A 112083-nucleotide genomic window follows, 5' to 3' on the forward strand; every position below is an offset into this window, starting at 1 on the left:
CAGGCCAGCCTGATCGACGCGGAAAAACGCCTGAACAGCGCGAAGATTGCCTTGGCGGTATTGCTCGGCAAAGGCCCGGATCGTGGCAACGAAATCGCTCGACCGAAAGTTCTGCAAGCCAGCGCCGTGGCGGTGCCCTCGGTGTTGCCAGCGGAACTGCTCGGCCGCCGCCCGGATCTGGTCGCGGCGCGCTGGCGGGTCGAGGCGGCGAGCAAAGACATCGATGCGGCGAAAACCCGCTTCTATCCCAACCTCAACCTGTCGGCCTCGGCCGGCGCCGAGTCGTTGCTGGGTGATGCGATGTTCGGTTCGGCCAGCCGTTTCTTCAACATCGCGCCGACCGTATCGCTGCCGATTTTCGATGGCGGCCGCCTGCGCGCCAACCTTGATGCGCGCGACGCCGATTACGATCTGGCGGTGGCGCAGTACAACAAGAGTCTGGTCAAAGCCCTGGGCGATGTCGGCGATACGATCAATCAGTTACGCGATATCGGCCGGCAGATCGGCGCGCAACAGCACGCCACCGACATCGCTCAGGATTCTTACAACACCGTCGTCCAGCGTTACGGTTCCGGCATCGGCAACTACCTGGACGTGCTCAGCATCGAGCAGCAATTGCTCCAGGCCCAGCGTCAGCTGGCGACCCTCAATGCCGAGCAGATCGACCTGTCGATTCAACTGATGCAAGCGCTGGGCGGCGGCTTTCAAAGTGAAAACCTGAACGCAGCCAACGCCAGCCCAGCCTCGTCGCACTACTAATTCAAGGTATTTGTCATGGCCACTGCCGAAAACACCCAAGCTCAAGACAACACCCCGGACACCGGCAACCCGCGCAAACGCAAGGTGATGCTGCTGGCCCTCGCCGTGGTCGTCCTGCTCGCCATTGCCGGCGTCTGGGCCTATCACGAATTCATCGGGCGCTTTAACGAAAGCACCGACGATGCCTACGTCAATGGCAACGTCGTGGAAATCACGCCGCTGGTCACCGGCACCGTGGTCAGCATCGGCGCCGACGACGGGGATCTGGTCCAGGAAGGCCAGGTGCTGGTCAACTTCGACCCCAACGATGCCGAAGTCGGCCTGCAAAGTGCCAAGGCGAAACTGGCGCGCACTGTGCGTCAGGTGCGCGGCCTGTATAGCAACGTCGACGGCATGAAAGCTCAGGTCAATGCGCAGCAGGCCGAAGTGCAGAAGGCCCAGGACAACTACAACCGGCGGAAAAATCTCGCCCAGGGCGGGGCGATTTCCCAAGAAGAGCTGTCCCACGCCCGCGACGACCTGACCTCGGCGCAGAACGCACTGGCCAACGCCAAACAGCAACTGAAAACCACTAGCGCACTGGTCGACGACACCGTGGTCTCGTCGCATCCAGACGTGATGTCGGCGGCTGCCGATCTGCGTCAGGCCTATCTGACCAATGCGCGCAGCACCTTGATCGCGCCGGTCACCGGTTATGTCGCCAAGCGCACCGTGCAACTCGGTCAGCGCGTGCAGCCGGGCACCGCGTTGATGGCGGTGATTCCGCTGGATCAGCTGTGGATCGATGCCAACTTCAAGGAAACCCAACTGCGCGACATGCGCATCGGCCAGCCTGTCGATATCGAGGCCGATATTTATGGCAGCGACGTGAAATACAGCGGCACCGTCGACAGCCTCGGTGCCGGTACGGGTAGCGCGTTTGCTCTGCTGCCGGCACAGAACGCCACCGGTAACTGGATCAAGATTGTTCAGCGTGTGCCGGTGCGTATCCACATCAATGCCGAAGAACTGGCCAAGCACCCGCTGCGTGTCGGTCTGTCGACCAATGTCGAGGTCAATCTGCACGACCAGAGCGGCCCGGTGCTGGCCCAGCAACCGCCGCAAAAGGCCTCGTTCAGCACCAACGTCTACGAGCGCCAACTGGCCGAAGCGGACGCGATGATTGCCCAGTTGATTCACGACAACAGCGCAGCAGCAGGCAAGACCGCGCAGCGCTGAGAGCACACCGGATCAGAAGTAGGCTCTGTGGTGAGCGGTTATCTGTGGTGAGGGGATTTATCTGTGGCGAGGGGATTTATCCCCGCTGGACTGCGCAGCAGGCCCGTTTTTCCTGAGCCAAAAGAGGGGCCGCTTCGCGACCCAGCGGGGATAAATCCCCTCGCCACAAGGGCCTGTTACCACAGGGCCTGCTGTGTTCATCAGACCGCAGCGACCATCAGGTTTCATAGGATTCACAATGAGCAATAACGCTTCTTTCACGCCGCCCAGCCTGTTGCTCAGCACCATCGGCCTGTCGCTGGCGACGTTCATGCAAGTGCTCGACACGACCATCGCCAACGTGGCGTTGCCGACGATTTCCGGCAACCTCGGGGTGAGTTCGGAGCAGGGCACCTGGGTCATCACTTCGTTCGCCGTGAGCAACGCGATTGCGCTGCCGCTGACCGGTTGGCTCAGCCGCCGCTTCGGCGAGGTGAAGCTGTTTCTGTGGGCGACGATGCTGTTTGTGCTGGCGTCGTTTCTCTGCGGTATCTCGACTTCGATGCCCGAGCTGATCGGCTTTCGTGTGCTGCAAGGCCTGGTGGCCGGGCCGTTGTATCCGATGACGCAGACCCTGTTGATCGCGGTCTATCCGCCGGCGAAACGCGGGATGGCCCTGGCATTGCTGGCGATGGTCACGGTGGTCGCGCCGATTGCCGGGCCGATTCTCGGCGGCTGGATCACCGACAGTTACAGCTGGCCGTGGATCTTCTTCATCAACGTACCGATCGGCATCTTTGCGGTGATGGTGGTGCGTTCGCAACTGGCGAAACGGCCGGTGGTGACCAGTCGCCAGCCGATGGATTACGTCGGTCTGATCACGCTGATCATTGGCGTCGGCGCGTTGCAGGTGATCCTCGACAAGGGCAATGACCTGGACTGGTTCGAATCGAACTTCATCATCGTCGGCGCGGCGATTTCCGTAGTCGCCCTGGCGGTGTTCGTGATCTGGGAAATGACCGACCGCCATCCGGTGGTCAACCTGCGCCTGTTCGCCCATCGCAACTTCCGCATCGGCACGCTGGTGCTGGTCTTGGGTTACGCCGGGTTCTTCGGCATCAACCTGATCCTGCCGCAGTGGCTGCAAACGCAAATGGGTTACACCGCGACCTGGGCGGGACTTGCCGTGGCGCCGATCGGGATTCTGCCGGTGTTGCTGTCGCCGTTTGTCGGCAAATACGCGCACAAGTTCGACCTGCGTCTGCTCGCCGGCATTGCGTTTCTGGCGATTGGCCTGAGCTGCTTCATGCGTGCCGAGTTCACCAACGAGGTCGACTTCCAGCACATCGCTCTGGTGCAGTTGTTCATGGGTATCGGTGTGGCGCTGTTCTTCATGCCGACCCTGAGTATTCTGATGTCGGACTTGCCGCCGAGCCAGATCGCTGATGGCGCAGGCCTGGCGACGTTCCTGCGGACATTGGGCGGCAGCTTTGCGGCGTCGCTGACCACCTGGATCTGGATTCGCCGGGCCGATCAGCATCATGCGTATATGAGCGAGAGCATCAGCACGTTTGAGCCTGCCACCCGCGAGACCTTGAATCAGTTGGGTGGGGCGAGCCAGTCGGCGTATGCGCAGATGGACCAGATCCTCACCAGCCAGGCGTACATGCTTTCGACCGTGGATTACTTCACGTTGCTAGGGTGGGGATTCATGGGGCTGATTTTGATTGTATGGCTGGCGAAACCGCCGTTTGCCGCCAAGGCCGGGCCGGCAGCTTCGGGGCACTAGAATCAAGAGCCCCTCACCCTAACCCTCTCCCGGAGGGGAGAGGGGACTGACCGCGGTGCATGTTCGAGGTACATCGACTTGCGATACCGAGTCGAACTCAGGTTTTGAACTGCATGCGATCAGCTCCCTTTCCCCCTCGCCCCCCTGGGGGAGAGGGCTGGGGTGAGGGGGTAAAGCTCTTCAGCCGTGCGGCAATGCCAGCGGCGGGGCGAAATCGAACGGCGCCAAGGCATACCCGCTCTCATCCACCTGCAACGCCCAACCCTGACGATCCCAATCCCCCAGCACAATCCGCTTCGCCGCTTGTTCACCCAGCTGCAACTTGTGAATTGCCGGGCGATGGGTATGGCCGTGGATCAGGGTTTTCACGCCGAATTCGTGCATCACTCGCGGAATCTCTTCCGGGGTGACATCGACGATGTCATTGGCCTTCATCCGCGTCTGTGCGCGGCTTTCGCTGCGTAGCTTGCGCGCCAGTTTATGGCGGCTGCGCAGTGGCAGGTGACGGAGGATGAACAGGGTAATCGGGTTGCGCAGGTAGCGGCGCAGCTTCATGTAGCCAACGTCGCGGGTGCACAGGCTGTCGCCGTGCATCAGCAGCACCGGCTCGCCGAAGAACTGCACGACACTCGGGTCCTTCAGCAAGGTGCAGCCGGCCTGTTTGCAGAAGGCCTTGCCGAGCATGAAGTCGCGATTGCCGTGCATCAGGAATATGGCCGTGCCGCTGTCGCTCAAATCGCGCAGGGCCTGGCAGATGGAACGCTGAAAGGGCGTCATGGCGTCGTCGCCAATCCACGCCTCGAAGAAGTCGCCGAGGATGTACAACGCACTCGCCGAGCGGGCGCGTCCGGCGAGCAAATCCAGAAACGCCCGGGTAATGTCCGGGCGCTCCTCTTCCAGATGCAAGTCTGAAATCAGCAATATCACGCTGCGATGATCTCGGCTTTCTCGATGATCACGTCGTCTGCGGGTACGTCCTGGTGGCCGGACTTGGAAGTGGTCGACACGCCTTTGATCTTGTCGACAACGTCGGTGCCGGCGGTCACTTTACCGAATACCGCGTAACCCCAGCCCTGAGTGGTCTTGCCGCTGTGGTTGAGGAAGGTGTTGTCGGCGACGTTGATGAAGAACTGCGCCGATGCCGAATGCGGCTCCATGGTGCGGGCCATGGCGACGGTGTATTTGTCGTTGGAGAGACCGTTGTCCGCTTCGTTCTGGATGCTTGGACGCTTGTCTTTCTTTTCTTTCATGCCAGGCTCGAAACCGCCGCCCTGGATCATGAAGTTACCGATGACGCGGTGGAATACGGTGTTGGTGTAGTGACCGGCGTTGACGTACTCGATGAAGTTGGCAACGGTGATCGGCGCCTTTTCAGCGTTCAGTTCGATGACGATGTCGCCATGGTTGGTGGTCAGTTTGACTTGAGTCATGGTCATTACTCTTCATAGGGAATTCGTGGTTCTGGGACCTTTAGCCCCACAACCGGTTCAGCCTGCTTCGGCCAAGGTGCGCAGTTTAGCGTGACAGGCGCGAATTTCGAGGCGGTTTTTCATTTCCCGGCGATTAAATGCATGCCTTTATCGGGGCTGCTCTGTCAGGCCCTTGACAGCATCGGCTATGATAGCGGCTTTGTTTTGTCTGGCCCCTCTTTGCGGCCGCGCACCTGTACGTCAAGGATCCTATGAGCAAGCCCACTGTCGACCCTACCTCGAATGCCAAGTCCGGCCCTGCCGTGCCGGTCAACTTCCTGCGGCCGATCATCCAGGCAGACCTGGACTCGGGCAAGCACACCCAGATCGTGACTCGCTTTCCGCCGGAGCCCAACGGCTACCTGCACATCGGCCACGCCAAGTCGATCTGCGTCAACTTCGGCCTGGCCCAGGAGTTCGGTGGCGTCACGCACCTGCGTTTCGACGACACCAACCCGGCCAAGGAAGATCAGGAATACATCGACGCCATCGAAAGCGACGTCAAATGGCTGGGCTTCGAATGGTCCGGTGAAGTGCGCTACGCCTCGCAGTATTTCGACCAGTTGCACGACTGGGCCGTCGAGCTGATCAAGGCCGGCAAGGCCTACGTCGACGACCTGACCCCGGAGCAGGCCAAGGAATACCGTGGCAGCCTGACCGAGCCGGGCAAGAACAGCCCGTTCCGTGACCGTTCGGTTGAGGAAAACCTCGACCTGTTCGCGCGCATGAAGGCCGGTGAATTCCCGGACGGCGCCCGCGTGCTGCGGGCGAAGATCGACATGGCCTCGCCGAACATGAACCTGCGCGACCCGATCATGTATCGCATCCGCCACGCCCATCACCACCAGACCGGTGACAAGTGGTGCATCTACCCGAACTACGACTTCACCCACGGTCAGTCGGACGCCATCGAAGGCATCACCCATTCGATCTGCACCCTCGAGTTCGAAAGCCATCGTCCACTGTACGAGTGGTTCCTGGAGAACCTGCCGGTGCCGGCGAACCCGCGCCAGTACGAGTTCAGCCGCCTGAACCTGAACTACACGATTACCAGCAAGCGCAAGCTCAAGCAACTGGTTGACGAGAAGCACGTCAACGGCTGGGACGATCCGCGCATGTCCACGCTGTCGGGCTTCCGCCGCCGTGGCTACACGCCGAAATCGATCCGCAACTTCTGCGAAATGATCGGCACCAACCGGTCCGACGGCGTGGTCGATTTCGGCATGCTCGAATTCAGCATCCGTGACGACCTCGACCACAGCGCCCCGCGCGCCATGTGCGTGCTGCGTCCGCTGAAAGTGGTCATCACCAACTACCCGGAAGGCCAGGTCGAAAACCTCGAACTGCCACGCCACCCGAAAGAAGACATGGGCGTGCGCGCGCTGCCGTTCGCCCGGGAAATCTACATCGACCGCGAAGACTTCATGGAAGAGCCGCCGAAGGGCTACAAGCGCCTGGAACCGGCCGGTGAAGTGCGTCTGCGTGGCAGCTACGTGATCCGCGCCGACGAAGCGATCAAGGACGCCGACGGCAACATCGTCGAACTGCGTTGCTCGTACGACCCGGACACCCTCGGCAAAAACCCGGAAGGGCGCAAGGTCAAAGGCGTGATCCACTGGGTGCCGGCTGCCGCCAGCGTCGAGTGCGAAGTGCGTCTGTACGATCGCCTGTTCCGTTCGCCGAACCCGGAAAAGGCCGAAGACAGCGCCAGCTTCCTCGACAACATCAACCCTGACTCGCTGCAAGTGCTGACCGGTTGTCGCGCTGAGCCATCGCTCGGCAACGCACAGCCCGAAGACCGTTTCCAGTTCGAGCGCGAAGGCTACTTCGTCGCAGACCTGAAGGACTCGAAACCCGGTCAGCCGGTATTCAACCGTACCGTGACCCTGCGTGATTCGTGGGGCCAGTGAGTGAGTCAAGGAACTAACGTGCTAACGATCTACAACACGCTCAGCAAGAGCAAAGAAGTCTTCAAGCCGCTGGATGGCAACAAGGTGCGCATGTACGTCTGCGGGATGACCGTTTACGACTACTGCCACCTCGGCCACGGCCGCAGCATGGTCGCGTTCGACCTGGTGACGCGCTGGCTGCGCTTCAGCGGTTATGACCTGACCTACGTGCGCAACATCACCGACATCGACGACAAGATCATCAATCGCGCCCGCGAGAACGGTGAATCGTTCGAAGCGCTGACCGAGCGCATGATCGCCGCGATGCACGAAGACGAAGCGCGCCTGAACATCCAGAAACCGGACATGGAACCGCGCGCCACCGATCACATCGCTGGCATGCACGCGATGATCCAGACCCTGATCGACAAGGGCTACGCCTACGCGCCGGGCAATGGCGACGTGTACTACCGCGTCGCCAAGTTCATGGGCTACGGCAAGCTGTCGCGCAAGAAGATCGAAGATTTGCGCATTGGCGCGCGCATCGAAGTCGATGAGTCGAAACAAGACCCGCTCGACTTCGTCCTGTGGAAAGCCGCCAAGCCGGGCGAGCCGAGCTGGGAATCGCCATGGGGCACCGGACGTCCGGGCTGGCACATCGAGTGCTCGGTGATGTCGACCTGCTGCCTCGGCGAGACTTTCGATATTCATGGCGGCGGCAGCGACCTGGAGTTCCCGCACCACGAAAACGAAATCGCCCAGAGCGAAGCGGCCACCGGCAAGACCTACGCCAACGCGTGGATGCATTGCGGGATGATTCGCATCAATGGCGAGAAGATGTCCAAGTCCTTGAACAACTTCTTCACCATCCGCGACGTGCTCGACAAGTACCACCCGGAAGTGGTGCGTTACCTGTTGGTCTCGAGCCACTACCGCAGCGCGATCAACTATTCGGAAGACAACCTCAAGGACGCCAAGGGCGCACTGGAGCGTTTCTACCATGCGCTGAAAGGCCTGCCGAGCGTGGCGCCGGCCGGTGGCGAAGCGTTTGTCGAGCGTTTCACCACGGTGATGAACGACGACTTCGGCACCCCTGAAGCGTGCGCTGTGCTGTTCGAGATGGTGCGCGAGATCAACCGTCTGCGCGAGAGCGATCTTGATGCAGCGGCGGGGCTGGCGGCACGTCTGAAGGAACTGGCGAGTGTGCTGGGCGTGTTGCAACTTGAGGCCGATGACTTCCTGCAGGCGGGCGCTGAGGGGCGGGTCGATGCGGCTGAGGTTGATGCGCTGATTGCGGCGCGTCTGGCGGCTCGGGCGAGTAAGGATTGGGCTGAGTCCGATCGTATCCGTGATCAGTTGACGGCGATGGGTGTCGTGCTGGAAGACGGCAAGGGTGGGACTACCTGGCGTCTGGCTGACTGAGGCCCAGAGCCCCTACCATGATCGTTCCCACGCTCTGCGTGGGAATGCCTCAACGGACGCTCCGCGTTCGGCTCTGTAGGGACGCGGAGCGTCCCGGGCTGCATTCCCACGCGGAGCGTGGGAACGATCGATCCCCTGTGGGAGCGAGCCTGCTCGCGAAGAGGCCCGTCCAGACAACTTGTCATTCAGCCTGCCGCAACCGCTTGTAAAGCGTATTGCGGCTAACCCCCAGCCGCCGCGCCAGATGCGAAATATTCCCTCCGGCCGCCTTCAACTCCCTGTTCAACGCCTCGACATCATTCAAATCCAGCCCCAGCGGCGCCGCTGTTTCCACCGGCTCCATCTCCAGGTCGACAAAAAAATCATCCGGCAAATGCTCAGGCCGCACTGGTTGTTCCTCGGCCATGGCCAACGCCACCTGCATCACGCTGCTGACCTGACGCAAATTCCCCGGCCACGGATGCTTTTCAAACAGCTCCAACACCTCCGGGCTCAGCCCCGCCCATTGCGTTGGCTCGCGATGTTGCTCCCACAGCCGTTTGAACAGCGCCTGCTTGTCACTGCGTTCGCGTAACGGTGGCAGCTCCAGGGTCAGGCCGCCGATGCGGTAGTACAAGTCTTCGCGGAAACGGCCCAGTTGCACCTGCTCGCGCAACGAACGGTTGGTCGCGGAAATGATCCGCAAGTCCACCGGAAACAACTCGCTACTGCCCACCGGCTGCACGCAACGCTCCTGCAACACGCGCAACAAACGCGCCTGAGTTGGCAGCGGCATGTCACCGATCTCATCGAGAAACAGCGTGCCTTTGTCGGCTTTGCGGATCAGGCCGATGCTGCCTTTCTGGTTGGCCCCGGTGAACGCGCCTTTCTCGTAACCGAACAACTCAGACTCGACCAGTTCAGCGGGGATCGCTGCACAGTTCACCGCGATGAATGCCTGTTTTTGCCGGGAGCTGGCTTGGTGCAAGGCTTTGACGAACACTTCCTTGCCGACGCCGGTTTCACCGTGAATCAGTAGCGGAATGTCTTTCTCCAGCAAACGCTCGGCCTGGCGCACGGCTTTTTCCACACGGCTGTCGCCGAAATGCAGCGTGTTGAGGCTGATCACGCTGGCTGGCGCAGGCTTGTCCTCGGCGACAAACACTCGCGCCTGCACCGGTGCCTGTTTCGGCCGTTTCAGCAAACACTGGAAACGGTTGCGTCCAGAGGTCTGCAGGGCAAACGGCAGACCCTCGGGCTGATTGATCAACTCCAGCAGCGACACCTTGAACAGGCTTTCAACGCTGACGCGCGACAAACGCACACCGAGCAAATTGTCGGCGCGGCGATTGGCCGACAGCACTTGACCGCTTTCATCGAAGATCAGCAACCCGGCCCACTGGCTGTCGAGGTTGTTCAACCCGGTGTTGAATGTCAGTTGAAAGTGCTGGCCATGGAACAGGTTGAGGATCAGCCGGTTTTCCACGGTCTGGCTCATCATCTTGACCATGCCGAGGGTGTGCGAGGGTGGCAGATAGCTGTCGCTGGAGACATCGAGCACGGCGATGACCTTGCGCTCGGCGTCGAAAATCGGCGCGGCGGAGCCGGTCATGAAGCGGTTGGCCTTGAGGAAGTGTTCATCGTGTTCGATGTGCACAGCCTGCTCACAGGCCAGTGCGGTGCCGATTGCATTGGTGCCGCTGCTGCGCTCCATCCAGCTCGCCCCGGCCTGAAAGCCCCGGGCCAGATTCGGTTCGATAAAGCGCTGCGTGCCCCACGAGGTCAGCACTTGGCCCTGATTGTCGGCGAGCATGATCAGGCAGTTGGAATTGCTGAGGATGTTTTCGTAGTAGGGCAGGACTTCCTGATGCGTGGTCTGCACCAGCGAATGATGGCTGTCGAGCAATCGTGCAATGCCGGCGGCGGGTAATTGATCGAAGGCCGGCGCGCTCTGGTGGTCGAGGCCGAACGCGCGGCAACGTTGCCAGGAGGTCTGGACGATCGCGTCGTGGGACAGCGGCGAAGCAGGTGCGGCCATGGGGCGAGCCTCTGAGTGCAGCGATTTTATTATTGTTATGAGCCCGATCTTCAAAACTACACAAATTCCCCTGTGGGAGCGAGCCTGCTCGCGAAAGCGTCGGTTCAGTCAATGGATTCATTGAATGACACACCGCTTTCGCGAGCAGGCTCGCTCCCACAGGGGATCCATTTTGCATTCAGGATTGGGCAAAAGCGTGCATAGAGTGTTGTTCACTATTGTTCATTGTCAATCACTCCGACTGTTCAAAAGTGTTCAGCTGTGAACGCCATTTCCTCGCGTAATCAACGATTTTCACGGCAAATCAACCACTTGCCATTTCTGGCACGAATGTCGCTCTGTTGCTCCGGTCGCTTGACTCCAAAAATAAAAAAGGCCGAGCCATGTCACTCACCCTGGAGCACGTCAGCCGTACCGTCGAGGGCCAGATCTGGATCGACGATGCGTGCCTGAAATTCGAACCCGGATCCTTCAACGTTCTGCTCGGGCGCACCCTGTCCGGCAAGACCAGCCTCATGCGCCTGATGGCCGGCCTCGACAAGCCCGACAGCGGCCGCGTGCTGATGAACGGTGTCGACGTCACCCAGCGCCCGGTGCGGCTGCGCAACGTATCGATGGTCTATCAGCAGTTCATCAATTACCCGACCATGACGGTGTTCGAGAACATCGCCTCGCCACTGCGTCAGGCCGGTATTTCGAAAGAGATCATCCACAGCAAGGTGCAGGAAACCGCACGCATGCTGCGCATCGAGAAGTTCTTGCAGCGCTATCCGCTGGAGCTCTCCGGTGGGCAGCAACAGCGCACGGCCATGGCCCGCGCCCTGGTCAAGGATGCTGAACTGATCCTCTTCGACGAGCCGTTGGTCAACCTCGACTACAAGCTGCGCGAAGAGCTGCGTCAGGAAATGCGCGAGCTGTTCAAGGCGCGCCACACCATCGCCATTTACGCCACCACCGAACCCAACGAAGCGCTGGCCCTCGGCGGCACCACGACCATCCTGCACGAAGGCCGGGTGATTCAGAGCGGCCCGTCGACCGAGGTCTATCACCAGCCGCAGTCGGTGCTCGCCGCTGAATTGTTCTCCGAACCGCCGATCAACCTGATGCCGGGACGCATTGCCGGCAACGAAGTCAGCTTCGCCAACTTCGTACACTTTCCGTTGAACGTCGATCTGCGCCCGGTGGGCGAGGGTGAGTTCCGCTTCGGCGTACGCCCGAGTCATATCTCGCTGGTGCCGAGCAACGATGACGATCTCGAACTGGCCGTGACCGTCGAGGTCGCCGAAATCAGCGGCTCGGAAACCTTCCTGCATGTGCGCAACGAGCATTTCCTGCTGGTGCTGCACTTGCCGGGTGTTCATGAATACGACGTCGATGCGCCGATCCGCATCTATATCCCGACCCACAAACTGTTCGTTTTCGATGCGCAGGGCCGTCTGGTGCAAGCACCGGGCCGGCGTGTCGCGAGGGTTGCCTGATGGCCGAAATCCGTTTGCAGCACCTCGCCCACAGCTACAGCAAAACCCCGAGCGGCGCGGAGGATTATGCGATCCGCGAGATGGATCACGTCTGGGAGCAGGGCGGCGCCTATGCTTTGCTCGGCCCGTCCGGTTGCGGCAAGTCGACCTTGCTCAACATCATTTCCGGCCTGCTCAGCCCGTCCCAGGGCCACGTGTTGTTTGACGGCAAAGCGGTCAACGACCTCACGCCGGAGAAGCGCAACATCGCCCAGGTTTTCCAGTTTCCGGTGGTCTACGACACCATGACCGTGTTCGACAACCTCGCTTTCCCGCTGCGCAATCAGGGCATGGCCGAGGCGAAAGTGCACAGCAAGGTGCAGGAAATTGCCGAGGTGCTCGACCTGCAGAATCTGCTGAGCAAGAAGGCGCGCAATCTCACCGCCGACGAAAAGCAGAAAGTCTCCATGGGCCGTGGACTGGTGCGCGATGACGTCTCGGCAATCCTCTTCGATGAGCCGCTGACGGTGATCGACCCGCACCTGAAGTGGAAGCTGCGGCGCAAGCTCAAGCAGATCCACGAGCAGTTCAACATCACCATGGTCTACGTCACCCACGACCAACTTGAAGCCTCGACGTTCGCCGACAAGATCGCAGTGATGTACGGCGGCCAGATCGTCCAGTTCGGTACGCCACGGGAATTGTTCGAGCGGCCGAGCCACACCTTTGTCGGCTATTTCATCGGCAGCCCGGGGATGAATCTGATCGAGGTGCAGCCGCAGCCCGGGGGCGTCGGTTTCGCCTCGACGCACCTGCCGTTGTCCGACGCCTTGCAGCGCCATATCGAGCACGGCCAGTGGAAAAATCTCAAGGTCGGCATCCGCCCCGAGTTCATTCACGTGTGGGACGAGCCGTTTGACGACGCGATGCAGGCAAAAGTCGTACACGTCGAAGACCTCGGCACCTACAAGATCATGACTCTCAACCTCGACGGCGCGCCGTTGAAGGTGCGTCTGGCCGAAGACAAACCGGTGCCGCAGGGCACGGCTTACATCAGTTTCCCGGCGCAATGGCTGATGGTCTATGCCGATGAATTTCTCCTGGAAGTCAGCGACGAGGAGGCGCAGCCATGAACAAAGTGCAGAACAACAAGGCCTGGTGGCTGGTGTTGCCGGTGTTCCTGCTGGTGGCGTTCAGTGCGGTGATCCCGATGATGACCGTGGTCAACTATTCGGTGCAGGACATCTTCGACCAGTCCAGCCGCTACTTCGTTGGCGCTGACTGGTACAAGCAAGTGTTGCTTGATCCGCGCCTGCATGACTCGCTGCTGCGTCAGTTCATCTATTCAGCCTGCGTGCTGCTGATCGAAATCCCGCTGGGCATCGCCGTCGCGCTGACCATGCCGACCAAGGGCCGCTGGTCCTCGGTGGTGCTGATCATTCTGGCGATACCGCTGCTGATTCCGTGGAACGTGGTCGGCACCATCTGGCAGATCTTCGGCCGCGCCGACATCGGCCTGCTCGGTTCCAGCCTCAACGCGATGGGCATCAGCTACAACTACGCGGCCAACACCATGGACGCCTGGGTGACGGTGCTGGTGATGGACGTCTGGCATTGGACTTCGCTCGTCGCGCTGTTGTGTTTCTCCGGTTTGCGAGCAATTCCCGACGTCTATTACCAGGCCGCGCGCATCGACCGCGCTTCGGGATGGGCGGTGTTCAGGCACATTCAGTTGCCCAAGCTGAAGAGCGTGCTGCTGATCGCGGTGATGCTGCGTTTCATGGACAGTTTCATGATCTACACCGAGCCGTTCGTGCTCACCGGCGGCGGGCCGGGCAATGCCACAACCTTCCTCAGTCAGACGTTGACGCAGATGGCTGTAGGGCAATTCGACCTCGGTCCGGCAGCGGCGTTTTCGCTGGTGTACTTCCTGATCATCCTGTTGGTGTCCTGGCTGTTCTATACCGCCATGACGCACTCCGACGCCAACCGCTGAGGCCCGGCCATGAGCAAGAAAAAGCTTATTCCGTTGCTGGTCTACATCCTGTTCCTGCTGGTGCCGATCTACTGGCTGCTGAACATGTCGTTCAAGAGCAACACCGAAATCCTCGGCGGCCTGACGCTTTTCCCACAGGAATTCACGCTGGCGAACTACAAGGTGATCTTCACCGATCCGAGTTGGTACACCGGTTATCTGAACTCGCTGTATTACGTCAGCCTCAACACGGTGATTTCCCTGAGCGTGGCGTTACCGGCGGCTTACGCGTTTTCACGCTATCGTTTCCTCGGCGACAAACACCTGTTCTTCTGGCTGCTGACCAATCGCATGGCGCCGCCGGCGGTGTTTTTGCTGCCGTTCTTTCAGTTGTATTCGTCGATCGGCCTGTTCGACACGCACATCGCCGTGGCCTTGGCGCACTGCTTGTTCAACGTGCCGCTGGCGGTGTGGATTCTCGAAGGTTTCATGTCCGGCGTGCCCAAGGAGATCGACGAAACGGCCTACATCGACGGCTACAGTTTCCCTAAGTTCTTCGTGAAGATTTTCATCCCGTTGATCGGCTCCGGTATCGGCGTCACGGCGTTTTTCTGCTTCATGTTTTCCTGGGTCGAACTGTTGCTGGCGCGCACGCTGACCTCGGTTAACGCCAAGCCGATTGCGGCAGTGATGACGCGCACGGTGTCGGCATCGGGGATCGATTGGGGCGTGCTGGCAGCGGCGGGGGTATTGACCATCCTGCCGGGCATGCTGGTGATCTGGTTTGTGCGCAACCACGTGGCCAAGGGCTTTGCCCTCGGTCGAGTCTGAGGAGCTGATGATGGAATGGATGAGCTGGACGACACCGACCGCCGCGTTCTTCATCGGCATCGGTCTGATTCTGGTGGGCATGACCACCTGGGAATTGCGCTCGCCGAGCATTCTGCGGCGCGGGTTTCTGCCGATTGCCACCACCCGTGGCGATCGCTTGTTTATCGGTCTTCTCGGCAGCGCCTACCTGCATTTGCTGGTAATCGGCGTCACCGACTGGAGCATCTGGGTGGCGTCCGCGTTGTCCCTGGTGTGGCTGTTGGCTGTGATGCGTTGGGGCTAGTCGAATCGTTCGGCAACGCGGCTCCACAACTTAAACAGGAGGTCTCTATGTTCGATAAAAACAATAAGCTGCGACATAGCATTTCATTGGCAGCCATGCTGGCACTCAGCGGTCTGAGCGCATCTGCCTGGGCCGACGCCTACGAAGATGCTGCGAAAAAATGGATCGGCAGCGAGTTCAAGCCCTCGACCCTGACGGCCGAACAGCAGCTTGAAGAACTGAAGTGGTTCATCAAGGCCGCCGAGCCGTTTCGCGGCATGGACATCAAGGTCGTTTCCGAAACCCTGACCACCCACGAATACGAGTCCAAGGTGCTGGCCAAGGCCTTCAGCGAAATCACCGGGATCAAACTCACCCACGACCTGCTGCAGGAAGGCGACGTGGTCGAGAAAATGCAGACGGTGATGCAGTCGGACAAGAACATCTACGACGGCTGGGTCAACGACTCCGACCTGATCGGCACGCACTTTCGCTACGGCAAGACCGAATCGATCACCGACCTGATGGCCAACGAAGGCAAGAACTTCACTTCGCCGACCCTCGACATCAAGGACTTCATCGGCATCTCCTTCACCACCGCACCGGACGGCAAGATCTATCAACTGCCCGACCAGCAATTCGCCAACCTGTACTGGTTCCGCGCCGACTGGTTCGAGCGCGCCGATCTGAAAGCCAAGTTCAAGGAGAAGTACGGTTACGAGCTGGGCGTGCCGGTGAACTGGTCGGCCTATGAAGACATCGCCAAATTCTTCAGCGAAGACGTCAAGGAAATCGACGGCAAACGCGTCTACGGCCACATGGATTACGGCAAGAAAGACCCGTCGCTGGGCTGGCGCTTCACCGATGCCTGGTTCTCCATGGCCGGTGGCGGCGACAAGGGACTGCCCAACGGCTTGCCGGTGGACGAGTGGGGGATCCGCGTCGAGGACTGTCATCCCGTCGGTTCAAGCGTGACCCGTGGCGGCGACACCAACGGCCCGGCGGCCGTGTTTGCCACCACCAAATACGTCGACTGGCTGAAGAAATATGCGCCACCGGAAGCGGCCGGCATGACTTTCTCCGAGTCCGGCCCGGTGCCCTCGCAGGGCAACATCGCCCAGCAGATTTTCTGGTACACCGCGTTCACCGCCGACATGACCAAACCCGGCCTGCCGGTGGTCAACGCCGACGGCACGCCGAAATGGCGCATGGCGCCGTCGCCTAAAGGCCCGTATTGGGAAGAGGGTATGAAGCTCGGCTACCAGGATGTGGGGTCGTGGACGTTCATGAAATCCACGCCTGAGAAACAGAAACTCGCGGCGTGGCTGTACGCGCAGTTCGTGACCTCGAAAACTGTTTCGCTGAAGAAAACCATTGTCGGTCTGACACCTATTCGCGAGTCGGACATCAACTCGCAGGCGATGACCGATCTGGCGCCGAAACTCGGTGGTCTGGTCGAGTTCTATCGCAGCCCGGCCCGCGTGCAATGGTCGCCGACCGGCACCAACGTGCCGGACTACCCGCGTCTGGCGCAACTGTGGTGGAGCCATATCGCCGAAGCCGCCAGCGGCGAGAAGACCCCACAACAAGCGCTCGATGGCCTGGCCAAGGATCAGGACCGCATCATGGAACGCCTCGAACGCTCCAAGGCCCAGGCCACTTGCGCGCCGAAGATGAACCCGGAACGCGATGCGCAATACTGGTTCGATCAACCGGGCGCACCGAAGCCGAAACTGGCCAACGAGAAGCCGAAGGGCGAAACCGTGAGCTATAGCGAACTGCTGAAGTCCTGGGCGGATGCGCGCAAGTGATGTTGGAAATGTAAGAAGCGAACGGCACCGGAAGGTGCCGTTTTTTTTGCTGCCTGATCTGCCGCTTTCGCGAGCAGGCTCGCTCTCACAATGGATAGGTCTGCTCAAAAACATCCGATGACACCTTAGGTCCCTGTGGGAGCGAGCCTGCTCGCGAAAGCGGTGGGTCAGCCGACGCATTTTTAACTGACATGACGTCATTGCGGGCAGGTTCACCTCCAAGCGGGATATCTGTAGAAATGACGGATTAAGGAACCACCGGTAGCTTTAGCTTTCGAAGGAGTCCAGCAAGGCGTCAGGCAGTGGTGCATCAAAGTCATCGGAAGTTTTGTATCTGCCCTTCATTAAACCAATACGTTTTACCGGCGGTTTCTCCTCGGTTATTTCGCTTTGGCGTTGCTCAGTCAATGTGCCTGAATCATCCGACAACTCTGAAATGATATTGCGCTTCATGGTTCGTGGATCTCCATTTGATAGGTGATTCTCAAATTTAACCGCAATTACCTTCTGCGCTATATCAGCCATTGCTCACTCCTTTGAAGGCAAATTCCTGAAAAGGAGAGAGCGTTTAAGGTCAAAAAGATCGCAGCCTTAAATCCCACAAAAAACGGCACCCGAAGGTGCCGTTTCCATTTCCAGCCAGATCAGCCGAGCAATCAGCCCGCCAGACCAGCCTGCTGTACCAGCACCAGCAATGGCTGCGGGTACACGCCCAGGAAGAAAGCGACCAGGGCGATGGCCAGCAGCATTACGCCGCCTGCCTTCTGTTCCCAGTGCAATTGGGCGTCGTGGCGACGCAGGTTTGGCTCGATCAGGTACAGGGTGACCATCACGCGCAGGTAGTAGAACACGCCGATGGCGCTGCCCAGTACCAGTGCGCCGACCAGCCACCACTGACGCGTTTCGACGCCGCTGGCGATGATGTAGAACTTGCCGATGAAGCCAGCGGTCAGCGGAATGCCGGCCAGGGACAGCATCATCACGGTGAGCACGGCGGTCAGATACGGACGGCGCCAGAACAGGCCGCGGTACTCGTACAGGGCGTCGGCGTCGCGGCCGTTGTACGGCGAGGACATCAGGGTGATCACGCCGAACGCGCCGAGGCTGGTGATGACATAAGTCACCAGATAGACGCCGATGGCTTCTACCGCCAGCCCCTTGCTCGCCACCAGTGCGATCAGCAGATAGCCGAAGTGCGCGATGGACGAGTAACCGAGCAGACGCTTGAGGTTGCTCTGGGTCAGGGCCAGCAGGTTACCGAACAGGATCGAGGCGACCGCGATAACGCTGAGCACATCGCTCAGCACACCACTGCTGGCAGCAGGGGAGAGCTGGAACAGACGCACCATCACCGCAAACACCGCGACCTTCGAAGCGGTGGCGAGGAACGCCGCCACTGGTGCCGGAGCACCTTCGTAGACGTCGGGCGTCCACAGGTGGAACGGTACCAGCGACAGCTTGAACGCCAGACCGATCAGCATCATGCCCAGGCCCAGTTGCGCCAGCGGGCTTGGCAGGCCGGTCGCGGCCAGGGCCTGACCGATGCCGACGAAGCTCAGCGAACCGGCGTCGGCGTAGAGCAGCGCCATACCGAACAGCAGGAACGCGGAACCGGCGGCCGACAGCACCATGTACTTGATGCCGGCTTCCAGCGAACGCTTGTTGAAGAAGGCGTAAGCCACCAGACCGTAGACCGGTACCGAGAGCAGTTCCAGACCGATGAACAACCCGGCCAGGTGCTGCGCGCTGACCAAAACCAGACCACCGGCGGCGGCCATCAGGATCAGCAGGTACAGTTCTTCGCGGTTGCCCGGGTAGCCCGAACCGCCATCACCCAGATAAGCGTGGGCGAGGGTGACGCAGGCGAGCGTGGCGACCAGGATCATCGCCATGTACAGGCAGGCAAACGCGTCGATCTGCAGCAACGGGGTGACGGCCAGAGGCGCGACTTTCAACGCAGGCAGGATCGACAGCAGGGCCAGGTTCAGACCCGCCACCGAAATCAGGAAGGTCTGCGAGTGGTTGCGGCGCCAGGCGATTGCCAGCATCACCACGATAATGGTGAGGCTGGTGATCAACAGTGGCGCAAGCGCAATAAAGTGTTGAATCGTGAATTCCATAGCGCTCTTACCGGGCCGAAGCGAGTTGAGAGAAGGCGGTGCCGAGCCACTGCTGCACGCCATGCATGGTGGCGGCAGAGGTGTCGAGGAACGGTTGCGGGTAGACGCCGAGGTAAATCAGCAACACCGCCAGACCGAGCACCATGATCAGTTCGCGCGCGTCCATGCCGTGCAGCACCGCGTCGGATTTCGACGGGCCGAAGTAGGCACGGTGAATCATGATCAGCGAGTAGACCGAACCGAACACCAGACCGGAAGTGGCAATCGCCGTGACCCATGGAGCGCTGGCGAAGGAACCGATCAGGATCAGGAACTCGCCGACAAAGTTACCGGTGCCCGGCAAGCCCAGCGACGCCGCCGCGAAGAACAGGCTGATCGCCGGCAGGTAAGCGATACGCGACCACAGACCGCCCATCTCACGCATGTCACGGGTATGCAGACGCTCGTACAACTGACCGCTGAGGATAAACAGCGCCGCTGCCGACAGACCGTGCGCCAGCATCTGGATCACTGCACCTTGCAGCGCCAGTTGGCTGCCGGAGTAGATGCCGATCAACACGAAGCCCATGTGGGAAACGGAAGAGAAGGCAATCAGACGCTTGATGTCGGTTTGTGCGAACGCCAGGAACGCGCCGTAGAAGATCCCGATCAGACCGAGGGTCATGGCGATCGGCGCGAACTCCGCCGAAGCGTTCGGGAACAGCGGCAGGGCGAAACGCAGCAGACCGTAGGCCGCAGTTTTCAGCAGGATACCGGCGAGGTCGACGGAACCGGCAGTCGGTGCCTGGGCGTGAGCATCAGGCAGCCAGGAGTGGAACGGTACGACGGGCAGCTTGACCGCGAAAGCGATGAAGAAACCGAGCATCAGAATGTACTCGGTGGTCATCGACATCTTGGTTTTCAACAGGTCGGCGTAGTTGAAGGTGATCACGCCGGTGTTGTTGAAGTTGACCAGCACCAGACCGAGGATCGCCACCAGCATGATCAGGCCGGACGCCTGAGTGAAGATGAAGAACTTGGTCGCTGCGTAGATCCGGGTTTTCTTGCCGTCCGAAGAACTGTGACCCCAGAGCGCGATGAGGAAGTACATCGGCACCAGCATCATTTCCCAGAAGAAGAAGAACATGAACAGGTCGAGGGCGAGGAACACGCCGACGACGCCGCCCAGGATCCACATCAGGTTCAGGTGGAAGAAGCCAACGTGACGTTGAATCTCTTTCCACGAGCAGAGTACGGAGAGGATACCCAGCAGACCGGTCAGCAGGATCATCAACAGCGACAGGCCGTCGAGGGCCAGGTGCACGTTGATGCCGAAACGCTGGATCCAGACATGCTTGAACTCAAGCGCCCAGGTCGGATCGGCGCCCGGCGCCGGTGCGAATGAATAGTCACCGTGGGCCCACAGCCAGAGGCCGAGCGCGAGTTCCAGGGTCATGGTCAACAGCGCAATCCAGCGCGGGAGGGTAGCGCCGAAGCGCTCACCCATCCAGCACAGCAGGCCGCCGATGAAGGGGATCAGGATTAGCCAAGGCAGAATCATGACGGGCTCGTTTCCTTTCGCAAATTCGCAAGGTTCATATCAGACCGCTACCAGCACGATGGCGCCGATCACCAGCACGGCACCAGCAGCCATCGAGGCGGCGTACCAACGCAGTTGACCGGTCTCGGTGCGGCTCAGGGCAGTGTGACCACCCTTGGCCATACGCGGGATCAGACCGATGGTCTGGTCGAGCGGGTCTTTGCGCAGTACATGGCTGATCGCAAGGTACGGCTTGACGAACAGTTTGTCGTAGATCCAGTCGAAGCCCCAGGCAGCGAACCACCAGGCCGAAAGGAAACGGCCGATGCCGCTGTTGGCAATTGCCGTGACGAAGCGACGCTTGCCGAGGAACAGCAGCGCTGCCAGCAGGATACCGGCCAGGGCGATGGCGCCCGAGGCGATTTCCAGACTGTGCTTGGCTTCGCCACCGGCATGCCCGACGCTTTGCGGCAGTACGCCGTGCAGCGGTGGCACGATCATCGCGCCGACGAAAGTCGACAGCACGATCAGCACCGACAATGGCAGCCAGTGGGCAATGCCGTGGCCGGCGTGGGCTTCGGTCTTGGCTTCACCGTGGAACGCGATGAAGATCAGGCGGAAGGTATACAGCGACGTCATGAACGCACCGACCAGACCTGCGTAAAGCAGACCCTGGTTACCGCTGGCGAACGCTTCCCAGAGGATTTCGTCCTTGGAGTAGAAGCCTGCGGTAACCAGTGGCAGAGCGGCCAGCGCGGCACCACCGACGATGAAGCTGGCGTAGGCCAGTGGCAGTTTCTTCCACAGACCGCCCATCTTGAAGATGTTCTGCTCGTGGTGGCAGGCAACGATCACCGCACCGGAAGCAAGGAACAGCAGGGCCTTGAAGAAGGCGTGAGTCATCAGGTGGAAGATCGCGCCTTCCCAGGCACCAACGCCCAGCGCCAGGAACATGTAGCCGATCTGGCTCATGGTCGAGTAGGCGAGGATACGTTTGATGTCGGTCTGCACCAGCGCGGCGAAACCGGCCAGTACCAGGGTCACGCCACCGACGATGCCGACGAGGTGCAGGATGTCCGGCGCCAGCGCAAACAGACCGTGGGTACGGGCGATCAGGTAGACACCGGCGGTCACCATGGTTGCGGCGTGGATCAGTGCCGAAACCGGGGTAGGGCCGGCCATCGCATCCGCGAGCCAGGTTTGCAGCGGCAGTTGCGCCGATTTACCGACAGCACCACCGAGCAGCATCAGGGTTGCCAGAACGATCCAGAAGTCACCGACCTTGAAGTGCTCCGGCGCACGTACCAGCAGTTCCTGGACGTTCAGCGTGCCCAGTTGCTGGAACAGGATGAACAGGCCGATGGCCATGAACACGTCGCCGATGCGGGTGACGATGAACGCCTTGAGTGCCGCGTTACCGTTGTTGCGGTTGCTGTAGTAGAAACCGATCAACAGGTACGAGCACAGGCCCACGCCTTCCCAACCGAAGTAGATGAACAGCAGGTTATCGCCGAGGATCAGGAACAGCATGCTGGCGATGAACAGGTTGGTGTACGAGAAGAAGCGCGAGTAACCGTCTTCGCCACGCATGTACCAGGACGCGAACAGGTGGATCAGGAAGCCGACGCCGACGACCACGCCGAGCATGGTCACCGACAGGCCATCCAGGTACAGCGCGAAGTTCGGCTGGAAACCTTCCACCGACATCCAGCGCCACAGCACCTGGGTGTACACGCCACCTTCCGGCGGCGCGACGTTGAATTGCCAGATCACGTAAGCGGTGACGATGGCCGACAGGCCGATCGAACCGACACCGATCAGCGCCGAGAGGTTTTCCGAGAAGCGGCCGCGCGAGAACGACAGCAACAGGAACCCGATCAGAGGGAATACGAAAGTCAGAAAGAGTAGGTTCATCCGCGCATCTCACTGGCAGCGTCGATATCGAGCGTGTGGAAGCGGCGATACAGTTGCAGCAGGATCGCCAGGCCAATACTGGCCTCGGCTGCGGCAAGGCTGATCACCAGGATGAACATGATCTGTCCATCCGGCTGCGCCCAGCGGGCGCCCGCAACGATGAAGGCCAGGGCAGAGGCGTTCATCATCACTTCCAGACTCATCAACACGAACAAAATGTTGCGGCGGACCATCAGGCCGACCAGACCAAGGCAGAACAGGATGCCGGCGACGGCCAGTCCATGTTCGAGAGGGATAGCAGGCATGTCTTACTCCTTCGCCTCGTTACGGCCCAAATGGAACGCCGTGACGGCTGCGGCGAGCAGCAGCATCGAGGCGAGTTCGACCACCAGCAGGTACGGGCCGAACAGGCTGATGCCCACGGCTTTCGCGTCTACGGTGGTGTGGCCGATGGCCTGGCCGCTCTGGTGAGCGAACAGCACATACAGCAGTTCGGCCAGCAGCAGCGCGGCAAGAATTACCGGTCCTGCCCAGATGCCGGGCTTGAGCCAGGTGCGTTCCTGCTGCACCGAGGCGGGACCCAGGTTGAGCATCATCACCACGAACACGAACAGCACCATGATGGCGCCGGCGTAGGCGATCACTTCCAGCACACCGGCGAACGGCGCGCCGAGGGCGAAGAAGGTCATGGCCACGGCGATCAACGAGATGATCAGGTAGAGCAGGGCGTGCACAGGGTTGGTGTTGGTGACCACACGCAGCGTGGACACCACAGCAATACCCGATGCGAAATAGAAAGCGAATTCCATCGTTCTTCCTTAAGGCAGCAAGCTCTTCACGTTGATCGGTTCGGCTTCGTTCTGCGCAGCGCCTTTCGGCTTGCCAGCGATTGCCATACCTGCAACACGATAGAAGTTGTAATCAGGGTTTTTGCCGGGGCCGGAGATCAGCAGATCTTCTTTCTCGTACACCAGGTCCTGACGTTTGAACTCGGCCATCTCGAAATCCGGGGTCAGCTGGATTGCGGTGGTCGGGCAGGCTTCCTCGCAGAGACCGCAGAAAATGCAGCGCGAGAAGTTGATCCGGAAGAAGTCCGGGTACCAGCGACCGTCTTCGGTTTCAGCTTTCTGCAGCGAGATGCAACCCACCGGGCAGGCCACGGCGCACAGGTTGCAGGCTACGCAGCGTTCTTCGCCATCGGGGTCGCGGGTCAGGACGATACGGCCACGGTAGCGTGGCGGCAGGTAGACCTGCTCCTCGGGGTATTGCAGGGTGTCGCGCTTGCGAAAGCCATGGCCGAAAACCATGACCAGGCTGCGCAACTGGGTACCGGTACCCTTAACGATGTCGCCAATATATTTGAACATGGGTCAAATCCTCACTGAACCGCAACCGCAGGCGTGTTCATCAACACAACCGCAGCGGTCACCAGCAAATTGATCAGGGTCAGTGGCAGGCAGAATTTCCAGCTGAAATCCATCACCTGGTCATAACGCGGACGCGGGATGGAAGCGCGCAGCAGGATGAACAGCATGATGAAGAACGCGGTCTTCAGTGCGAACCAGACGAAGGACAGTTGCGGCAGGATGCCGAACGGACCGTGCCAGCCACCGAAGAACAGGGTGACCAGCAGCGCCGAGATCAGGATGATGCCGATGTACTCACCGACGAAGAACATGCCCCATTTCATACCGGCGTATTCAATGTGGTAACCGTCGGCCAGTTCCTGTTCCGCTTCCGGCTGGTCGAACGGGTGACGGTGAGTCACGGCGACGCCAGCGATGAAGAAGGTACAGAAGCCGAAGAACTGCGGAATGATGAACCACAGGTTCTGCGCCTGGTACTCGACGATGTCGCGCATGTTGAACGAGCCGACTTGCACCACGATGCCCATCAGGGCCAGGCCCATGAACACTTCGTAGGACACGGTCTGCGCCGAGGCACGCAAGCTGCCGAGCAGGGCGAACTTGTTGTTGCTCGACCAGCCGGCGAACAGCACCGCATACACCGACAGACCGGCCATGGCGAAGAAGAACAGCAGGCCGATGTTCAGATCCGCCACGCCCCAGGTCGGGGTGATCGGGATGATCGCGAAGGCGATCAGCAGGGCGGACATGGCCACCACCGGTGCCAAAGTGAAGATCACCTTGTCGGCAAACGGCGGGGTCCAGTCTTCCTTGAAGAACATCTTCAGCATGTCGGCGGCGATCTGGAACATGCCGAACGGGCCAACGCGGTTCGGACCGTAACGGTCCTGCCACCAGCCCAGCAGGCGACGTTCGACAAAGCTGAGCAAGGCGCCCGCGACCACCACGGCCAGCAGGATCACGATGGCTTTGATGACCGTCAGGATCACATCGATCACTTCAGGGGTGAACCAGGTCATTGCGCTGCCTCCTGCAGACCGTCGACGGATACGCCGGCGAATGCCGGTGGAATGCCGGCGATGCCCGCAGGCAATGCCACCAGACCGGCGCCCAGTTCTTCATTGATGCGCAGCGGCAGACGCAGGGTCTGGCCGGCAACGTTCAGGCTCAGCAGAGCACCGTCGTTGACGCCGAGGCGATCCGCTTCGGATTTCGCCAGCGCCACGTACGGAGCCGGAATGCGCTCTTGCACCGGCGCGGCTTTCGAAGAATTTTCTTCGCTGCCGAACAGGTGGTAGAACGGCACGGCCTGCCAGGTGCCCGGCGCCGGATTGAATGCGCGCGGAGCAGCAGCGAACCAGTTCAGCGAGTCGCCAGTGCTTTCGATCAGGCGCGTGCCCGGATCGCCAGCGCGCAGGTGACCACCGACTTCGTCCTGGAACTTGTTCCACGCTTGTGGCGAGTTCCAGCCCGGCGACCATGCAAATGGCACCTGCTGACGCGGTTCGGCGGAGCCCGAGTAACCTTCCATGGAGAAGGCGAACGCGGTGTCCTGGTCTTGCGGGGTGCGTGGTTCGTGAACGCTGATGTCGGCGCGCATGGCGGTGCGACCGGAGTAACGCAGCGGCTCACGGGCCAGTTTCAGACCCTTGATGCGGAAAGCAGCGGAAGGTGCAGCATCGACGATACGTGCCAGTTGCGCGGTGCTCGAGGCAACGGCAGCGGTGACGTGGTCGAGTTGCGTCCAGTCGATCGGCTGGTTCAGCAGGGTCGCGCGCAGGGCGTGCAGCCAGCGCCAGCCTTCGTGCACCAGAATGCTCGCGTCCAGGTATTGCGGATCGAAAACCTGGAAGAAGCGCTGGGCGCGGCCTTCCTGGCTGACCAGCGTACCGTCGCCCTCGGCGAAGCTCGCCGCTGGCAGAACCAGGTGCGCGCGATCAGTGGTGGCGGTTTTCTGATGGTCAGCGACGATCACCACTTTCGCGGCGTTCAATGCGGCATCGACCTTGGCGTTGGCAGTGCGGGTGTACAGATCGTTTTCCAGCACGACGATCGCGTCGGCCTTGCCATCGATGACCGCTTGCAGCGCGTCGTCGACCGACTCGCCACCGAGCATGGCCAGACCGAGGCTGTTGGCCTCCGGCACGATCAGGCTGATCGAACCGTCCTTCTCGCGCAGCTTCAGGGCTTTGGCGATGTTCGCGGCAGCTTCGATCAAGGCTTTGGAGCCCAGCGAAGTACCGGCGATGATCAGCGGGCGCTTGGCGGCGAGCAGGGCATCGGCGATGCGCTGCGCCAGTTCCAGGGCTTCGGTGTCCAGACCTTCAACGGCCGGCGCGCTGGCATCCAGCGCGTGAGCCACGGCGAAACCGATGCGCGCCAGATCGTCCGGAGCGGCGTGTACGCACTCTTCGGCAACGTCGTCGAGTTTGGTTTCGGCGAGGCTGGCGATAAACAGCGGGTTCAGCGCGTGCTGGCCGATGTTCTTCACCGCCGCGTCGAGCCAAGGCTGTACGCGCATGGCTTCGGCCATGTCTTCAGCCTTGCCCTTGACCGACTGACGCAGAGCCAGCGCCATACGCGCGGCGGTCTGGGTCAGGTCTTCGCCGAGGACGAAAATCGCGTCGTGGTCTTCGATGTCGCGCATGTTCGGCACTGGCAGCGGGCTGTCGTTCAGCACCTGCAGGACCAGACGAATGCGCTCCAGCTCGGAGGCTTCGATACCCGAATAGAAGTGCTCGGCACCGACCAGTTCGCGCAACGCGTAGTTGCTCTCGAGGCTGGCGCGCGGCGAACCGATACCGACGATGTTGCGTCCGCGCAGCAGGTCGGCGGCTTTGTCCAGCGCAGCGTCGAGGCTGAGCTTGGTGCCATCGGCCAGCAGCGGCTGACGTGGACGGTCAGTGCGGTTCACGTAGCCATAACCGAAACGGCCACGGTCGCAGAGGAAATACTGGTTCACCGAACCGTTGAAACGGTTTTCGATGCGACGCAGTTCACCGTAACGCTCGCCCGGGGAAATGTTGCAACCGCTCGAGCAGCCATGGCAGATGCTCGGGGCGAACTGCATGTCCCACTTGCGGTTGTAGCGCTCGGAGTGAGTCTTGTCGGTGAACACGCCGGTCGGGCAGACCTCAGTGAGGTTGCCGGAGAACTCGCTCTCGAGGGTGCCGTCTTCAACGCGACCGAAGTACACGTTGTCGTGGGCGCCGAATACACCGAGGTCGGTACCGCCGGCGTAGTCCTTGTAGAAACGCACGCAGCGGTAGCAGGCGATGCAGCGGTTCATTTCGTGAGAAATGAACGGGCCGAGTTGCTGGTTCTGGTGGGTGCGTTTGCTGAAGCGATAACGGCGCTCGTTGTGGCCGGTCATCACTGTCATGTCTTGCAGGTGGCAGTGACCGCCTTCCTCGCACACCGGGCAGTCGTGCGGGTGGTTGGTCATCAGCCATTCGACAACGCTGGCGCGGAACGCCTTGGATTCTTCATCGTCGATGGAGATCCAGGTGTTGTCGGTGGCGGGCGTCATGCAGGACATGACGATGCGACCACGGGTGTCGTTCTCGTCGGTGTACTGCTTGACCGCGCACTGGCGGCAGGCCCCGACGCTACCAAGCGCGGGATGCCAGCAGAAATATGGAATGTCGAGGCCCAGCGACAGACATGCCTGTAACAGGTTGTCTGCCCCGTCGACTTCGAGCGCTTTGCCGTCTACGTGGATAGTGGCCATGGTTCAAAGGTCTTCGTTGGCCCGGTGTCAGCGGGCGTGGCTAATGGAATCTTGTTATGCGTCCGAATCCAAACAGCCCCGGAGGGCGTCATCGGACGAAAGGCGAAGGGCACGGACCCTTCGCCTTTTTAAGCGTTTAAGCGCCGACTACGATCGGCCTTGCCAGAGGCGGGACGGCGGCGCTGACAGGCGCGATACCGGCTTCGAACTCTGGACGGAAGTATTTGATCGCGCTGCCCAGCGGCTCCACGGCTCCCGGTGCGTGAGCACAGAAGGTCTTGCCCGGGCCGAGGAAACCGACCAGGCCCAACAGGGTCTCGATGTCGCCCGGCTGGCCCTTGCCCTGTTCGATGGCCATCAGGAGCTTGACGCTCCATGGCAGACCATCGCGGCACGGGGTGCAGAAACCGCAGGATTCGCGAGCGAAGAACTGCTCCATGTTGCGCAGCAGCGAGACCATGTTGACGCTGTCATCCACCGCCATCGCCAGACCGGTACCCATCCGGGTGCCGACCTTGGCGATACCGCCGGCATACATTTGTGCGTCGAGGTGCTCGGGCAGGAGGAAACCGGTACCGGCGCCGCCTGGCTGCCAGGCCTTGAGCTTGAAGCCGTCGCGCATGCCGCCGGCGTAATCTTCGAACAGTTCACGACCGGTGACGCCGAATGGCAGTTCCCACAGGCCCGGGTTCTTGACCTTGCCGGAGAAGCCCATGAGCTTGGTGCCCATGTCTTCGGAACCTTCGCGGGCCAACGATTTGTACCAGTCAACGCCGTCGGCAATGATCGCCGGCACGTTGCACAGGGTTTCGACGTTGTTCACACAGGTCGGCTTGCCCCACACGCCGACGGCGGCAGGGAAGGGCGGCTTGGAGCGCGGGTTGGCGCGGCGGCCTTCGAGGGAGTTGATCAGCGCGGTTTCTTCACCGCAGATGTAACGCCCGGCACCGGTGTGGACGAACAGCTCGAAATCGAAACCCGAACCGAGAATGTTCTTGCCCAGCAGGCCGGCCGCCTTGGCTTCTTCCACGGCACGGTTGAGGTGCTTGGCGGCGGTAGTGTATTCGCCGCGCAGGAAGATGTAGCCACGGTAGGTTTTCAGCGCGCGGGCACTGATCAGCATGCCTTCGATCAGCAGATGGGGCAGTTGCTCCATCAGCATGCGGTCTTTCCAGGTGTTCGGCTCCATTTCATCCGCGTTGCACAGCAGGTAGCGGATGTTTATGGATTCGTCCTTGGGCATCAGGCCCCACTTCACACCAGTGGGGAAGCCGGCACCGCCGCGACCCTTGAGGCCAGCGTCTTTGACGGTCTGGACGATCGCGTCCTGATCCATCTCGGCGAAGGCTTTGCGCGCAGCGGCGTAACCGTTCTTGGCCTGGTACTCGTCGAGCCACACGGCTTCGCCGTCATCGCGCAGACGCCAGGTCAGCGGGTGCGTCTCGGCCGAGCGCTGGATGCGGTTGGCTGGACCAAAAGATGTCAGGGTCATACGTAGCCCTCGAGCAGTTTGGCCACGCCAGCAGGCTGCACGTCGCCAAAGGTGTCGTCGTCGATCATCAGCGCCGGTGCCTTGTCGCAGTTGCCGAGGCAGCAGACAGGCAGCAGGGTGAAACGACCGTCGGCGGTGGTCTGACCCAAGCCGATGCCCAGATTGTTCTGGATTTCGCTGACCACCGACTCGTGGCCGCCGATGTAGCAGACCATGCTGTCGCAGACGCGAATGATGTGGCGGCCGACCGGCTGACGGAAGATCTGGCTGTAGAACGTCGCCACGCCTTCAACGTCGCTGGCCGGGATGCCGAGGATCTCGCCGATCGCGTACAAGGCGCCATCCGGCACCCAGCCGCGTTCCTTCTGAACGATCTTCAGGGCTTCGATCGACGCCGCGCGCGGGTCTTCGTAGTGATGCAGCTCGTGCTCGATGGCCGAGCGCTCGGTTTCACTCAAGGTGAAACGGTCTGTCTGGATAAGCGTGCTGTTCATGCTTAGCGGTCCACGTCGGCCATAACGAAGTCGATACTACCCAGGTACGCAATCAAGTCCGCGACCATGCTGCCTTTGATCACCGAAGGGATCTGTTGCAGGTGCGGGAAGCTCGGAGTACGGATCCGGGTACGGTAGCTCATGGTGCCGCCGTCGCTCGTCAGGTAATAACTGTTGATGCCCTTGGTCGCTTCGATCATCTGGAAGGATTCGTTGGCCGGCATGACCGGGCCCCACGAAACCTGCAGGAAGTGCGTGATCAGGGTTTCGATGTGCTGCAGCGTGCGCTCTTTCGGCGGCGGCGTGGTCAGCGGGTGATCCGCCTTGTACGGGCCTTCCGGCATGTTGCGCATGCATTGATCGATGATCTTGATGCTCTGGCGCATCTCTTCGACGCGGACCATGCAGCGGTCATAGGCATCGCCGTTGACGGCCAGTGGCACTTCGAATTCGAAGTTCTCGTAGCCCGAGTACGGACGCGCTTTGCGCAGGTCGAAATCGCAACCGGTCGAACGCAGGCCGGCACCGGTGACGCCCCATTCCAGGGCCTCTTTGGTGTTGTAGGCAGCGACGCCGACAGTACGCCCCTTGAGGATGCTGTTCTGCAGGGCGGCCTTGGTGTATTCGTCCAGACGCTTGGGCATCCACTCGACGAAATCCTTGACCAGTTTTTCCCAGCCGCGCGGCAGGTCGTGGGCGACGCCACCGATGCGGTACCAGGCCGGGTGCAGACGGAAACCGGTGATCGCCTCGATCACCGTGTACGCCTTCTGGCGGTCGGTGAAAGTGAAGAACACCGGGGTCATGGCGCCGACGTCCTGGATGTAGGTACCCAGGAACAGCAGGTGACTGGTGATCCGGAAGAATTCGGCCATCATGATGCGGATGACATCGACCTTCTGCGGCACCTTGATGCCGGCGAGCTTCTCGACCGAGAGCACGTACGGCAGGTTGTTCATCACGCCGCCGAGGTAGTCGATACGGTCGGTGTACGGAATGTAGCTGTGCCAGGACTGACGCTCGCCCATCTTCTCGGCGCCACGGTGGTGGTATCCGATGTCCGGGACGCAGTCGACGATCTCTTCACCGTCCAGCTGCAGGATGATGCGGAACGCACCGTGCGCCGAAGGGTGGTTCGGGCCGAGGTTGAGGAACATGTAGTCCTCGTTGGCTCCGGAACGCTTCATGCCCCAGTCTTCCGGACGGAAACGCGCGGCTTCTTCCTCAAGCTGCTGCTTGGCGAGGTTGAGGCTGAACGGATCGAATTCGGTGGCGCGCGCCGGGAAGTCCTTGCGCAGCGGGTGACCTTCCCAGGTCGGCGGCATCATGATGCGCGACAGGTGCGGGTGGCCTTTGAAGTCGATGCCGAACATGTCCCAGACTTCGCGCTCGTACCAGTTGGCGTTGGGCCAGATGCTGGTGACGGAAGGCATGCTGAGGTCGCCTTCGGACAAGGCCACCTTGATCATCACGTCACTATTACGCTCCAGCGACATGAGGTGATAGAACACGGTGAAATCGGCGCCGGTCGGCAGCCCTTGACGCTTGGTGCGCAGACGCTCGTCCACGCCGTGCAGGTCATAGAGCATGACGTACGGCTTGGGCAGGTTGCGCAGGAAAGTCAGGACTTCAACCAGTTTGGCACGGGTCACCCACAGCACCGGCATGCCGGTGCGGGTTGCCTGCGCGGTGAACGCTTCGGCGCCAAAACGGTTGTTCAGTTCGACGACCACATCCTGGTCGTCTGCCTTGTAAGGCGGGATGTACAGAGCACTGCCTGTAGTCATGGTTATTTTTTCGCTTTCGGTCAACGTAAAGAATGAAGCCAGCTTCTCGTTACTTGGAACAGAACTGGATCAGACTTCGTCAGGGCTGCGCAGATTGGTGATTGCGATTCGCTGTTCGCGGCGCTGTTCCTTCTGCGATGGCATGTCGGCGCGATACACGCCTTGATCACCAACGACCCAGGAAAGCGGACGACGCTCCTGTCCAATCGATTCCTGCAACAGCATCAAGCCTTGCAGAAATGCTTCCGGACGGGGCGGGCAGCCAGGTACGTAGACGTCCACGGGCAGGAACTTGTCCACCCCTTGAACCACGGAGTAGATGTCGTACATGCCGCCGGAGTTGGCGCACGAACCCATGGAGATAACCCATTTCGGTTCGAGCATTTGCTCGTAGAGACGCTGAATGATCGGCGCCATCTTGATGAAGCAGGTACCGGCGATAACCATGAAGTCGGCCTGACGCGGCGAGGCCCGGATGACTTCGGCGCCAAAGCGCGCGATGTCGTGGGGCGCCGTGAAGGCGGTGGTCATTTCCACGTAGCAGCACGACAGGCCGAAGTTGTACGGCCACAGGGAGTTCTTACGTCCCCAGTTGACCGCGCCACTCAGCACGTCTTCCAGCTTGCCCATGAAAATGTTTTTGTGGACTTGATCTTCTAACGGATCGGCAACGGTTTCCCGCTGGCCAATCGGATACTGCTCGTTAGGAGCATCGGGGTCGATCCTGGTGAGATTGTATTGCATTGCCAAAGCCTCATTGTTTCAGCTTCGCCTGCCGCTTGCGACGAGCTTCCGGAGCCCAGTCAAGGGCGCCCACTCGGAACAGGTAGACAAGACCTGCCAACAGAATTGCTATGAAAACGAGAGCTTCGACGAATCCGGTCCAGCCGCTTTCGCGGACGGACACAGACCATGCAAAGAGAAAGAGGGCTTCGATATCGAAGATCACGAAGAGCATCGCGACCAGATAGAATTTGGCTGAGAGCCGCAAGCGGGCGCCACCGGTAGGTAGCATGCCCGACTCGAACGGTTCGTTTTTGCTGCGACCCCAGGCTTTTGACCCGAGGAGGCTGGAGACGCCAAGCATGAAGGCACACAGGCCGACGACACCCAGAAGGAAAATGGCAAAGCCCCAGTTGTGGGCCATGAGTCCTGTCGCTTCGGGCATGCTGGTAATCCTTAACAGAGAGCAAAGGTCTCTGAGCTTGATAAAGAAATAAGGCAGTGACGATATGTCGCAGCAATCAATCGGGCTGATTTTATGGCTAAACACCCGGCAAGTAAAATTCCAAAGGCGAAATTATTTACCGGATTAAGGACATAGCGTCTCCTGAAGGCGCTGCGGCCCATGCGTTGCGGGCATTAGCCGGGTTTCCGTCAATTATGTTTTGTAGGCTTTGTAACGAACATAGTTGCTGCTAAATGATAATTGATATCGTTTGGAGTGGTTTTGTAACTGTTTAACCAGTGAGTGGCTGGGAAGTTGTCTTACTTGCGCATTACTGCAAGTAGCGAAGCCTACCGTTTTAGCGGAAATTTCTGACGCTTGTAGCGCTTCAGATCAATGTTCCATCTCTCGGCTGACGGTAGCCCTGTGGGAGCGAGCCTGCTCGCGAAAGCGGTGGATCAGCCTCCAGATGTGCAAGCTGACTTATCGCCTTCGCGAGCAGGCTCGCTCCCACAGGAAATTTATGGGGGCTTTGAGATTCCAACAGGCAAAAAAACGCCCCGATCCAGTCGGGGCGTCAGTCTTGCGGCTCTGCGGTTAGCTTTTTATTCGATCCGCAAAGGCCGTTTGCTCAGGTGAAGCCGAATCAGTGGAACTGTTCTTCTTCGGTCGAACCGGTCAGCGCGGTCACCGAGGACGAGCCGCCCTGGATCACGGTGGTCATGTCGTCGAAGTAGCCAGTGCCCACTTCCTGCTGGTGCGCAACGAAGGTGTAACCCTTGGCGGCGTCAGCGAATTCCTGCTCTTGCAGCTTCACGTAGGCGGTCATGTCGTTGCGGGCGTAGTCGTGCGCCAGGTTGAACATGCTGTGCCACATGTTGTGAATGCCGGCCAGGGTGATGAACTGGTGCTTGTAGCCCATGGCGGACAGTTCGCGCTGGAACTTGGCGATGGTCGCGTCGTCCAGGTTCTTCTTCCAGTTGAAGGAAGGCGAGCAGTTGTACGACAGCAGCTGGTCCGGGTATTCCTTTTTGATCGCTTCAGCGAAGCGACGGGCTTCTTCCAGATCCGGCTTGGCGGTTTCGCACCAGATCAGGTCGGCGTACGGTGCGTAAGCCAGGCCACGGGCGATCGCTTGATCCAGGCCGGCACGTACCTTGTAGAAACCTTCCTGAGTACGCTCGCCGGTCACGAATGGCTGATCGTACGGGTCGCAGTCGGAAGTCAGCAGGTCAGCCGCGTTGGCGTCGGTGCGGGCCAGAATGATGGTCGGCGTGCCGGCAACGTCAGCTGCCAGACGGGCAGCGGTCAGCTTCTGTACGGCTTCCTGGGTTGGCACCAGAACCTTGCCGCCCATGTGGCCGCACTTCTTCACCGAAGCCAGTTGGTCTTCGAAGTGAACGCCGGCGGCGCCTGCTTCGATCATGCTCTTCATCAGCTCGTAGGCGTTGAGTACGCCGCCGAAGCCGGCTTCAGCGTCGGCCACGATTGGCGCGAAGTAGTCGATGTAGCCTTCATCGCCCGGATTCTTGCCGGCCTTCCACTGGATCTGGTCAGCGCGACGGAACGAGTTGTTGATGCGCTTGACCACGGTCGGTACCGAGTCAACCGGGTACAGCGACTGATCCGGGTACATCGATTCGGCGGAGTTGTTGTCCGCAGCCACCTGCCAGCCGGACAGGTAGATCGCCTGGATACCGGCCTTGACCTGCTGAACAGCCTGGCCGCCGGTCAGGGCGCCCATGCAGTTGACGAAATCTTTCTCTGGACGGAAGGACGGCTTGGCACCCTGGGTAACCAGGTTCCACAGCTTCTCGGCGCCCATCTTCGCGAAGGTGTGCTCAGGCTGAACCGAGCCACGCAGGCGGACCACGTCGGCAGCGGAGTAAGTGCGAGTCACGCCTTTCCAGCGCGGGTTCTCGGCCCAGTCTTTTTCGAGGGCTGCAATTTGCTGTTCGCGTGTCAGTGCCATGGAGATAAACCTCGTCGCGTCTTTTATGAAAAGTTGTTCTGCGGTGGAAAATTCCTGCGCTCGCTGACCAGAAGCTTAGGTGGTCAAGTCGGATTCGGCGGGGTAGGCGACGGGATGAACGATGGGCTCGAGGGGAAGTGAGCAGGTAGTGGCGCGGTGCGGGCGCATTCCGGCGTCGTGGGCCTTTATACGGTCAGCAGCGTGAAGCCGGGTTACCTAAATACGCTTCCGTCCCTCGGGACAACTTCGTTCCAGTCGGCAACCTCGTCAAACACACCTTGTGGGCGGTACAGACACGAAACGGTTCGCGGGATAGGTGCGAACGGCGCTTCGAAGGCCCTTGCCAGGGCCTCTGATTAGCGGGAGCGAGGCCATCATGCCTTCGCTTTTTGGCCTCGTCAAACGTTTTGTAGTGCTTTTTTTAAGGCACTACATCTTTCGTCTAATACGACTAATCAGTCAGTTTTCGGTGCTTTAGTCCAGTGTGTCGACTTTCACCCGCAAGGTCATGTCATCCCGGCCTTGAGTCGAGTAGCTGCGGGTCAGCCCCTGTTTGTCGGCCTGAGTCTGGCTGTTGACGCCCGCCAGGGTGATCCATTCGCCGAGGCGTCCGGTGACGGTTGTGTCGGTGCTTTGCACGTTCACTACATCGGGACGTTCCTGGCTCATGCGGTCACGGTTGGTACTGATCGCCAGATGAACGGTCTCGCCGGTGACGCTGGCGGTGACGTAGAAACCCTGGGTGACGTTGCGGTATTGGGTCTCGCTGCTGTAACCGCCGTAGGAGTCGCTCTGGGTGTTGGTGATCGGCACGCTTTGGCCAACCTGAATCAGCGCCGGAGTGCCTTCACTGGTCTGCACTTGCTGAACGCCGCCGTTGCGGCTGGTGGTGCTGCGGCTGATGATCCGGGTCTGGTTCGGCTGGGCGCCGTTGACCGAATAACCTTCGTCGCCGCGGCCATTGTTTTCGTTGGTGTCGACGGTGATCAGCAAGCGCTTCGGTGCGGTATCGAGTTGCGCCAGCAGATCTTTCAGTTCCTGTATCTTGCCCGGCTCGGCTTTGACGATCAGCTGATTGCCGTAAGCGCTGACCTGACCGTCCTGGCCGATGAAATCCTGCGCCACTGGCAACATATCAGCGCTGGTGTGGTATTTGAGGGGGACGATTTCTGTGGCTGCCAGCACCGAAAAACTGCAGCCGAGCAGCAGGGTGGTGAGCAGGGTGCGTAGGGACATGTCCGTTATCTCCGCGTTCGAAAGGCTTGATATTGCCAGTTTGTCGGCCCGGGGTGGGGCAAGTTGAATCGTAGACAGCAAAACGCCCCGGCATCCGAAAATGGCGGGGCGTTTTGTGGTGTGCTTGCGGCCATTGTGGCGAGGGGATTTATCCCCGCTCGGCTGCACAGCAGTCGCCGACCCAGCGCGCTCGATTTAACTGACTCACCGAGTTTTCTGGATTTGGGGCTGCTTCGCAGCCCAGCGGGGATAAATCCCCTCGCCACGGGGATCTAGAGGTCTCGGAATCAGGCCGAATGCCGAACCATGTCGACATGCGGAATGCCGGCCTCGAGAAACTCCTCGCTGACCAGGCTGAAGCCCAGGCGCTCATAGAACGCCGTGGCCTGCACCTGAGCGCTGAGCTTTTGTTGCTTCAAGCCGCGCGCTTCGGCTTCGGCGATGACCGCTTGCATCAGCGCGTCACCGACCTTCATTCCGCGCCAGTCTTTGAGTACCGAAACCCGACCGATATGCCCATCGGGCAGCAGTCGCGCCGTGCCGATCGGGAAGTCGCCTTCGAACGCCAGAAAATGCACGGCGGTCGCGTCATCGGCGTCCCACTCAAGCTCGGGTGGCACCGATTGTTCGGCGATGAACACCGTTTCACGAATGCGCCGGATCTCGGCGATATCCTTCTGCCAGTCTGCGACACGAACGCGAATTTTATTCATCGGCGAACCCCAGGCTTCCTTGCTTGACCAGTTCGCAGAGCAGGCTGCGGCCGTCTTCATCGCTCAGCCATTCGCCGAGGTTGTCGGCGTGCAGCGCGTCAGCGGCGCAGATCAGCTTCAACAGTTCGCGCAGCTTGCCCGGCAGGTAACGGCTCTGTCCGCTGGCGAACAGCAGCAGATCGTCATCGACTTCCGACCAGGCCAGGCGCGCGCTCGGGTTGCGGATCAGCACGGCGCCGTCCTGCAGGGCGGCGAGGAAGTCTTCTTCTTCGACGTCTTCCGGGCCGACCACCAATTCGGGGTAGCGCGGCTCGGTCATGTACTGGCCGAACCAAGTCAGCAGCAGACGCTCGTCGCTCATGTGTTCGGCGAGCAGGCTTTTCAGACGATCCAGTGCATCGTGTTGAATCTGGTGCGGATCGACCGCCGGCTTGGCGTCGGCATCGGTGTAGCGCTCTTCGTCAGTCAGGAACTGGCTGAGGAAGTCGGTGAAGTGGGTCAGCACTTCAGCGGCGCTCGGCGCGCGGAAACCGACCGAATAGGTCATGCAGTTGTCGACCGCGACGCCGCAATGGGCCAGACGCGGCGGCAGGTAGAGCATGTCGCCTGGCTCCAGCACCCATTCTTCGGTCTCGTGGAATTCAGCGAGGATGCGCAGGTCAGCGTGCTGCAGGAGCGGGCTCTCGGAATCGCACATCTGGCCGATTTTCCAGTTGCGCTTGCCATGGCCCTGCAGCAGGAACACATCGTAGTTGTCGAAATGCGGGCCGACGCTGCCACCCGGTGCGGCAAAGCTGATCATCACGTCATCGACGCGCCAGCTCGGCAGGAAGCGGAAGTTTTCCAGCAGTTCGCTGACTTCCGGCACGAACTGATCAACCGCTTGCACCAGCAGGGTCCACTCTTTTTCTGGCAATTTGCTGAACTCGTCTTCGGCGAACGGGCCGCGACGCAGTTCCCATGGGCGCTCGCCATGTTCGATCACCAGGCGCGATTCGACTTCTTCTTCCAGGGCCAGGCCGGCCAGTTCGTCGGCGTCGATCGGGCTTTCGAAGTCAGGAATCGCCTGACGGATCAGCAGCGGTTTTTTCTGCCAGTAGTCACGCAGGAATTCGCGTGCTGTGAGGCCGCCCAGAAGTTGAAGAGGAATATCGGAATTCATATGTAACCTATTGAAAAAAAGCACTTTTCAGACGGGAATAAAAACGCCCGGCGCGGCCGGGCGTCTCAAACGGAGCAAACGGTCGATCAGATGCGTTTGGCTTGTGCCACTGCGTTGCCGATGTAGTTGGCCGGCGTCAGTTGCTTGAGCTCGGCTTTGGCTTCGGCTGGCATGTCCAGGCCATCGATGAAAGTCTGCAACGCTTCAGGGCTGATGCCCTTGCCGCGGGTCAGTTCTTTCAGCTTTTCGTACGGGTTTTCGATGTTGTAGCGACGCATCACGGTCTGGATCGGCTCAGCCAATACTTCCCAGCAAGCATCGAGGTCAGCGGCAATCTTCTGCTCGTTGAGCTCGAGTTTGCTGATGCCTTTGAGGCTGGCTTCGTAAGCGATCACGCTGTGGGCGAAGCCGACACCGAGGTTGCGCAGGACGGTGGAGTCGGTCAGGTCGCGCTGCCAGCGGGAAATCGGCAGCTTGCTCGCCAGGTGCTGGAACAATGCGTTGGCGATACCCAGGTTGCCTTCGGAGTTTTCGAAGTCGATCGGGTTGACCTTGTGCGGCATGGTCGACGAACCGATTTCACCAGCGATGGTGCGCTGCTTGAAATAACCCAGGGAAATGTAGCCCCAGATGTCGCGGTCGAAGTCGATCAGGATGGTGTTGAAGCGTGCGATAGCGTCGAACAGCTCGGCGATGTAGTCGTGCGGTTCGATCTGCGTGGTGTACGGGTTGAAGCCCAGGCCCAGTTCGTCTTCGATGAAGGCGCGGGCGTTGGCTTCCCAGTCGATCTGCGGATAGGCCGACAGGTGCGCGTTGTAGTTGCCGACAGCGCCGTTGATCTTACCCAGCAGCGGCACGGCAGCGACTTGAGCGATCTGACGCTCGAGACGGTAAACCACGTTGGCCAGTTCTTTACCCAGAGTAGTCGGCGAAGCCGGCTGGCCGTGGGTGCGCGACAGCATCGGCACGTCGGCGAAACGGATGGCCAGTTCGCGGATGGCGTTGGCGGTCTGGCGCATCAGCGGCAGCATCACGTCGTCACGACCTTCGCGCAGCATCAGCGCGTGGGACAGGTTGTTGATGTCTTCGCTGGTGCAGGCAAAGTGGATGAATTCGCTGACCTTGGCCAGCTCCGGCAGCTTGGCCGCCTGCTCTTTGAGCAGGTATTCGATGGCTTTGACGTCGTGGTTGGTGGTGCGCTCGATCTCTTTGACGCGCTCGGCGTGCTCCAGCGAGAAGTTTTCAGCCAGTTCATTGAGAACGGCGTTGGCCTCGGCGGAGAAGGCTGGCACTTCAGGGATGCCAGCATGGGCGGCCAGGCGCTGGAGCCAGCGCACTTCAACCAGAACGCGGGCACGGATCAGGCCGTACTCGCTGAAAATCGGGCGCAGGGCCTGGGTTTTGCCGGCGTAGCGGCCGTCAACAGGGGAAACCGCAGTGAGCGAAGAGAGCTGCATGGGGTGTTCTCGGACAGTCGGGCAACGAAATGGGGCGCGTATCATACATGAAAAAATCCGCCGGTCCGTCGCCAACTGACCGGCGTATTACGCGTTACAGACTACAAAGCCTTCATGACGCGGCGTTTACTCGCTGCGCATCAACGGATAAAGCTCTTTAAGCAACTTGCGGCGGCTGATCACCAACTGCCAGCGATGACCACCGAGCTGCCGCCACAGGCGCGCCGAGCGGATACCGGCGAGGAGCAGGGCGCGGATCTTCGAGGCATTGCTCGGCTGTTGCAGGTTGCGCATGTCGCCGTGCACCTGAATGCGCTGGCGCAGAGTGCTCAAAGTGTCCTGGTACAACGCACCGCAAGCGGCCACGACGTTTTCGTGGGCCGGGCCAAAATGCTCCACCTGCGACTGGATCTGCGGCAGGCGTTTGGCAATCGTCTCAAGCATGTCGTCACGCTTGGCCAGTTGCCGCTCCAGACCGAGCATCGACAGGGCGTAGCGCAACGGCTCGCGCTGCAAGGTGCTCGGATCGCGCTCAAGGGCGCCAATCAGCGCGCGATAACCCTCGCGCAGATTGATGTCGTCGCCGCCGTACACGTCCAGCGTATCTTTCGGGTCGCGGACCAGCAGGCTGCCGAGCATGCAACTCAGGCCGGCCTCGTTGGTCTGGCCGGTCTTGGCGATGCGATCGACCAGCACGGCGGCGAGAAACACACCGCCCAGCGCTGTCAGTTGCTCCTGAGTCGGGCTCATGCCTGGCCGCTCCACGGCTCGGCCACTTCGATCACGCCGCCACCCAAGCAGATTTCACCGTCATAGAACACCACCGATTGGCCCGGCGTCACCGCGCGTTGCGGTTCGTCGAACACGGCGCGATAACCGCTGGCGGTTTTTTCCAGGGTGCAGGCCTGATCGCTCTGGCGATAACGCACTTTCGCCGTCAGGCGCAGCGGCTGGCTCAGGTCGATCGGGTTGACCCAGTAAATTTCCGAAGCGAGCAGGGCGCTGGAGAACAGCCACGGATGGTTGTTGCCCTGGCCGACGATCAGCTCGTTGCTCTGCAGATCCTTGCGCAGCACGTACCACGGCTCGTCACCGGCATCCTTCAAGCCGCCGATGCCGAGGCCCTGACGCTGGCCGATGGTGTGGTACATCAAGCCGTGGTGACGGCCGATGACTTCGCCTTCGGTGGTCTTGATCTCACCCGGTTGTGCCGGCAGGTATTGCTTGAGGAAATCGCTGAAACGGCGCTCGCCGATGAAGCAGATCCCGGTGGAATCCTTCTTCTTGGCGGTGGCCAGTTCGTACTTCTCGGCAATCTCGCGCACTTGCGGCTTTTCCAGTTCGCCGACCGGGAACAGGGTCTTGGCGATCTGTTCGCCGCCGACGGCGTGCAGGAAATAGCTCTGATCCTTGTTCGGATCGAGGCCCTTGAGCAGTTCGGTGCGATCATCGATATCACGGCGGCGCACGTAGTGGCCGGTGGCGATCAGGTCGGCGCCGAGCATCATCGCGTAGTCGAGGAACGCTTTGAACTTGATCTCGCGGTTGCACAGGATGTCCGGGTTCGGCGTGCGCCCGGCCTTGTATTCGGCGAGAAAGTGCTCGAACACGTTGTCCCAGTACTCGGCGGCAAAGTTGGCGGTGTGCAGCTTGATGCCGATCTTGTCGCAGACAGCCTGAGCATCCGCCAGGTCGTCCATGGCGGTGCAGTATTCCGTTCCGTCGTCTTCTTCCCAGTTCTTCATGAACAGGCCTTCCACTTCGTAACCCTGCTCGATCAGCAGAAGGGCAGAAACGGAAGAGTCCACGCCGCCGGACATGCCGACAATGACGCGCTTCTTGGATGTGTCAGAAGGGGCTGGATCACGCATAGGGATTCAATGAGTGTCTTGGAAAAGGGCGCGATTCTATCAGGCTCGCGGCCGCAAGGCTAAAGAGAAGGGCGGATCAGTTCGAGGCTGAAGTGATGACCGGCCAGATAATCGTCGATGCAACGGATGATCAGTTCACTGCGCCAGTTATCGCGCTGGGCGATTAATTCGTCGCGGGTCAGCCACTTGGCGCCGACGATGCCGTCGTCCAGCCGGTAATCCGGGTGATGCTGCACGGCTTTGGCGCTGAAGCATATGCGCTGGTAAGTCACGCCGTTGCTCGGTGCGGTGTACAGATAAATGCCGATCACGCCTGTCGGTTCGACGTCCCAGCCGGTTTCTTCAAGGGTTTCGCGAATGGCCGCATCGATCAGGGTTTCATCCGGATCGAGATGGCCGGCGGGCTGGTTGAGCACATTACGCCCACCTTTGTGCTCTTCGACCATCAGGAAGCGACCGTTGTCCTCGACGATGGTGGCGACGGTGATGTGGGGGAGCCATTCCATAAAACCTTCCTCAATCTATTGGTTAAACCCCAATCCCTGTGGGAGCTGGCTTGCCAGCGATAGCGGTGGTTCAGTCACCATCCATGCTGGATGATAAACCGCCATCGCTGGCAAGCCAGCTCCCACAAAGTTTTGTGGTGATCACAAAACCCGGAAACACAAACCCCGGCACAAGGCCGGGGTTTGTTCACCGCATTACAACCTTAAACCAGCGCAGCAATCGCCGCGTTGAAGGTTGCGCTTGGACGCATGGCCTTGCTGATCAGCTCGGCGTCGGCGTGGTAGTAACCGCCGATGTCGACTGGCTTGCCCTGAACGGCGTTGAGCTCGGCAACGATGGTTGCCTCGTTCTCGGTCAGGGTTTTGGCCAGAGTCGCGAACTGCGCTTGCAGTGCAGCGTCTTCAGTCTGGGTGGCCAGGGCCTGAGCCCAGTACATCGCCAGGTAGAAGTGGCTGCCGCGGTTGTCGATGTTGCCGACCTTGCGCGATGGCGACTTGTTGTTGTCGAGGAACTGGCCGGTGGCCTGGTCCAGGGTTTTCGACAGCACCAGTGCTTTCGGGTTGTTGTAGTTCACGCCCAGGTGCTCAAGGGAAGCGGCGAGGGCAAGGAACTCACCCAGCGAATCCCAGCGCAGGAAGTTTTCTTCAACCAGTTGCTGCACGTGCTTCGGAGCCGAACCGCCGGCGCCGGTTTCGAACAGACCACCGCCGTTCATCAGCGGCACGATCGACAGCATCTTGGCGCTGGTGCCCAGTTCCATGATCGGGAACAGGTCGGTCAGATAGTCGCGCAGTACGTTGCCGGTCACCGAAATGGTGTCCTTGCCTTCGCGGGTGCGCTGCAGGGTGTACTTCATCGCGTCGACCGGCGCCATGATCTGGATGTCCAGACCGCTGGTGTCGTGGTCCTTCAGGTAGGCCTGAACCTTCTCGATCACCACGCCATCGTGAGCGCGCATCGGGTCGAGCCAGAAGATCGCCGGCGTGCTGCTCGCGCGAGCACGGTTGACGGCCAGTTTGACCCAGTCCTGGATCGGCGCGTCTTTGGTCTGGCACATGCGGAAGATGTCGCCGGCTTCGACAGCCTGTTCCATCAGCAGCTTGCCCTTGCTGTCGGTGACGCGAACAACGCCGTCAGCCTTGATCTGGAAGGTCTTGTCGTGGGAACCGTACTCTTCGGCTTTCTTCGCCATCAGACCGACGTTCGGCACGCTGCCCATGGTGGTCGGGTCGAAAGCGCCGTTGGCTTTGCAGTCTTCGATCACAGCCTGGTAGATGGTCGCGTAGCAACGATCCGGGATCACAGCCTTGGTGTCGTGCAGCTGACCGTCGGTGCCCCACATCTTGCCGGAGTCACGGATCATCGCTGGCATCGAGGCGTCAACGATGACGTCGCTCGGCACGTGCAGGTTGGTGATGCCTTTGTCGGAGTTGACCATCGCCAGCGAAGGACGAACGGCGTAGACCGCTGCGATATCGGCTTCGATCTGCGCTTGCTGCTCGGCCGGCAGGGCCTTGATGCGCGCGTACAGATCGCCGATGCCGTTGTTCAGATTGAAGCCGATCTGGTTCAGCACGTCAGCGTGCTTGGTCAGTGCGTCTTTATAGAACTCGGCAACGATCTGGCCGAACATGATCGGGTCCGAGACCTTCATCATGGTCGCTTTCAGGTGAACCGAGAGCAGTACGCCCTGGGCCTTGGCGTTTTCGATCTCGGCAGCGATGAACGCACGCAGGGCGTTTTTGCTCATCACGGCGCAGTCGAGGATCTCGCCAGCCTGAACGGTGGTCTTTTCTTTCAGAACGGTAGCGGCACCGTCCTTGGCGACCAGTTCGATCTTCACGGCGTCAGCGGCGTCGATCAGGACAGCTTTTTCGCTGCCGTAGAAATCGCCGGTGCTCATGTGAGCGACGTGGGACTTGGAGTCCTTGGCCCAGGCGCCCATTTTGTGCGGGTGCTTGCGCGCATAGTTCTTCACCGACAGCGGAGCGCGGCGGTCGGAGTTGCCTTCACGCAGAACCGGGTTCACGGCGCTGCCCTTTACCTTGTCGTAACGCGCCTTGGCGTCTTTGTCGGCGTCGCTGGTCACGGTTTCCGGGTAGTCCGGCAGGTTGTAGCCCTGCGCCTGCAGCTCTTTGATCGCGGCTTGCAGCTGTGGCACCGAAGCACTGATGTTCGGCAGCTTGATGATGTTGGCTTCAGGCGTAACGGCCAGGTCGCCCAGTTCGGCGAGGTGGTCGGCTACGGCTTTGTCGCCCAGTTGCTCGGGGAAGCTTGCCAGGATGCGCGCTGCAAGAGAGATATCGCGGGTTTCCACGGCGATATCGGCCGAGGCGGTGTAAGCCTCGATGATCGGCAGCAGGGAATAGGTGGCGAGGGCAGGAGCTTCGTCGGTGAAGGTATAGATGATCTTCGAGCGGGTGGGCATATTCGGATTAACTCTCTCTTCTTTGCTAAAGCGTGCGCAGAAACTCGAGGGGCGCCGGGTAAGCGCGTTCGTTCAAAGTCATCCATGAACCGAATGTCGAGATTCTTCGCGGTGATGTTGGGTGCATCAGTAGAGCGTCAAGCAGTCAGGCTGCGGTAACAACCCGACCAATCAGGCGGAAAGTCTCGTGCTAGAGAGGCCAGCCGTCGTGACCCTGTGGTCAGCGGGCGGCATTATACATAGGTAGCTGGCAATCTGCCGATGGTTCATATGCAACGATTCTCGTCCATTGGTCTAAAGGTCGCAGGGCGCGACCGGGCAAAGACTCGTTACGAATGCTGGAGTTTGGCGCTTTTCCCTTTGCTTTCAGGCTTGTAGGAAACGAGATGTGCGCGGCGCAGGAACATAGGGTTTGCGTGTTGATTCAACTGGGTTACGCTCGAAGCAAGCCAGGTGTTCAATCCAAACAATGGAGTTCAGCATGGGTTACAAGAAGATTCAGGTTCCAGCCGTCGGCGACAAAATCACCGTCAATGCAGACCATTCTCTCAATGTTCCTGATAACCCGATCATCCCCTTCATCGAAGGTGACGGTATTGGTGTCGACATCAGTCCGGTGATGATCAAGGTTGTCGATGCTGCTGTTGAAAAGGCCTACGGCGGCAAGCGCAAGATTTCCTGGATGGAAGTCTACGCCGGCGAAAAGGCCACTCAGGTTTATGACCAGGACACCTGGCTGCCGCAGGAAACCCTCGACGCGGTCAAGGATTACGTGGTCTCCATCAAAGGCCCGCTGACCACTCCGGTCGGTGGCGGCATCCGCTCGCTGAACGTGGCCCTGCGTCAGCAGCTCGACCTGTACGTCTGCCTGCGCCCGGTGCGCTGGTTCGAAGGCGTGCCGAGCCCGGTGAAAAAGCCCGGCGATGTCGACATGACCATCTTCCGCGAAAACTCCGAAGATATTTACGCCGGTATCGAATGGAAGGCTGGTTCGCCGGAAGCCACCAAGGTCATCAAATTCCTTAAAGAAGAAATGGGCGTCACCAAGATCCGTTTCGACGAAAACTGCGGCATCGGCGTCAAGCCGGTCTCCCGCGAAGGTACCAAGCGTCTGGCGCGCAAGGCCCTGCAATACGTGGTCGACAATGACCGCGACTCGCTGACCATCGTGCACAAAGGCAACATCATGAAGTTCACCGAAGGTGCCTTCAAGGAGTGGGCCTACGAAGTGGCGGCCGAAGAATTCGGCGCGACGCTGCTCGATGGCGGTCCGTGGATGCAGTTCAAGAACCCGAAAACCGGCAAGAATGTTGTGGTCAAGGACGCCATCGCGGATGCCATGCTCCAGCAGATCCTGCTGCGCCCGGCCGAATACGATGTGATCGCTACTCTCAACCTCAATGGTGACTACCTGTCGGACGCCCTGGCGGCGGAAGTGGGTGGTATCGGTATTGCGCCGGGCGCCAACCTGTCCGACACCGTGGCGATGTTCGAAGCGACCCACGGTACCGCGCCGAAATATGCCGGCAAGGACCAGGTCAACCCGGGCTCGCTGATTCTCTCGGCCGAGATGATGTTGCGTCATATGGGCTGGACTGAAGCGGCGGACCTGATCATCAAGGGCACCAACGGTGCGATCGGCGCGAAGACTGTTACTTATGATTTCGAGCGTTTGATGGATGGCGCGAAGCTGGTTTCGTCCTCCGGGTTCGGAGATGCGCTGATTTCGCATATGTAAAAGTTGCAGGCACGCAAAAACCGCCTGACTCGATGGGTTGAGTCAGGCGGTTTTTTTATGACCGAATGTTTTGAGGCTTCAACTGGTTGCCGTTTGTTTTTCCGTGGCAATCGCGCTCGGCGCCGAAGCGACTTCGACCGAAGTTATCTTCACGGCATGCAGCCCTTTAGGGCCTTGAACGATCTCGAAGTTCACCGCCTGACCCGCTTTCAGGGTCTTGTACCCATCCATTTCAATGGCCGAGTAGTGGGCAAAGAAGTCAATGTCCTTGCCATCCTCATCGCGACCTTCCCGGGCATCGGTATTGATAAAGCCGAATCCCTTGGCATTGTTGAACCATTTCACCTTGCCGACAGCCATGCTCAAATCCCTCTGCAACAGACTCCATCGCTGGAGTATCATCCACGACATCCGCAATCGAATTCGATAAAAGAATTGACTCCGCGGATCTTTTTTACCCACTGTGGGCTCTATTGGTTGTAACACCGTTTTCCCGATAGTCAAGGTGACCGGGCAGTCGTAGTTGAAAACGTGTGCAACCGCCCCCACCACTGTATTCGCACAACTGACGAACCTTTTTTTCCATGCATGCAATCAGCCAGATTCGACTAACATTCAATCAGGATCGCCCGCTTCTCCAAAAGGATCTTCCACAGGAGCACGACGACGATTCGGCAGGCGTTGCTGTTCAGGAAGCAAAGCCCGCGTTACAGGCGCCGCCGATGTACAAGGTGGTTTTGTTCAACGATGACTACACACCGATGGATTTCGTCGTCGAAGTGCTCGAGGTGTTTTTTAACCTGAATCGCGAGCTGGCGACCAAGGTCATGCTGGCCGTCCATACAGAAGGACGGGCAGTATGTGGAGTGTTTACCCGCGACATCGCCGAGACAAAGGCCATGCAGGTCAACCAGTACGCCAGGGAAAGCCAGCATCCGCTACTCTGTGAAATCGAGAAGGACGGTTAATCGCCGACCACTTGGGTATGAGGTGAAGCTATGTTAAACCGCGAGCTCGAAGTCACCCTCAATCTTGCCTTCAAGGAGGCTCGTTCGAAGCGTCATGAGTTCATGACCGTCGAACATCTCCTGCTGGCCCTATTGGATAATGAGGCTGCCGCCACCGTTTTGCGTGCCTGCGGCGCAAACCTCGACAAACTCAAGCATGATCTGCAGGAGTTCATCGACTCCACCACGCCATTGATCCCCGTCCATGACGAGGATCGCGAAACCCAGCCAACCCTGGGCTTCCAGCGTGTCCTGCAGCGTGCTGTTTTTCACGTACAGAGCTCGGGCAAACGCGAAGTGACCGGCGCCAACGTGCTGGTCGCCATCTTCAGTGAGCAAGAGAGTCAGGCCGTGTTCCTGCTGAAACAGCAGAGCGTGGCGCGCATCGATGTCGTCAACTACATCGCCCACGGCATTTCGAAAGTACCGGGGCACGGCGATCACTCTGAAGGTGAACAAGATATGCAGGACGACGAGGGCGGTGAGTCTTCTTCTTCAGGCAATCCTCTGGATGCTTATGCCAGCAACCTCAACGAACTCGCGCGCCAGGGTCGCATTGATCCGTTGGTTGGTCGTGAGTCGGAAGTCGAGCGTGTCGCGCAGATTCTTGCGCGCCGGCGCAAGAACAATCCGCTGCTGGTGGGTGAGGCAGGCGTGGGTAAAACCGCGATTGCCGAAGGCCTGGCCAAGCGCATCGTCGACAATCAGGTGCCGGATCTGCTGGCCAATGCGGTTGTTTATTCGCTCGACCTCGGCGCTCTGCTCGCGGGTACCAAGTATCGCGGTGATTTCGAGAAGCGCTTCAAGGCGCTGCTCAATGAGCTGAAGAAACGTCCGCAGGCGATCCTGTTCATCGACGAGATCCACACCATCATCGGTGCGGGCGCAGCGTCCGGTGGCGTGATGGATGCATCCAATCTGCTCAAGCCGCTGCTGTCGTCTGGCGACATTCGCTGCATCGGTTCGACCACGTTCCAGGAATTTCGCGGCATCTTCGAGAAGGACCGTGCCTTGGCGCGTCGCTTCCAGAAGGTCGATGTCGTCGAGCCGTCGGTGGAAGACACCATCGGTATCCTGCGTGGCCTGAAAGGGCGTTTCGAGCAGCATCACAATATCGAGTACAGCGATGAGTCGTTGCGTGCCGCTGCCGAACTGGCGTCGCGCTACATCAATGACCGGCACATGCCGGACAAGGCCATCGACGTGATCGACGAGGCGGGCGCCTACCAGCGTCTGCAACCGGTGGAAATGCGCGTCAAGCGTATCGAAGTGCCGCAGGTCGAGGACATCGTCGCGAAAATCGCGCGGATTCCGCCGAAGCATGTCACCAGTTCCGACAAAGAGCTGCTGCGTAACCTGGAGCGTGACCTGAAGCTTACGGTGTTTGGTCAGGACGCGGCGATCGATTCGCTGTCCACTGCGATCAAGCTGTCGCGTGCCGGGCTCAAGTCGCCAGACAAGCCGGTCGGTTCGTTCCTGTTCGCCGGGCCTACCGGTGTCGGTAAAACCGAGGCCGCGCGACAACTGGCCAAGGCGCTGGGCATCGAGCTGGTTCGCTTCGACATGTCCGAGTACATGGAGCGTCACACCGTATCGCGTCTGATCGGTGCGCCTCCAGGCTATGTCGGTTTCGATCAGGGCGGTCTGCTGACCGAAGCGATCACCAAGCAGCCACATTGCGTATTGCTGCTCGATGAAATCGAGAAGGCGCATCCGGAAGTCTTCAACCTGCTGTTGCAGGTCATGGACCACGGCACGCTGACCGACAACAACGGGCGCAAAGCGGACTTCCGCAATGTGATCGTGATCATGACCACCAACGCCGGTGCCGAGACGGCAGCGCGGGCTTCGATCGGTTTCACCCATCAGGACCACTCGTCCGATGCGATGGAAGTGATCAAGAAGAGCTTCACGCCGGAATTCCGTAACCGTCTGGACACCATTATCCAGTTTGGTCGCCTCAGCCATGAGGTCATCAAAAGTGTGGTGGACAAGTTCCTCACCGAGCTTCAGGCGCAGCTGGAAGACAAGCGTGTGTTGCTTGAGGTTACTGATGCTGCGCGTAGTTGGCTGGCGGCGGGTGGTTATGACTCGGCGATGGGCGCACGTCCGATGGCGCGTCTGATCCAGGACAAGATCAAGCGTCCGCTGGCGGAGGAGATTTTGTTTGGCGAGCTGGCTGAGCATGGCGGTGTGGTGCACATCGACATCAAGGATGGGGAGTTGACGTTCGACTTCGAAACCACGGCTGAGATGGCCTGATGGCTTGATGTAGATTGGAAAGGCGCCTTCAGGCGCCTTTTTGTTGCTCGTTGTTTGGTGGGTTTGGGTGAATATCCGTTGCTTCGGTAGTGGCCACTGACGGTTTCGCCTGACGGCGACTTACTTTTTTACAAGCGCCAAAAAAAGTAAGCAAAAAACGCTAGCTCCTACGTTCGGCCCTCGCAGGCTCGGGTTCCTTCGCTCCGGGATCGATCCGGGCGCAGCGGCTCCGGTTTGCTTCGCTGCACCTACACTCGCTGTGTCTGGCTGCGCCAGACGGTCGCTGCGCTCCCACCCCCGGATCAATCCCTCCACTCAGCCTTCCGACGTCGCCGGTGAATCAAGATCAAAAGCGGTACTCGAGCTAAAGCTCATTGTGTAGGAGCTGCCGGAGGCTGCGATCTTTTGCCTTTGCCTTTGCCTTTGCTTTTCTGTGGGAGCGAGCCTGCTCGCGAAGGCGGCCTGCAGGTCAACCCGTTTCTATCGAATTCACGCGATCCAACCGGAGCTGCCGAAGGCTGCGATCTTTTGATCTGCTTGCTGTAGAGCGAAACCGCCAGCGGCAACACCCGCAGCAACGATTAAGTCCCCAGCCTCCAAACCTCAAAACGCAGACACAAAAACGCCCGGCATAACCCGGGCGTTCTGTATTGACTTGATTAACGAGCGCGGTAAGTGATCCGCCCTTTGCTCAAGTCATAGGGCGTCAGCTCGACGCGCACTTTGTCACCGGTAAGAATACGAATGTAGTTCTTGCGCATCTTGCCGGAAATATGCGCGGTTACGACGTGCCCATTTTCCAACTCCACACGAAACATGGTGTTGGGCAGGGTGTCGACGACAGTGCCTTCCATTTCGAAGCTGTCTTCTTTCGACATGCAGTAAAGCCCTCGGTATCCAATGAATGGCCCGGTGCAACTGCGCCAGGCAAAAGCGGCGTGCATTGTGCCCGAAAAATGGTGTTTACGCCAAGGGGTTTAGGCCGCGGGTTCAGTTCAGGATGACCCAGCGCTGATTGATCAGCAATTCGATGGGCCGATATTGCGTTTTGTAGTTCATCTTTTTGCAGTTCTTGATCCAGTAACCCAAGTACACGGCCTCAAGGCCCAGACGCTGGCTCTCGGCGATTTGCCAGAGGATTGCGTAACGGCCGAGGCTGCGGCGTTCTTCGTTCGGTTCGTAGAAGGTGTACACCGCTGACAAACCGTTGGGCAGCAGATCGGTCACCGCCACCGCGAGCAACCGTCCGTCGAGTCGAAACTCGTAGAAGCGCGAGAAGGGCAGGTCACGCACCAGGAACGTCGAGAACTGATCGCGGCTTGGCGGGTACATGTCGCCGTCGGCATGGCGCTGTTCTATGTAGCGCTGGTACAGGTCGAAATATTCTTCGCTGAAGTGCGGTTTGACCGGCTGCACCTGCAAATCCGCGTTGCGTTTGTAGATGCGCTTTTGCTGGCGATTAGTGATGAATTGTGCGGAGGGAATGCGCGCAGGCACGCACGCATTGCAATTCTGGCAATGCGGCCGGTACAAATGATCGCCGCTGCGACGAAAGCCCATTTCCGACAGGTCTGCGTAGACATGCACATCCATGGGCTGACTCGGGTCGAGAAACAGCGTCGTGGCCTGCTCCTCGGGCAGATAACTGCAAGAGTGGGGCTGAGTGGCATAAAACTTCAAACGCGCCAACTCGGTCATGAATCAACCCTCGGGATAAGCTGGTGGATTAAGTGTAAGCCACCTGCGCAAAAGTCGCTCAGCAAACCCAGGTCGCTGAATTCGGTTGATCGAGATGGCGCCGCAGATAGTCGGCGAATTCGCCGCGCGGAATCGACCGCGCACCGAGGCTGTGCAGGTGATCGGTCGGCATCTGGCAGTCGATCAGCACAAATCCGGCGGCTTTCAAATGCTGGACCAGCGTGGCAAAGCCATATTTGGACGCGTTGTCAGCGCGGCTGAACATCGACTCGCCAAAAAACAGTTGGCCCATCGCCAGGCCGTACAGGCCGCCGACCAGCTGTCCCTCGTCCCAGACCTCAACCGAATGCGCGAAACCGCGCCGATGCAATTCTACGTAAGCATCCTGCATGGCCTCGGTGATCCAGGTGCCGTCGGCGTAATCACGCGGTGCAGCGCAGGCGCGGATGACGGCGTCGAAATCCTGATCGAAGGTCACTTGATAGCGTTGCTTGCGCAGCAGCTTGCCGAGACTGCGCGAGACGTGCAGTTCGTCGGGAAACAGCACGGTGCGAGGGTCTGGCGACCACCAGAGAATCGGCTGGCCCTCGGAGAACCAGGGGAAGCAGCCATGGCGATAGGCCTGGATCAGTCGATCGGCGGAAAGATCGCCGCCGGCGGCGAGCAATCCGTTCGGCTCGCGCATGGCTTTTTCCAGTGGCGGAAAGGTCAGGGAGTTACGTTGTAACCAAGTCAGCATGGCATCCAGGCTTGCAGAAGGGGAGGGCAGTCAGGGGCGTGCAGGCCCCGCGAAAGAGTTTGCCGCGAAACGGCGCCGCTGTCCTGCACAGATGTCTGCTGCAGTGAGCATTGAGCTGCAACTTGATGTGTCGCCCGTGGTCGTAAGCGTCACCGTACCGATGCTGTCGAGCATTCCTGTGAGCCTGATCCGGCCAGGTTCGCTACGTTCATCAAATACAGCTCATAAGCCTTTGTCACAAAAGACAATGCATGCTCCAATTGCAACGCAGTGCATGTACGTTTGGCTATGCTCAAGGCTGGGGTCTCAAACATGGCATCGGACGCACAAACCCGTACAATGCCGGGTTGTGACAGGCTATACGCTGCGCACAGTGTTTATGGCTGTGTTTATAAAACCAGTGGCACAGTGTTAAAAGTAGTCCCAGTTGAGCTTTTCACCTTTTTTACCTGCCTGGATTGGGCAGTTTTTTATCGTCATTCAATAGATGGACGCGCCTCGGGCGCAGGAAAAGAAGCGTTTTGAAGAAGACCACCGAAGCACCCAAAACAGTCGTTCCGCTCTGGCGCCAGCAACTGCACTACCGGCTCAAGGAAGGTGCATTGATCGCCATTGGCGCTTTGTGCCTGTTCCTGATGATGGCTTTGCTGACCTACGGCAAGGACGATCCGGGGTGGAGCCATAACAGCAAGATCGACGATGTGCAGAACTTCGGCGGCCCGGCCGGCTCGTACAGCGCCGATATCCTGTTCATGGTGCTCGGTTACTTCGCCTATATCTTTCCGTTGCTGCTGGCGGTCAAGGCGTACCAGATCTTCCGTCAACGCCACGAACCATGGCAGTGGAGCGGCTGGCTGTTTTCCTGGCGTCTGATCGGCCTGGTATTCCTCGTGCTCTCCGGTGCTGCGCTGGCGCACATTCATTTCCATGCCGCGACCGGTCTGCCGGCCGGTGCTGGCGGTGCCCTGGGCGAAAGCCTTGGCGATCTGGCGAAGAATGCGCTGAACATCCAGGGCAGCACGCTGTTGTTCATCGCTCTGTTCCTGTTCGGCCTGACCGTATTCACCGACCTGTCGTGGTTCAAGGTGATGGACGTCACCGGCAAGATCACCCTCGATCTGTTCGAGCTGTTCCAGGGCGCGCTCAACCGCTGGTGGTCGGCGCGCACTGAACGCAAGCAACTGGTTGCGCAACTGCGTGAGGTTGATGACCGCGTCCACGATGTGGTCGCACCGACTGTCACCGACAAACGCGAACAGGCCAAGGTCAAGGAACGCCTGATCGAGCGTGAGCAAGCGTTGAGCAAGCACATGTCCGACCGCGAGAAGCAGGTGCCACCGGTGATCGCGCCGGCACCAGCCAAGGCGCCGGAGCCGAGCAAGCGCGTGCAGAAAGAGAAGCAGGCGCCGTTGTTCGTCGACAGCGCGGTCGAAGGCACCTTGCCGCCGATCTCGATTCTTGATCCTGCGGAAAAGAAACAGCTCAACTATTCGCCTGAGTCCTTGGCAGCAGTCGGCCACTTGCTGGAAATCAAGCTCAAGGAATTCGGCGTCGAAGTCACCGTTGATTCGATCCATCCGGGTCCAGTGATTACCCGATACGAAATCCAGCCTGCCGCCGGGGTAAAAGTCAGCCGCATCGCCAACCTGGCCAAAGACCTGGCGCGTTCGCTGGCGGTGACCAGTGTGCGGGTGGTCGAGGTGATTCCGGGCAAGACCACTGTGGGTATCGAGATTCCCAACGAAGACCGCCAGATCGTACGTTTCTCCGAGGTGCTGTCGACCCCCGAGTACGACAACTTCAAATCCCCGGTCACCCTGGCGCTCGGTCACGATATCGGCGGCAAGCCGGTCATCACCGACCTGGCGAAGATGCCGCACTTGCTGGTGGCCGGTACCACCGGTTCCGGTAAGTCCGTGGGCGTGAACGCGATGATCCTGTCGATCCTGTTCAAGTCCGGCCCGGACGATGCCAAGCTGATCATGATCGACCCGAAGATGCTTGAGCTGTCGATCTACGAAGGCATTCCGCACCTGCTTTGCCCGGTAGTGACCGACATGAAGGACGCCGCCAACGCCTTACGCTGGAGCGTTGCCGAGATGGAGCGTCGCTACAAGCTGATGGCGAAAATGGGCGTGCGTAACCTGTCCGGCTTCAACGCCAAGGTCAAGGAAGCCCAGGATGCCGGCGAGCCGTTGAGCGATCCGCTGTACAAGCGCGAAAGCATTCACGACGAAGCGCCGCTGCTGCAGAAACTGCCGACCATCGTCGTAGTTGTGGACGAATTTGCCGACATGATGATGATCGTCGGCAAGAAGGTTGAAGAACTGATCGCGCGTATTGCGCAAAAGGCGCGTGCGGCGGGGATTCACTTGATTCTTGCCACCCAGCGCCCGTCGGTGGACGTGATCACTGGTCTGATCAAAGCCAACATCCCGACACGTATGGCGTTTCAGGTATCGAGCAAGATCGATTCGCGAACCATCATCGACCAGGGTGGCGCCGAGCAACTGCTCGGGCACGGTGACATGCTCTACATGCCGCCGGGCACCAGTTTGCCGATCCGGGTTCACGGCGCGTTCGTCTCCGACGATGAGGTTCACCGCGTGGTCGAGGCCTGGAAATTGCGCGGTGCGCCTGAGTACAACGACGACATTCTCAACGGTGTCGAAGAGGCGGGCAGCGGCTTTGAAGGCAGCAGCGGTGGTGGCGACGGTGATGATCCGGAAGCCGACGCGCTGTATGACGAAGCGGTGCAGTTCGTCCTCGAAAGTCGTCGTGCGTCGATTTCCGCTGTGCAGCGCAAGCTGAAGATCGGCTACAACCGTGCCGCGCGGATGATCGAGGCGATGGAAATGGCTGGCGTCGTTACCTCAATGAACACCAACGGTTCGCGTGAAGTCCTGGCCCCAGGCCCGGTACGCGACTGAAACGCAACGACTCGAGTGGCGCAATGACGCGCCACTCGCTCTCCCACGAGTATTCAAGAGGACTCTCATGCGCCTTATCCGCATGCTGTTGCCAGTACTGGCGCTGACCACACTCACGGCCCACGCCGATGAAAAGGACGTGGCGCGTCTGACCCAATTGCTCGAAACATCGAAAACCCTGTCGGCGAACTTTTCGCAGTTGACCCTCGATGGCACCGGCACCCAGTTGCAGGAAACCACCGGCAACATGACCCTGCAGCGTCCGGGCCTGTTCTACTGGCACACCAATGCGCCGGCCGAGCAGACCATGGTCTCCGATGGCAAGAAAGTCACCCTGTGGGACCCGGATCTGGAGCAGGCAACCATCAAGAAGCTCGATGAGCGTCTGACCCAGACGCCGGCCTTGCTGTTGTCCGGCGATGTCTCGAAGATCAGCCAGAGCTTCGATATCAGCGCGAAAGAGGCGGGCGGCGTGATCGACTTCACCCTGAAGCCGAAAACCAAGGACACCCTGTTCGACAATCTGCGCCTGTCGTTCCGCAACGGCCTGCTCAATGACATGCAACTGATTGACAGCGTCGGCCAGCGCACCAATATCCTGTTTACCGGGGTCAAGGCCAACGAAGCGGTGCCTGCGTCCAAGTTCAAATTCGACATTCCCAAAGGTGCCGACGTTATCCAGGAATAAACACCGGCACTTTGTGTCAGGGCCTTTGTGGTGAGGGCCTGCTATTGAGGGGCTATTGTGGCGAGGGGATTTATCCCCGTCCGGCTGCGCAGCAGTCGTCGCTTTTGGGGCCGCTTCGCAGCCCAACGGGGATAAATCCCCTCACCACAGGTACTTCAGCAGATTTCAGAAAATCAGAGGTTTCAACGCTACGTGATGGATCTGTTTCGCAGTGCACCGATTGCCCAGCCCTTGGCCGCCCGTCTGCGTGCGGCCAATCTGGATGAGTACGTCGGTCAGGAACACGTACTCGCTCGCGGCAAGCCTCTGCGTGAGGCGCTGGAGCAGGGCGCGCTGCATTCGATGATCTTCTGGGGGCCGCCGGGCGTGGGCAAGACCACCCTGGCGCGCTTGCTCGCAGAAGTCTCGGATGCGCACTTCGAAACGGTCTCGGCGGTGCTCGCCGGGGTCAAGGAAATCCGCCAGGCCGTTGAAATTGCCAAGCAGCAGGCCGGCCAGTACGGCAAGCGCACGATCCTGTTTGTCGATGAAGTGCACCGCTTCAACAAGTCGCAGCAGGACGCGTTTCTGCCCTACGTTGAAGACGGCACGCTGATCTTCATCGGCGCCACCACCGAAAACCCTTCGTTCGAACTGAACAACGCTTTGTTATCGCGGGCCCGCGTCTACGTGCTGAAAAGCCTAGACGAAGCGGCCTTGCGCAAACTGGTCCACCGCGCACTCACCGAAGAGCGCGGCCTGGGCAAGCGCAACCTGACCCTGAGCGATGAAGGCTTCCAGATGTTGCTGTCCGCCGCTGATGGCGATGGCCGGCGCCTGCTCAATCTGCTGGAAAACGCCTCTGATCTGGCCGAAGACAACAGCGAAATCGGCACCGAGTTGCTGCAAAGCCTGCTCGGCGATACGCGCCGACGTTTCGACAAGGGCGGTGAAGCGTTTTACGACCAGATCTCGGCGCTGCACAAATCCGTGCGCGGCTCCAATCCCGACGGCGCGCTGTACTGGTTTGCGCGGATGATCGACGGCGGTTGCGATCCGCTGTACCTGGCGCGACGCGTGGTGCGCATGGCGAGCGAAGACATCGGCAACGCCGACCCGCGTGCATTGAGCCTGTGCCTGGCGGCGTGGGAAGTGCAGGAGCGTCTCGGCAGCCCCGAGGGCGAATTGGCAGTCGCCCAGGCCATTACTTATCTGGCCTGCGCACCGAAAAGCAATGCGGTGTACATGGGCTTCAAAACCGCGCTGCGCGCAGCGGCTGAGAACGGCTCGCTGGAAGTCCCGCTGCACCTGCGCAATGCACCGACCAAGCTGATGAAGCAATTGGGTTATGGCGACGAATACCGCTACGCCCACGACGAGCCGGACGCCTATGCCGCCGGCGAAGACTATTTTCCGGAAGAACTCGAGCCGATTCCGTTCTATCAGCCAGTGCCCCGTGGCCTGGAGTTGAAGATCGGCGAAAAGCTCAATCACCTCGCTCAACTCGATCGTCTGAGCCCTCGGCAGCGGAGAAAATAGTGGTTCCATTGATACTCGCAGTGTCGGTCGGCGGTGTTGCCGGCACCTTGTTGCGCTTCGCCACCGGTAATTGGGTCAGCGCCAATTGGCCGCGGCACTTCTATACCGCGACGCTGGCCGTTAATATCGTGGGCTGCCTGCTGATTGGCGTGTTGTACGGCCTGTTTCTGATACGCCCGGAGGTGCCGATCGAGGTGCGCGCCGGGTTGATGGTCGGCTTCCTCGGGGGGCTGACGACTTTTTCATCCTTTTCACTGGATACGGTGCGCCTGCTGGAAAGCGGGCAAGTGTTGCTGGCCCTGGGCTACGCGGCACTCAGCGTATTCGGCGGGCTGCTCGCGACGTGGGCCGGCCTGTCCCTGACCAAACTTTGATAACGAGAAACCGACATGCTCGATTCCAAACTGTTACGTAGCAACCTTCAGGACGTAGCGGACCGCCTGGCTTCCCGTGGCTTTGCCCTGGACACCGCGCGCATCGAAGCGCTGGAAGAACAGCGCAAGACCGTCCAGACCCGCACCGAAGCACTGCAGGCTGAGCGTAACGCGCGTTCCAAATCCATCGGGCAGGCCAAGCAGCGCGGCGAAGACATCGCGTCGCTGATGGCGGACGTCGAGCGTATGGCAGGCGAGTTGAGCGCTGGCAAGGTCGAGCTGGACGCGATCCAGACCGAACTCGATTCGATCCTGCTCGGTATCCCCAACCTGCCGCACGAATCGGTTCCGGTCGGCAAGGACGAAGACGACAACGTCGAAGTACGCCGTTGGGGCACCCCGACTCAGTTCGATTTCGAAGTGAAAGACCACGTCGCCCTCGGCGAGAAGTTCGGCTGGCTGGACTTCGAAACCGCCGCCAAGCTGTCCGGTGCTCGTTTCGCCTTGCTGCGCGGCCCGATCGCGCGTCTGCATCGCGCACTGGCGCAGTTCATGATCAACCTGCATGTCACCGAACATGGCTACGAAGAGGCTTACACGCCTTATCTGGTTCAGGCTCCGGCGCTGCAAGGTACCGGCCAGCTGCCGAAGTTCGAAGAAGATCTGTTCAAGATTGCCCGCGAAGGCGAAGCTGATCTGTACCTGATTCCAACCGCCGAAGTGTCGCTGACCAACATCGTTGCCGGCGAAATCGTCGATTCGAAGTTGTTGCCGATCAAGTTTGTCGCCCACACCCCGTGCTTCCGCAGCGAAGCCGGTGCGTCGGGTCGCGACACGCGTGGCATGATCCGCCAGCACCAGTTCGACAAAGTCGAAATGGTCCAGGTCGTCGAGCCGTCGCAATCGATGGAAGCGCTGGAAAGCCTGACTGCCAACGCCGAAAAAGTCCTCCAGCTGCTCGGCCTGCCTTACCGCACCCTGGCGCTGTGCACCGGCGACATGGGCTTCAGCGCCGTCAAGACCTACGACCTCGAAGTGTGGATTCCGAGCCAGGACAAATACCGCGAAATCTCCTCGTGCTCCAACTGCGGCGACTTCCAGGCGCGGCGCATGCAGGCGCGTTTCCGTAACCCGGAAACCGGCAAGCCTGAGCTGGTGCACACCTTGAACGGCTCTGGTCTGGCGGTCGGTCGTACTCTGGTTGCGGTACTGGAAAACTACCAGCAGGCCGACGGTTCGATCCGTGTGCCGGACGTGCTGAAGCCGTACATGGGTGGCCTTGAGGTCATCGGCTAAATGAAATATCTGCCGCTGTTTCACAACCTGCGCGGCAGTCGTGTGTTGGTTGTCGGTGGGGGGGAAATTGCCTTGCGCAAATCCCGCCTGCTGGCCGATGCCGGTGCGCTGCTGCGGGTGGTCGCACCTGAAATCGAAACGCAACTGGCCGAACTGGTCGCTGCCAGCGGCGGTGAATGCCTGTTGCGCGGTTACGCCGAAACGGATCTGGACGGTTGCGGGCTGATCATTGCCGCTACCGACGACGAAACGCTCAACGCGCAAGTCTCCACCGACGCCCACCGCCGTTGCGTGCCGGTCAACGTGGTCGATGCGCCGGCCTTGTGCAGCGTGATCTTCCCGGCGATCGTCGATCGCTCGCCGTTGATCATCGCCGTGTCCAGCGGCGGCGATGCGCCGGTACTGGCGCGTCTGATCCGCGCGAAAATCGAAACCTGGATTCCTTCGACCTACGGTCAATTGGCAGGGCTGGCTGCGCGTTTTCGCAATCAGGTGAAAAACCTGTTTCCGGATGTTCAGCAGCGTCGCGGCTTCTGGGAAGACGTTTTCCAGGGCCCGATCGCCGATCGTCAACTGGCCGGGCAGGGCGCTGAAGCCGAGCGCCTGTTGCAGGCCAAGGTCGATGGCGAGCCAATGGTCACCACTGGCGAGGTTTATCTGGTCGGTGCCGGTCCGGGTGATCCGGATCTGTTGACCTTCCGCGCACTGCGTCTGATGCAGCAAGCCGATGTGGTGCTCTATGACCGCCTGGTGGCGCCGGCGATTCTCGAGTTGTGCCGTCGCGATGCCGAGCGGGTGTATGTCGGCAAGCGGCGCTCCGAACACGCCGTGCCGCAGGATCAGATCAACCAGCAACTGGTCGATCTGGCCAAGGCTGGCAAGCGTGTGGTGCGGTTGAAGGGCGGCGATCCGTTTATCTTCGGCCGCGGTGGCGAAGAGATCGAAGAACTGGCGGCCCACGGTATTCCATTCCAAGTGGTGCCAGGCATCACGGCGGCCAGCGGTTGCGCCGCTTATGCGGGGATCCCGCTGACCCACCGTGACCATGCGCAGTCCGTGCGGTTTGTCACTGGCCACTTGAAGGATGGTTCCACCGATCTGCCATGGGCTGACCTGGTGGCTCCGGCGCAGACGCTGGTGTTCTACATGGGCCTGGTGGGCCTGCCGATTATCTGCGAGCAGTTGATCAAGCATGGTCGCGCGGCGGATACCCCGGCGGCGTTGATTCAGCAGGGCACTACAGTCAATCAGCGGGTTTTCACCGGCACGCTGGCGGATCTGCCGCGAATGGTGGCGGAGCATGAAGTGCATGCGCCGACTCTGGTGATCGTCGGCGAAGTGGTGCAACTGCGCGAGAAGCTGGCGTGGTTTGAAGGGGCTCAAGCGCAGGTCTGAGTCAGATCAAAAGATCGCAGCCTTCGGCAGCTCCTACAGAGGAACGCATTCTCATGTAGGAGCTGCCGAAGGCTGCGATCTTTTGCTTCTGCTGTTAGCCCTTTAACCAAACCCCTTTCCCGATCAACCGCGACCGGTCATGCGCTACGCTGAAATCCTGCTGCGGCCCCTTCGGCACCACGCCGGTCGGGTTGATGGTCTTGTGGCTGCCATAGTAGTGATGCTTGATGTGCTGGAAATCCACCGTCTCGGCAATACCCGGCCATTGATACATCTCGCGCAGCCAGTTCGACAGATTCGGGTAATCGGCAATCCGCCGCAGGTTGCACTTGAAGTGCCCGTGATACACCGCGTCAAAGCGAATCATCGTGGTAAACAGGCGCACGTCGGCCTCGGTCAGGTATTCCCCGCTCAGGTAGCGATTGGCACCCAGCAGTTGCTCCAGATGATCCAGTTCGGCGAATACTTCATCGAACGCCTGTTCGTATGCCTGTTGCGAGGTGGCGAACCCGGCACGATAGACACCGTTGTTCACCGCCGGGTAGATCCGCTCGTTCAGCGCATCGATCTCGTTGCGTAGCGGCGCCGGATAAAAGTCCAGATCGTTACCAGTGATCCCGTCGAAGGCGCTGTTGAACATGCGGATGATTTCCGCAGATTCATTGCTGACGATGCGCTTGAGTTTCTTGTCCCACAGCACTGGCACCGTCACGCGCCCGGTGTAATCAGGCGTGTCGGCGGTGTATCGCTGATGCATGAAATCGAAGCCATCGAGTTTGTCGCCTGTCGAACCGAGCGCTTTGTCGAAGGTCCAGCCGTTCTCCAGCATGAGCCAGCTGACCACCGACAGGTCGATCAGACCTTCCAGCCCTTTGAGTTTGCGCAGAATCAGCGTGCGATGCGCCCAAGGGCAGGCGAGGGAAACGTACAGGTGATAGCGTCCGGCTTCGGCGGCGAAACCGCCTTCACCGCTGGGGCCTGGTTGACCGTCGGCGGTCACCCAGTTGCGGCGTTGCGCCTGTTCGCGCTGGAACGCGCCGTCCTTGCTGCTTTCGTACCACTTGTCCTGCCAGTGGCCGTCGACGAGTAAACCCATGATCAAGACTCCCAAAACCAATATTCGTTGGAGTCGAGTCTATTCCGATGAGTTCGAACAAAAAGCGCAAAGATCGGGCGCTAATGATCGGTTAGATCGATGTGTTGCGTGCCGCCCAATATTGCTCTGCGGTCGCAAAGGCCTGTTCGCGATTCTGACCGAGACCGCGCAGGGCGAGAGCCATGGTCGCAATCAAAGCCATTTGCGGGTAACTGTCGACCACATCGCCACGCCACACGGCTTTCAAGTGCTCGATGTCCAGCGAGGCGTGTTTGACATGGCGCTGCGCTGACAGCTGCGGCCATTCTTCATCCCAGCTCTGACCGCCGCTGGTGCCATACAGGTGGCTGGTGGCGTCGGGGTTGATCTCGATTTCACCGCCATCGCCCTTGACCACAATTGCCGCGTCGCCGAGCAAGCCGCTGGCATCGCGATGCACCGCCTGGTAACCCGGGTGAAAAATGCTTTGCAGGCCGCAGCGTGCGCCCAACGGATTGAGAATTCGCGCCAGCGAGTGGATCGGCGACCGCAGGCCCAAGGTATTGCGCAGGTCGATCATCTTCTGCAGTTGCGGCGCCCAGTCCACCAGCGGCATAAAGGCCAGGCCGCCGTTGTCCAGTGCCGTGCCGACCTGCTGCCAATCACGGCACAGGGGAATGTTCAGTTCGCCCAGCAGTTGTTCGCTGTACAGGCGCCCGGCAGTGTGCGCGCCGCCGCCATGCATGAAGATGCGTACGCCGTTTTGCGCCAGGCATTTGGCCGCGAGCAGATACCACGGCAGATGGCGTTTTTTGCCGGCGTAGGTCGGCCAGTCCAGGTCGACATTCAGCGCCGGTGCCTGCAAGCGTTCGCGCAGGGCTTCGGTGAAACCGGCCATTTCCTCTGCGCTTTCTTCCTTGTGCCGCAGCAACATCAGGAAGGCACCCAGTTGCGTATCTTCGACCTTGTCATCGAGCACCATGCCCATGGCCTCGCGGGCTTCCTCGCGCGTCAGGTCGCGGGCGCCGCGCTTGCCCTTGCCGAGAATGCGCACGAATTGCGCGAACGGATGCTCGGCAGGCGTTTCGAGGGTCAAAGCTGGAAAGTCGTTCATAGGCAATTCGTCGGTTTGGGCAGGCCCGCCAGTTTCGCGGCGAGTTTGGCAGGGGTGCCTTTGAACAGTCGGTTCAGGTGCAGGCTGTTGCCTTTGTCCGCGCCGAGTTTCAACGCGGTGTACTTGATCAGCGGCCGCGTGGCCGGCGATAGCTGGAATTCGGCGTAGAAGCTACGCAGAAGCTCAAGGACTTCCCAGTGTTCGGGCGTCAACTCGATGTCTTCAGCGGCGGCGAGGGCGCTGGCCACTTCAGCCGACCAGTCGCTGAGGTCAACGAGAAAGCCGTCCTTGTCCAGTTCGATGGCGCGGGCGCCGACGGTCATTGAATTCATAGCCAGCTGTTGACCTTGGCGTGGTGGATCGACAGTTCGACGAACGCCGGGTAATCGATGGCCTCGGCCCAGTCTGGAATCTCGATCGCACGCGCCTGTGCGTCCTCAATCAAGACAAACAGTCTGATTGCTCGCTCTTGAAGGGTTGAGAACGGCACAGTGTCCGGTTGCAGCGCATACACCGCATCGCCGGACAACAACACGACATCGGCGCTGCCGAGCAGGCGCAGGCAACTGCTCAGACGATCGTCCCCGAACGGGGAATGAGACAACACATGCAAAGTCGACATCAGAGGGTGATCACCTGATCGTAGCGGTCAATAAGGGCGGTGATTTGATCAGCGGCGAGTGGCTGCGCTTCGTCCAGCGACAGGTTGCCAAGACCGCGAGCATTGGCGCTTTCGGCGCAATAGAACAGCTCTTCGACACCAAACATCGGCAGCGCCTGCAGATTGGCGCTGAGGTCTTTCTGCTGCAAGGCCTTGGCGTTCTGCCCGGCGGCCAGTTGCAGCACGCCGTCATCGAGAAACAGCAAACCGATCGGCAGATCAAAGGCGCCACCGGCCAGCACGATATCCAGTGCTTCCCGCGCACCGGGGCCGGACCATGGCGATTGGCGGCTGATGATCAACAGCGATTTGGCCATGTTCAAGCGCCTCCGAAACAGATGAGCCGATCAGCGTCCTGCACGGCGTCGTGCAACTGACCCAGACCGGACAATTCCCACGGCGCGCTCAGCGAAATCGCTTCACGCTGGTAACGCTTGGATTCTTCTTCGTTCAACACGCCACGGCGCAGAGCGGCGGCGATGCAGACCACCCCATCCAGTTGCTTTTCGTTGATGAAGGCGCGCCATTGCTTGGGCAAATCCTGTTCATCCTGCGGCGTCACCACGGCATCGGAGGCGTTGAACACGCCGTCCTGATAGAAGAACAGCCGAACAATCTCATGGCCGCCGGCCAGCGCGGCCTGGGCAAACAGCAGGGCACGGCGCGAGGAGGGCGCATGGGCGGCGGAAAACAGCGCGATGGCGAACTTCATGATGGACTCGATCAGCGAAACTGCGGCCATGATAAAGCTTTATCGCTCGTGCCGCGAAACCCGAGTTTTACGCAGATACCTTTGTAGGAGCTGCCGAAGGCTGCGATCTTTTGATCTTGAAGAGCAAAATCAAAAGATCGCAGCCTTCGGCAGCTCCTACATCGATTACGGGGTGATGCCGTAAAGATCGCAATACTCGATCCAGTCCATCCCCGCCATTTCCGCCACTTCCCGATGCACTTCCAGGCGTTGCGCCTGATAGTCCTCCGGTGAATCAGCGGTCAGCTGCAACGTCAGCTCCCAGGCAAACAACCCCTGGCTTTCTGCCTCAGCCTCGAATGCTTCATGCAAGCGTTCTTCGCGGTACTGCGCCTGGGTTTCACCCTTGGCCTGAGCCAGCAGCGGGTTGAGATGGTCGAGGGTCTCGCGCAGTTCGGGTCGCGCATCGAGAAACAGTTTCAGGGCGTGTTCATGTCGTTGGTCGCTAGGCGCCATGTAATGTCCTTGTGTGGCTGAAGATCTCAGAGTGCCGCAGCTGCTCACGCGTGTCGCGCATAAAAACAGTAAAGCAGAACGATTTGCCGCGTTGCAGTGCTACAGTCCGCTTTTTTCTCGATGAGCAAATGCAATGCGAATGCTGATGGTAGTGCTGGCGGCGGCCCTGTTGGCCGGGTGCGCCGGTTCGGTGATGAACGATGCTCGCACCCGGAGCCCTGACAAGGTCCTGACCTCGGACAAGCCGGAGAAAGACGTCGCCCGGTGCGTGCAATTCGCCTGGCAGGACGAAGCGGTTTTCGGCGTCGACGCGGCGGCCTATCTGGAGCCGCGCGAGTCTGGCGGCACGACGGTCTACACGCGTTCAGCGGAGTCGTTTGTCGATGTGATCACCGAAGCGTCCGGCACAACCTTGAACTATTACGCGCAGAAGAGTGATTTTGTCGCGATGCGGCGGATGGCGGCGATGGCGACCTGCCTCTGATTGTGTGTCGAGGCGGCTGGCGCTTTCGCGAGCAGGCTCGCTCCCACCGATTGAATGCTTTCCAGTGTGGGAGCGAGCCTGCTCGCGCAAAGGGCGATACAGTCAGTCGATCAGCCGCTTCTGGAAAAAATGCCGCTTGTGCCCTGGTGGATAGTCTACGATCTCACCGAACTGGCTGAAGCCCAGCTTCTTGTAGAACTCCGGCGCCTGAAAATCGAAGGTGTCGAGCCAGATTCCGTAGCAGTTCCTGTCTTCGGCCAATGCTTCTGCCTGTGCCATTAACCGGGAACCAATCCCCTCTCCGCGACTTTGTTCCGGTACTGACAGCAAATCGATGAACATCCAGCGCAAAGTCACTCGCCCGTACAACCCGCCCAGTATCGCGCCATACTCATCTTTTACCATCAAGGCGAACGGCTCGGTTTTCGATATGCCGGTCTTCGCATCGTTGTATTCAATTAACGGTTGGAGAATGGCCTGACGCTGTTCCTCGGTAGGATTGTCCGTCAACTCGATACGCAAATTCATGCATGACTTCCTTGTGTGATTGAACGCCCAGCCTAACCCGTCCGGGCAAACGCCTCCAAGCCCTTCGATCGAACAAGCGGAACCGTCAAACCAGCGTTGCGGTCTAGGCTTTTATCGCGTCTTTCCCTGAGCGCGATTGATGAGGAAATCCCGTGAATATTTTTGAAGCCCTGCGCGAAAGCCACGAGCGCCAGCGCACCTACGCCAAGGCTCTGATCGCGACCAGCGGCGACAGCCCTGAGCGGGTCGAGGCCTACAATCAGCTCAAAGCAGAACTGCAAGCGCATGAAACCGCTGAAGAGCGTCACTTCTACATTCCGTTGATGGAAATCGACGAAGGCGTTGACCTGAGCCGCCACGCCATCGCCGAGCACCACGAAATGGACGAAATGATGGAAGAACTCGACGAGACCGAAATGTCCAGTCCGGCGTGGCTGGCCACGGCCAAGAAGCTTTCCGACAAGGTTCATCACCACCTTGAGGAAGAAGAGCACAAATTCTTCCAGATGGCCGGCAAGCTGCTCGACGATAAACAGAAAACGCAACTCGCCGGGCAGTACGAAAAGGAGTATCAGGCGCAACTGTCTGAATGACCAAAGGCGACTCGGCGTGTAGGTGTTCAGCTACACGTTGAGTGCGACGTGTCGACTTTAACTGGTTATTCATCCAGTGTTTTCGGGTTTTTTACGTCCTGAAAAATCGCATTGCGACAAAAGCGCCAATGGACAAAAAATTCACCTCCGTTAGCTTGAAAGCCTCTCCTCGGGAAGGAGAGTTCTCAAATCAACGGAGTGAAGACGATGAATCAGGCAATCCCACAAACCCAACTCAAACACGGTCGTGTCATCTCGCCAGCAAGTCGCGGCGCAGTGGCCATTGACCTCGGCTTGCTCGGCGCTTGGCAAGTCAATGAAATGGAGGGCGGCAAAAACTTTCCGGCCGTGAATGCCGGGCCGTTCCCGCAACCCTTCGAGACCGACTCGGACAGCGTCGCGCCGCCGGCCGATGGCTACATTCTCAGCGGCGGCAAGACCGATGCCCGCGATTGCGTCAATTACACCGACGACGAGATGAGCAAGAAGCTCGGCCGTTCATTCAACTGGCCGCTGCTTAATGTCGATCCGGGGCAGATTCTCGAGGTCAGCTGGGCGTACACCGCGCCGCACACCACCCGTGGTTATCGCTGGCTGATCACCAAAGACGGCTGGGATCCACAGCAACGCATCAGCCGTGCGCAGCTCGAAACCCAGCCGTTCTTCGAAGACTTCTACCCGCAAGTGCCGTATTACAGCCATGCCGGCGAATTGAAGGCCAAGGTTGATCACCAAGTGCAACTGCCGACGAACAAGAAGGGTCATCACGTCATTGTGCTGATGTGGATCGTCGCCAACACCGGCAACGCCTTCTACCAGGCCTTCGACGTCGACTTCCAGTAACAACCCAGGCTGAACGAGCCCGGTAGCGCTGCCGGGCTTTTTTTGTCGGCGCAATTGTCCGACCATGGCAGTCCCCCATGAAAACAGGATCAGACGCGATGTCCAACACAGCCGAACGGGTCAACATCGTCGACACACAGGTGTTGTCCCACGACTGGTATCTGTTGAAGAAAATCACTTTTGATTACCACCGCAACAACGGCGAATGGCAGCGCCAGACCCGCGAGGTCTACGACCGGGGCAACGGCGCGGCGATTCTGCTGTTCAACCGCGAAAAGCGCACGGTGGTGCTGACCCGCCAGTTTCGTTTGCCGGTGTTCGTCAACGGCCACGATGGATTGTTGATCGAGGTGGCGGCGGGGTTGCTGGAAGGTGCCGCCCCTGAGCAACGCATTCGTGACGAAGCCGAGGAGGAAACCGGTTATCGCGTGCATGACGTGAAGAAGGTATTCGAGGCGTATATGAGCCCCGGCTCGGTGACGGAGAAGCTGCACTTTTTTATCGCCGAATACGACGCCGCGTCCAAAGTCAGCGACGGTGGTGGGCTGGAAGAGGAAACCGAAGAACTGGAAGTGCTCGAGTGGGGCTTCGATGAGGCACTGGCAGCATTTCAACGCGGCGAGATCTGTGACGCCAAGACCATCATGCTGTTGCAATACGCAGCGATGAACAACCTCTTCGCTTGATGAAAGATCGCAGCCTTCGACGCATTTTTCAGGAGCTGCCAAATGCTGCGATGGCTCAGCATACTGGCTGAACGGGGAGGCGCAATACGCAAAGCCGGCCATACTGCTTGTTGCTCCTGAAGCGCTGCCCTGCGTTTTGCGCAGTCCCCAAAAACAAAAAGAGATCGACTCATGAAGTACGAACCTTTGGCCAGATCGCTCATTGCGACCTCCCTGGCGCTCAGCTGTCTCATGGCTCACGCGGCATCAGTGGCGCCGGTTGCGGCGGAAAACGGCATGGTGGTCACCGCGCAACATCTGGCGACCCATGTCGGCGTCGATGTGTTGAAAAACGGCGGCAATGCCGTGGATGCGGCAGTGGCCGTGGGCTATGCGCTGGCGGTGGTCTATCCGGCTGCGGGCAACCTTGGCGGCGGCGGGTTCATGACTATTCAACTGGCGGACGGGCGCAAGACCTTTCTCGACTTCCGCGAGAAAGCCCCGCTGGCAGCGACCGCCAACATGTATCTGGACAAGGACGGTAACGTCATTCCGGAACTGAGCACGCGCGGCCATCTGGCCGTCGGGGTGCCGGGCACTGTGTCCGGCATGGAGCTGGCGCTGAGCAAATATGGCACCAAACAGCGCAAGGACATGATTGCCCCGGCGATCAAACTGGCCGAAGACGGTTTCGAGCTGCAGCAGGGCGATGTCGAGCTGCTCGAATACGCGACGGATGTGTTCAAGAAGGACATGCGCGATTCCGGCTCGATCTTCCTCAGCAACGGCGAGCCGATGCAGGTCGGGCAGAAACTGGTGCAGAAGGATCTGGCGAAAACCCTGCGGACGATTTCCGAGAAGGGCGCCGACGGCTTCTACAAAGGTTGGGTCGCCGATGCCATTGTCACGTCCAGCCAAGCCAACAAAGGCATCATCAGCCAGGCCGACCTGGACAAATACAAGACTCGCGAACTGGCCCCGGTGGAATGCGATTATCGCGGCTATCACGTAGTCTCGGCGCCACCGCCCAGCTCCGGCGGGGTGGTGATCTGCCAGATCATGAATATCCTCGAAGGCTATCCGATGAAGGACCTGGGCTTCCATTCCGCTCAGGGCATGCACTACCAGATCGAAGCGATGCGCCACGCGTACGTTGATCGCAACAGCTACCTCGGCGATCCGGATTTCGTGAAGAATCCGATCGAGCACCTGCTGGACAAGAACTATGCGACCAAACTGCGCAACGCCATCCAGCCGCAAAAGGCCGGCGTGTCGGCTGAGCTCAAACCCGGTGTAGCGCCGCATGAAGGCAGCAACACCACGCACTATTCGATCGTCGACAAGTGGGGCAATGCCGTTTCGGTCACCTACACCCTTAATGACTGGTTCGGCGCTGGCGTGATGGCGAGCAAGACCGGGGTGATCCTCAACGACGAAATGGACGACTTCACCTCCAAGGTCGGCGTGCCGAACATGTACGGGCTGGTCCAGGGTGAGGCCAATGCCATCGCCCCGGGCAAGGCGCCGCTGTCGTCAATGAGTCCGACCATCGTCACCAAGGATGGCAAAGTGGTGATGGTGGTCGGCACGCCGGGTGGTAGCCGGATCATCACCGCGACCTTGCTGACCATGCTCAATGTGATCGATTACGGCATGGGGCTGCAGGAAGCGGTCGACGCGCCGCGCTTCCATCAGCAGTGGATGCCGGAGGAAACCAACCTCGAAGACTTCGCCGCCAGCCCGGATACGAAAAAGCTCCTCGAGAGCTGGGGCCACAAGTTTGCCGGCCCGCAGGATCCCAACCACATCGCCGCGATTCTGGTCGGCGCGCCGTCACTGGACGGCAAACCGGTTGGCAAGAATCGCTTCTACGGCGCCAATGATCCACGGCGTAATACCGGCTTGTCACTGGGTTACTGAGCGGAGTAAAAAGGGGCGGGCTCAGGTCCGCCCCATCTCAAGGACTGATCAAGGAAGGCTCGACATGACCACCGCATTACTGATCATCGACGTCCAGCAAGCACTGTGTGCTGGTGAATATCAGTGTTTTGAAATCGACCGCGTGATCGCCACGATCAATGATCTCAGCCAACGCGCCCGCACAGCTGGCGTTCCGGTGGTGTTGATTCAGCACGAAGAAAAGGACGGTCCGTTCGTGCATGGCGCGGACGGTTGGCAACTGGCCGAAGGTTTGCTGACTTCGACGAAAGACCTGCGTGTAGGCAAGACTACCGGGGATTCTTTCTACCAGACCGATCTCGGCAAGCTGCTGCCCAGCGAGGACTTCGAACGCCTGATCATCTGCGGCCTGCAAACCGATTACTGCGTCAACGCCACGGTGCGCAGCGCGCATAAGCTGGGCTACGACGTCGTAGTCGCGCAAGATGCACATTCGACGGTCGATAACGGCAACATGAGCGCCGAAGACATCATTGCCCAACACAACAAGGACTTCGCCGCCCTGACCAGTTCCGTGGCACGGATCGACGTCAAACCGGCAGCCCAAATCACCTTCTGAACTCACACAAACCCCCTGTGGGAGCGAGCCTGCTCGCGAAAGCGCTATGACAGCCAACATCAAACCGACTGATATACCGCCTTCGCGAGCAGGCTCGCTCCCACAGGCATTTGGTCGGTCTCAACATCAGAGAGCACCGCAGTCGGAAACGATGCACTAGGTTTGGACGCGATTCGCATCACGCAGCAACCGCTCGATCTGCGCCAGTTCCCATGTGCTGAGCAGACTCACCGGGTCCGTGCCATAACGCTGCCAAGTGTCCAGCGTCGCTTCATCCCCGGCGCAGTTGCGCGCGTATTCACAGTGATGCAAGTGTCCCTCGGCGAAGTCCAACAGCAGATGCCAGCCCTCGATGTAAACGGCAATCAGCCCGGACTGGGACATTACCTCGCAGACTTCGAACGCAAGCACGCCCAGCGCAGCTTCGCGCAGACGCTGACACACATCCCGGGCGGACAAAAACGCTGACATGCTGCGACTCGATTCGATGGACAAGCCTGCAAGGATAAGGCCCGCGCCACTCCATGTCAGCGTTTCACTGGCCCGAGGCCGAACAATTCCGTAACATTCGCCTCCCTCTTTTTTCGCGAAAACAGCAGCCGTGCCCAGCGGCCGCTCAGTCAGGTAAGCCATGAAACCGATTCGTCTGCGCGCCGATGTCCTCGCCGGACTCACCACCTCGTTCGCCCTGTTGCCCGAATGCATTGCTTTCGCCCTGGTCGCGCATCTCAATCCGCTGATGGGCCTGTATGGCGCGTTCATCATTTGTACGCTGACGGCGCTGTTTGGCGGCCGGCCGGGCATGGTTTCCGGCGCGGCGGGCTCGATGGCGGTGGTGATCGTCGCGCTGGTGGTGCAACACGGCGTGCAATATCTGCTGGCAACGGTGCTGCTCGGCGGTCTGATCATGATGGCGTTCGGGCTGTTGCGCTTGGGCAAACTGGTGCGCATGGTGCCGCATCCGGTGATGCTCGGTTTCGTCAACGGCCTGGCGATCATCATTGCCCTGGCGCAACTGGAGCACTTCAAAAGCGGCGAGCACTGGCTCAGCGGTACGCCGCTGTATCTGATGACCGGGCTGGTGCTACTGACCATGGCCATCGTTTACATCCTGCCGCGCCTGACCAAAGCGGTACCGCCGGCCCTGGTGGCGATCCTTGGTGTCGGCCTGCTGGTCTACCTGTTCGGCCTGCCGACCCGTACCCTCGGTGACATGGCGCACATTGCCGGCGGTCTGCCGACTTTCGCCATGCCGGACATTCCGTGGAGCCTGGAAACGCTGCGCATCATCGCTCCGTACGCGGTCCTGATGGCGATGGTCGGCCTGCTGGAAACCTTGCTGACACTGAACCTGACCGACGAAATCACCGAGACCCGTGGCTATCCGGATCGTGAGTGCGTGGCGCTCGGCGCGGCCAACATGGTGTCCGGTGCGTTCGGCGGCATGGGCGGTTGCGCGATGATCGGCCAGACCGTGATCAACCTCAGCTCCGGCGGGCGCGGGCGCTTGTCCGGTGTTGTTGCCGGTGTGCTGATTCTGTTGTTCATTCTGTTTCTGTCGCCGCTGATCGAGCGTATTCCGCTGGCCGCACTGGTGGGGGTGATGTTTGTGGTATCGCAGCAGACGTTCGCCTGGGCGTCGTTGCGGGTGATCAACAAGGTGCCGCTGCACGATGTGCTGGTGATCATCGCCGTGACCACCATCACCGTGTTCACCGATCTGGCCACGGCCGTGCTGTGCGGGATCATCATCGCCGCGCTCAACTTCGCCTGGCAGCAGGCGCGCGAACTGTACGCCGATGAACACCTGGAGGCCGACGGCAGCAAGCTCTATCGCCTGCACGGGACGCTGTTCTTTGCCTCGACCACGCCGTTTCTCAATCAGTTCGATCCGGCCAACGATCCGGCGAAAGTCACTCTCGACTGCCGGCACCTGAGCTTTGTCGATTACTCGGCGATTGCCGCGTTGAAAACCCTGCGTGAACGCTACGCCAAGGCTGGCAAGCACTTACAGGTGTTTCATCTGTCGGAACGCTGCAAGAAATTACTCAAGCGCGCCGGCGTCGATCACGACTGACGCCGCTGGTTTTGCGTCCTTGAGCCAGGTCTTGCCGAGAATCCGCGAGACCTGTTCGGCGGAATAGGGCTTGGCGAGAAACTCGAAACCTTCGTAACCGCTGCGGGCCAGTTCTTCGCTGTAGCCGGAGGTCAGAATCACCGGCAGATCGGGGCGGCGTTGGCGCAGCTCCCTGGCCAGCGCGACGCCGGTGATGCCTGGCATGACCACGTCGGAAAACACCGCATCGAACGCGCTGGCATCGCTACCCGCCAACTGCAGGGCTTCTTCGGCGTTGGTCGCCCACGCGGTTTCATAGCCCAGATCCTGGAGGATCTGATTGGCGAAACGGCCGACGTCGAGATTGTCTTCTACCACCAGCACCCGGCGTTTTTCGCAGGCCGGCTGCACCTCGCCATCGTCCTCTGCCTGGTCCATTTCTGCCTCGATCGCCGGCACTTGCGGCAAATACAAGGTGAACTCGGTGCCTTGGCCAAGGACGCTGGAAACATCGACGTTGCCGCCGGATTGCTTGGCGAAGCCGAACACCTGCGACAGCCCCAGCCCCGTGCCTTTGCCGACCGCCTTGGTGGTAAAGAACGGCTCGAAGATGTGTTCAAGGGTGTGTGCGTCGATACCGGCACCGGTGTCGGCCAGGGCAATCGACACGAAATGGCTGCTGGACCCAGCATGGCCGCGAATCGGCGGCAGCGCTTTGTGGCACTCCAGGCGCAATTTCAGCTCACCCTGACCATTCATGGCGTCGCGGGCGTTAAGCGCAATGTTGATCAACGCGGTTTCGAACTGACTGAGATCGACGCGGATGTAGCAGGGGTGATCCGGGCGTACGACGCACACGTGAATCTGCGCGCCGGTGACCGATTCGAGCATCTCGCCAATATTGGCCAGCCGTTCGCCGGCATCGACCACCTGCGGATTGAGCGGCTGACGGCGAGCGAAGGCGAGCAACTGGCTGGTCAGCTTGGAAGCGCGCTCGACGGTGTCGGACACCGCGCGCATGTAGCGCTGGCGGCGTTCTTCCGGCAGGTTGGGCTGGCGCAGAAAGTCCACCGACGAACGAATGATCGTCAGCAGATTATTGAAGTCGTGGGCGACGCCGCCGGTCAATTGGCCGATGGCTTCGAGCTTCTGCGACTGGCGCAACGCCGACTCGGCCTGGGCCAGGCGCAAGCTGCGCTCTTCGACCCGTTGCTCCAGCGTGGCGTTGAGCTCAGCCAGCGCCAGCAGGCCTTCGCGCACATTGGCATCGGCGCGCACCCGCTCGATGTGCGCCCAGCACCGTTCGGTCACTTCGCTCATCAATGCCTGCTCAAATTGCGACCAGACCCGCGGCACTTTGTCGTGGACGGCCATCAATGCGGTCAGACGGCCCTGCTTGATCAGTGGTACACAAATGGTCGCGGTAATACCGATGGCCTGAAAGGTCGCCGACTCTTCCGGTGGTAGCTCGCTGCGGTTGTCATGGATGACCAGCGGTTCCCCGGCGCGCAGCAGAAGCACTGCCTTCTCACCGAAATCGCGCAGGCGGTAGTGGCCGACGATGCTTGGCGAACCCGGTGCCGCATAGTCGCCGCGAATGGTGAAGCCGTCCTCGTCGGCATCCATGTCGGCGTACGCGCAGTTGGACAATTGCAACTGCTCGACCATCAGCCGGGTGCTCGCCGCCAGGATTGCTTGCGCATCGGTGGCATTGGTCACCGCTTCGCCGATGGCATCGAGGACGGCCAGGCGTTGGTTGAGATAAACGGTCTGGGTGGTCTCGGTGACCGTGTCGAGCATGCCGACGACATTGCCGTGGGAGTCACGAATCGGGCTGTAACAGAAAGTGAAGAACGCCTGCTCCGGACCGTTGCCGCGTTCGATCTTCAGGGCAAAGTTTTCGATGTAGGTGGCTTGGCCGGCATAGGCCGCCTCGGCTATCGGGCTAATCTCATGCCAGGCTTCTTTCCAGATGTCGCTGAAAGGACGTCCCAGCGCATGCGGCTTGTCGCCGAGAATCGGCACGAAGGCGTCGTTATAGAGAGTGATCAATTGCGGGCCCCAGACGATCGCCTGAGGGAAATGCGACGCGAGACTGAGCGAGACAGTGGTCTTGAGTACATCGGGCCAGTTTTCCAACGGGCCGAGGGGCGAATTCGCCCAGTCGTGACGGCGGATCTGCCCGGCCATCTCGCCGTTGTCTTGCAACCAGTCTGTCATGGGGTTCGTATCTTTCCGGGCATTTGTCTGAGAACAAAGACCTGCGCGCAGGGTGTTTGGTTTCAGCGCACCAGACACTGTTTGCGCTGCGAATTATTCTGACCTACATCATGGCAGCAAAAAACAGCGCTGGCGAAAAGAGCATCTTTTCGCCAGCGGATTTTTCTTCAGTTCGTGAGCGACTGCTCAGGCCTCGACGGTCGGGAAATCAATGTCGGTCAACGCCGTGTTGTTCAGGTAGTTGGTCAATGTCTGCACGGCCACCAGGGCAATCACTTCGATAATCTTGCGGTCATCGATACCGGCAGCGCGAGCAGCGGCCAACTGTTCATCGCTCAAGTGGCCACGGGTTTCGGTCAGTTGGCGGGCGAGGGCGGCGTAGGCATTCAGTTCGCCTTGACGGGCCGCGACGATGTCCTGTGGCGAGAGCCCGGCCTTGCCGGCGAACATTGTGTGTGCGGACAGGCAGTAGTCGCAGCCGTTTACTTGCGAAGTGGCGAGGTAGACGGCTTCTTTTTCCTGGGCGCTGAGCGAGGTCTTGCCGAGGATCGCCGAAGCTTGCAGGTAAGTGTCGAATGCAACTGGCGCTTGGGCGAGGGTAGTGAAGACGTTGGGCAGGAAGCCGATTTTTTTCTTCACGCCTTCCAGTGCAGGACGGGTGGCATCGGTGGCGGTGTCGAGGCTGATAGCGGGGATGCGGCTCATGGTGATTCTCCGAAATTCCGCAGCGAAGTGCAGCGGCGATGGAGAGATCTTAGGGGCTGCCAATGGCGCTCTGGCGGCAAATCGTCGAGGATATGCGGCAGATCGTCCAGATATGCTTTCGGGAGTCAGCCATGGATCGCCTTTCCACATTACTCAGTCATTTCGGCGTGAACGCCGGCACCTTCCATAGCGGCGCGTTTTGCGGCGTGAGCGTTCACGAAGGCGAGCCGGTCGGGCACGTGCATGTTCTGCAAGCCGGGGCGTTGCTGCTCAAACCGGGCAACGAGCGGGAGATCCGTCTGGACGAACCGTCACTGATTTTCTTTCCCCGGCCGTTTACCCATCGAATGTTTGCCGACGAAGCCATGGCCAGTCAGATTGTCTGTGCCTCGCTGACCTTCGACGGTGGCTCGGGCAATGTCCTGGCCGCCGCGTTACCGGACTATCTGGTATTGAAACTCACCGACATCCCGGAACTGCGCAGCACCCTTGACTGGCTGTTCAATGAAGCCTTTGAAGGGCATTGCGGGCGCGTGGCGGTGATGGATCGCCTGTTCGAATTGCTGGTGATTCTGTTGCTGCGCCATCTCATCGGCAGTCGAGATCAGCAACCGGGCATGATGGCCGGGCTGGCTGACCCGCGCTTGTCTCGCGCTTTGAACCTGATCCATGAGCAGCCGCACAAGCCTTGGAGTGTGGCCGATCTCGCGGCGGCGGCGAACCAGTCCCGCGCCGGTTTCGCCGAGCAGTTTCGCCGCGTGGTCGGGCAGACGCCGGCCGATTATCTGCTGAGCTGGCGCGTCAGTCTTGCGCAGAAACGCCTGCGCGAAGGCCGGCCGATTGCGTTGATTGCCGAAGAGGTCGGTTACGAAAGTCCGTCGGCGCTGGCCCGGGCGTTTCGGCGCAAGACCGGTCTCAGTCCTCGGCAATGGAAAGCCGGACACTGAACATTACCTGGCGAATTTCTTCGCTCCGGCCACGCAAAGAATCACCCCAAGCGTTACGCCGAGCATGCCGACGCTGACCTGCTCATGCAGCAACGTCGCCGCCAGTGCCAGACCAAAAAACGGCTGCAGCAACTGCAACTGCCCGACCGCCGCAATCCCCCCTTGGGCCAAGCCGCGATACCAGAACACGAAGCCGATCAGCATGCTGAACAGCGACACGTAGCCCAGACACATCCGCGCAGGCAAGCTGATGTTGCCGAACGAGGCGGGCGCCAGCCACAGGCTCAGCACTGCCATCAGCGGTAACGACATTACCAGCGCCCAGCAGATCACCTGCCAGCCGCCGAGGCTGCGTGACAGTTTCGCGCCTTCGGCGTAACCGAGGCCGCAGGCAAGAATCGCCGCGAGCATCAGCAAGTCCCCGGTCGGCGACGCGCTAAGGCCTTGGGACAGAGCGAAGCCCACCACCAATGCGCTGCCCAGCACCGAAAAGATCCAGAACACCGGCCGTGGCCGCTCACCGCCACGCAAGACACCAAACATTGCCGTGGCCAGCGGCAGCAATCCTACAAACACGATCGAATGCGCTGACGTTACGTGCTGCAATGCCAGCGCGGTCAACAGCGGAAAACCCAACACCACGCCCAGCGCAACAATCACCAGCGACAGCCACTGATGGCGCGACGGTCGCGGTTGCTTGAACAACAGCAGAAGTCCGACGGCCAGTGCGCCGGCAATCGCTGCTCGCACCACGGTCAGAAACACCGGATCGAATTCCAGCACCGCCAAACGTGTGGCCGGCAGCGAACCGCTGAAAATCAGCACGCCGATAAAACCGTTGATCCAGCCGCTGGTTTTTTCCAGCGCTGGGTTGGCCGCAGTCGATGTTGTGTGCATGTCGGTCGCGCTCAAATAGTGGGTTGTATTGCGGAGATCCTAGGGCTGAGAATCAGCACAATCAAAAAATTGTCATGGATACAGCCGGCATGCCCCGATCCCGTTACAAGACCTTGGTTGACCGTTACGCGGCGGATATTCGTGGCGGACGACTGCCGCCGGGCACGCGATTGCCTACGCATCGGCAACTGGCGGCGCAGGAAGGACTGGCGCTGGTTACCGCTTCACGGGTTTATGCCGAGCTTGAGGCGATGGGCCTGGTCAGTGGCGAAGCCGGGCGCGGCACTTTTGTGCGGGAAACGTCGCTGGCGCCGGGGCAGGGCATCGATCAGAAAGACGTAGCGGTCGGCATGATCGACCTGAATTTCAACTATCCGTCGTTGCCCGGTCAGGCTGAGCTGTTGCGCACGGCGTTGCGGCAACTGGCGTTGTCCGGCGATCTCGAAGCGTTGCTGCGTTATCAACCCCACGCCGGACGTGCCCACGAACGCGCCTCGGTGGCGCGACATTTGTCGACACGCGGCGTGACCGTTGAAGCCGACCAAGTGCTGATCGTCAATGGCGCTCAGCAAGGTTTGGCGGTGATGCTGATGGCCCTGCTCAAACCCGGTGATGTGATCGCCGCCGATGCGCTGACCTATTCCGGGTTCAAGGTGCTGGCCGACGCGTTGCATCTGGAAGTGCTGGCGATCCCGATGACAGAGCTCGGCCCGGATTTGCCGGCACTGGACAGGCTCTGCCGCCAGCGTGCGGTGCGCGCCGTGTACAGCATGCCGACGCTGCACAATCCGCTGGGCTGGGTCATGCCACTGGAACAGCGCGAGCAATTGGTGGCGATTGCCCGGCGCTATGATCTGACACTTATCGAAGATGCGGCCTACGCGTTTCTGGTGGAAAATCCGCCGCGAACCTTGATCGATCTGGCACCGGAACGGACGTTTTACGTATCGGGCCTGTCGAAAAACATCGCCACCGGATTGCGGGTCGGCTTCATCGCGGCGCCGCTGCCTCAAGTGCCCGCACTGGAACGAATCATTCGCGCGACAACGTGGAACACGCCCGGGGTGATGACCGCCATTGCGTGCGGTTGGCTCGACGACGGCACCGTCACCGTGCTTGAGAAGCAGAAGCGTAGTGATGCCATGGCCCGGCAGACGTTGGCGGCCGAGGTGCTGAAAGGGCTGCGCTACATTGCTCATCCGGCCTCGTATTTTCTGTGGTTGCCGTTGCCCGAAGATGTGCGTGCCGATCAGATCGTGGTCGAGTTGATGCAGCAGCAGATTTCGGTCACCAGTGCAGAGCCGTTTTCGCTGTCGGCCAATACGCCCCATGCGATTCGTCTGGCGTTGGGTTCGGTGGACATGAAGGTGTTGCGTCAGGCGTTGATCACTGTCAGAACGATTGTCGGCGCTTATCTGTAAACTGCGTTCACGCCATGCAAAGCCAGGTTTGGACTGTTTAATGAAATTCACCACAGCACTGCTTCTCGCCTTGATCTTCAGCACCTGCGCTCAGGCTGAGGGCGATCCTGAAGCCGGGGCGAAAATCTTTCCGCGTCTGTGCGGCGGTTGCCATCAGGTTGGCGAGTCGGCGCGTTCGGGGTTTGGTCCGCAGTTGAACGGCATCGTTGGCCGGGCTGCGGGGGCTTCGGCCAATTATGTTTATTCCGCTGCGATGAAAAACTCGGGGATTACTTGGGATCGGGCGACGTTGAAAGCGTATCTGAAGGATCCGAAAGGGGTGGTGCCGGGGACGCGAATGATTTTCTGGGGGCTGAGTGATGAGGAGAAGTTGAATAATTTGTTGGCTTATCTGCAGAGGTTCAGTGCTGAGCCCTAGTCGGGCGATGGTTTCCTGGCTGATTGAGTACATATCCATTGCTGCGGTAACGGCTGCTTAGGGTTCCGCCCTTACGGCGGGTCACCTTTTTCAAACGCCAAAAAGGTAACCCAAAAGGCTTGCTCCTGCGTTCGGCCCTCGCAGGCTCGGGTCCCTTCGCTGCGGGATCGATCCGGGCGCAGCGGCTACGGTTTGCTTCGCTGCACCTCCTTCCGCTGTGTCTGGCTGCGCCAGACGGTCGCTGCGCTCCCACGCCCGGATCAATCCCTCCGCTCAGCCTTCCGACGTCGCCGGTGGATCAAGATCAAAAGCGGTACTCGAGCTTGCGCTCATTGTGGAGTGGGGCGGCTTCGCCGCGGGCAGCTGCGCTGCTTTGCTTTTTTGTGGGAGCGAGCCTGCTCGCGAAAGCGGTTCTCCAGCCGACCCATATTTCCGGTTTTACCCCATCCCTGTGGGAGCTGGCTTGCCAGCGATGGCAGCCTGTCTCTGGTTGATATACGCCGGTGTCAGTGAGCATGGAACGCCACCTGATTGCGCCCCGCAGCTTTCGCCTGATACAGCTGCTGATCGGCGCGTTTGATCAGGGCCGTGTGGTTGTTGTCTGCCGGATCTGCCAGGCCAAGGCCAATACTCACCGTGACGTTGCCGACGCCGGGAAACTGCGCTTCGGCGACTGCCATGCGAATTTTTTCGGCAACGACTTCCGGGGTGTCGGGTTGCGCGACTTCCGGCAGCAGTACGGCGAACTCTTCGCCGCCGTAGCGGGCGACGAAATCGGTGCTGCGCACGCTGTTCTGGATCAAGGTCGCCAGTTGTTGCAGGACCTCATCACCGACCGCGTGGCCGTGGCTGTCATTGATGCGTTTGAAGTGGTCGGCATCGATCAGCAGCAGGGCAAACGGGCGTCCGGTGCGTCGGGACAGCAGCGAGTATTCAGTGATTTTTTCGTCAAAACGGCGACGGTTGTAAACGCCGGTCAAGCCGTCATGTGTGGCCAGGCTCAGCAGTTCGGCGTTGGCCTCGGTGAGTGCGGCGGTGCGTTGTGCCACGGTGGCTTCCAGCGAGGCGTTGGCTTCTTGCAGCTCGCGTTCCTTGCCGAGCAGTGACTGCGTCATTGCGTCGATGGACTGGCCGAGCTGGGCGATTTCCAGCACCGGATGCTGCAGCTGGAACTGTGCCCCGGCCTGGTTGTTTTGCACTTGTTTGGCCGAGCGTGCCAGTTGTTCGATAGGGCGGCTCAGGTACAGCGCCAGGTAATAAGCCACCAGACCGAAAACGATGGCGGCGAAAACGCCGAGGATCAGCAATTCGTATTGCAGCATCCGCGCCGGTTGCAGCGCAGTCTCCAATGGCTGGCGAATGGCGATCGACCATGATAGCGCCGTGCCCGATGGCGTCGGCACGGTGACCATGCTGGTCAGGTAACCGTTGGCCGCCGTCCAGCCCGACAATACCGGATCGTTGGTCGCCAGCTGTTGGCCCATCAGCGCTTCGGGGTAGAGCACCTTGCCGTCGTGATCGACAATCAGCGCCTGGATATCCGGCGCCGAGTTCTTGTGGGAAAACGCTGCCGACTCGACGATGCGCGTTACCCAACTCCAGTGTGCATGTGCGCCCAGCACGCCAATCACCTGTCCTTCGGCATTGTGGATCGGCGCGGCGAAATCGATGAAGCGCAGCGGCTCGCCATTGGCCAGGCCCGGCAACAACTTCGCCAGCAACACCGCTTCGTGGGGATCGCCGGTGTATTGCCGGCGCAAGCCGATCTGGAACCACGGGCGTTTCTGCACCGATTGACCGACCAGCAGATCATTGACCGCTTGGCGAACGTTGCCCTCGGCGTCGGTGACGCCCATCCACGCATATTCGGCGCGCGCCTGGGTGCGCAACTGCATCGACTTGAGGATGGCTGGGTTGTCCAGATCTCCGCGCTCCAGATGCGGTGCGCGACTGAGCAGGTAGACCTCCAGTTGCCGTTCGCGCAGCTGTTCGCCCAACAGCGTCGCCGCTGCACGCGCGGTGTTCAGCAAGGCGTTGCCGCTGGCCTGCTTCATTTGTTCGGTGGCGATATGACCGACATAAAAGCCGACGCTCAATAACGTCAGCAGGGACAAACCGCCGAACCACAGGGTGAGATGGCTACGCAGACTGGCTTTGAACATGGAGGCGGGTGTCTGTCTTTATTGAAGTGGCGCCATGGTATGCGACATCGCCGATGGGCGGCCAGCGAACGGGTTCATGTAAATACAAAGAAGATTGATGCCAATGAGCCATCATTTTGGTTAGAATGCGCGCCGCCCGAGAGACGGATCCCGGGCGTTTTCCCATGGAGTTTTACCGTGAAATACCTCAGCAAAGTAGTCGCCGCCACACTGTTCGGTGTGGTTCTGGCAGGTTGCACCGGCGCCCCGATGAAAACCGCCCATTACGACAGCAACCAATACACCGTGGTTGGCCACAGCGAAGCATCGGCCACCGGCCTGCTGCTGTTTGGCATCATCCCTATCCGCCAGAACAGCCGATTTGTGCGCGCGCAAAACGCGGCCATCCAAGCCAAGGGCGGCGATGCAATGATCAACACGCAGGTTCAGGAAAACTGGTTCTGGGCCTGGGTTCTGACCGGCTACACCACCACCATCTCCGGTGACGTGGTCAAGCTGAAAACCGCGCAATAAGCGACGGCTGAATGCAAAAAAGCCCGGCTGATCAGGCCGGGCTTTTTCATGGGTGTTGCGGTCATGCAGATGATTCAGGCGACACGGCGTTCGATCAGACGATCAGAACCACCTTCGGCAACACGGCGTTCGATCAGACGATCAGAACCACCCTCGGCAACACGGCGTTCGATCAGACGATCAGAGCCACCCTCGGCAACGCGGCGTTCGATCAGACGATCGGAACCACCTTCAGCAACGCGGCGTTCGATCAAGCGATCAGAGCCACCTTCAGCAACACGGCGTTCGAGCAGACGATCAGAGCCTCCTTCAGCAACGCGGCGATCGATCAAGCGATCGGAGCCACCCTCGGCAACACGGCGTTCGATGAGACGATCCGAACCGCCTTCAGCAACACGGCGTTCGAGCAGACGATCTGAACCACCTTCAGCCAGACGGCTTTCGATCAGCTTGTCCGAGCCGCCTTCAGCGACCAGGGTGTGAGCAGGCGTTACTGCAAAAGCGTTAACTGCGAAAACCGAGAAAGCGATGCCGAGAAGGGTTTGGCGTTTCATGATCGTGTGCTCCAGAAAGTTGTTTGTTTGTCTGGAGCCGATGTTACGCCGCGCAGTTTTTATGAGAACTTCATTGACGTGATGGTGAACATCGACGCCGATGATGTTTGCCATAAGCGGCGATTCAGAGGGCTTTTGCCCGAATGCACAACTCGCCGCTGGCACGAATCAGCGCCATGTCATGCAGCGCATCGGCGGCCAGACCGTTGCGGACATTGGCCAGCCATGCCGGGCAATTCGGATCCTTGCGATAGGGCGCGAAGGCGGCGTACTGCTGCAACAAGCGCTTTTGCAGTTCATCCAGGCGCGGGCGGATCTGTTTGCCCAGATCCGGACGCGGTGTGTCCGGTGCAGCACCTGCCGCTTGCCATTGCGCGAGCAGACCGTATTGCACCAGTTTGTTCGCTTCCATCTGTGCGGCGATCAGCTGCGCGACGTCGTCCGGATCGAGTTTGTGTTCGGTGGCCAGAGTTCGGGCATTGGCGATGACCTGCGCCTCTCGCGGGCTGTCCTGGATCGGCTTGCCGCTGTCCCACTTGGTCAACGCAACCAGATCGCCGATGCTCAGGCGTTCATTCAAAGTGGCCAGTAGCGGTTTCAATGAAGCAGGCGCCGCTGCGGGTGCGGCCGCCTGAGCGTAGGCGGCCGACAGAGCGAGGAGGGAGCCAAGCAGAAAATTTGCAACGTTACGCATGAACCGAGCCTCAATAGTCAGTGTCGAGAGAATCGCTGATTTACCACAGCCGCACACTGACACAAAGCGATGCCTGGCATTTACACAAATGCAAAACAGGCAATCAACGCCGATGGGAAATGTTGATTGCACGCTGCACGCAACTCACCGAAGCTATCGTCAATCAGGCCTGCCGCCGTCGAGATGGACCTCCATTCAATGCAAAGCGCCACCTTCGCCAAGCCGCTCTGGCAAACCTATCTGCTGTTTCTCGCGCCGATGGTGCTGTCGAACTTCCTGCAATCGATGTCCGGGACGGTCAACAGCATCTATATCGGCCAGATGCTCGGCACACAGGCGCTGGCGGCGGTATCCGGCATGTTTCCCGTCGTGTTCTTTTTCATCGCCCTGGTCATCGGCCTTGGAGCTGGCGCGGGCGTGTTGATCGGTCAGGCGTGGGGCGCGCGCGAAACGCACATGGTCAAGGCGATTGCCGGAGCGACGTTGCTACTGGGTGTGTTGATCGGTTTGGTCGCGGCGGTGCTGGGCACGGTGTTTGCGCGACAGGCACTGACGGGGTTGGGCACGCCGGCGGATGTGCTCGACGACGCGGTGGACTATGCCCACGTCATGTTGTGGATTCTGCCATCGCTACTGGTATTCGTGCTGTTCACCCAATTGCTGCGTGGTGTCAGCGATACGCTGTCGCCACTACTCGCGCTGATCGTCTCCACCGCCGTGGGGCTGGCGCTGACGCCGGCGTTGATTCGCGGCTGGCTGGGTTTGCCGCCATTGGGCATTCAGAGCGCGGCGTATGCCGGGCTGGCGGGGAATCTCTCAGCAATGGCGTGGCTGGCCTGGCGGCTGATCCGCAAGGGCCATCCGCTGGCGCCGGATCGAGAGTTCTTTGCCGCATTGCGACTGGATCGGGTCATTCTCGGCAAGGTCCTGCGCATCGGCCTGCCCACCGGCGTACAGATGATCGTGCTGTCGTTATCGGAGCTGGTGATCCTGGCACTGGTCAACCAGCACGGCTCGCAAGCGACGGCGGCGTATGGCGCAGTAACGCAGATCGTCAACTATGTGCAGTTTCCGGCGCTGTCGATTGCGATCACCGCATCGATTCTCGGTGCCCAGGCAATCGGCGCCGGGCATCTGCAACGCATGGCGCCGATCCTGCGCACCGGGCTGTTGATCAATGTGTGCCTGACCGGTGGCCTGATTGTGCTGGGTTATCTGCTATCGCACTGGTTGCTGGGCCTGTTCCTGACCGAGGACTCGACCCGGGCGATGGCCGAGCATCTGCTGCACATCATGCTCTGGAGCCTGTTGGTGTTCGGCTTCCAGGCCATCATCGGCGGGATCATGCGCGCCAGCGGCACCGTCCTGGTGCCGGTGGTCATTTCGATTGTCTGCGTGGTCGGTGTGCAGTTGCCGGCGGCGTACTGGCTCGATGGGCAGTTCGGTTTGCAGGGTGTGTGGATGGCTTTTCCGGTTGCCTATCTGGGGATGCTGATACTGCAGACGCTCTATTACAAACTGGTCTGGAAACACCAGAAGATCGAGCGGTTGATTTAGGCACGGCGGACAAACATTTCTCTGTCCCCCGAGACGAAAGCATCGTAGCGTATGCGCCCACAACAATAAGGGAATGACGAGGGTTCAAGTGGGAGCTTTTCGACTGCTGTTGGCGGTGTTGGTCGCTGTATCTCATATGGGCAAAAAGTTCGCCGGACTGAATCCTGGTGTGATCGCCGTCATCTCGTTCCTGATCATCAGTGGATTCGTCATGGCTTCGCTCATCGAGCGAAACTACCGTGAGCCGAGGAAGATCGGTCTGTTCTATATCGACAGGGCTCTGAGGTTGTATCCGCAATTTCTGGTCTACTTCGTCGCCTCGTGTCTGGTTATTCATTTTCTGTTGCCCGGTACGCCCCAAGCGGCTGAGCTGACATGGAAGACCCTGTCCACCAGTTTGCTCATGCTACCGCTTGGCTATTACATGTTCGGCGTCGGCGGGACCGAGATCCTGCCACCGGGCTGGTCGCTGGGGCTGGAAATGAGTTTCTACCTGCTGATTCCATTTCTGCTGATTTGCAAGGCGCAGGGTGTCGCCTTTGCTGTCTCGGTCGGGGTTTTTCTGCTGGCCTGCCTGGGCTTCATCAATACCGATGTCTATGGATATCGTCTGTTGCCGGGTGTGTTGTTCATCTTCCTGTGCGGCTGTTATCTATACCAACGCAATATCAGAGCAATGGTCGTTGTCACCGGCACAGCCGTTGCGGCGGGACTGCTGTTTGTAGCGATCATGGTCGGATGGATTGAGCGTCGTCCGTTCAATGCCGAAGTCACTCTGGGTATCGCCGTGGGCATTCCCTTGGTCTACCTGTTGACCAAACTCAAGTTCCACCGGATGGACGAGTTCCTGGGCAATATCAGTTATGGCGTGTTTCTTAACCACTTTGTGGTGATGTATCTACTGCGGGGTTTTTGGCCCGTCGCGTATGACGCCTACGTTGTCGGAGCGGTGCTGGCGTTGTCATTTTTCTGCAGTGGCCTGACGTATTACTGCGTCGAGCGACCGGCGCTGAAGTTGCGTCACCACCTGCGCGGCAGGGCGAAGGAAAGGCCGGTTCAACCGGGTAGCGCCGAGAAAATTGTATCCCTTGTGGGAGAGCGTGAACTGGCATAACGCTCGGCTGTTTGCTTAAGTCAACCAAGGCCCCGACGACACACGCCGCCCGGAGAATTTCATGACGTCGCGATTGCTGCTGGTTGCCGCGTTTACATCCTTTGTCATGGCCGGTGCGCAGGCCGCTGAATATAACCGGGTCAACACCAGCGCCAGCCAGATCAGTTTCACCTACAACCAGATGGGCTCGCGAATGTACGGCACCTTCGGCAAGTTCGAGGCGGCTCTGGATTTAGATACCGAAAACCTTGCCAACGCCCGCACCACCTTGCATATCGACCTGAGTAGCATTGACGCCGGCAGCGAAGACGCCAATACCGAGCTGGTGAAACCCGCCTGGTTCGATACTGAAAAATTCCCGCTCGCGGTATTCGAGTCCCGCCGCTTCACCCAGGTGGCCGAGCATCGTTACCAGGTCGCCGGTCAGCTCACGCTCAAGGGCGTCACTCGCGCTGTCGAGGTGCCGGTGGAGCTGAAACCGGACAACGCCATTGGCATTTTCGACGGCGAGCTGGTGCTCAACCGTGAGGAGTTCGGCCTCGGCGCAGGGGAGTGGGCGGACAGCGTGGTGTCGAAGGACATCTACATCAAATTCAGGGTGGTGGCGCCACAACAGTGACGGTTCGATAGATTCGGCGCGGTATGATGTCGCGGTTCGTCGACGGCTCTGATCATCGGCAACGTTTTTTATCGCCGGAGTTTGCCCATGCCACGCATCACCCACTACACCTCCCCATGCCCGGAAAGCGTCAACAGCCAGATCCTGCAAATGGTCGTCGATTACCTGACCGACATCAGTGCTGTCGGCCTCGGCCCGAGCAATCTGCTGTACAACGTTTATCAGTACGCGGTGGGTTATGAGGTGCATCTGTACCTCGAGGCGTTGAACGGCCAGAAGGGCACCGAGGTGGAATTGCTGGTGGCCACTGACGATGAGGATCCAGAGCAAGTCATCGGATTTCTCATCTGTCTGCCGGTGCAGGGCGATTGGGAGGCGTGCAGCGTCGCGTACATGGCGGTGCGTGAAGGCCATCGGCGCCAAGGTGTGGCGCGGGCGATGCTCGCGGACATGGTCGGGCGCTATCCGCATGCGGAACTGGCCTGCAGCATTGGCAAGGTGCCGTATTTTGAGGCGCTGGGTTTTGAAGTGATCGGCCAGCGCGAGACTCAGGTGCTGATGAGCACGCGGCATTACCGCAGCAACGGCTTGCGCGGGTTCATCGACACCACGCCGATCTACCGCTCGCTGGAAGTGCAGCAGATTCATACTTACTTGCTGCAGAAAAACGGCAAGCGCGCGATGCTCGATGCGGAGAAACAACGCGATCGCCATCTGGATCAGACCAGCCGCCACGTAGAAGAATTTGTCCGTCAGCGCCTGACTCTGCACTGACCCGGCCAGTAAAAAGCCCTTGCTGCGCATTGCGCAACGAGGGCTTTTTTGTGCCTGCAATCTCAACCGATCTTGACGTTCATGGTGATGCGCGCGGTGAAGACTTTTTTACCCTCGGCATCGTGAATGTCGACGTTGACCACCTTGTCGCCATCGCTTTGCCAATCCACACCTTCGGCGCTGGCCACGGCGGTGACGTCGGTTTTCGCCTTGGCCAGGTATTCCACGGTCATGCCCTTTGGAATCCAGCGCGCGCCGGGCAGGATCGAGACGTCGGTCATCATTCCGCCGGCCAGTTCCGCCGCGTTGCACAGGGCGATCGCATGCACCGTGCCAAGGTGATTGGTAATTTCCTTGCGAAACGGCACTTGTACGGTGGCGGCGTTCGGGCGCAATTCGCTGATCAGCGGATTGATGGTGCTGAAGTACGGGGCGAACTGACAGGCCATTTTGCTGAATGCATCCGCGCCGACGCTGTTGAACATGCTGAGAGATTGACTCATGGAAGCCTCACTGGGTGGTTTGCAGAATTATGTTCCGTTACAGAATAATGTTCTGTAACGGAACGGTATTCTGTTCACGGCAAATCTGTCAACCTAGGCGCGATTTGTTCACGGGCACGTGACGCCTTTATCAACCTCCGTTTTTGGACCCGAGCAGCATGGACACCGCCGATCTACTGGAACGCAGCTACCCCGGCCGCCGCGCCGAACTCAAACGCGATATCTTTCGCAAGGCCCTGAGCCTGTTCAATGAACAGGGGATCGAGGCCACCACCATCGAAATGATCCGTGCCGAGTGCGACACCAGCGTTGGCGCGATCTACCACCATTTCGGCAACAAGGAAGGGCTGGTCGCGGCGCTGTTTTTCACCGCGCTGGAGGATCAGGCGCGTCTGCGTGATGCGTATCTGGACGCGGCCAATACCACGGAGGAAGGAGTGCAGGCGCTGGTCTTCAGCTATGTCGACTGGGTCGAGCAGCAGCCGCAGTGGGCGCGTTTTCAGTACCACGCACGATTCGCAGTGACCAAAGGCCCGTTCAAGGAAGAGCTGGCCGAGCGCAACAAGACGCGCAACCTGCGCTTGGGCCAGTGGTTGGCCGAATCGGGTCGCGCCGCTGAGCTTAAGGATTTGCCTGCGGAGTTGCTGCCATCGCTGATCATCGGCCAGGCGGACAGTTACTGCCGGGCCTGGCTGGCAGGGCGAGTTAAGGGCAGTCCGATGGCTTATCGCGAAGTGCTTGCGCAGGCGGCATGGCGGTCGATTCGCGCCGAAGGTCTCGCCGAGAACTGAAATACGCAGACAAAAAAAGAGCCTCCAAGCTCTTTGATGGGGAGGAAGTAGAGCCAGTGAGGCTCAAGAGGCGTGTGAAGCAGAACTTGGGCTTGATTGGGAGTCAGTACACCCACGCCTACGCAGCGCCGGATCAATCCAGGCACCGCGTAGCTTCATCCTGGGAGCGTGCAATGGACGACTCAAGTACCGCCAGTCGTCCCTGCACAATGCCGGTTCATGCCGGACGCGATCCCGGCCAACCGGATTTTTTCAGCGCCGCCAGAAGCGTCTGCGCATCCAGGCCCGGCACCGAATGACCGTTGCCCTCGCTGCTGTCGCTGGCGAGCAGGGCATTGATGATCGCTTCTTCAACGGCTTCGGTCGCGGCCAGAAACAGCTCGCTGATGTGGTCGTTGTTGACCATGCGCAAGCCGTCGCAGGTGGCTGCGCGTTTAGCCTCGTAAGCGGCGGGCGGGACGTGATCATTGCCGGTGGCGAAGGCAATGAAGATGTCGCCGCTGTGGTCTTCGTTACCTCCGCCGGTACGCGCCAGGCCCAGGCTGGCACGCTGTGCCAGGCGCGTGCATTGATGGGGCAGCAGCGGCGCATCAGTCGCCAGGCAAACGACGATCGAGCCCATGCCCGGGTGCGGCAGCGCTGCCCGCAGGAACGGTGAATCCTTCTGTTCCATATAGCGTCCGACCGGGTAGCCATCGACGCGTAGTTCACTGCGAATGCCGTGGTTGGCCTGCACGATCGCGCCAACGGTCCAGCCTCCCTGGGCAGCACTCAAACGGCGCGATGCGGTGCCGATACCGCCCTTGAATTCATGGCAGATCATGCCGCTGCCACCACCCACCGCACCTTCGACTACCGGCCCATCCACGGCGCCGTTCAGTGCCTCGGCGACATGCTCGGGCTTGACGTGAAAGCCGTTGATGTCATTGAGCAGTCCATCGAAGGTTTCCAGCACCACCGGCATATTCCAGTAAAGCCGCCCGTCATCCGGCTGTTGCTCACGGTCCAGCACAATCAGCGCATCCCGCACCACACCGAGGCTGTGGGTGTTGGTAAAGGCAATCGGACTGGTCAGCAGACCGGCCTCGCGAATCCATTCCAGGCCGGTCGCATCACCGTTGCCATTGAGTACATGCACGCCGGCAAAGCACGGTTGCTGGCTGGTCGAGCCGAGGCGCGGCTCGATCAGCGTGACGCCGGTGCAGATGTCACGGCCGCTGCTGCTGCGACCACGTACATTGCTGTGACCGACGCGCACGCCCGGCACATCGGTGATGGCATTGAGCGGGCCGGGTTGCATCTGGCCAATGAGGATGTCGAGATCACGGGCACGCGGATTCATAGATTCAGTCTCTTGATTCAAAAGGTCGGGCGGCTTACCGCTCGGATGAGGCAGGCAGATTTCTTGCGCGGGTTACTGGCCGTTCTTGACCTTGCTCCACACCCGTGTACGCACGCGTTCGGCGGCTTTGGGCAAGGGTTCGAGGGTGTAGAGAGTGGCCATGGCGGCAGGGGACGGGTAGACCGCCGGGTTGTCGCGAGTTGCTGCTGCCACCAGCGTTGTCGCGGCGCGATTGCCATTCGGGTATGACAAGTGATCACTGACCGGCGCGATCACCTCCGGTCGCAGCAGGTAATCGATAAACGCCAGGCCCTGGGCGCGATTGGGCGCGTCCTTGAGCAGTACCAGAGTGTCGAACCACACCGGCGCGCCTTCCTTTGGCAGGCTGTAGGCGATCTTTACGCCGTTATTGGCCTGCTCGGCGTTGGTCTTGGCTTCGAGCATCGCCCCGGACCAGCCAACCGCCACGCAGATATTGCCGTTGGACAGATCGCTGATGAACTTCGAAGAGTTGAAGTAGGCGATGTGCGGGCGCAGCCTGAGCAGCAGTGCTTCGGCTTTTTTGTAGTCCTCGGGATCGGTGCTGTTGGGCGGCAAACCCAGGTAATGCAGGGCGACCGGCAGCATCTCCGACGGCGAATCGAGCATCGCCACGCCGCACTCGCTCAGTTTGGCAAGATTGGCTTCGTCGAACAGCAACTCCCAGGAATCCACCGGCGCTTTGTCACCCAACGCGGCGCGGACTTTGTCGACGTTGTAGCCAATGCCGTTGGTGCCCCACAGGTAAGGCACGGCGTATTGATTGCCCGGATCGTTGACCGCGAGTTTCTTCAACAGCTCTGGGTCGAGGTTTTGCCAGCCTGGCAGTTGATCGCGAGGCAATGGAGCGAGGGCTCCGGCCTTGATCAGGGTCGGCAGGCTGAAGTTGCTCGCCACGACAACGTCGTAGCCGCTGCGGCTGGTCATCAGTTTGCCTTCGAGCACTTCGGCGCTGTCGAAGGTGTCGTACACCGGCCGGATGCCGCTGTCGCGCTGGAAATCGTGCAGCGTGTTCGGCCCGATGTAGTCGTACCAGTTGTAGACATGCACGCTCGGTACGTCTGCCGCCATGGCGAACGAGGAGAGACAAAAACAGGCCAGCAGGCCCGGGTTGATAGATCCACGGTGACGACGCATGATGCGGCACTCCTGGCCTGTCGCAGGCCGGTGAGGAACTGGAGTGGTCAGGCTAACGGGCCGGTCACACCAGCCCCATTCCCATCATGGGTTACTCGAAAGGGGTAGTGCGTGGACGCGTTGTTGCAGGAATTGCCGGTGCATCAGAGTCTGGCGCGGGTATTTTCCCACCTCGGGCAGGACGGTTTCTGGCGCGCGCTGGTCGACACCCTGCGCCTGCTGGTGCCGCTGGACAATGCCCTCGTCGCCCTGATGCAGCCCGGCCAGCCGCCGCGTTTGCTGATCGACTTCGACAGCAAGGGGGGCGTGGACGACCAGCAGGAGCTGGCCGGTTATACCGCCGGCATGTACCTGCTCGATCCGTTCTATCAAGCCGCCGTCAGCGGGATCAGCGACGGCCTGCACAGCCTGGCCTCTGTTGCGCCGGATCAGTTTCTGCACAGCGAGTATTACCAGAGCTACTTTCGTGCCGTGGTGGGCGAGGATGAATTGCAGTTTCTGATCAACGTCGAAGGCGCGGTACTCGGCTTGTCCCTGGGCCGCTCGACCGCGTTTGGCATGGCCGAGCAGGGCCGGCTGTTGTGCGTTCGTGACTGGGTATTGGCGGCGATGCATCGCCACATGCAGTTGCTGCCACCGCAAGGACCGGTGGCTGAAGCGGTGGTGGGTGATCTGGCGACGCTGCTGGACCGTTTCGATGCCCGGCTGACCGCGCGCGAGATCGACACGGCGCGTCTGATCCTGCAGGGCTTTTCCAGCAAGGCGATGGCCCAGCAGATGGGGATTTCGCCGGAGACCGTGAAAGTGCATCGACGCAATCTCTATCACAAGCTCAACGTCACCGGGCATGGTGAGTTGTTTGCACTGGTGCTGCGGCCGACGTCTTTGTGACCAACGCAGAATTTGTGTGGGAGTGAGCCTGCTCGCGAAAGCGGTGTATCAGTCAACAAAATTGTTATCTGACACTGCGCTTTCGCGAGCAGGCTCGCTCCCACAGGTGAACTTACGCTGTGTTAGTGGCTGCGCTGGAAGATCAGGGCTTTCAGGCCGCTCTCTGGATCGATATCGGGAAACTCCGGCGGGTTGTCCAGCCGATGATCGAAGCGCAGGCTTGGCGCTTCCTGGGTCACGCTTTCAATCAGAAAGTCGGAACCGAACGACGGATCGTTCATGCACGCCAGCACTGTGCCTTGCGCAGTCAACAGTTCCGGCAAGCGGCGCAATACGCGTTGATAGTCCTTGGTCAGCAAAAAGCTGCCTTTCTGAAACGACGGCGGGTCGATGATCACCAGATCGTACGGGCCGCTGTTGATCACTTTGCCCCAGGATTTGAACAGGTCGTGGCCGAGAAAGCTGACCTTGCTCAGGTCGTGGCCGTTCAGGCGGTGATTGTCACGCCCTCGGCTCAGGGCCGCACGGGACATGTCGAGATTCACCACATGGCTGGCGCCACCCTCGATTGCCGCTACGGAAAAGCCGCAGGTGTAAGCGAACAGGTTCAACACCCGCTTGCCCGCTGCCTGTTCGCGCACCCAGTTGCGGCCGTAACGCATGTCGAGAAACAGTCCGGTGTTCTGCTTGCGACCCAGGTCGACGCGGTACTGCAAGCCGCCCTCGACAATGGTCATTTCTTCGATTTCCTCGCCGATAAGCCATTCGGCCGTGCTCTGCGGCAGATAACGATGCTGGATCAGCAAAGTGTGCGCGCCGGATTGCTGCCATTGGGGCGAGGCGGCGAGTTGCAGCAGCGAATCCCGCAGATCCTGCAGTTGCTCAGGCGCCGGTTCTTTGAACAGCGACACCAGCACCACGCCCTGCAACCAGTCCACGGTCAACTGCTCCAACCCCGGCCAGCAGCGCCCGCGCCCGTGAAAAAAACGACGGGTTTCGCTGGGCGCCGCCGCCAGTGCGGGCAGCAAATGAGCGTGGAGGGTAGCGAGGGCTTCAGGGTTCATGGATCAGGATCGGCCAGGCAAAGGGCCGGCATTTTAACCACAAATGAGGGGATTCGATGGGCGCTGCGCTTCGAAAAACAACACCTTGGCGAAATCCTCTGTATCAAAAATGAATTTCTACAGGGCGCGCTGCTCATACCAGATAAGCAGCGGATTCAAAACCGCTTATCAAAAATGTAATTCGGGGGAGTGCTGTTCATGTGCCCTACACCTACGTCGAGCGCGCACCTTCCTGGCGGGTTGATTCTGGTTGTCGAGGACGATCCGTTGATTCTGGAGTTTCTTTGCGAAATTCTTCAGGAGGAAGGGTTCAAGGTCGAACCGCAAACCAGCGCCGACGCCGCCTCACTGTATCTGGAAGAACACGCGGCGAACGTCGCGCTATTGCTGACCGACATCACCATGCCCGGCACGATTAACGGCGCCGACCTGGCGAATCTGGTCGGCGATCGCTGGCCGGAAAAACCGGTGATGGTCATGTCCGGCTACGAGACGCCCGAGACCTCCGGGGTCAAGCATTCGGTGGCGTTCATCAAGAAGCCGTGGGCGATCGGTCAATTGCTCGACTGTGTGGAAAGTGCGTTCAAATCCAAGGCCCCGCAGCTGCACTGACTAGTGCTACATTGCCGGGCCAGGCTGCCCGGCCAACTGTCAGAGGATTTGTTCTTTTGTCTGCACAAGCATCGGTTTTTGATCGCGCATTCGGCGCGTTTCTGTTCGACATGGACGGCACCGTCCTCAATTCCATCGCCGCCGCCGAGCGCATCTGGTCAGCGTGGGCGGTGCGCCATGGCGTGGAGGTCGAGACGTTTTTGCCGACCATCCATGGCGCACGGGCGATCGACACCATCACCCGGCTGAATCTGCCGGGGCTGGATGCTGAGGAACAAGCGGCGTTCATCACCGCAGCGGAAATCAATGACGTTGAAGGCATTGTCGAGATTCCTGCGGCGGCGGCATTTCTCAACGGTCTGCCGAAAGATCGCTGGGCAATGGTGACGTCGGCGCCTCGCGATCTGGCGTTGCGGCGGATGGCGGCGGCGGGTATCCCCGAGCCGGCGGTCATGATCACGGCGGAAGATGTAAAGGCTGGCAAGCCTGATCCTGCGGGTTATCTGCTGGCGGCGAAAAAGCTCGGTGTCGAGCCAGCGGATTGCCTCATTTTTGAAGACGCCACGGTTGGTATTCAGGCTGCGGAAGCGGCGGGCGCCGCGTTGATGATCATCACCACCACGCACCAGCATCCGATCGAAACGGCGCATGCGACGTTGGCCAGTTACGATGCGATCAGCGTCAGCGTCGGCGCCGATGGTCTGCTTCGTCTGACGGAAATCTGATCTGTTCCGAAATGCCCCTCACCCTAGCCCTCTCCCGGAAGGAGAGGGGACTGACCGGGGGATATTCAGGTAATACGCCGACGTGAAAGGTCTTCTCTGAATCCATAATCGCTATGGTCTTTCAGGTCGAGGGCAAACTCAGCACAACTCGATCGGTTCCCTCTCCCCCGGGAGAGGGCCAGGGTGAGGGGCTACGGTCTGCCAGACACAGGGGATCGTCGATCAAACAACATCCCCGTCACCGGTCGGCAGCTCAACCATGCCGGCAATATCGCAACTACGCTGATCCATGCTTGTGAAATCGTCGCCAAAGTCGAGCGCGGTGGAACTCCTTGCTAATGAGGTAAACGCATGAAGATCGATCTGAGTGGAAAGCTGGCCATTGTCAGCGGCAGTACCGGCGGCATCGGTCTGGGCATCAGCCAGTCGCTGGCCGAAGCCGGGGCGACGGTGGTGGTCATCGGTCGCGACACGGCCAAGGTCGAGCAGGCGCTGGCGAGCATTCGCCAAGCCGTGTCCAGCGCACAGTTGCGCGGTCTGACCGCTGATCTGGGCACGGCCGAGGGGGCGGAAAAGCTGTTCGCCGCCGAACCGCGCGCGGACATTCTGGTCAACAATCTGGGCATCTTCAATGACGTCGATTTCTTCGAGACTCCCGACAGCGAGTGGACGCGCTTCTACGAGGTCAACGTGATTTCCGGCGTGCGCCTGGCGCGGCATTATGTGCCGGCGATGGTTGAGCAGGGCTGGGGCCGGGTGATCTTTCTGTCATCGGAATCCGGCGTGGCGACGCCGGCTGACATGCTCAATTACGGCGTGACCAAAAGCGCCAACCTGGCGGTGTCCCACGGCCTGGCCAAACGTCTGGCTGGTACCGGTGTCACGGCCAATGCGATCCTGCCGGGACCGACCTTCACCGACGGCCTGCAAGACATGCTCAGAGACGCGGCCGCCGAGTCCGGGCGCGAGCTGCGCGACGAAGCCGACGCCTTTGTGCGCAAGGCCCGTCCGACCTCGATCATCCAGCGCGTGGCGGATGTTTCGGAGGTGGCGCATCTGGTCACGTACATTGCTTCACCGCTGTCCTCGGCCACCACGGGCGCAGCCTTGCGCGTTGATGGCGGTGTGGTCGACAGCCTGACTATCTGAATTTTCCAAAAGAGAGGTTTTATGCCAACTGCATCCGCAACCATCGACATCCCGGCCTCGGCCGATCAGGTCTGGCAATTGATCGGCGGCTTCAACACGCTGCCGGACTGGCTGCCGTTGATCACCAACAGCGAACTGAGCGAAGGCGGGCGAGTGCGCACCCTGCACACCGCTGACGGCGGCGTAGTGGTCGAACGTCTGCAGACCTTCGATAACGCCGCAAAAACCTATAGCTATTCGATTGAACAGGCACCGTTTCCGGCCAGCGATTACCTGGCGACGATCAAGGTTGAAGCCCAAGGGCAGGGCTCGCGTGTGACGTGGTCGGGGCGATTTAATGCGGTCGGCGTGAGCGATGAAGAAGTGGTGGCGCTGTTCAACGGCATCTACCAGGGCGGGCTCGAAGCCTTGCGGGCCAATTACCCAACCTGAGACGCAGATCGTTCCCACGCTCTGCGTGGGAATGCAGCCCGGGACGCTCTGCGTCCCATTTCGAAAGCCGGAACGCGGAGCGTCCCTTGAGGCATTCCCACGCGGAGCGTGGGAACGATCGGCGCGAGACGTCAGGCCTGACTGATCAAACTCTGCCGACAATCCAGCACCAGTTTCGCCCCGCCCAGATCGCTGCTGCCGACTTCAAGACTGAAGCCGTGCAGGCTGACTATTGCCGCAACGATCGACAACCCCAGACCAAAACCACTCTGCGGCTGGCCACCCTCGGTGCGGTAAAACCGCTGGAACACCGCCTCACGTTCCGCCTCGGGAATCCCCGGCCCTGAATCGTGCACCTCGATCCGCGTCTGCCCACCGGCATTGACCCCACGCAACATCACCGTGCCGCCGGGCGGGGTGAATTTGATCGAGTTGCTCAGCAGGTTCGCCAACGCTTCGAACAGCAGTGCGCGGTCGCCATTGAGCGGCGGCAGCGTCTCCGGCATGTTCAACTGGAAACGCAGATCGCCTTCCTCGGCCAGCGGCAGATAGAACTCGTGCAACTCCTCCAGTAAACGCACCGGATCGAGTTCGACGAAACCTGAACGGCGCTGGCGATCCTCCAGCTCGGAAATCCGCAACAAACCGCGAAAGCGCGCCATCAGCGTATCCGCTTCAGCCAGTACCAAGTCCAGTTGCGCCGCTTCTTGCGAACCTTCGCCGGCCTGTTGCTGCATGCGATACAACTGCGCGCGCAGGCGAGTCAGCGGCGTGCGCAAATCGTGGGCGATGTTGTCGCAGACGCCCTTGACCTCGTTCATCAAGCGCTCGATGCGCTCGAGCATGGCGTTGACGATGGCGGCGAGCATGTCCAGTTCATCGCGGCGATTGGACAGCGGCAAGCGGTGCGTCAGGTCGCCGGCAACGATGGCCTGCGCGCTATTCTGGATCGCGCGGATGCGCTGCAACGGTCGACGCCGCAGCAGATGCCAACCGGCGACCCCGGGAATAATCGTCAGCGACACCCCCCAGAACAGCGCGTGCAAAATGATCCGCGTCACCGCGAACAGCGAGCCATTGTCACGCAGCAGCACCAGCCAGCGCCCGTCACGGGTTTGCGTGGCTACGGCATCGCAGCTGTCGCTCGGCAGGGTCGGGTCATCGGAATCGGCGCACTCGGCGAGCATATGGATCTTGCCATCCAGCGGCAGTCCTTCGGGAATTTGCTGGAGTGCGCCGCCCAGGTAAACACCGTCAGCGCTGAACAGACCATAGGCGTCGATACCGCGAATATCGAAGGTCATGCTGGCCGCGAGCGCGTCTTCGAGTTGCTCGCCGCGAAAATGCGAGAACAGGTGCTGGCGTTGCATCAACGAATGTTTGGCCAGTTTGTCGAGGTAGCCGGACACCTCGTAATACATGACCCCCATGAGGATCGCGCTCCACGCCACGAACAGCGAGCTGTACAGCGCCAGCAAGCGGCTGCTGGAGGAGCGCCAGCCGTCAGACGGGTTCGGCAATGACATAGCCGGAGCCCCGTACCGTGCGGATCAGCGGAACGTTGCCGGCTGCGTCGATCTTCTTGCGTAGCCGGCCGATATGCACGTCGATGAGGTTGGTGCCCGGGTCGAAGTGATAACCCCAGACCTCTTCGAAAATCATCATCCGCGAGAGAATCTGGCCGCTGTTGCGCATCAGAAACTCGAGCAGTTTGTATTCGGTGGGCAACAGCGTCAGCACCTGCTCGGCGCGGCGGGCTTCGTGGCTGATCAGGTCGAGCTCGAGGTCGGCGACTTTCAGCGTGGTGGCCTGGGTGGCGACGCTGTTCTGCCGGCGCAGCAACACTTCGACCCGCGCGGCCATTTCATCGGTGGCGAACGGCTTGGTCAGGTAGTCATCACCACCGGCGCGCAAGCCGCGTACGCGCTCATCGACATCGGAGAGGGCGCTGATCATCAGAATCGGCGTCGCCACGCCCATGGTGCGCAGGGTGGTGACGATGGCCAGACCATCAAGCTCGGGCAGCATGCGGTCGAGGGTAATCAGGTCGTAGTTGCCGCTCACGGCGCGGTCGAGGCCTTCGCGGCCATTGTCGACCCAGTCGACGTCCAGCCCGTGGCTGCTCAGTTCGGCAACGATTTCCCGCGCGGTCACGGCGTCGTCTTCGATGGTCAAGATACGAGTCATAGGCAGGCCTGCTGATCGGTTCAAACGGAATGGCAGCATTTTGCCAAGAATTTGCCGTGACGCTTTAAATTAACTTTCATCTTCGTCGCCTGGTGAATCAGAACTGATCGGATTTGCCACGCTTTGGTTAATGCAGAAAACCCGCAATCGGATGCGCTTTATTGCAAGTTGCACGGTCCGAGGAAGTTCAAGTTTTGTAACTCATTGAAAGAAAAGGGGTTATTAAAAGTGTTTGACTGGCACGGTCACTGCAATTCCTCACCCGACGACTTGTAACACCATTTTTCATGCCTGGAGCACTACAACAATGAATAGATCCCCTGATGGCTATTATCCTGCCTTGGAAGAGTCGAGCAGCGTGTCAGGCGTGTCCTGGGGCGCGATCTTCGCCGGTGCTGCGGCTGCCGCCGCGCTGTCGATGATTCTGGTGCTGCTCGGGTTTGGCCTGGGCTTTTCGGCTGTATCACCGTGGGCCGGAGAAGGCGTCAGCGCCAAGGGCCTGGGCATTTCAACGATCGTCTGGCTGGCGGTGACGCAGATCATCGCTTCCGGCATGGGCGGCTACATTGCCGGCCGTCTGCGCGTTAAGTGGGCCAACATGCACGGTGACGAAGTCTACTTCCGCGACACCGCCCATGGTTTCCTCGCTTGGTGCGTCGCTACTTTGGTGACCGCTGTGCTGGTGGTCGGTTCGGTCAGCAGCGTCGTCAGCGGCGGTGTTCAGGCTGGGGCTAACGTCGTCGGCGGTGCTGCCGGTGCGATGAGCCAGGCGGCCGGTTCTGCCGCAGCCAATACTGACAGCGATCAGTACGGCTACTTCGTCGACAGCCTGTTCCGCGATGATCGTCCGGCTGCCGTCAGCGATGACGCCGCACGCGGCACCGTGACCCGCATCTTCGCCCAGAGCCTGGCTAACGGTCAGCTCAGCGCCGAAGACCGCACCTACCTCGCACAACTGGTGTCGCAACGTACCAACCTGAGCCAGGCCGATGCTGAACGTCGCGTTGACGAGATCTACGCCAACACCCAGAAAGCCATCGCTGACGCGAAACTGAAAGCCCAGCAAGCTGCCGACACCGCCGCGAAAGTCGCTGCCTACACCTCGCTGTGGATGTTCGTCGCGCTGCTGGCCGGTGCGTTCTTCGCCAGCCTGGCAGCCACCTTCGGCGGTCGTCGTCGCGATGCGGTCGAGTACGTTGAAGTCGACACCTACACCACTATCACTCCGGTCCGTTAAAAAGGAGAGTCACCATGCGCTCATTACTGCTGTTCTTCCTCGGCGTACCGATCCCGATCATCATCCTGATCGCCCTGTTCGTACACTGATCCCTCTGAGGCAGGATGCCTCTGCCGCTTTCATCTTCGGGTGAAAGCGGCTTTTTGCATTCTGCGGGGCCAGTTCGTCTTCTCCAACTAACCGTTTCCATCCCGCCATTTTCACTGGCCTGGATCAATATTTCGTCTGGCGATATCGCCTACCGTAAATGATCCAGGCCTTTGCTGAGGTATGAGCTACAGTGCTTGTCGCGCACCTTGTTGCGCTGACGAAGTATCCGCGTCGACGTTGAAAACACAGCAATAAAAAGCGTCGACGAGGCGTAGTGCAGCAAGGAGCTGACACAACCTCAACTGAATCTTCACGGACGAACACCGTAATGAACTGCCTAGAAAGAACCTTCGATATCCAGCCCTTGGTGCAGGCGGACATGACCGTGCACATCAATGGCCAAGCGGTCAGCGCCGCCATCGGCGAAACCGTTCTGAGCGTCATCCAGTCCCTCGGCGTGCGCCAGATCGCACGCAACGATCACGATCAGATCAGCGGCGCCTATTGCGGCATGGGCGTGTGCCAGTGCTGTCTGGTGAAAATCAACGGTCGCCACAAGCGCCGCGCCTGCCAGACCGTAGTGCGCGACGGCATGCTGATTGAAACCCGAGTCAACCGCGTCGTCGGGCAGGAGGTTGTATGAGCCTGCAACCGTTGATTGTCGGCGGCGGGCCGGCGGGAATGGCGGCGGCCATCGAACTGGCGCGCCACGGCGTGCGCTGCACCTTGCTCGAAGAGGCTTCGCGCCTCGGCGGCGTGGTCTATCGCGGGCCGCTGCGTGATGGTGTGCAACTGGATTATCTCGGCCCGCGTTATTCCGAAGCACTGGACAAACTGCACGGTGAATTTCAGCAGCAGTCAGGGCTGATTGACGTGCGCCTCAACCATCGCGTGGTCGGCGCCGAAGGCACCCGCGCAGTGGTGGTGCTCGACGGTGATGAGCAACTGCACGAGATCGCTTATCCGCAACTGCTGTTGGCCGCTGGATGTCACGAACGCAGCGTGCCGTTTCCCGGCTGGACGTTGCCGGGAGTGATTCTGCTCGGTGGTCTTCAATTGCAGATCAAGAGTGGCGTGGTCAAGCCGCGGGGGCCGGTGGTCATCGCCGGCACCGGGCCGTTGCTGCCGCTGGTTGCGACCCAGTTGCATGCCTCCGGCGTGCGTGTCGCTGGCGTCTACGAGGCGTGTGCGTTCGGCAAGATCGCCCGCGAGAGTCTGGCGCTGCTGAACAAACCGCAGCTGTTCCTCGACGGCTTGAGCATGCTCGCTTATCTGAAGCTGCACGGCATCCCCATGAACTATGGCTGGGGCGTGGTGGAGGCCCACGGCGAGGGCGAGTTGAAAAGCGTCAGCGTCGCGCCGTATTCGTCGACGTGGGAGGCGGATCTGTCGCGGGTCGAGCGCTTCGAAGCGCAGACCCTGGCGGTGGGTTACGGTTTTATTCCGCGCACGCAATTGAGTCAGCAGATGGGCCTTGATCACGGTTTCAGCGACGATGGCTACCTGCGTGCGCACGCCAATGTCTGGCAGCAAAGCAGCGTGGCGCATGTGCATCTGGCCGGTGACATGGGCGGGATCCGCGGCGGTGAAGCGGCGATGCTGGCCGGCAAGATCGCCGCCACTTCGATCCTGCTGCAACGCGGTGTGCTCGACGCCGAGCTGGCCCGGGTGCGCCGCGACCGTTACGCGAGCAAACTCAGAGCCATCGTGCGCTTTCGTGCGGCGGTGGATCGCTACACCGAACGCGGTGTTGGTCAGATCGCTTTGCCCACAGCCGACACGGTGATCTGCCGCTGCGAACATGCGACCCGCGCCGACATCGATCTGGCCCTGGAGCAGGGTGTGCAAGACATCGCCAGCCTGAAAATGCGCACCCGTGTGAGCATGGGCGATTGTCAGGGGCGGATGTGCGTCGGCTATTGCAGCGATCGTTTGCGCCAGGCTACCGGACGTCAGGATGTCGGTTGGTTGCGCCCGCGCTTCCCGATTGATCCGGTGCCGTTTTCCGCGTTCCAGTCCGTCGGCAAGGAGGGCGCTTGCCATGAGTAAGTTCTACGACGTGGTCATTGCCGGTGGCGGAGTGATCGGCGCCTCCTGCGCCTACCAATTGTCCAAGCGCAAAAATCTGAAAGTTGCGCTGATCGACGCCAAGCGCCCCGGCAACGCGACCCGCGCTTCGGCTGGCGGTTTGTGGGCGATCGGCGAGTCGGTCGGCCTCGGCTGCGGGGTGATTTTCTTTCGCATGATGTCGGCCAACCGCAAGCGCGAAACCCAGGGCGCCGCAGTCGCGGTGGACGCCAGTACGCCGCATATCTTGCCGGCGTCGTTTTTCGATTTTGCCTTGCAGTCCAACGCGCTGTACCCGGCGCTGCACCGCGAGCTGAAAGACAATCACGGCATGGATTGCAAGTTCGAGAAGACCGGATTGAAATTCGTGATCTATGACGATGAAGACCGGCTCTACGCCGAGCACATCGTCGGCTGCATTCCGCATCTGGCTGATCAGGTGCGTTGGCTCGATCAGGCGGCGTTGCGCGCGGCGGAACCGAGTGTCAGCCATGAAGCACGCGGGGCGCTGGAGTTTCTCTGCGATCATCAGGTCAGCCCGTTCCGCCTCGCGGATGCCTACATGGAAGGCGCGCGGCAGAACGGCGTCGATATCTTCGTCAACACCAACGTCACCGGCGTGCTGCATCACGGCACTCGCGTGACCGGCGTGCAGACGGCGGAGGCGGGGGTGTTCCACTGCAAGACGCTGATCAACGCCGCCGGTGCCTGGGCGGCGGATCTGAGTGAGTGGGCCACGGGGATTCGCATTCCGGTGAAACCGGTGAAAGGGCAGATTCTGCTGACCGAACGCATGCCGAAAATCCTCAACGGCTGCCTGACCACCAGCGATTGCTACGTGGCGCAAAAGGACAACGGCGAAATCCTTATCGGCAGCACCACCGAAGACAAAGGCTTCGACGTCACCACCACCTACCCGGAAATCGCCGGGCTGGTGCAGGGCGCGGTGCGCTGTCTGCCGGAGCTGGCGGACGTCAACCTCAAGCGCACCTGGGCGGGATTGCGCCCGGGCTCGCCGGATGAGTTGCCGATCCTCGGGCCGATGCGTGGGGTAGAAGGGTATCTGAATGCTTGCGGGCACTTCCGCACCGGCATTCTGACCTCAGCGATTACCGGTGTGCTGCTGGATAAACTGGTGAATGACGAGCCCTTGCCGCTGGATATCACGCCGTTTCTGGCGGATCGGTTTGCGGTGGCAGCCGTCGAGCCAGCACCCGCGCTGGAACTGGTCTGACCCAATCCCCTGTGGGAGCGAGCCTGCTCGCGAATGCAATCTGTCAGTGAAGTATTGGGTGACTGATACGACGCTTTCGCGAGCAGGTTCGCTCCCACAGTTGGTTCTGGGCAAGGCACGATCAGGATTTTCGGGCTTCCTCTTCGAGCTGATCCGATTCAAACAATTTGGCCAGTTCCGCCCGGGCTTCCTGGGCGGTCTGCAGGACTTTGGCGGCATCGTCGTAGACGGCGTGTTGCGCCTCCAGCACCTGTTCGTCGTGATGCTTGAAACGCTTGATCCGCGCATCGGCCTGGGCTTGGGTCAGACCGAGGCCGACCAGCGTGCGCCGGCTCATTTCCAGGCTCGAGTAATAGGTCTCACGAATCGCTTCCGCGCCGACATCCACCAGGCGATGCACGTGCTGACGGTTACGCGCGCGGGCGATGATTTTCATGTGCGGATACAGCTTGTGCACCACTTCGGCAGTCTTGATGTTGGTCTCCGGATCGTCCGTGGCGATGACGAAATACTCCGCCTCGCCGACCTTCGCCGCGTGAAGGATTTCCGGGCGCATCGGGTCGCCGTAGAACACCGGTACGCCGCCGAAGCTGCGTGACAGTTCGATGGTTTCCACCGAGGTGTCCAGCGCAACGAACTTGATGTTCTGCGCGCGCAGAATCCGCGCCACGATCTGCCCCATCCGGCCCATGCCGGCAATCACCACGCGCGGCGCTTCGGTGTCGATTTCGCGGAATTTCTCCGGCACTTCCACCGGCTGCACTTTCGGGCTGACCAGACGCGCGCAGATCAACAGCAACAACGGCGTCAGCGCCATCGACAGGGTGATGGTCAGCACCAGCAGGTCGTACAGACGCGGCTCGAACAGGCCCTGATCGCCGCCGATCTTGAACACCACAAACGCGAACTCACCGCCGGCAGCGAGGACGATGCCGAGGCGGATTGCGCTGATCTTGTTCAATCCTCCTGCCAAGCGCCCAACCACGAACAGCAGCGGCAATTTCAGACCGATCAGCAACAAGGTCAGGCCCAATACGGTGATCGGCGCGCTCAACAACAGGCTGAGATTGGCGCCCATGCCGACGCTGATGAAAAACAGCCCGAGCAGCAGGCCCTTGAACGGTTCGATCTGCGCTTCCAGCTCATGCCGGTATTCCGAATCCGCCAGCAGCAGTCCAGCGAGAAACGCACCCAGCGCCATCGACACACCGACCAGATCCATCAGCCACGCCGTGCCGATCACCACCAGCAACGCGGTGGCGGTGGACACTTCCGGCAGCCCGGTTTTTGCCACCACGCGGAACACCGGACGCAGCAGATACCGTCCGCCGATCACCACCACGGCAATGCCGCCGAGCACCTGCAAGCTGTGACGAATATCGTCGGCGGTGCTGGTGTGATGATCGACGCCGGCGAGCATCGGCACCAGGGCGATCAATGGAATCGCGGCGATGTCCTGGAACAGCAGAATCGCAAACGCGAGACGCCCGTGGGGGCTGGTCAGTTCCTTGCGTTCGGCGAGGCTTTGCAGGCCGAACGCCGTGGAGGAGAGCGCCAGACCGAGGCCCAGCACAATCGCGCTGTTCAGCGGCTGGCCGAACACCGCCAGTGCCAGCACGCCGATCACCGAAGCGGTCAACAGCACCTGCGCCAGACCGACGCCGAACACCGATTTGCGCATCACCCACAAGCGCCGCGGCGACAATTCGAGGCCGATGATGAACAGCAGCAACACCACGCCCAGCTCGGAAATATGCGCAACGCTTTGCGGGTTGCCGATCAGACCGAGCACCGACGGGCCGATGATCACCCCGGCAAACAGATAACCGAGCACCGCGCCCAGTTGCAGACGTTTGGCCAAAGGCACGGTGAGCACGGCCGCGAACAGAAACACGACGGCGGCTTGCAACAAATTGCCTTCATGGGGCATGGAACGACTCCTGACTACGGCTACGGCGGGGGTGACAAGGATAAGGGTTGACCCGATTTCAGATCCACCAACAACCCTTGTAGGAGCTGTCGAGTGCAACGAGGCTGCGATCTTTTGATCTTGCTTTTGCCTGCAGAGAATCAAGATCAAAACATCGCAGCCTGAGCCAGCTCCTACAAGGGATCTTCATGTGCTCTGTAATAATTTGCATCAACTGGTTACATTTATAACCCCTGCGCATCAATTTCCGGAAACGCCATGGCCATCAACTTCGACCTAAACGACCTGCAAGCCTTTCGCGCGGTGGTCGAGCAGGGCAGTTTTCGCAAGGCTGCCGACACCGTGCGCCTGTCACAACCGGCGCTGAGTCGGCGCATCGAAAAGCTCGAAGACGCCCTCGGCGTGAAACTGTTCGAGCGCACCACGCGCAAGGTCAGCCTGACCCAGGCCGGGCGCGGCTTCATGCCCAGCGTCGAGCGCTTGCTGGATGATCTCGACATTGCCTTGCTCGGCATCAGCGAAGTCGCCTCGACCCGTCTGGGCCATGTCACCGTCGCCTGCGTGCCCTCGGCGGCGTACTACTTCATGCCCCGCGTGGTCGCGCGCTATCACCAGCAGTTTCCGCGGATCAAGGTCAAAGTCCTCGATTCCAGCGCTCACGATGTGTTGAGTGCGGTGGTCAATGGCGAGGCGGATTTCGGTTTGAGTTTTCTCGGCACGCAGGATGCCAAAGTCGAGTTCGAACCGCTTGTGCAGGAGTGCTACGTTGTCGCCTGTCGTCGCGATCATCCGCTGGCCGGGCGCAGCAGCGTCAGTTGGGACGAGTTCTATCAGCAGGATTACATCGCGCTGGACAAGACCTCGGGTAATCGCTTTCTGCTCGATCAGGCCTTGGGCGGGGTGGTGCCGCAGCGTCAGAGCATCTGCGAGACGCGGCATGTGACAACGATGATCGGTCTGGTAGAGGCGGGTCTGGGCGTGGCAGCGGTGCCGTTGATGGCGATGCCCGGGCCGGATCATCCGATCCTGACGCGGGTGCCGCTGATTGAGCCGCAGGTGATGCGCAGTGTCGGCATCATCAAGCGCCGGGATCGCACGTTGACCCCGGCGGCACTGGAACTGGAGCGGCTGGTCGTGGAGATGCGCGTCCAGCCGCCAGCGATCAACGCTTGACCGAATCCAGCCCGGTGGCCTGTACATCAGCCTGAGCGGCCGGTGCAGCGAGGTAGGCGAGCAGGGCTTTGGCCTCTTCCGGATGCTCGGCCTTGACCGGGATGCCAGCGGCAAAACGTGTCACCGACTGCACCGATTCCGGAATCTTCGCGACGAAGCTTACGCCCGGCACCGGCAGCAATTCGCTGACCTGCTGGAAGCCCAACTGATAGTCGCCAGTGGCAACCACCGAACCGACCGGGATCCTGGCAATCATTTTCGCCTTCGGTTTCAACTGGTCTTCGATGCCGAGTTTCTTGAACAGCTGCTGCTCGATGTACACGCCGCTGGCGCTGTCGGAGTAGGCCACCGAACGCGCATCAAGCAGGGTTTTCTTCAGGCCATCGACGCTGCTGATGTCCGGTTTCGCCGCGCCTTCACGCACCACCATGCCGATCCGCGAATCCGCCAGTTCAACGCGGGAGGCCGGGTCGACCTTGCCTTGTTTGATCAGCTCATCGAGGGCGTAACCGACCATGATCACCACGTCGGCGTGCTCACCGCGCGCCAGACGATTGGGAATCGCTTCCGGCGCCTTGCCCATCGACGGGCCGAGGCTGGTGGTCAGCGTGTTGCCCGTTGCGGCGGCGAATTTCGGCCCGAGGATCTTGTAGGCGGCAGTGAAACCACCGGAGGTCATCACGCTGAGTTCTTCGGCCTGGGCCGCGAAGTTGAACGCGAGACCGGCGAGCAGGGCGGTGACAGTAAAGAGTTTTTTCATGGCGAGTATTCCTCAGGCCGCGACAGGTTGCAGACGACCACCGGCACGGCGGTACAAGTAAAGAGTGGCGCACAGAGCGCACAGGGCACCGATGCTCATCCAGTAGCCTGGCGCGGCTTTGTCGCCGGTGTACTGGATCAGGAAGGTCGACATCGCCGGGGTGAAACCGCCAAAGATCGCCGTGGCCAGGCTGTAAGCCAGGGAGAAACCGGCGACGCGCACTTCCACCGGCATGATTTCGGTCAGCGCCGGAATCATCGCGCCGTTGTACAAGCCGTAAATGAAGGACAACCACAGCAGCGACAGCAGCATGTTGGTGAAGCTCGGCGCCTGCACCAGGAACGACAGCGCCGGATAAGTCGTGGCCAGCGCCAGCAGGGCCATGCCTATCAGCACTGGGCGACGGCCGATACGGTCGGACAACGCGCCGCCAATCGGCAGCCAGAAGAAGTTCGACACGCCCACCAACAGCGTTACCAGCAACGCGTCGGAAGTGCTCAGGTGCAGCACGGTTTTGCCGAAAGTTGGCGCGTACACGGTGATCAGGTAGAACGCGGTGGTGGTCAGCGCGACCATCAACATTCCGCCGAGTACCACGCCCCAGTTCTGGCCGAGGGTGCGGAACACTTCGCGCATGCTTGGACGGTGTTTGCGCGCGGCGAACTCTTCGGTTTCCGCCAGGTTGCGGCGCAGGAAGAAGATGAACGGGACGATCATGCAGCCGACGAAAAACGGAATGCGCCAGCCCCAGGCGGCCACGGCTTGCGGCTCCATCCACTGGTTCAGACCGTAGCCCAGCGCTGCCGCGACGATGATCGCCACTTGCTGGCTGGCCGACTGCCAAGCGGTGAAAAACCCTTTGCGGCCCGGCGTAGCGATTTCGGACAGATACACCGAGACACCGCCCAATTCCGCACCGGCCGAGAAGCCTTGCAGCAGCCGCCCGATCAGTACCAGTGCCGGGGCGAACAGGCCAATGGTTTCGTAGCCGGGCACCAGCACGATCAATATCGTGCCGCTGGCCATGATCGACAGGGTGACGATCAGACCTTTGCGCCGGCCGACGTCATCGATGTAGGCGCCGAGCACAATGGCGCCCAGCGGGCGCATCAGGAAGCCTGCGCCGAACACCGCAAAAGTCATCATCAGGGAGGCGAACTCGCTGCTCGCCGGGAAGAACACCGCCGCGATCTGCGTGGCGTAGAAGCCGAACAGAAAGAAGTCGAACTGTTCGAGGAAGTTGCCCGAGGTCACCCGGAAGATGGCACCGGCTCGCGAGCCGTTGGTTGGGATTGAGGCTGTCATTGAAAAGTACTCCACCGCTTTTATGACGTGCGCTACGGAGAAGCGGCGCACGGTTTTTATTGAGGTGGATGGTGGCGCAGATGTAACAATCTGTTAATTGCATTGTTGGCATGGATTGATGCGTGGGGCGGATCAATGGCTTCAGTGCCTGGCGCATTTGTGGGAGCAAGCCTGCGTCGCGTCGGGCGATGATTTGTTCTGGCTGACCGGGTACATATCCGTTGCTGCGGTCATGGCCGCTTAGGGTTTCGCCCTTACGGCGACTCACTTTTTTTACAAACGCCTAAAAAAAGTAAGCAAAAAACGCTTGCTCCTGCGTTCGGCCCTCGCAGGCTCGGGTTCCTTCGCTGCGGGATCGATCCGGGCGCAGCGGCTACGGTTTGCTTCGCTGCACCTCCTTCCGCTGTGTCTGGCTGCGCCAGACGGTCGCTGCGCTCCCACCCCCGGATCAATCCCTCCGCTCAGCCTTCCGACGTCGCCGGTGGATCAAAAGCAGGATCAAAAGCACTCGAGCTTGCGCTCATTGTTGAGTGGGGCGGCTTCGCCGCGGGCAGCTGCGCTGCTTTGCTTTTCTGGTGGGGGCGAGCCTGATCGCGACGACGGCCTGCAGGTGAACCCGTTTCCATCGAATTCACGCGATCCAACTGTAGGAGCTGCCGAAGGCTGCGATCTTTTGATCTTGCTTTGCTTGGTTTTGTAGGAGAGGACCGGAGCTCTGGACAATAATTGCGCTGTAATACCAATCCCTGTGGGAGCTGGCTTGCCAGCGATGGCGGTCTGATGGACAAAGCCTTCTAACGGCCGCATCCGGCAAAAAACAAGGAATGTTTCCCGCGCCACGCAGTCGGAGTTCAGGTACTACCCATCTGAAAGAGGTTCACCGATGAACAGCAAAACCCTAATCGCCAGCCTGGCCCTTGTTGCCGGTATTGCCGGGATCACGCCCGTTGTTCAAGCGGCGCAAACCTCCAGCGAACCAGCCGTGCAATCGCCGACCAGCGATCGCCAACTGAAGGTCAACGACCGCGCTCCAGAAATGTACCAGCGCGAAGACAAGGCGCTGAAAAACTGGAAAGCCAAAGGTCTGAAAGCGCCGATCGAGCAGGCGCAGTGGGTGCAGATCAATGACAAGTACGTGATGGTGATGATCACCAACGGCACGATTGTCGAGATGCAGCCGGTCGAGAAATAGCCTGAACATCGGGGGGAGCGTTTACAGAAGCTCCCCCTTGTCCCAAAGCTGCACCAGCTCCCCAGGCGCCCGATCCTCTGGCACCTTCAACACCATTTCCCCTGACGGGTAGCGCACCTCAATCTGGTAGAAGCGCTGATCCCCACGGCCGGATTCGCTGCTGTCCAGTGGCAGGCAACCCTCAAGCACCGAGCATATTCTCGAACGCTGACTGATGTCGCATTGCGCGAATTCGATTTCCCGTGGGCGGCTCAGGCTGTGAATCGCTGCAACGCCACCCTGGCGAGATACGCGCAAAACGGAATCTTTATCCAGCTCGGGTAGCGTTTTCATACGGTCTCCTCAGATTATTCGATACCGACCTGTGCCCAGGCTTGCTGCACCGTGTCGGCTGCTTCGGCGCCGAAGCGCTGGGCGGCGTGGTCGATCGTCAGTGTTGCGAAAGCGTCGAACGTAGCGTCCTGTTTCAAACGGTCATCACACAGCGTGTCGTACCAGATGCGTCCGGCTTTTTCCCAGGCGAAGCCGCCAAACGCTCGGGCTGCCAGGTAAAACGCGCGGTTGGGAATGCCGGAGTTGATGTGTACGCCGCCATTGTCTTCGCTGGTGATGACGAACTTGCGCATGTGATCCGGTTGCGGATCCTTGCCCAGCATCGGGTCGTCGTATGCCGTGCCGGGGTGCGACATCGAGCGCAGGCCCTTGCCTTGGATCTGTGGCATCAGCAGGTCGGCGCCGATCAGCCAGTCTGCCTGCTCGGAGGTTTGGCCGAGGATGTATTGCTTGATCAACACGCCGAATACATCCGAGAGCGACTCGTTCAGCGCGCCGGACTGGTTGGCATAAATCAGCCCGGCTTCGCTTTCGGTGACGCCGTGGGCCAGTTCATGGCCGATGACGTCGAGCGAGCGGGTGAAGCGCTGGAAGATTTCGCCATCGCCGTCACCGAAGACCATCTGCGCGCCGTTCCAGAATGCGTTCTCGTAGCCTTGGCCATAATGCACGCTGCCGATCAGCGCGAATCCCTGATTGTCGATCGAGTCGCGACCAAGCACCTTCCAAAAGAAATCATAGCTGGCGCCCAGCGCATCGTAAGCCTCGTCGACCGCCGGATCTCCCGATGCCGGCTGGCCCTCGAGGCGCACCGGCATGCCCGGCAAGAGCATTTTGTTCTGCGCATCATGCACACTGCGCCGCGCCAGGCCAGGCTTGCTCGCTTCCGGCAGAATCGCGCGCGCCGGCGGCTGCGAAGGGCGGCCGGGGTTGGGCAGCAGGCTGCGCACATGGTTGAGCGTCTGCATCGCGGCGTTGCGCTGCGGCTCGGAACCGTGGGCGATGATGCGGTTGAGAATGTAGGGCGGGATGAAACTGCGCAGCAATCGAGAGTCGGTCATCTAAGCATCCTTGTCGTCATACGATGTCGATACACATGTGAGCGGCTATGCGTGTTTTCGGTTCCATGGATTGCCATCGCCGCCGGATTCTGCGAAAAACGCCGCCTGCGAACATCTCAAGAGCCAACGACATGACAGACGAACTGCAAATCATCGACCTGCAACCGGGCGACGGCAAAGCCGCGGTGAAAGGCGCGCTGATCACCACCCAATACACCGGCTGGCTGGAAGACGGCACTGAATTCGATTCGTCCTGGAGCCGGGGCAAACCGTTTCAGTGCGTGATCGGCACTGGCCGCGTGATCAAAGGCTGGGATCAGGGGCTGATGGGCATGCAGGTCGGCGGCAAACGCAAATTGCTGGTACCGGCGCATCTGGGCTACGGCGAGCGGACCATGGGCAAGATTCCGCCGAATTCGAATCTGGTGTTTGAAATTGAGTTGCTGGAGGTTTTGACGCGGGAGGATTGAAGGGGAGGAATCATCCAGCGGAACTCCTGTGCAGCTGGATGATGTCGATGGTTAACCGCGAAGTTGAATGCTATTCAACTCCCTCGATTTCAAAACTCGGAATGCAGGGTGGACATTGCCACGCAAAGCCAGCGTCAGGCCCATTGCAACGGGCCTGACGGAAAGCAAATGTCCACCTCCAGCCTTGCAGCAGCTGACAGGTTGACCAATGCATCGAGCGAGAATTTGTCGATTTTCCCGTTGAGTACATCATTGAGGCGCGGCTGCGAGATTCCCAATCTCTGTGCCGCGTCCTTTTGAGGGAGCTCCCACGCTCGAATGGTCTCGCAAAGCGAACGCATGAGCTTGGCTCGCAGACGCATGTTGGCAGCTTCCTGAGGCGTGTCCTCCAATGCATCCCATACACTGGAAAATCGTTGGGATGAGTCTTGATGTTCCTTCATGGCTTAACCTATTTCCTGATATCTGGCCCGGGCCAGTTCGATGTCTCTAATTTCCGTTTTACGTGTGGTTTTGTGCATGGCGTGAAGCACATAGATTGCTTCAGGTCGATTGACTACATAAAACACGCGAAACGCCCCTGAGTCCTCGGTGATCCTGATTTCGTTAACACCGCGTCCTACGGTTTTCATAGGGCGCCAATCGAGTGGGGCATCACCCTGTTGCAACAGGTCCAGCTGAAACCCCGCCGCTCTTCGGGCATCAACCGGGAACGCTTTGAGATCTTTCAACGCGCTCCCCACGAACACCACATCCTTGTGTTTCGGCATCGGCTTGTCCTGTGTCAAAAGGAAAAGCGTAATAGCTGAACGTAAGCGGCGACGGTGAGTTTTATTGCAAGAAATGCCAGTGCCGTTTGATTTTCAGGTTATATCAGAATCAATATAAAGCAAGCCGCATTTTCCGTTTCACAATTTTCACCGCGAGCGTTTCTGCCGGCCTCGCCGTCAACGTCAGCGCTTAAAACGCTGCGGGATGGAGCGAAAGCTTATTGCTTCGCCCAAACCGCTCCCGATAAACCGACGGCGGTACGCCCACCACGCTGCGGAACGCCACACGAAAACTCTCCACCGAGCGATAGCCGCAGCGCTGCGCGATTTGCTCGGTGTGTTGATGGGTGCTCTCGAGCAGCTCCCGCGCTCGCGCCAAGCGTTCATGTTGCAGCCACGCCTTGGGCGTTTGCCCGCTGGCTTCGGTGAAGCGCCGCAGAAACGTGCGCTCGCTCATTGCCGCTTCGCTGGCCAGGTCGCGCACTTCCAGTGGTTCGTGCAGGCGTTCGCGGGCCCATTGCATGACGCGCGACAGGTCGCTGCGGGGTGTCGGGCTGACCGGGGTGGGGATGAATTGGGCCTGGCCGCCGGTGCGTTGTGGCGACATGACCAGGCGCCGCGCGACGGCGTTGGCGACCTGCGTGCCGAAGTCACGTGTCACCAGATGCAGGCAGGCGTCGATGCCGGCGGCGCTTCCGGCGGAGGTGATCAGTTGACCGGCGTCGACGTAGAGCACGTCCGGATCGACCTCGATGGCCGGGAAGCGTTGCGCCAGTTCACCGGTGTAGCGCCAGTGCGTGGTAGCGCGGTGGCCGTCGAGCAGGCCGCTGGCGGCGAGGACGAACACGCCCGAGCAGATCGACAGCAACCGCGCGCCTCGGTCATGGGCCTGACGCAACGCGTCGATCAGCGCAGGCGGTACCGGGGCGTTGCGGTCGCGCCAGCCCGGAATGACGATGGTGCGCGCTTCGGCGAGCAATTCCAGGCCGCCATCGGCCAGCACCTGAATGCCACCCATGGCGCGCATCGGGCCTGGATCGACTGCGGCAATCGCATGCTCGTACCAAGGGAAATCGAACTCTGGTCGGGCCAGGCCGAAGATCTCCACGGCAATGCCGAACTCGAATGTGCAGAGGCCATCGTAGGCCAGAATGGCAACCAGATTGGGCTGAGTGAGCATTTGGCGGAAAACTCCCGGTCGGTGTCTTGCGCGCCACTGTAGCGGCAAGCGCCGTCTCGATAAAGTCTGTTCATCCCCCACAGACAAAGGAGCAACACAGCATGACCAGCCTGGTTCGCGAAATTCCCGCCGCCCCTTCGGCGATTGCCCTGATGCATTTCAGCAATCGTCTGACCTTCGAAACCGATTGTTCCGACGTGTTCAGTAGCCACGAGGCCGGGGAGGTCGATTTTGTTCTGGTGGATGTGCGCGGCCCATTGGCGTTTGAGCGCGGCCATGTGCCCGGCGCGATCAATATCCCGACCCGCTTGCTCACGGCGGAGCGCTTGGCCGATTACCCGAAACACACTTTGTTCGTGGTCTATTGCGCCGGGCCGCATTGCAATGGGGCGAACAAGGCTGCGGTGATGCTGGCGGCGTTGGGTTATCCGGTGAAAGAGATGATCGGCGGCGTCACCGGATGGCTCGATGAAGGTTTCGAACTGAGCGCGGCGTCAGTCGCCAATACACCTGTCGCCTGCGAATGCTGACGTTTCTGTAGGAGCCGCCGGAGGCTGCGATCCTTTGATCTTGATCTCAAAAAAACAAGATCAAAAGATCGCAGCCGTCG

General features: G+C 60.1%; 108 protein-coding genes (1 of these 108 running past the window's edge). 49 read left to right on the plus strand and 59 right to left on the minus strand.

Annotated elements, in window-relative coordinates; translation table 11 throughout:
• The 3 genes from AB4N48_RS07610 to AB4N48_RS07620 all read left to right on the plus strand — a co-directional run.
• Positions 1-759, plus strand: partial view of an efflux transporter outer membrane subunit gene (locus AB4N48_RS07610; RefSeq protein ID WP_460095078.1) — the 3' portion only. The gene continues 711 nt to the left of window position 1, outside the view; the window shows 759 of its 1470 coding nt (coding positions 712-1470); its start codon lies beyond the left edge, outside the window; its stop codon occupies positions 757-759.
• A 15-nt stretch (positions 760-774) separates the two neighbouring features.
• Positions 775-1977, plus strand: a complete 1203-nt coding sequence (locus AB4N48_RS07615; protein ID WP_016775298.1) for an HlyD family secretion protein — start codon at positions 775-777, stop codon at positions 1975-1977.
• 238 nt (positions 1978-2215) lie between these two features.
• Entirely contained in the window at positions 2216-3745 is a 1530-nt protein-coding gene (locus AB4N48_RS07620) for a DHA2 family efflux MFS transporter permease subunit (protein ID WP_024013426.1), read from the plus strand.
• 180 nt (positions 3746-3925) lie between these two features.
• Here the strand turns inward: AB4N48_RS07620 and lpxH are convergent, their stop codons facing one another.
• Together lpxH and AB4N48_RS07630 are read right to left on the minus strand one after the other, a co-directional pair.
• Entirely contained in the window at positions 3926-4672 is a 747-nt protein-coding gene (lpxH, locus tag AB4N48_RS07625; protein WP_460095080.1) for a UDP-2,3-diacylglucosamine diphosphatase, read from the minus strand.
• Positions 4669-5175: a peptidylprolyl isomerase gene (locus AB4N48_RS07630; RefSeq protein WP_150634928.1), complete on the minus strand. Its 507-nt coding sequence runs from the start codon at positions 5173-5175 to the stop codon at positions 4669-4671. The genes lpxH and AB4N48_RS07630 overlap by 4 nt, the downstream gene beginning before the upstream one ends.
• 251 nt (positions 5176-5426) lie before the next feature.
• Between AB4N48_RS07630 and AB4N48_RS07635 the strand changes: the two genes are divergently transcribed.
• Both AB4N48_RS07635 and cysS read left to right on the plus strand, forming a co-directional pair.
• Complete coding sequence (locus AB4N48_RS07635) at positions 5427-7124, plus strand: glutamine--tRNA ligase/YqeY domain fusion protein (RefSeq protein WP_024013424.1); 1698 nt, start codon at positions 5427-5429, stop codon at positions 7122-7124.
• A gap of 18 nt (positions 7125-7142) precedes the next feature.
• A complete protein-coding gene (gene cysS / locus AB4N48_RS07640; RefSeq protein WP_460095082.1) occupies positions 7143-8525 on the plus strand; it encodes a cysteine--tRNA ligase in 1383 nt (460 codons plus the stop codon).
• 181 nt (positions 8526-8706) lie between these two features.
• On the opposite strand, the gene AB4N48_RS07645 is transcribed toward cysS, so the two are convergent.
• Complete coding sequence (locus AB4N48_RS07645; RefSeq protein ID WP_252876569.1) at positions 8707-10542, minus strand: sigma-54-dependent Fis family transcriptional regulator; 1836 nt, start codon at positions 10540-10542, stop codon at positions 8707-8709.
• 383 nt (positions 10543-10925) lie between these two features.
• Here AB4N48_RS07645 and AB4N48_RS07650 point away from each other — a divergent pair, with 383 nt between their 5' ends.
• From AB4N48_RS07650 to AB4N48_RS07675, 6 genes are read left to right on the plus strand one after another with little or no spacing between them, the layout of a single operon-like run.
• Positions 10926-12020 (plus strand): ABC transporter ATP-binding protein, encoded by a 1095-nt coding sequence (locus tag AB4N48_RS07650; protein WP_016775291.1) that lies wholly within the window; start codon positions 10926-10928, stop codon positions 12018-12020.
• Positions 12020-13132 (plus strand): ABC transporter ATP-binding protein, encoded by a 1113-nt coding sequence (locus AB4N48_RS07655; protein WP_016775290.1) that lies wholly within the window; start codon positions 12020-12022, stop codon positions 13130-13132. Before AB4N48_RS07650 ends, AB4N48_RS07655 begins: the two co-directional genes overlap by 1 nt.
• Entirely contained in the window at positions 13129-13995 is an 867-nt protein-coding gene (locus AB4N48_RS07660) for a carbohydrate ABC transporter permease (RefSeq protein ID WP_042559892.1), read from the plus strand. The genes AB4N48_RS07655 and AB4N48_RS07660 overlap by 4 nt, the downstream gene beginning before the upstream one ends.
• Before the next feature lie 9 nt (positions 13996-14004).
• Positions 14005-14805, plus strand: a complete 801-nt coding sequence (locus tag AB4N48_RS07665) for a carbohydrate ABC transporter permease (RefSeq protein ID WP_073471306.1) — start codon at positions 14005-14007, stop codon at positions 14803-14805.
• A 10-nt stretch (positions 14806-14815) separates the two neighbouring features.
• Complete coding sequence (locus tag AB4N48_RS07670) at positions 14816-15088, plus strand: DUF2160 domain-containing protein (RefSeq protein ID WP_038861868.1); 273 nt, start codon at positions 14816-14818, stop codon at positions 15086-15088.
• 47 nt (positions 15089-15135) lie between these two features.
• The gene (locus AB4N48_RS07675; protein ID WP_016775286.1) at positions 15136-16878 is read left to right on the plus strand and encodes an ABC transporter substrate-binding protein; all 1743 of its coding nucleotides are present in this window, start codon (positions 15136-15138) and stop codon (positions 16876-16878) included.
• Positions 16879-17145: 267 nt separating this feature from the next.
• On the opposite strand, the gene AB4N48_RS07680 is transcribed toward AB4N48_RS07675, so the two are convergent.
• From AB4N48_RS07680 to AB4N48_RS07790, 23 genes are all read right to left on the minus strand, one after another.
• Entirely contained in the window at positions 17146-17403 is a 258-nt protein-coding gene (locus AB4N48_RS07680) for a hypothetical protein (protein ID WP_236168571.1), read from the minus strand.
• A 131-nt stretch (positions 17404-17534) separates the two neighbouring features.
• Positions 17535-18998 (minus strand): NADH-quinone oxidoreductase subunit NuoN, encoded by a 1464-nt coding sequence (gene nuoN / locus AB4N48_RS07685; RefSeq protein WP_024013420.1) that lies wholly within the window; start codon positions 18996-18998, stop codon positions 17535-17537.
• A 7-nt stretch (positions 18999-19005) separates the two neighbouring features.
• Complete coding sequence (nuoM, locus tag AB4N48_RS07690) at positions 19006-20538, minus strand: NADH-quinone oxidoreductase subunit M (protein WP_016775285.1); 1533 nt, start codon at positions 20536-20538, stop codon at positions 19006-19008.
• A gap of 39 nt (positions 20539-20577) precedes the next feature.
• Positions 20578-22431: an NADH-quinone oxidoreductase subunit L gene (nuoL, locus tag AB4N48_RS07695; protein WP_024013419.1), complete on the minus strand. Its 1854-nt coding sequence runs from the start codon at positions 22429-22431 to the stop codon at positions 20578-20580.
• Positions 22428-22736 (minus strand): NADH-quinone oxidoreductase subunit NuoK, encoded by a 309-nt coding sequence (gene nuoK / locus AB4N48_RS07700; RefSeq protein ID WP_003180046.1) that lies wholly within the window; start codon positions 22734-22736, stop codon positions 22428-22430. The genes nuoL and nuoK overlap by 4 nt, the downstream gene beginning before the upstream one ends.
• A gap of 3 nt (positions 22737-22739) precedes the next feature.
• The gene (gene nuoJ, locus AB4N48_RS07705) at positions 22740-23240 is read right to left on the minus strand and encodes an NADH-quinone oxidoreductase subunit J (protein WP_007951462.1); all 501 of its coding nucleotides are present in this window, start codon (positions 23238-23240) and stop codon (positions 22740-22742) included.
• Between the two features lie 9 nt (positions 23241-23249).
• The gene (nuoI, locus tag AB4N48_RS07710) at positions 23250-23798 is read right to left on the minus strand and encodes an NADH-quinone oxidoreductase subunit NuoI (protein WP_016775283.1); all 549 of its coding nucleotides are present in this window, start codon (positions 23796-23798) and stop codon (positions 23250-23252) included.
• Between the two features lie 11 nt (positions 23799-23809).
• The gene (nuoH, locus tag AB4N48_RS07715; RefSeq protein WP_016775282.1) at positions 23810-24817 is read right to left on the minus strand and encodes an NADH-quinone oxidoreductase subunit NuoH; all 1008 of its coding nucleotides are present in this window, start codon (positions 24815-24817) and stop codon (positions 23810-23812) included.
• Positions 24814-27528 carry an NADH-quinone oxidoreductase subunit NuoG gene (gene nuoG / locus AB4N48_RS07720; protein WP_460095086.1) on the minus strand — a complete coding sequence of 905 codons (2715 nt, stop codon included), beginning with the start codon at positions 27526-27528 and terminating at the stop codon, positions 24814-24816. Before nuoG ends, nuoH begins: the two co-directional genes overlap by 4 nt.
• Before the next feature lie 136 nt (positions 27529-27664).
• Positions 27665-29020 carry an NADH-quinone oxidoreductase subunit NuoF gene (nuoF, locus tag AB4N48_RS07725; RefSeq protein WP_024013417.1) on the minus strand — a complete coding sequence of 452 codons (1356 nt, stop codon included), beginning with the start codon at positions 29018-29020 and terminating at the stop codon, positions 27665-27667.
• Entirely contained in the window at positions 29017-29514 is a 498-nt protein-coding gene (nuoE, locus tag AB4N48_RS07730) for an NADH-quinone oxidoreductase subunit NuoE (protein WP_003223804.1), read from the minus strand. The genes nuoF and nuoE overlap by 4 nt, the downstream gene beginning before the upstream one ends.
• Positions 29515-29516: 2 nt before the next feature.
• Positions 29517-31301, minus strand: coding sequence for an NADH-quinone oxidoreductase subunit C/D (gene nuoC, locus AB4N48_RS07735; RefSeq protein ID WP_252884465.1), 1785 nt, complete (start codon positions 31299-31301; stop codon positions 29517-29519).
• A 69-nt stretch (positions 31302-31370) separates the two neighbouring features.
• On the minus strand, positions 31371-32045 hold the full coding sequence (locus AB4N48_RS07740; protein ID WP_460095087.1) for a NuoB/complex I 20 kDa subunit family protein: 675 nt from the start codon (positions 32043-32045) through the stop codon (positions 31371-31373).
• Positions 32046-32055: 10 nt separating this feature from the next.
• Positions 32056-32469: an NADH-quinone oxidoreductase subunit A gene (locus tag AB4N48_RS07745; RefSeq protein WP_003223812.1), complete on the minus strand. Its 414-nt coding sequence runs from the start codon at positions 32467-32469 to the stop codon at positions 32056-32058.
• 646 nt (positions 32470-33115) lie between these two features.
• Positions 33116-34441 carry an isocitrate lyase gene (aceA, locus tag AB4N48_RS07750; RefSeq protein ID WP_003223815.1) on the minus strand — a complete coding sequence of 442 codons (1326 nt, stop codon included), beginning with the start codon at positions 34439-34441 and terminating at the stop codon, positions 33116-33118.
• Positions 34442-34915: 474 nt separating this feature from the next.
• Positions 34916-35677: a secretin N-terminal domain-containing protein gene (locus AB4N48_RS07755; RefSeq protein ID WP_024013416.1), complete on the minus strand. Its 762-nt coding sequence runs from the start codon at positions 35675-35677 to the stop codon at positions 34916-34918.
• Between the two features lie 287 nt (positions 35678-35964).
• Entirely contained in the window at positions 35965-36390 is a 426-nt protein-coding gene (locus AB4N48_RS07760) for a GNAT family N-acetyltransferase (RefSeq protein ID WP_016775275.1), read from the minus strand.
• Positions 36383-37552, minus strand: coding sequence for a ribosomal protein uL16 3-hydroxylase (locus AB4N48_RS07765; RefSeq protein WP_016775274.1), 1170 nt, complete (start codon positions 37550-37552; stop codon positions 36383-36385). The genes AB4N48_RS07760 and AB4N48_RS07765 overlap by 8 nt, the downstream gene beginning before the upstream one ends.
• A gap of 86 nt (positions 37553-37638) precedes the next feature.
• Positions 37639-39009 carry an adenylosuccinate lyase gene (gene purB, locus AB4N48_RS07770; protein ID WP_003223822.1) on the minus strand — a complete coding sequence of 457 codons (1371 nt, stop codon included), beginning with the start codon at positions 39007-39009 and terminating at the stop codon, positions 37639-37641.
• 126 nt (positions 39010-39135) lie between these two features.
• Positions 39136-39759, minus strand: coding sequence for a high frequency lysogenization protein HflD (gene hflD / locus AB4N48_RS07775; RefSeq protein WP_039763308.1), 624 nt, complete (start codon positions 39757-39759; stop codon positions 39136-39138).
• Positions 39756-40880, minus strand: a complete 1125-nt coding sequence (gene mnmA, locus AB4N48_RS07780) for a tRNA 2-thiouridine(34) synthase MnmA (protein ID WP_150634940.1) — start codon at positions 40878-40880, stop codon at positions 39756-39758. Before mnmA ends, hflD begins: the two co-directional genes overlap by 4 nt.
• Before the next feature lie 59 nt (positions 40881-40939).
• Positions 40940-41386, minus strand: coding sequence for an NUDIX hydrolase (locus AB4N48_RS07785; RefSeq protein ID WP_041477075.1), 447 nt, complete (start codon positions 41384-41386; stop codon positions 40940-40942).
• 203 nt (positions 41387-41589) lie between these two features.
• Positions 41590-43815 (minus strand): NADP-dependent isocitrate dehydrogenase, encoded by a 2226-nt coding sequence (locus AB4N48_RS07790; protein WP_460095090.1) that lies wholly within the window; start codon positions 43813-43815, stop codon positions 41590-41592.
• Positions 43816-44296: 481 nt separating this feature from the next.
• On the opposite strand from AB4N48_RS07790, the gene icd reads away from it, so the two are divergent.
• Positions 44297-45553, plus strand: a complete 1257-nt coding sequence (gene icd / locus AB4N48_RS07795) for an NADP-dependent isocitrate dehydrogenase (protein ID WP_024013414.1) — start codon at positions 44297-44299, stop codon at positions 45551-45553.
• Positions 45554-45631: 78 nt separating this feature from the next.
• Here the strand turns inward: icd and AB4N48_RS07800 are convergent, their stop codons facing one another.
• Positions 45632-45913 (minus strand): cold shock domain-containing protein, encoded by a 282-nt coding sequence (locus AB4N48_RS07800; RefSeq protein ID WP_236168574.1) that lies wholly within the window; start codon positions 45911-45913, stop codon positions 45632-45634.
• A gap of 224 nt (positions 45914-46137) precedes the next feature.
• Here AB4N48_RS07800 and clpS point away from each other — a divergent pair, with 224 nt between their 5' ends.
• On the plus strand, positions 46138-46521 hold the full coding sequence (gene clpS, locus AB4N48_RS07805) for an ATP-dependent Clp protease adapter ClpS (RefSeq protein ID WP_011334948.1): 384 nt from the start codon (positions 46138-46140) through the stop codon (positions 46519-46521).
• Between the two features lie 30 nt (positions 46522-46551).
• Positions 46552-48822, plus strand: coding sequence for an ATP-dependent Clp protease ATP-binding subunit ClpA (gene clpA, locus AB4N48_RS07810; protein WP_016775266.1), 2271 nt, complete (start codon positions 46552-46554; stop codon positions 48820-48822).
• 659 nt (positions 48823-49481) lie between these two features.
• Here the strand turns inward: clpA and infA are convergent.
• The 3 genes from infA to aat all read right to left on the minus strand — a co-directional run bounded on the left by infA (position 49482) and on the right by aat (position 51259).
• Entirely contained in the window at positions 49482-49700 is a 219-nt protein-coding gene (infA, locus tag AB4N48_RS07815; protein ID WP_002553999.1) for a translation initiation factor IF-1, read from the minus strand.
• Positions 49701-49812: 112 nt separating this feature from the next.
• Positions 49813-50520 (minus strand): arginyltransferase, encoded by a 708-nt coding sequence (locus AB4N48_RS07820; RefSeq protein ID WP_041477071.1) that lies wholly within the window; start codon positions 50518-50520, stop codon positions 49813-49815.
• A gap of 58 nt (positions 50521-50578) precedes the next feature.
• Positions 50579-51259: a leucyl/phenylalanyl-tRNA--protein transferase gene (aat, locus tag AB4N48_RS07825; protein WP_095182060.1), complete on the minus strand. Its 681-nt coding sequence runs from the start codon at positions 51257-51259 to the stop codon at positions 50579-50581.
• Between the two features lie 521 nt (positions 51260-51780).
• Between aat and ftsK the strand changes: the two genes are divergently transcribed.
• The 6 genes from ftsK to cysG all read left to right on the plus strand — a co-directional run bounded on the left by ftsK (position 51781) and on the right by cysG (position 59460).
• Positions 51781-54189: a DNA translocase FtsK gene (ftsK, locus tag AB4N48_RS07830; RefSeq protein ID WP_041477069.1), complete on the plus strand. Its 2409-nt coding sequence runs from the start codon at positions 51781-51783 to the stop codon at positions 54187-54189.
• Positions 54190-54256: 67 nt separating this feature from the next.
• Complete coding sequence (gene lolA, locus AB4N48_RS07835) at positions 54257-54877, plus strand: outer membrane lipoprotein chaperone LolA (protein WP_016775262.1); 621 nt, start codon at positions 54257-54259, stop codon at positions 54875-54877.
• Between the two features lie 195 nt (positions 54878-55072).
• On the plus strand, positions 55073-56395 hold the full coding sequence (locus AB4N48_RS07840) for a replication-associated recombination protein A (RefSeq protein ID WP_042609225.1): 1323 nt from the start codon (positions 55073-55075) through the stop codon (positions 56393-56395).
• Entirely contained in the window at positions 56395-56769 is a 375-nt protein-coding gene (crcB, locus tag AB4N48_RS07845; protein WP_016775261.1) for a fluoride efflux transporter CrcB, read from the plus strand. The genes AB4N48_RS07840 and crcB overlap by 1 nt, the downstream gene beginning before the upstream one ends.
• Before the next feature lie 15 nt (positions 56770-56784).
• On the plus strand, positions 56785-58065 hold the full coding sequence (serS, locus tag AB4N48_RS07850; RefSeq protein ID WP_460095093.1) for a serine--tRNA ligase: 1281 nt from the start codon (positions 56785-56787) through the stop codon (positions 58063-58065).
• Complete coding sequence (gene cysG, locus AB4N48_RS07855) at positions 58066-59460, plus strand: siroheme synthase CysG (protein WP_041477064.1); 1395 nt, start codon at positions 58066-58068, stop codon at positions 59458-59460.
• Between the two features lie 94 nt (positions 59461-59554).
• On the opposite strand, the gene AB4N48_RS07860 is transcribed toward cysG, so the two are convergent.
• From AB4N48_RS07860 to AB4N48_RS07890, 7 genes are all read right to left on the minus strand, one after another.
• Positions 59555-60556, minus strand: coding sequence for a glutathione S-transferase family protein (locus tag AB4N48_RS07860; protein WP_460095094.1), 1002 nt, complete (start codon positions 60554-60556; stop codon positions 59555-59557).
• A 91-nt stretch (positions 60557-60647) separates the two neighbouring features.
• Positions 60648-61649 (minus strand): glycosyl transferase family protein, encoded by a 1002-nt coding sequence (locus AB4N48_RS07865; RefSeq protein ID WP_460095095.1) that lies wholly within the window; start codon positions 61647-61649, stop codon positions 60648-60650.
• Positions 61646-61981, minus strand: coding sequence for a TusE/DsrC/DsvC family sulfur relay protein (locus AB4N48_RS07870; RefSeq protein WP_016770652.1), 336 nt, complete (start codon positions 61979-61981; stop codon positions 61646-61648). Before AB4N48_RS07870 ends, AB4N48_RS07865 begins: the two co-directional genes overlap by 4 nt.
• On the minus strand, positions 61978-62271 hold the full coding sequence (gene tusB / locus AB4N48_RS07875; protein ID WP_460095096.1) for a sulfurtransferase complex subunit TusB: 294 nt from the start codon (positions 62269-62271) through the stop codon (positions 61978-61980). Before tusB ends, AB4N48_RS07870 begins: the two co-directional genes overlap by 4 nt.
• Positions 62271-62627 carry a sulfurtransferase complex subunit TusC gene (tusC, locus tag AB4N48_RS07880; protein WP_460095097.1) on the minus strand — a complete coding sequence of 119 codons (357 nt, stop codon included), beginning with the start codon at positions 62625-62627 and terminating at the stop codon, positions 62271-62273. The genes tusB and tusC overlap by 1 nt, the downstream gene beginning before the upstream one ends.
• A 2-nt stretch (positions 62628-62629) precedes the next feature.
• Complete coding sequence (gene tusD, locus AB4N48_RS07885; RefSeq protein ID WP_150741136.1) at positions 62630-63022, minus strand: sulfurtransferase complex subunit TusD; 393 nt, start codon at positions 63020-63022, stop codon at positions 62630-62632.
• A 165-nt stretch (positions 63023-63187) separates the two neighbouring features.
• On the minus strand, positions 63188-63517 hold the full coding sequence (locus AB4N48_RS07890; RefSeq protein WP_041477057.1) for a DUF6388 family protein: 330 nt from the start codon (positions 63515-63517) through the stop codon (positions 63188-63190).
• A 133-nt stretch (positions 63518-63650) separates the two neighbouring features.
• Between AB4N48_RS07890 and AB4N48_RS07895 the strand changes: the two genes are divergently transcribed.
• On the plus strand, positions 63651-64001 hold the full coding sequence (locus AB4N48_RS07895) for a hypothetical protein (protein ID WP_150634948.1): 351 nt from the start codon (positions 63651-63653) through the stop codon (positions 63999-64001).
• 102 nt (positions 64002-64103) lie between these two features.
• On the opposite strand, the gene AB4N48_RS07900 is transcribed toward AB4N48_RS07895, so the two are convergent.
• Positions 64104-64529, minus strand: coding sequence for a GNAT family N-acetyltransferase (locus AB4N48_RS07900; RefSeq protein ID WP_236168577.1), 426 nt, complete (start codon positions 64527-64529; stop codon positions 64104-64106).
• Between the two features lie 152 nt (positions 64530-64681).
• On the opposite strand from AB4N48_RS07900, the gene AB4N48_RS07905 reads away from it, so the two are divergent.
• From AB4N48_RS07905 to AB4N48_RS07925, 5 genes are all read left to right on the plus strand, one after another.
• Positions 64682-65122, plus strand: coding sequence for a hemerythrin domain-containing protein (locus AB4N48_RS07905; RefSeq protein WP_460095098.1), 441 nt, complete (start codon positions 64682-64684; stop codon positions 65120-65122).
• 207 nt (positions 65123-65329) lie between these two features.
• A complete protein-coding gene (locus tag AB4N48_RS07910; protein ID WP_095182054.1) occupies positions 65330-65965 on the plus strand; it encodes a lytic polysaccharide monooxygenase auxiliary activity family 9 protein in 636 nt (211 codons plus the stop codon).
• Positions 65966-66063: 98 nt separating this feature from the next.
• Positions 66064-66651 carry an NUDIX domain-containing protein gene (locus AB4N48_RS07915; protein WP_024013397.1) on the plus strand — a complete coding sequence of 196 codons (588 nt, stop codon included), beginning with the start codon at positions 66064-66066 and terminating at the stop codon, positions 66649-66651.
• Positions 66652-66822: 171 nt separating this feature from the next.
• Positions 66823-68550: a gamma-glutamyltransferase gene (gene ggt, locus AB4N48_RS07920; protein ID WP_095182053.1), complete on the plus strand. Its 1728-nt coding sequence runs from the start codon at positions 66823-66825 to the stop codon at positions 68548-68550.
• A gap of 64 nt (positions 68551-68614) precedes the next feature.
• Positions 68615-69148 (plus strand): cysteine hydrolase family protein, encoded by a 534-nt coding sequence (locus tag AB4N48_RS07925; protein WP_095182052.1) that lies wholly within the window; start codon positions 68615-68617, stop codon positions 69146-69148.
• A gap of 156 nt (positions 69149-69304) precedes the next feature.
• Here the strand turns inward: AB4N48_RS07925 and AB4N48_RS07930 are convergent, their stop codons facing one another.
• Positions 69305-69619, minus strand: a complete 315-nt coding sequence (locus AB4N48_RS07930; protein WP_150741133.1) for a DUF7693 family protein — start codon at positions 69617-69619, stop codon at positions 69305-69307.
• 160 nt (positions 69620-69779) lie between these two features.
• On the opposite strand from AB4N48_RS07930, the gene AB4N48_RS07935 reads away from it, so the two are divergent.
• Positions 69780-71225 (plus strand): SulP family inorganic anion transporter, encoded by a 1446-nt coding sequence (locus tag AB4N48_RS07935; protein WP_252867857.1) that lies wholly within the window; start codon positions 69780-69782, stop codon positions 71223-71225.
• Here AB4N48_RS07935 and AB4N48_RS07940 read toward each other — a convergent pair.
• Positions 71193-73424, minus strand: coding sequence for a response regulator (locus tag AB4N48_RS07940; RefSeq protein ID WP_460095100.1), 2232 nt, complete (start codon positions 73422-73424; stop codon positions 71193-71195). The two genes, AB4N48_RS07935 and AB4N48_RS07940, sit on opposite strands and share 33 nt — an antisense overlap.
• A 186-nt stretch (positions 73425-73610) precedes the next feature.
• Positions 73611-74129: a carboxymuconolactone decarboxylase family protein gene (locus tag AB4N48_RS07945; protein ID WP_252876554.1), complete on the minus strand. Its 519-nt coding sequence runs from the start codon at positions 74127-74129 to the stop codon at positions 73611-73613.
• Between the two features lie 131 nt (positions 74130-74260).
• Here AB4N48_RS07945 and AB4N48_RS07950 point away from each other — a divergent pair, with 131 nt between their 5' ends.
• The gene (locus AB4N48_RS07950) at positions 74261-75076 is read left to right on the plus strand and encodes a cupin domain-containing protein (RefSeq protein ID WP_457262732.1); all 816 of its coding nucleotides are present in this window, start codon (positions 74261-74263) and stop codon (positions 75074-75076) included.
• 3 nt (positions 75077-75079) lie between these two features.
• Here the strand turns inward: AB4N48_RS07950 and AB4N48_RS07955 are convergent, their stop codons facing one another.
• On the minus strand, positions 75080-75973 hold the full coding sequence (locus tag AB4N48_RS07955) for a DMT family transporter (RefSeq protein ID WP_457262734.1): 894 nt from the start codon (positions 75971-75973) through the stop codon (positions 75080-75082).
• An 89-nt stretch (positions 75974-76062) separates the two neighbouring features.
• Between AB4N48_RS07955 and AB4N48_RS07960 the strand changes: the two genes are divergently transcribed.
• Positions 76063-77394, plus strand: coding sequence for an aminotransferase-like domain-containing protein (locus tag AB4N48_RS07960; protein WP_460095102.1), 1332 nt, complete (start codon positions 76063-76065; stop codon positions 77392-77394).
• A 40-nt stretch (positions 77395-77434) separates the two neighbouring features.
• Complete coding sequence (locus AB4N48_RS07965) at positions 77435-77812, plus strand: c-type cytochrome (RefSeq protein WP_460061924.1); 378 nt, start codon at positions 77435-77437, stop codon at positions 77810-77812.
• Positions 77813-78318: 506 nt separating this feature from the next.
• On the opposite strand, the gene AB4N48_RS07970 is transcribed toward AB4N48_RS07965, so the two are convergent.
• Complete coding sequence (locus AB4N48_RS07970) at positions 78319-79974, minus strand: sensor domain-containing diguanylate cyclase (RefSeq protein ID WP_460095104.1); 1656 nt, start codon at positions 79972-79974, stop codon at positions 78319-78321.
• A 177-nt stretch (positions 79975-80151) separates the two neighbouring features.
• On the opposite strand from AB4N48_RS07970, the gene AB4N48_RS07975 reads away from it, so the two are divergent.
• Complete coding sequence (locus tag AB4N48_RS07975; protein ID WP_095182042.1) at positions 80152-80487, plus strand: hypothetical protein; 336 nt, start codon at positions 80152-80154, stop codon at positions 80485-80487.
• Positions 80488-80561: 74 nt separating this feature from the next.
• Here AB4N48_RS07975 and AB4N48_RS07980 read toward each other — a convergent pair whose 3' ends face one another.
• On the minus strand, positions 80562-81041 hold the full coding sequence (locus AB4N48_RS07980) for a phage infection protein (protein ID WP_460095106.1): 480 nt from the start codon (positions 81039-81041) through the stop codon (positions 80562-80564).
• 124 nt (positions 81042-81165) lie between these two features.
• Positions 81166-81735 (minus strand): chorismate mutase, encoded by a 570-nt coding sequence (locus tag AB4N48_RS07985; protein WP_460095107.1) that lies wholly within the window; start codon positions 81733-81735, stop codon positions 81166-81168.
• Between the two features lie 198 nt (positions 81736-81933).
• Here AB4N48_RS07985 and AB4N48_RS07990 point away from each other — a divergent pair, with 198 nt between their 5' ends.
• The 4 genes from AB4N48_RS07990 to AB4N48_RS08005 all read left to right on the plus strand — a co-directional run bounded on the left by AB4N48_RS07990 (position 81934) and on the right by AB4N48_RS08005 (position 85799).
• Positions 81934-83292 carry an MATE family efflux transporter gene (locus tag AB4N48_RS07990; RefSeq protein ID WP_460095108.1) on the plus strand — a complete coding sequence of 453 codons (1359 nt, stop codon included), beginning with the start codon at positions 81934-81936 and terminating at the stop codon, positions 83290-83292.
• 88 nt (positions 83293-83380) lie between these two features.
• A complete protein-coding gene (locus AB4N48_RS07995) occupies positions 83381-84406 on the plus strand; it encodes an acyltransferase family protein (protein ID WP_460095109.1) in 1026 nt (341 codons plus the stop codon).
• A 61-nt stretch (positions 84407-84467) separates the two neighbouring features.
• On the plus strand, positions 84468-85025 hold the full coding sequence (locus AB4N48_RS08000) for a YceI family protein (RefSeq protein ID WP_460095110.1): 558 nt from the start codon (positions 84468-84470) through the stop codon (positions 85023-85025).
• A gap of 87 nt (positions 85026-85112) precedes the next feature.
• Positions 85113-85799: a GNAT family N-acetyltransferase gene (locus AB4N48_RS08005; RefSeq protein WP_110600861.1), complete on the plus strand. Its 687-nt coding sequence runs from the start codon at positions 85113-85115 to the stop codon at positions 85797-85799.
• A 62-nt stretch (positions 85800-85861) separates the two neighbouring features.
• On the opposite strand, the gene AB4N48_RS08010 is transcribed toward AB4N48_RS08005, so the two are convergent.
• Positions 85862-86302 carry a hotdog fold domain-containing protein gene (locus AB4N48_RS08010; protein WP_460061906.1) on the minus strand — a complete coding sequence of 147 codons (441 nt, stop codon included), beginning with the start codon at positions 86300-86302 and terminating at the stop codon, positions 85862-85864.
• Between the two features lie 158 nt (positions 86303-86460).
• Here AB4N48_RS08010 and AB4N48_RS08015 point away from each other — a divergent pair, with 158 nt between their 5' ends.
• Entirely contained in the window at positions 86461-87093 is a 633-nt protein-coding gene (locus tag AB4N48_RS08015) for a TetR/AcrR family transcriptional regulator (protein ID WP_130899260.1), read from the plus strand.
• A gap of 217 nt (positions 87094-87310) precedes the next feature.
• Here AB4N48_RS08015 and AB4N48_RS08020 read toward each other — a convergent pair whose 3' ends face one another.
• Complete coding sequence (locus AB4N48_RS08020; RefSeq protein WP_041477033.1) at positions 87311-88435, minus strand: DmpA family aminopeptidase; 1125 nt, start codon at positions 88433-88435, stop codon at positions 87311-87313.
• A 72-nt stretch (positions 88436-88507) separates the two neighbouring features.
• The gene (locus tag AB4N48_RS08025) at positions 88508-89611 is read right to left on the minus strand and encodes a polyamine ABC transporter substrate-binding protein (RefSeq protein ID WP_460095111.1); all 1104 of its coding nucleotides are present in this window, start codon (positions 89609-89611) and stop codon (positions 88508-88510) included.
• Between the two features lie 111 nt (positions 89612-89722).
• On the opposite strand from AB4N48_RS08025, the gene AB4N48_RS08030 reads away from it, so the two are divergent.
• The gene (locus AB4N48_RS08030; RefSeq protein WP_460095112.1) at positions 89723-90502 is read left to right on the plus strand and encodes a helix-turn-helix transcriptional regulator; all 780 of its coding nucleotides are present in this window, start codon (positions 89723-89725) and stop codon (positions 90500-90502) included.
• Positions 90503-90624: 122 nt separating this feature from the next.
• On the opposite strand, the gene AB4N48_RS08035 is transcribed toward AB4N48_RS08030, so the two are convergent.
• Positions 90625-91566, minus strand: a complete 942-nt coding sequence (locus AB4N48_RS08035) for a class I SAM-dependent methyltransferase (protein WP_460095113.1) — start codon at positions 91564-91566, stop codon at positions 90625-90627.
• Between the two features lie 198 nt (positions 91567-91764).
• Here AB4N48_RS08035 and AB4N48_RS08040 point away from each other — a divergent pair, with 198 nt between their 5' ends.
• The 4 genes from AB4N48_RS08040 (at position 91765) to AB4N48_RS08055 (ending at position 94484) form a co-directional block, all read left to right on the plus strand.
• On the plus strand, positions 91765-92178 hold the full coding sequence (locus AB4N48_RS08040) for a response regulator (protein ID WP_460095114.1): 414 nt from the start codon (positions 91765-91767) through the stop codon (positions 92176-92178).
• Positions 92179-92234: 56 nt separating this feature from the next.
• Positions 92235-92903, plus strand: coding sequence for an HAD-IA family hydrolase (locus AB4N48_RS08045; protein WP_460095115.1), 669 nt, complete (start codon positions 92235-92237; stop codon positions 92901-92903).
• Positions 92904-93254: 351 nt separating this feature from the next.
• Positions 93255-94052 (plus strand): SDR family NAD(P)-dependent oxidoreductase, encoded by a 798-nt coding sequence (locus AB4N48_RS08050; RefSeq protein WP_460095116.1) that lies wholly within the window; start codon positions 93255-93257, stop codon positions 94050-94052.
• Between the two features lie 21 nt (positions 94053-94073).
• Positions 94074-94484 carry an SRPBCC family protein gene (locus AB4N48_RS08055; RefSeq protein WP_375122362.1) on the plus strand — a complete coding sequence of 137 codons (411 nt, stop codon included), beginning with the start codon at positions 94074-94076 and terminating at the stop codon, positions 94482-94484.
• Between the two features lie 131 nt (positions 94485-94615).
• On the opposite strand, the gene AB4N48_RS08060 is transcribed toward AB4N48_RS08055, so the two are convergent.
• Together AB4N48_RS08060 and AB4N48_RS08065 are read right to left on the minus strand one after the other, a co-directional pair.
• The gene (locus AB4N48_RS08060) at positions 94616-96010 is read right to left on the minus strand and encodes a sensor histidine kinase (protein WP_041477024.1); all 1395 of its coding nucleotides are present in this window, start codon (positions 96008-96010) and stop codon (positions 94616-94618) included.
• Positions 95988-96671 (minus strand): response regulator transcription factor, encoded by a 684-nt coding sequence (locus AB4N48_RS08065; RefSeq protein ID WP_056788996.1) that lies wholly within the window; start codon positions 96669-96671, stop codon positions 95988-95990. Before AB4N48_RS08065 ends, AB4N48_RS08060 begins: the two co-directional genes overlap by 23 nt.
• A gap of 307 nt (positions 96672-96978) precedes the next feature.
• On the opposite strand from AB4N48_RS08065, the gene AB4N48_RS08070 reads away from it, so the two are divergent.
• The 4 genes from AB4N48_RS08070 to hcnC all read left to right on the plus strand — a co-directional run bounded on the left by AB4N48_RS08070 (position 96979) and on the right by hcnC (position 101299).
• The gene (locus tag AB4N48_RS08070) at positions 96979-97908 is read left to right on the plus strand and encodes a hypothetical protein (RefSeq protein WP_460095118.1); all 930 of its coding nucleotides are present in this window, start codon (positions 96979-96981) and stop codon (positions 97906-97908) included.
• Between the two features lie 418 nt (positions 97909-98326).
• On the plus strand, positions 98327-98641 hold the full coding sequence (locus AB4N48_RS08075; RefSeq protein ID WP_130927315.1) for a (2Fe-2S)-binding protein: 315 nt from the start codon (positions 98327-98329) through the stop codon (positions 98639-98641).
• The gene (gene hcnB / locus AB4N48_RS08080) at positions 98638-100047 is read left to right on the plus strand and encodes a cyanide-forming glycine dehydrogenase subunit HcnB (RefSeq protein ID WP_460095119.1); all 1410 of its coding nucleotides are present in this window, start codon (positions 98638-98640) and stop codon (positions 100045-100047) included. Before AB4N48_RS08075 ends, hcnB begins: the two co-directional genes overlap by 4 nt.
• Complete coding sequence (hcnC, locus tag AB4N48_RS08085; protein ID WP_056789007.1) at positions 100040-101299, plus strand: cyanide-forming glycine dehydrogenase subunit HcnC; 1260 nt, start codon at positions 100040-100042, stop codon at positions 101297-101299. The genes hcnB and hcnC overlap by 8 nt, the downstream gene beginning before the upstream one ends.
• A gap of 121 nt (positions 101300-101420) precedes the next feature.
• On the opposite strand, the gene AB4N48_RS08090 is transcribed toward hcnC, so the two are convergent.
• Positions 101421-103229 carry a monovalent cation:proton antiporter-2 (CPA2) family protein gene (locus tag AB4N48_RS08090; protein ID WP_460095120.1) on the minus strand — a complete coding sequence of 603 codons (1809 nt, stop codon included), beginning with the start codon at positions 103227-103229 and terminating at the stop codon, positions 101421-101423.
• 258 nt (positions 103230-103487) lie between these two features.
• Here AB4N48_RS08090 and AB4N48_RS08095 point away from each other — a divergent pair, with 258 nt between their 5' ends.
• A complete protein-coding gene (locus AB4N48_RS08095) occupies positions 103488-104402 on the plus strand; it encodes a LysR family transcriptional regulator (protein ID WP_150741110.1) in 915 nt (304 codons plus the stop codon).
• Here AB4N48_RS08095 and AB4N48_RS08100 read toward each other — a convergent pair.
• Both AB4N48_RS08100 and tcuC read right to left on the minus strand, forming a co-directional pair.
• A complete protein-coding gene (locus AB4N48_RS08100; protein WP_122751079.1) occupies positions 104392-105162 on the minus strand; it encodes a substrate-binding domain-containing protein in 771 nt (256 codons plus the stop codon). The genes AB4N48_RS08095 and AB4N48_RS08100 overlap by 11 nt on opposite strands.
• 12 nt (positions 105163-105174) lie before the next feature.
• Positions 105175-106467, minus strand: coding sequence for an MFS transporter (gene tcuC, locus AB4N48_RS08105; protein ID WP_016775219.1), 1293 nt, complete (start codon positions 106465-106467; stop codon positions 105175-105177).
• An 883-nt stretch (positions 106468-107350) separates the two neighbouring features.
• Here tcuC and AB4N48_RS08110 point away from each other — a divergent pair.
• On the plus strand, positions 107351-107659 hold the full coding sequence (locus AB4N48_RS08110) for an RcnB family protein (protein ID WP_150634977.1): 309 nt from the start codon (positions 107351-107353) through the stop codon (positions 107657-107659).
• A gap of 21 nt (positions 107660-107680) precedes the next feature.
• On the opposite strand, the gene AB4N48_RS08115 is transcribed toward AB4N48_RS08110, so the two are convergent.
• Together AB4N48_RS08115 and AB4N48_RS08120 are read right to left on the minus strand one after the other, a co-directional pair.
• Positions 107681-107992, minus strand: coding sequence for a protealysin inhibitor emfourin (locus AB4N48_RS08115; RefSeq protein WP_041477010.1), 312 nt, complete (start codon positions 107990-107992; stop codon positions 107681-107683).
• 14 nt (positions 107993-108006) lie between these two features.
• On the minus strand, positions 108007-109053 hold the full coding sequence (locus AB4N48_RS08120) for a M4 family metallopeptidase (protein WP_460095121.1): 1047 nt from the start codon (positions 109051-109053) through the stop codon (positions 108007-108009).
• 131 nt (positions 109054-109184) lie between these two features.
• Between AB4N48_RS08120 and AB4N48_RS08125 the strand changes: the two genes are divergently transcribed.
• A complete protein-coding gene (locus tag AB4N48_RS08125) occupies positions 109185-109523 on the plus strand; it encodes an FKBP-type peptidyl-prolyl cis-trans isomerase (RefSeq protein ID WP_041477007.1) in 339 nt (112 codons plus the stop codon).
• A 134-nt stretch (positions 109524-109657) separates the two neighbouring features.
• Here the strand turns inward: AB4N48_RS08125 and AB4N48_RS08130 are convergent, their stop codons facing one another.
• The 3 genes from AB4N48_RS08130 to ftrA form a co-directional block, all read right to left on the minus strand.
• Positions 109658-109966 (minus strand): helix-turn-helix domain-containing protein, encoded by a 309-nt coding sequence (locus tag AB4N48_RS08130; protein ID WP_016775213.1) that lies wholly within the window; start codon positions 109964-109966, stop codon positions 109658-109660.
• 3 nt (positions 109967-109969) lie between these two features.
• On the minus strand, positions 109970-110293 hold the full coding sequence (locus tag AB4N48_RS08135) for a type II toxin-antitoxin system RelE/ParE family toxin (RefSeq protein WP_024013362.1): 324 nt from the start codon (positions 110291-110293) through the stop codon (positions 109970-109972).
• A gap of 190 nt (positions 110294-110483) precedes the next feature.
• Complete coding sequence (gene ftrA / locus AB4N48_RS08140; RefSeq protein WP_460095123.1) at positions 110484-111473, minus strand: transcriptional regulator FtrA; 990 nt, start codon at positions 111471-111473, stop codon at positions 110484-110486.
• Positions 111474-111574: 101 nt separating this feature from the next.
• Here ftrA and AB4N48_RS08145 point away from each other — a divergent pair, with 101 nt between their 5' ends.
• Entirely contained in the window at positions 111575-112003 is a 429-nt protein-coding gene (locus AB4N48_RS08145) for a rhodanese-like domain-containing protein (RefSeq protein ID WP_460095126.1), read from the plus strand.
• The last annotated feature ends 80 nt before the right edge of the window (positions 112004-112083 follow it).

Source organism: Pseudomonas sp. S2_C11, assembly GCF_054668395.1.

What these genes read in the sequence shown, in the direction of transcription:
- AB4N48_RS07615 (WP_016775298.1), top strand. Translation starts at nt 775, where the DNA reads ATGGCCACTGCCGAAAACACCCAAGCTCAAGACAACACCCCGGACACC.
- AB4N48_RS07620 (WP_024013426.1), top strand. Translation starts at nt 2,216, where the DNA reads ATGAGCAATAACGCTTCTTTCACGCCGCCCAGCCTGTTGCTCAGCACC.
- AB4N48_RS07630 (WP_150634928.1), bottom strand. Translation starts at nt 5,175, where the DNA reads ATGACTCAAGTCAAACTGACCACCAACCATGGCGACATCGTCATCGAA.
- AB4N48_RS07635 (WP_024013424.1), top strand. Translation starts at nt 5,427, where the DNA reads ATGAGCAAGCCCACTGTCGACCCTACCTCGAATGCCAAGTCCGGCCCT.
- AB4N48_RS07645 (WP_252876569.1), bottom strand. Translation starts at nt 10,542, where the DNA reads ATGGCCGCACCTGCTTCGCCGCTGTCCCACGACGCGATCGTCCAGACC.
- AB4N48_RS07650 (WP_016775291.1), top strand. Translation starts at nt 10,926, where the DNA reads ATGTCACTCACCCTGGAGCACGTCAGCCGTACCGTCGAGGGCCAGATC.
- AB4N48_RS07655 (WP_016775290.1), top strand. Translation starts at nt 12,020, where the DNA reads ATGGCCGAAATCCGTTTGCAGCACCTCGCCCACAGCTACAGCAAAACC.
- AB4N48_RS07660 (WP_042559892.1), top strand. Translation starts at nt 13,129, where the DNA reads ATGAACAAAGTGCAGAACAACAAGGCCTGGTGGCTGGTGTTGCCGGTG.
- AB4N48_RS07665 (WP_073471306.1), top strand. Translation starts at nt 14,005, where the DNA reads ATGAGCAAGAAAAAGCTTATTCCGTTGCTGGTCTACATCCTGTTCCTG.
- AB4N48_RS07670 (WP_038861868.1), top strand. Translation starts at nt 14,816, where the DNA reads ATGGAATGGATGAGCTGGACGACACCGACCGCCGCGTTCTTCATCGGC.
- AB4N48_RS07675 (WP_016775286.1), top strand. Translation starts at nt 15,136, where the DNA reads ATGTTCGATAAAAACAATAAGCTGCGACATAGCATTTCATTGGCAGCC.
- AB4N48_RS07680 (WP_236168571.1), bottom strand. Translation starts at nt 17,403, where the DNA reads ATGGCTGATATAGCGCAGAAGGTAATTGCGGTTAAATTTGAGAATCAC.
- nuoN (WP_024013420.1), bottom strand. Translation starts at nt 18,998, where the DNA reads ATGGAATTCACGATTCAACACTTTATTGCGCTTGCGCCACTGTTGATC.
- nuoM (WP_016775285.1), bottom strand. Translation starts at nt 20,538, where the DNA reads ATGATTCTGCCTTGGCTAATCCTGATCCCCTTCATCGGCGGCCTGCTG.
- nuoL (WP_024013419.1), bottom strand. Translation starts at nt 22,431, where the DNA reads ATGAACCTACTCTTTCTGACTTTCGTATTCCCTCTGATCGGGTTCCTG.
- nuoK (WP_003180046.1), bottom strand. Translation starts at nt 22,736, where the DNA reads ATGCCTGCTATCCCTCTCGAACATGGACTGGCCGTCGCCGGCATCCTG.
- nuoJ (WP_007951462.1), bottom strand. Translation starts at nt 23,240, where the DNA reads ATGGAATTCGCTTTCTATTTCGCATCGGGTATTGCTGTGGTGTCCACG.
- nuoI (WP_016775283.1), bottom strand. Translation starts at nt 23,798, where the DNA reads ATGTTCAAATATATTGGCGACATCGTTAAGGGTACCGGTACCCAGTTG.
- nuoH (WP_016775282.1), bottom strand. Translation starts at nt 24,817, where the DNA reads ATGACCTGGTTCACCCCTGAAGTGATCGATGTGATCCTGACGGTCATC.
- nuoG (WP_460095086.1), bottom strand. Translation starts at nt 27,528, where the DNA reads ATGGCCACTATCCACGTAGACGGCAAAGCGCTCGAAGTCGACGGGGCA.
- nuoF (WP_024013417.1), bottom strand. Translation starts at nt 29,020, where the DNA reads ATGACCCTGACATCTTTTGGTCCAGCCAACCGCATCCAGCGCTCGGCC.
- nuoE (WP_003223804.1), bottom strand. Translation starts at nt 29,514, where the DNA reads ATGAACAGCACGCTTATCCAGACAGACCGTTTCACCTTGAGTGAAACC.
- nuoC (WP_252884465.1), bottom strand. Translation starts at nt 31,301, where the DNA reads ATGACTACAGGCAGTGCTCTGTACATCCCGCCTTACAAGGCAGACGAC.
- AB4N48_RS07740 (WP_460095087.1), bottom strand. Translation starts at nt 32,045, where the DNA reads ATGCAATACAATCTCACCAGGATCGACCCCGATGCTCCTAACGAGCAG.
- AB4N48_RS07745 (WP_003223812.1), bottom strand. Translation starts at nt 32,469, where the DNA reads ATGCCCGAAGCGACAGGACTCATGGCCCACAACTGGGGCTTTGCCATT.
- aceA (WP_003223815.1), bottom strand. Translation starts at nt 34,441, where the DNA reads ATGGCACTGACACGCGAACAGCAAATTGCAGCCCTCGAAAAAGACTGG.
- AB4N48_RS07755 (WP_024013416.1), bottom strand. Translation starts at nt 35,677, where the DNA reads ATGTCCCTACGCACCCTGCTCACCACCCTGCTGCTCGGCTGCAGTTTT.
- AB4N48_RS07760 (WP_016775275.1), bottom strand. Translation starts at nt 36,390, where the DNA reads ATGAATAAAATTCGCGTTCGTGTCGCAGACTGGCAGAAGGATATCGCC.
- AB4N48_RS07765 (WP_016775274.1), bottom strand. Translation starts at nt 37,552, where the DNA reads ATGAATTCCGATATTCCTCTTCAACTTCTGGGCGGCCTCACAGCACGC.
- purB (WP_003223822.1), bottom strand. Translation starts at nt 39,009, where the DNA reads ATGCAGCTCTCTTCGCTCACTGCGGTTTCCCCTGTTGACGGCCGCTAC.
- hflD (WP_039763308.1), bottom strand. Translation starts at nt 39,759, where the DNA reads ATGAGCCCGACTCAGGAGCAACTGACAGCGCTGGGCGGTGTGTTTCTC.
- mnmA (WP_150634940.1), bottom strand. Translation starts at nt 40,880, where the DNA reads ATGCGTGATCCAGCCCCTTCTGACACATCCAAGAAGCGCGTCATTGTC.
- AB4N48_RS07785 (WP_041477075.1), bottom strand. Translation starts at nt 41,386, where the DNA reads ATGGAATGGCTCCCCCACATCACCGTCGCCACCATCGTCGAGGACAAC.
- AB4N48_RS07790 (WP_460095090.1), bottom strand. Translation starts at nt 43,815, where the DNA reads ATGCCCACCCGCTCGAAGATCATCTATACCTTCACCGACGAAGCTCCT.
- icd (WP_024013414.1), top strand. Translation starts at nt 44,297, where the DNA reads ATGGGTTACAAGAAGATTCAGGTTCCAGCCGTCGGCGACAAAATCACC.
- AB4N48_RS07800 (WP_236168574.1), bottom strand. Translation starts at nt 45,913, where the DNA reads ATGGCTGTCGGCAAGGTGAAATGGTTCAACAATGCCAAGGGATTCGGC.
- clpS (WP_011334948.1), top strand. Translation starts at nt 46,138, where the DNA reads ATGCATGCAATCAGCCAGATTCGACTAACATTCAATCAGGATCGCCCG.
- clpA (WP_016775266.1), top strand. Translation starts at nt 46,552, where the DNA reads ATGTTAAACCGCGAGCTCGAAGTCACCCTCAATCTTGCCTTCAAGGAG.
- infA (WP_002553999.1), bottom strand. Translation starts at nt 49,700, where the DNA reads ATGTCGAAAGAAGACAGCTTCGAAATGGAAGGCACTGTCGTCGACACC.
- AB4N48_RS07820 (WP_041477071.1), bottom strand. Translation starts at nt 50,520, where the DNA reads ATGACCGAGTTGGCGCGTTTGAAGTTTTATGCCACTCAGCCCCACTCT.
- aat (WP_095182060.1), bottom strand. Translation starts at nt 51,259, where the DNA reads ATGCTGACTTGGTTACAACGTAACTCCCTGACCTTTCCGCCACTGGAA.
- lolA (WP_016775262.1), top strand. Translation starts at nt 54,257, where the DNA reads ATGCGCCTTATCCGCATGCTGTTGCCAGTACTGGCGCTGACCACACTC.
- AB4N48_RS07840 (WP_042609225.1), top strand. Translation starts at nt 55,073, where the DNA reads ATGGATCTGTTTCGCAGTGCACCGATTGCCCAGCCCTTGGCCGCCCGT.
- serS (WP_460095093.1), top strand. Translation starts at nt 56,785, where the DNA reads ATGCTCGATTCCAAACTGTTACGTAGCAACCTTCAGGACGTAGCGGAC.
- cysG (WP_041477064.1), top strand. Translation starts at nt 58,066, where the DNA reads ATGAAATATCTGCCGCTGTTTCACAACCTGCGCGGCAGTCGTGTGTTG.
- AB4N48_RS07860 (WP_460095094.1), bottom strand. Translation starts at nt 60,556, where the DNA reads ATGGGTTTACTCGTCGACGGCCACTGGCAGGACAAGTGGTACGAAAGC.
- AB4N48_RS07865 (WP_460095095.1), bottom strand. Translation starts at nt 61,649, where the DNA reads ATGAACGACTTTCCAGCTTTGACCCTCGAAACGCCTGCCGAGCATCCG.
- AB4N48_RS07870 (WP_016770652.1), bottom strand. Translation starts at nt 61,981, where the DNA reads ATGAATTCAATGACCGTCGGCGCCCGCGCCATCGAACTGGACAAGGAC.
- tusB (WP_460095096.1), bottom strand. Translation starts at nt 62,271, where the DNA reads ATGTCGACTTTGCATGTGTTGTCTCATTCCCCGTTCGGGGACGATCGT.
- tusC (WP_460095097.1), bottom strand. Translation starts at nt 62,627, where the DNA reads ATGGCCAAATCGCTGTTGATCATCAGCCGCCAATCGCCATGGTCCGGC.
- tusD (WP_150741136.1), bottom strand. Translation starts at nt 63,022, where the DNA reads ATGAAGTTCGCCATCGCGCTGTTTTCCGCCGCCCATGCGCCCTCCTCG.
- AB4N48_RS07890 (WP_041477057.1), bottom strand. Translation starts at nt 63,517, where the DNA reads ATGGCGCCTAGCGACCAACGACATGAACACGCCCTGAAACTGTTTCTC.
- AB4N48_RS07895 (WP_150634948.1), top strand. Translation starts at nt 63,651, where the DNA reads ATGCGAATGCTGATGGTAGTGCTGGCGGCGGCCCTGTTGGCCGGGTGC.
- AB4N48_RS07900 (WP_236168577.1), bottom strand. Translation starts at nt 64,529, where the DNA reads ATGAATTTGCGTATCGAGTTGACGGACAATCCTACCGAGGAACAGCGT.
- AB4N48_RS07910 (WP_095182054.1), top strand. Translation starts at nt 65,330, where the DNA reads ATGAATCAGGCAATCCCACAAACCCAACTCAAACACGGTCGTGTCATC.
- AB4N48_RS07915 (WP_024013397.1), top strand. Translation starts at nt 66,064, where the DNA reads ATGTCCAACACAGCCGAACGGGTCAACATCGTCGACACACAGGTGTTG.
- ggt (WP_095182053.1), top strand. Translation starts at nt 66,823, where the DNA reads ATGAAGTACGAACCTTTGGCCAGATCGCTCATTGCGACCTCCCTGGCG.
- AB4N48_RS07925 (WP_095182052.1), top strand. Translation starts at nt 68,615, where the DNA reads ATGACCACCGCATTACTGATCATCGACGTCCAGCAAGCACTGTGTGCT.
- AB4N48_RS07930 (WP_150741133.1), bottom strand. Translation starts at nt 69,619, where the DNA reads ATGTCAGCGTTTTTGTCCGCCCGGGATGTGTGTCAGCGTCTGCGCGAA.
- AB4N48_RS07935 (WP_252867857.1), top strand. Translation starts at nt 69,780, where the DNA reads ATGAAACCGATTCGTCTGCGCGCCGATGTCCTCGCCGGACTCACCACC.
- AB4N48_RS07940 (WP_460095100.1), bottom strand. Translation starts at nt 73,424, where the DNA reads ATGACAGACTGGTTGCAAGACAACGGCGAGATGGCCGGGCAGATCCGC.
- AB4N48_RS07945 (WP_252876554.1), bottom strand. Translation starts at nt 74,129, where the DNA reads ATGAGCCGCATCCCCGCTATCAGCCTCGACACCGCCACCGATGCCACC.
- AB4N48_RS07950 (WP_457262732.1), top strand. Translation starts at nt 74,261, where the DNA reads ATGGATCGCCTTTCCACATTACTCAGTCATTTCGGCGTGAACGCCGGC.
- AB4N48_RS07955 (WP_457262734.1), bottom strand. Translation starts at nt 75,973, where the DNA reads ATGCACACAACATCGACTGCGGCCAACCCAGCGCTGGAAAAAACCAGC.
- AB4N48_RS07960 (WP_460095102.1), top strand. Translation starts at nt 76,063, where the DNA reads ATGCCCCGATCCCGTTACAAGACCTTGGTTGACCGTTACGCGGCGGAT.
- AB4N48_RS07965 (WP_460061924.1), top strand. Translation starts at nt 77,435, where the DNA reads ATGAAATTCACCACAGCACTGCTTCTCGCCTTGATCTTCAGCACCTGC.
- AB4N48_RS07970 (WP_460095104.1), bottom strand. Translation starts at nt 79,974, where the DNA reads ATGTTCAAAGCCAGTCTGCGTAGCCATCTCACCCTGTGGTTCGGCGGT.
- AB4N48_RS07980 (WP_460095106.1), bottom strand. Translation starts at nt 81,041, where the DNA reads ATGAAACGCCAAACCCTTCTCGGCATCGCTTTCTCGGTTTTCGCAGTT.
- AB4N48_RS07985 (WP_460095107.1), bottom strand. Translation starts at nt 81,735, where the DNA reads ATGCGTAACGTTGCAAATTTTCTGCTTGGCTCCCTCCTCGCTCTGTCG.
- AB4N48_RS07990 (WP_460095108.1), top strand. Translation starts at nt 81,934, where the DNA reads ATGCAAAGCGCCACCTTCGCCAAGCCGCTCTGGCAAACCTATCTGCTG.
- AB4N48_RS08000 (WP_460095110.1), top strand. Translation starts at nt 84,468, where the DNA reads ATGACGTCGCGATTGCTGCTGGTTGCCGCGTTTACATCCTTTGTCATG.
- AB4N48_RS08005 (WP_110600861.1), top strand. Translation starts at nt 85,113, where the DNA reads ATGCCACGCATCACCCACTACACCTCCCCATGCCCGGAAAGCGTCAAC.
- AB4N48_RS08010 (WP_460061906.1), bottom strand. Translation starts at nt 86,302, where the DNA reads ATGAGTCAATCTCTCAGCATGTTCAACAGCGTCGGCGCGGATGCATTC.
- AB4N48_RS08015 (WP_130899260.1), top strand. Translation starts at nt 86,461, where the DNA reads ATGGACACCGCCGATCTACTGGAACGCAGCTACCCCGGCCGCCGCGCC.
- AB4N48_RS08020 (WP_041477033.1), bottom strand. Translation starts at nt 88,435, where the DNA reads ATGAATCCGCGTGCCCGTGATCTCGACATCCTCATTGGCCAGATGCAA.
- AB4N48_RS08025 (WP_460095111.1), bottom strand. Translation starts at nt 89,611, where the DNA reads ATGCGTCGTCACCGTGGATCTATCAACCCGGGCCTGCTGGCCTGTTTT.
- AB4N48_RS08035 (WP_460095113.1), bottom strand. Translation starts at nt 91,566, where the DNA reads ATGAACCCTGAAGCCCTCGCTACCCTCCACGCTCATTTGCTGCCCGCA.
- AB4N48_RS08040 (WP_460095114.1), top strand. Translation starts at nt 91,765, where the DNA reads ATGTGCCCTACACCTACGTCGAGCGCGCACCTTCCTGGCGGGTTGATT.
- AB4N48_RS08050 (WP_460095116.1), top strand. Translation starts at nt 93,255, where the DNA reads ATGAAGATCGATCTGAGTGGAAAGCTGGCCATTGTCAGCGGCAGTACC.
- AB4N48_RS08055 (WP_375122362.1), top strand. Translation starts at nt 94,074, where the DNA reads ATGCCAACTGCATCCGCAACCATCGACATCCCGGCCTCGGCCGATCAG.
- AB4N48_RS08060 (WP_041477024.1), bottom strand. Translation starts at nt 96,010, where the DNA reads ATGTCATTGCCGAACCCGTCTGACGGCTGGCGCTCCTCCAGCAGCCGC.
- AB4N48_RS08065 (WP_056788996.1), bottom strand. Translation starts at nt 96,671, where the DNA reads ATGACTCGTATCTTGACCATCGAAGACGACGCCGTGACCGCGCGGGAA.
- AB4N48_RS08070 (WP_460095118.1), top strand. Translation starts at nt 96,979, where the DNA reads ATGAATAGATCCCCTGATGGCTATTATCCTGCCTTGGAAGAGTCGAGC.
- AB4N48_RS08075 (WP_130927315.1), top strand. Translation starts at nt 98,327, where the DNA reads ATGAACTGCCTAGAAAGAACCTTCGATATCCAGCCCTTGGTGCAGGCG.
- hcnB (WP_460095119.1), top strand. Translation starts at nt 98,638, where the DNA reads ATGAGCCTGCAACCGTTGATTGTCGGCGGCGGGCCGGCGGGAATGGCG.
- hcnC (WP_056789007.1), top strand. Translation starts at nt 100,040, where the DNA reads ATGAGTAAGTTCTACGACGTGGTCATTGCCGGTGGCGGAGTGATCGGC.
- AB4N48_RS08090 (WP_460095120.1), bottom strand. Translation starts at nt 103,229, where the DNA reads ATGCCCCATGAAGGCAATTTGTTGCAAGCCGCCGTCGTGTTTCTGTTC.
- AB4N48_RS08095 (WP_150741110.1), top strand. Translation starts at nt 103,488, where the DNA reads ATGGCCATCAACTTCGACCTAAACGACCTGCAAGCCTTTCGCGCGGTG.
- AB4N48_RS08100 (WP_122751079.1), bottom strand. Translation starts at nt 105,162, where the DNA reads ATGAAAAAACTCTTTACTGTCACCGCCCTGCTCGCCGGTCTCGCGTTC.
- tcuC (WP_016775219.1), bottom strand. Translation starts at nt 106,467, where the DNA reads ATGACAGCCTCAATCCCAACCAACGGCTCGCGAGCCGGTGCCATCTTC.
- AB4N48_RS08110 (WP_150634977.1), top strand. Translation starts at nt 107,351, where the DNA reads ATGAACAGCAAAACCCTAATCGCCAGCCTGGCCCTTGTTGCCGGTATT.
- AB4N48_RS08115 (WP_041477010.1), bottom strand. Translation starts at nt 107,992, where the DNA reads ATGAAAACGCTACCCGAGCTGGATAAAGATTCCGTTTTGCGCGTATCT.
- AB4N48_RS08120 (WP_460095121.1), bottom strand. Translation starts at nt 109,053, where the DNA reads ATGACCGACTCTCGATTGCTGCGCAGTTTCATCCCGCCCTACATTCTC.
- AB4N48_RS08125 (WP_041477007.1), top strand. Translation starts at nt 109,185, where the DNA reads ATGACAGACGAACTGCAAATCATCGACCTGCAACCGGGCGACGGCAAA.
- AB4N48_RS08130 (WP_016775213.1), bottom strand. Translation starts at nt 109,966, where the DNA reads ATGAAGGAACATCAAGACTCATCCCAACGATTTTCCAGTGTATGGGAT.
- AB4N48_RS08135 (WP_024013362.1), bottom strand. Translation starts at nt 110,293, where the DNA reads ATGCCGAAACACAAGGATGTGGTGTTCGTGGGGAGCGCGTTGAAAGAT.
- ftrA (WP_460095123.1), bottom strand. Translation starts at nt 111,473, where the DNA reads ATGCTCACTCAGCCCAATCTGGTTGCCATTCTGGCCTACGATGGCCTC.
- AB4N48_RS08145 (WP_460095126.1), top strand. Translation starts at nt 111,575, where the DNA reads ATGACCAGCCTGGTTCGCGAAATTCCCGCCGCCCCTTCGGCGATTGCC.